The sequence below is a fragment of the Paenibacillus sp. BT-177 genome (genome assembly GCF_025846815.2).
Taxonomy (GTDB): Bacteria; Bacillota; Bacilli; order Paenibacillales; family Paenibacillaceae; genus Paenibacillus; species Paenibacillus polymyxa_C.
In genome coordinates this window covers 170,998-286,340 of sequence record NZ_JAOYTP010000001.1, presented here as the reverse complement: position 1 = coordinate 286,340, position 115,343 = coordinate 170,998, and the positions used below count along the sequence as shown (strand labels likewise).

Here is a 115,343-nt window from a genome sequence, read left to right as displayed (position 1 = left end):
AAATTTGCGGTATTGGATTTTGAAACGACAGGCACCCAGTCCGCGGATGACATCATTCAAGTCGGACTTGCAATTATAGATCATGATAACAGCATTTCCCGTGTTTACGGCTCTTATGTAAACCCTGGCAGATCTATTCCACCTTTTATCACCGGATTGACCGGAATTACAGATGATGACGTCAAGGATGCACCTGCACTCGAAGAAATGATGATGGAGCTCGTGCCTATGCTGGACGATGTCGTGCTGGTCGGTCATAACGTGGCGTTTGATTTCAATTTTTTGCAAAGCGCTTTGGACCGGTGTGGATATTTACCCTTTAGCGGTAGAATTTTGGATACGATGGATTTTCTGAAAATTATGTTTCCATCGTTATCTTCTTATCAGTTGGGTTTTGTTTCCTCAGAGTTTGGGCTGGCGCATGACCGCCCTCATCAAGCAGACAGCGACGCGTTGGCTACGGCTGAGGTGTTTTTAAAGTGTCTGGGTGAGCTCCAGGCATTACCTCTGATAACGATACAGCGGCTCAGCGATTTGTTCGCAGAGGAAGACAGTGACCTGGGTTGGTTTCTTGACGGCATACGAGAAGAGAAAGAGCTAGACCCTATTCAGGATTTGGAGAAACATCAGTTTTTTCGTCAGCTTGCGCTTAAAGTGGAAGATTGGACCGAACTGGCTACTCCACGAAGAGAAGATGATCCAAATCCACTCTCAGGCGTTGCCTTTGAGGAGTATATGGATGATGTGCGGGACAATTTGCGTTCATCCTTGAGCCAATATGAGGAGCGCGAGGCGCAAACACAAATGATTGAGGGTGTAAATCAAGCCCTGAGTCAAGATAAGCATTTGTTGATCGAGGCGGGTACAGGAACAGGGAAGTCCCTAGGCTATTTGCTTCCGTCACTGTATCACAGTGTAAAATATGGGCAGAGGGTCACAGTAAGCACACATACCATTAATCTGCAGGAGCAATTGCGAGAGCGTGATATTCCGATGCTGACAAAAGTGATTCCGTTCCCGTTCCGGGCTGCCATTTTTAAGGGTCGGGGGCATTATTTGTGTCTGCGTAAGTTTGAACATAAAATAAACAGAAGAGACTTCGCGACACCAAAGGAAGACTTGATTACAGCGGCTCAAATGATTGTCTGGCTGACTCTGACAGAAACCGGTGATGATGAGGAACTAAACCTGAGCAACCGTGGAGGGGATTTTTGGGAAACAGTAGCTAGTGATTCCGAGTCCTGTCTTGGCCGTTCTTGCCCATGGTTCCGCAAATGCTACTATCATCGTGCACGTCATGAAGCAGGAACAGCGGATGTGGTTATAACGAATCACTCCAAGCTGTTCACCGACGTCAAAGCAAGTCACCAGCTATTGCCCAGCTATGAACATCTGGTCATTGATGAAGCACATCATCTAGAGGAAGTAGCCGGTAAGCACCTGGGCATGCATATGAAATATTTCACACTCGTGCATACGCTGACTCGATTGTTCAAGGACAGTAAGAACGGACAATTGCCTTCGTTACGTCAGCAGTTGGCAAAGTCGGGGCATGAGAAGTCGACGGAATGGGCCTCGACCATTGATCAGCTGTACCCACTCGTGTTAGAGGTTAAGGAAACTTGGGACCTGCTAAGCGATAAGTTGTTTGGTATGTTGCCAGAGCGGTCTGATGCCACACCGGGTGAAACGGGGCAATTTTCTTCGCGTCTCAAACCGTCGGCCAAGCCTGCAAAGTGGGATCAAGCGGCGGCGTTGGAAAATCAGCTTTATGTAACGTTGAGTGAAATTTTGCGCAAGGGCGACAAGCTGATGCTGGATGTCAAGGAAGAACACGACGATTATGCGGCGGATAGTCTCATTACAGATATCACGGGTCTGCTTAAGGATTTGGCGGGGATTAGGGAAAATTTGCGCTTCTTTATACGACTCGATGATGAAACAACCGTATATTGGCTCGAAGCGAGTGGGCAATTCCGTAGTAAATCATTGCAATTTTATGCAGTGCCCGTCGATGTGAGCCGCCAGTTGAAAGAAATGTTTTTTGACAAAAAAAGAAGTATTATTCTGACATCTGCTACTTTATCGGTAGATAAGTCGTTTCAGTACATGACCGATCAACTCGGCTTGCAGGAGGCAGCGGATCAAGGACGATTAATGACGTCACAGCTCCCATCACCTTTTAATTACAGGGATCAGGTGTTGCTGGTCATTCCGCGAGACTTTCCGAGTGTGAAGGGCAGTGTAGGGGATGCACATTTTGTAGAGATGCTCGTTAGCTCTCTAGGAGCGACTGCCCAGGCGACGCGGGGGAGAATGCTTGTTCTGTTTACTTCCTATCGGATGCTCCGGCAAGTGTATGAGCCACTCAAAGAGGCGTTAGCATCCAGCGATATTACCGTGTTAGGACAAGGTGTAGACAGTGGGAGTCGGAGCAAGCTAACCCGTCGTTTTCAGGAAGCCAAGGCTTCTGTATTGCTGGGAACCAGCAGCTTCTGGGAAGGCGTCGATATTCCAGGGAAGGCTTTGACTTGTCTGGCCATCGTTCGCTTGCCGTTTCAACCGCCCAATCACCCGTTACTGGAGGCAAAAAGCGAGCTGCTCCAGCAGCAGAAGAAGAACCCATTTATGAAGCTGTCTGTACCACAAGCAGTTATTCGCTTCAAACAGGGATTTGGGCGATTGGTACGTACAGCGAGTGACCACGGAGTCGTTATCGTTTACGATACGCGTGTGATCGAATCCTATTACGGAAAGCACTTTTTGTACTCGTTACCGGGACCAAAAATGGAGCATATGCCATCGGAGCAAATGGTGCCCCGCATCGCCGAATGGCTCCAATCCGCCCCGGAGACAGAGGCACAACGGACGGACACCTAAAGTCCGTTACAATTAGGGGGAGCAAGTATGAAATCAGATAAAATTTCAGAGGCTGTCGTACGGAGATTACCCGTATATTTACGTTATCTGAATGCACTGCACAAACGGGAGGTGGCTACGGTCTCTTCTCAAGAGCTGGGACAGAGGTTAGATTTGAATCCGGCCCAAATTCGTAAAGATCTTGCCTATTTTGGCGATTTTGGTCGGAAGGGCATCGGTTACGATGTTTCTTATCTAATTGAGAAAATACGCCATATCCTGAAAATTGACCAGCAAATTAATGTAGTATTGGTCGGAGCGGGTAATCTGGGTCAAGCCCTATCAAACTATAACGCTTATTTAAAAGACAATATGAAGATTGTGGCGGTATTTGATGCGTTCCCGGATAAGGTTGGGACCAGAATCAATACCTTAGTCGTTCAACCGATGGATGAATTGGAAGCGACTGTAAAAGAGAAAAATATTCGAATCGGGATTATTACTGTACCTGATTTTGAGGCACAACACGTAGCTGATAGGCTCATTGAGAGTGGAATTGGAGCGATTTTAAACTTTGCACCTATCATTCTCAAGGCGCCGGCTAATATTCGGATACATGCCACAGACTTTACAACTGACTTGCTTAGCCTCGCTTATTATCTGGAGGACGGAAAGGAAGAAGCACAATATGACAGTGAATAAATGGATGATTAAAAACGGTTCTTTTGCCGTGAATGGACCTGAAGCAGGGGTAATCCATGGTTTTATGATTGTGGAGGATAGCCGTATTACTTACATTGGCGAGACTCTGCCTGCGGGTGAGGAAGAGACAGAAGCAATCGACGGTAACGGGTTATTGTTTTTGCCTGGTCTGATTAATACTCATGGTCATGCGGCGATGTCTCTGCTGCGAGGGTATGGAGATGACTTGGCACTTCAAGTGTGGCTTCAGGAAAAAATGTGGCCTATGGAAGCCAAGTTTACATCTACGGATGTGTATTGGGGAACATCCTTGTCAGTGCTGGAAATGCTGAAAGGTGGAACCACAACTTTCCTGGATATGTACGATCATATGGATGAGGTGGCACGTGTAGCTGAAGAGTCGGGCATCCGTGCAAGTTTGATGCGTGGAGCCATTGGACTCTGTTCAGAAGAAGAACAGCGGATCAAGCTGGCTGAGGCCGTGACTTTTGCCCGTAACTGGCATGGAAAAGCAGACGGACGTATCACAACGATGATGTCTCCGCATGCCCCATACACATGCCCGCCAGCGTTTATTGAGAAATTTGTTCAAGCAGCACATGATCTCGATTTACCATTGCATACGCACATGTCCGAGACGATCGCCGAAGTTGAGCAAAACGTACGCGACTACGGTTTGCGTCCAGTTGCACACTTAGATAAGCTTGGCTTTTTCTCCCGCCCTTCACTTGTTGCCCACGGCGTACACTTGAACGACGAAGAGATAGCTTTATTAGCGGAACGAGGTGTGGCGGTTTCACATAATCCAGGCAGTAACTTGAAGCTGGCAAGTGGTGTAGCTAGAGTGCCTGAATTGCTGCGTGCAGGAGTTACTGTTTCTCTTGGAACAGACGGTCCTGCCAGCAATAATAACCTGGATATGTTCGAGGAAATGCGTCTGGCGGCACTCATTCACAAGGGAGTATCTGGCGACCCAACAGCAGTTCCTGCAAATGAAGCACTGCGTCTGGCAACAGAGTATGGTGCAAAGTCGATTGGTTTAAAAGAAGTAGGAGCGCTGGCAGCAGGCAACAAGGCTGACTTTATCGCGCTAGATCTGAATCAGGCCCATTTCTTGCCGCGTACAGATCTTATTTCCCATGCCGTATACTCTGCAAGTGCCAAAGACGTGGCTCATGTGTGGGTAGACGGTCGTCAGGTTGTGAAAAACGGCGAATGCCTGACGATGGACGAGGAACGTATCAAACATGAGGCACAAGCCGCCTTTGAAGGGCTGCTGTCGCGCTAATTCAGGTGTCACATCCCCTTAGAGAGGAAGCACAGGTTTGAAAAATAAGAAGAAATGGATAGCGGTCGCCATTTTGGCCGTAATACTGATCCTGGTCAGCATTTTCTGGTATTATTCCTATGTTACTCAAGACCAGGTGGCTGAGAAAAATGCCGCTATCATGAAGGCCAAGCAATCAGGTGGTCTGGTTAGCACGACACAGACTTGGAAGTCTGTGTGGGATCAGATATATTGGGTGGTTCAAGGAAAAAACGCACAGAATGAAAATATAATGGTGTGGGTTCCTTTTCAAAAAATGGAAGGACAACCTAACGTACCTGTCGCAGATCCAAGCGGTGTTCATACCGAGCTGATGAAAAACGGAGTCGACGAGCAAAAAATGAAAGCGATAATTCAACAGCAACTTCCAAATGCAAAAATTGTAAGACTCCAACCGAGTGTGTTCAATGGCGAATATGTATGGCAACTGTTTTACGATGATGAAAGCCATCATAACTATACCTTTTACCGTTTCTCAGATGGAGCATCGACGGGGATAAAGTATACTTTACCTAATTACTAGCGTGTTATGGGAGTAGTGATGGTGAAAACAATGTATTGTTAAAAGAATGACTGATTGAAGTTGAAAAGACGTAAATGCGATTTAAATCGTATTTACGTCTTTTTTTGCTGCTACGAAAATCACAACTCCTCCACACATTGCCTTCGATATTAGATTCACGTTATGATATACTATATTTTATAAGTGATAGACAAAAATGATAGAAAAATGAGTTGCTGATCTCTATAAGATCATGCAATTTGGTTGTTTGTTGACATTCGTCCCGTTTCTTCTGGGTTTTACATTTTGAGAGGAGGATGTTGTTTGAAATTGCGTGCAGTTCCTATTGTTGTGGCGGCCGTTTTGGCAGCCTTGTTGATGTTTGGGGGATGGTTCATTTACCGTCAGGTTACAATGCAAAGTCCTCTGGAAAAACTGGTATCTCAATATCCAGGCGTGACAAGCGCTCAAATAGATATTAAACAGGATCAGGTCGTATTGAAACTAGACCTCAAACCGCAGGCGGATGTGGCCGGATTGGTCGATGTGGTTAAGCAAAAAGGGCAATCCATCATTGGCAGCCGTACCATTAAGCTGGATATCGCAGATCGTTCCAATTCAGCACTGAATCAATGGTGGTCTGAGGCTATGTTTCCTGTAGCCGAAGCGATGGAAAATAAAAAGTATACTCAAATTTCATCTACAGTTGAGCAGATGAAAAAGAAAAAGGCAGGTATCAAGGCTGATACCGATATGGATTCAAACAATGTCTATATCCGACTCAGCGAAGGCAATGCGACTAAGTTTATCGTTTTGCCACGTCAATCTCAGCAAATGGGGGTATGGCCTAATGCCTAGATGGATCAAGGAAATATTAATCGGTATTGTGCCGGTGACTATTATATTTCTCGTTTTTATTGGGGTGAATATTATCCCTCTTCTGGTTGCGGGCGTGATGCTCAGCGGCTTGTTAATGCTCATGCATGCTCGTGGCGGCTTGGCCGTAGGTGCCGGGCAAGAGCGCAAACGTAAAAAAAATGGTCCGGACAAGCTGACTTTTGAGGAAATTGGTGGACAAGAAAGCGCTAAACAGGAATTGCGTGAAGCCTTGGATTTTTTGAATCGGCATGATGAAATTTCCAAGTTTGGTATTCGTCCATTGAAAGGCGTTTTGCTTACAGGCCCTCCGGGAACAGGAAAAACGCTGATGGCGAAAGCAGCTGCACACTACACCAATTCTGTGTTTGTTGCAGCTTCAGGCAGTGAATTTGTTGAAATGTACGTGGGTGTCGGTGCAGGTCGTGTCCGTGAGTTGTTTCGGGAGGCTCGCACTCGTGCAGCCAAGGAAAAGAAAGAAAATGCAATTATTTTTATTGACGAGATTGATGTTATTGGTGGTAAGCGTGAGGGTGGACAGCAACGAGAATATGATCAGACTTTGAATCAGTTGCTGACGGAAATGGATGGCATTTATTCGGCAGATACACCGCGGATATTACTTATTGCGGCAACAAACCGTAAAGAAATGCTGGACAGCGCCTTAACGCGTCCAGGACGCTTTGACCGCCATATTCAAGTAGACTTGCCTGATAAGAAGGGCCGTCTTCATATCCTTAAAATTCATGCCAAAAACAAACCGATTCAGGAAGATGCTAATTTGGACAAAATCGCTGAGGAGTCTTACGGTTTTTCCGGTGCACAGTTGGAGAGCGTCATGAATGAAGCGGCCATCTATGCAATGAGACAGGATCGTCAAATGATTGCGCAGAGTCATCTATCCATGGCGATTGACAAGGTGATGATGGGTGAAAAAACAGACCGAGAATCAACATTGGAAGAGAAAAAACGTGTAGCGATTCACGAGCTGGGACATGCTATTATGGCTGAAATCGTCCGTCCCGGTAGCGTAAGTCAAGTAGCGCTCAGCCCGCGTGGGAAAGCGCTCGGTTACGTGCGTCACAATCCACAGCAAGAGCATTATTTATATACCAAGCAGTACCTGGAGGAGCAGATTATGATCTCGCTCGCAGGGGCTACTGCGGAAGAAATGTACTATGGCGGTCGAAGTACGGGCTCAAGTAATGATTTTGAGCAGGCGCTGAACATTGTTCATACGATGATGACTTCCGGTTTGACTTCTCTTGGGATTATTAACATGGAAATGGTTACAAAAGAGGAACTTATGCGGGAAAATGGCGAAATTATGAATGACCTGCATAATCGGACTTTGGAGTTGCTGGAAAAGCATCGTCCTGTGTTCGACAATTCTCTTGACATTCTGATGAAGGAAGAAACTCTGTCCGGGGATCAATTTAGATGTCAATTTAGTGAAAATGCTTTATTACCAGCATAATTTTTTATGCTGGTTATTTTTTTTTACTTTTAGTCCGTGCTAAGATATTATTATCTATTGGGACATAAACATGTATTTTTCGACAAAGAAGGATACAATATATGAGAGTGACCAGGAAAGGGTGGAGTTAAGAACCATGCAATTTAAAAAAATCGGCGTCATTGGCGGCGGCACCATGGGACAAGGTATTTCTGAAATGCTTGCGTCCAAAGGAATCGATGTGCTGCTAGTAGAGCAGACACCAGAGAAACTAGACTACGCTTATAATATGATTGAAACAAGTCTAGACAAGCAACTGGAAAAGTGGGCAATCACCCAAGCAGAGAAAAAACTGATTTTATCTCGCATTGAAAAAGTATCCCATCTGGCGGAGCTCGCTAGCTGTGATATGGTCATTGAAACCATTACAGAGAATCTGGACGAGAAAAAGGTTGTTTTCCAAGAGCTGGATCATGTGTGTCCAAGCAACATTATTCTTGCAAGTAATACATCCACGCTGAGCCTGACCGAGCTTGCCAGCTCGACCAAGTATCCAGAGCGTGTTATTGGTATGCACTTTATTTATCCAGTATCCCGTATTGATCTTGTAGAAATTATTCGTGGTTTGAAAACTTCAGACGATACCTTTGAAAACACGAAAATGTTCGTAGAAGAAATCGTGGAGAAAAAAGGAGTCATGATTTATGAATCTCCTGGCTTTGTAACTAGCCGGATTATCTGTCTGCTAATTAACGAAGCAGCTCATGTACTTCAAGAGGGCGTAGCTTCTGCGGAAGATATTGACGATGCTATGCGCATCGGCTACAACTTCCAAAACGGTCCTTTGGAAATGGCTGACCGCTTTGGTCTGGATTCCGTTTTGGCTGCTTTGGAGCGGATGTTCCGTGAATTTGGCGAACTGAAATACCGTCCGTCCATCGTCCTGAAGAAAATGGTACGTGCAGGTAATCTGGGCGTGAAATCGGGCGAAGGCTTCTTTAAGTATGACAAGGATGGTGACCGGATATGAAAATTCTCGTAATCAACGCAGGGAGTTCTTCCCTGAAATACCAATTGTATGATATGACGGACGAGTCCGTTTTGGCAAAAGGATTGGTAGAGCGTATCGGTATGGACTCTTCAATTCTGACGCATAAACCAACCAATAAGGAAGAATACACTGAAGTTAGCGAAATTTTGGAGCATACTACTGCCATCCGTAAAGTGCTGAATGCACTCACAGATGCAGAGCATGGTGTTATCTCCAGTATTAGCGAAATTCAGGCTGTGGGCCATCGTGTGGTTCATGGAGGTGAAATCTTCAAACAGTCAGCGCTCGTAACTCCTGAAGCGAAGAGTGAAATCCGTCGCTTGTTCGACCTGGCTCCACTGCATAATCCCGCATCGATGATGGGGATTAAAGCGGCTGAATTGAATATGCCAGAAGTACCACAAGTTGTGGTGTTTGATACTTCGTTCCATCAAACCATGCCAGAAAAAGCTTATATGTACGCCATACCGAGAGTGTTGTACAATAAGTACAAGGTACGTCGTTACGGTGCACACGGCACTTCCCATGACTTTGTAAGTAAGGAAGCTGCCAAATTTGTCGGCCGTCCTTTGGAAGACCTGAAGATTATCACTTGCCATATCGGTAATGGTGGTAGTGTAACAGCAGTTCAAGGCGGTTTGTCTGTAGATACTTCCATGGGTATGACTCCACTGGAAGGACTGATGATGGGTACTCGTAGTGGTGATTTGGATCCAGCAATCGTACCTTATGTCATGAACAAAGAAGAATTGACTGTCAATGAGGTCAATTCGATGCTGAACAAGCATAGTGGACTTCTAGCTATTTCTGGTATCAGCAGTGATATGCGTGAAATCACTGAAGGTATGGAAAAAGGCGAAGCTAATTCTACATTGGCATTTGAAATGTATGAATACCGTCTGCGCAAGTATATTGGTTCGTATGCTGCGGCAATGAACGGGGTAGACGTAATTGTATTTACGGCAGGCGTAGGCGAGAACTCCATCGTTCTGCGTAAGAGAGTGTTGGAACAACTGACATTCCTCGGTATCGAGCTGGATGAATCATTGAATGCTATTCGTTCTGGCGAGATTCGCCGGATTACAACTGCAAATTCAAAGGTAGAAGTACTGATCATTCCAACAAACGAAGAACTGGTAATTGCCCGTGACACGTTCCGTCTGGTTCAGTAGTTCGGTCCCTAAGTGTAAACTTTATACATGTGGAACTATGGTTTAAGTACCACATGCACCAAACAGCGAGAGCAAACAGCCTGACCCAAGGGGAAGGGCTGTTTGATTTTCGGTTCAAGGAGAGAGACGGTCATGACAAATAAAAGTACGATTGCCCAAGTGGGCCGCCATGTAGGGGAAACGGTTACAATCGGCGCTTGGGTAAACAATAAGCGATCTAGCGGTAAAATTCAGTTCCTGCAACTACGTGATGGTAGCGGGTATATTCAAGGGGTTATCGTAAAAAGCGAAGTGTCTGAGGATATTTGGAATGATGCCAAATCCTTGACTCAAGAAAGCTCCCTATATGTAACTGGAATCGTGCGTGAGGAGCCGCGCAGTCAATCGGGCTATGAATTAACGGTTACAGGTATAGAAATAATTCATTTGACCGAAAACTACCCGATTACCCCTAAAGAGCACGGTGTAGATTTCCTGATGGATCATCGCCATTTGTGGTTGCGTTCCGCCAAGCAACGTGCAGTTCTGATTATACGGGCGGAAATTATCCGTGCTGTACAGGAATTTTTCAACGGCAACGGTTTTACGAAGGTAGACCCGCCTATTTTGACTCCTTCTTCTGCTGAAGGCACAACAGAGTTGTTCCATATCAAATATTTTGACGAAGATGCCTATTTGACACAAAGCGGACAGTTGTACATGGAAGCTGCGGCAATGGCGCTGGGTAAAGTATATTCCTTTGGTCCAACCTTCCGTGCGGAAAAGTCCAAAACACGTCGTCACCTGATTGAGTTCTGGATGATCGAGCCTGAGATGGCTTTTGTGGATCATGAAGAATCCTTGCGCGTTCAGGAGCAGTTTGTAAGCCATATCGTGCAGTCTGTTCTGAAAAATTGTGCGAAGGAGCTTGAAGCCATCGGACGCGATGTTTCGAAGCTGGAGCAAATTCAAGGCGAGTTCCCACGGATTACGTACGATGAGGCGATTGCCTTCCTTCAAGGTGAAGGATTCGATATCCCGTGGGGGGAAGACTTTGGTGCTCCTCATGAAACAGCTATTGCCGAAAGATATAACAAGCCTGTGTTCATAACGCATTGGCCGACTCACATTAAAGCATTCTATATGAAACCTGACCCATCCCGCCCAGAGGTTGTTCTGTGTGCTGATATGATCGCTCCTGAAGGTTATGGCGAAATTATCGGGGGTTCCCAACGGATTGATGATCCAGCATTGATGGAAGAACGCTTTAACGAGCATAACCTGGCACGTGAAGCCTATCAATGGTATATGGATCTTCGCACATATGGTTCCGTTCCGCATTCTGGCTTTGGATTGGGACTGGAGCGTACAGTAGCATGGATTTGTGGACTCGATCATGTACGTGAAACGATTCCGTTCCCACGCATGCTGTATCGTTTGTATCCATAATCAATGACAGGATCATTTGATAAGACATCAGCGGCAGAATGGGCGGAGGGAGTAGCCTATGCTATGGAAACCGGAATGGTTCAAATTCCCTACGCTCTGCTCAAGCATTATCGGACGCTTCGGCTGACGGATGGTGAAATGCTGCTACTGATGCAGTTACTTGCATTTAAACAAGCGGAACGTAATGAATTTCCGACATGGGAGCAATTGCAGGCTCGTATCGGATGCACTGCAAACGAAATCGCGCTTTATTTCAGTAAGCTCATGAAAGAAGGGTTTTTGCGAATAGATTCCGTGGAAGACCGCAGCTCATCCGTCCAATTTGAACGTTATAACTTGGCGGGTCTGTATCGCAAGCTGGCTGAATGTATGATCGCCGAGCGTTCGGAGCAGCGCGATGAAGATGACATTTTGTTTGCCGGGAAGCCCGATTTACTGAATGGAATATCAGAATCCCCAATTACAGAAGAACGAAATTTATTCACGATTTTTGAGAAAGAATTCGGACGACCATTATCACCGATGGAATACGAGACGATCAGCAGTTGGGTGGATCAGGATCGGTATCCGGAGGAACTGATTTTACTGGCTTTGAAGGAAGCGGTGTTTGCTGGGAAGGTACATTTCCGGTATATAGATCGTATTTTGCTAGAATGGAGCCGAAACCGGGTCCGTAATGCACAGGATGCGAAAGAATACGCCCAGCGATTCCGTGGTGGCGGTCGCAATTAAAGTAGCAGACTGAGCCTTTTAGTTAGTAAATTGATGCACTATGGCTTTCACATTGAAAGGGCGATACATGGACAACCGGGGAGTTTCGCCTGTGCACATGAAGGGCAGAAAATTAAAGTGATTAAGTAGACTTTAATGATAGAGGACACACCTTTCCGATTTGGAGGGTGTGTCCTTTTTAAATTTTTTTTCGAAATATGCAGGGGGAGAAAAATTCCTGACGTCTATAGTATTGGGAAGGGGGAGAGCATCATTGATATAGAGAGAATCATTGAACGAATCCGGTCTGGTGATCGGCAGGCGTTTCGTGAGATCGTAGAGCTGTACAGCAAGCATGTATTTCATGTGGCCTATTCGGTACTGCATGACAGCAAGGAAGCGGAGGATGCCGCGCAGGAGGCGTTCGTTCAGGTGTACAAGTCTCTCCCCCAGTACCGGAACGAAGGGTTTAAAACGTGGCTGAGCCGAATTGCGCTTCATAAAGCGTTGGATATCAAACGTAAACAAGTCAGGCGGCCCGCAGAGCTTATAGACGTGGCGCAATCCCTTGTGCAGCTCCCTTCCCCGGATGAGGATGTACTGGCCCGTCTCATTCGCGAAGAGCAAACGGTAGAACTATCACAAAAAATCGCCCAGTTACCCCAGCAGCATCGGGATATTATTCAAGCTTACTATATGCAGGGCAAAACCTACGACCAAATTGCAGAAGAGACGCAGGTAGCTTTAAAAACGGTAGAGTCCAGACTCTATCGGGCACGACTATGGATTCGAAATCACTGGAAGGAGGAGGAATGGCAATGACTGACCAACAGGATAGACCGTGGATGGAAGGGCAAACGAATGACTGGCATGCATACATTACAGGTGCGTGTTCGATAGAGGAATCTATCCGACTGGAAAAGCTCTTATTGGAAGATGAACAGGCGCTTATGCTATATCTTGTCGCACTGGAGCAATTAGAGCCAACCTTGAAAGATTACTCTGCCTGGATGGACACGGAGTGCTTCACAGATCAGGTAATGGCTGTTCTTCCCGAGATAGAAATGGAACCAAATCAAGTTTTGTTCAAAAAACGCCGCTGGTTTGAAAAACCTGTGTTTCACTATGTTGTTGCCGCAAGTCTGACGTTGATCTTGCTATCCAGTGGAGCCTTTGACAAAATGATGCCGCAAACAGGCGATAAGCCGATTCCTCCAAAAGAACGTGTCTCTTACAGTGAAGAAGTCATGCAAGCTACGACAACCTGGCTCGATAAATTAAAGCCCTAAATTAAGTTAAGGGTAAGATGAACAAGTTTAAAGTCAACCATCTGTTGGGAATTTGTATCAAGATCCCGTAAATAGAAAGGAAGTGTAGCAATGCCTTATACGGAACGAAGCAAGCTCTTGGCATTTCTATTGAACATTATTCCGGGTGTAGGACACTATTACTGGACCAGAAAAGCCAATGCGTTTGTATATACCATTTTGTTTTTCGGATGTCTGGCAGGGGGAATATTTTTTTCAGTGGTAGCAAGTGACGGAACGCCTTTTTTGGTGAGTATTTTTATTGCTGCTCTTTTATGGGGACTCAGCATGCTGCATATCGTGATTAGCTTATTACGTTACGATCCTCGCGCAGTCGCTGCTCCTTATCCCCCTCATGCAGGACCCAATCCATATGGCTTTTACTCGCAAAGTGGACCTTATGGACAGGCTGATTTAACAGGAGAGGTACCAGAGGGGGCAACAGACACAGGCACGAATGCCCCGCGGGCAGGTATGGGATATGCGCCGGGGTATAACCATTATCAACAAGGACATTATGGTATGGCAGGATCACCTGCTTTTCAAAAAGGATCGGACAATGAACGATTTTTTACGATTTTGCTGTCATTTATTCCTGGATTGGGACACCTTCATTTGGGGCTAATGCAGCGTGGCTTGTCTTTTCTGCTATCCTTCTTTGGCTTTGGCGCGATCCTCGTCTTTATTACGAGCATAACGAACGAATCCGGATTTTTGGCGTTTGCGGGCGTGTTGCCGATTATTTGGTTGTATTGCATGTTTGATGCGGTGCAGCATGTACATCGTAAACAAGCTGGAGACATTCTTCAGGACCGAACTTTGTTTGAGGAACTGGAGTATGGAAGAGTTGAGGGACGTCGTAGTAAAATGTTGGCTACCATTTTATCGGTATTTCCCGGTGCCGGACATATGTATATTGGTTTGCAAAAACGTGGACTCCAGCTCATGCTACTGTTTTTAGGATTTATCTATATACTGGATGTGCTGCATCTTTCACTCTTTTTGTTCCTAATCCCGGTGGTGTGGTTTTACAGCTTTTTTGATGCATTGCAGCAGGTAAGCCGTTATGGACAGGAGCAGCTGATCGACAAGCCTGTGATCGGTATGTTTGCTCAATATCACCGTTGGGTAGGCTTGGGACTCCTTCTGCTAGGTGCATACTACATCCTGATTAACGTACTTGTTCCCACACTGGACCGTCTGTTCCCGGATGGACAAATTTACAATATAGTTGACATGTATTTACGAACCATTATTGTCTCCTTTCTATTAATTGGCGGCGGTGTTTGGATGATGATCGGTAATTCCAAATCTAAGCGAGCAAAGGAGAAACGATAAAATGGATACTGAATTTTCAAAGAGTGAGGCTTCCTTCAAGGGAGCCCATCACTCTCAGAACGATGTAAATGGGGCGATAGGCTTATTGGGCACTTCATCCCATAAGAATGGTCCCTCTAAGAACTCCAACGCGCCAACAGGGGTGTGGAAAGTCGGAAGGCTATCCATGGGGCTATTCTTGGTGCTGCTGGGCGGTGTAACGTTTGCTTCCAAGTTTTGGGGAGCAGGCATACTGGATCAGGCGCTAACCTGGTGGCCTGTTGTATTTGTTTTGCTGGGACTGGAAATTTTAATGTATACTGCTTGGAAAGGGACACGTGAGCTCATTCGCTATGATCTGTTCAGTATGTTTATTACGGCGGTATTGGTTTTTTGTTGTATCGGATTTGCATTGGTCAGTTCCCTGGGGATCACTCCGCAAGTTAGAGAAATAATGAGTTCGGTTCAGGAAACAAGGATTCTTCCAGACTGGCATGAAAAACTGCCTGCCGGAGTAACTAAGGTGATTGTGCAGGGTGAAGATCCTTATGCGGTCAAAATTGACGCAACCACCTCACCGGAGATGCATGTGTTCGGGAGTTATGTATATACAGGCAATGAGGATGATTTCAAAGGAACCGAGCTCTATCAGACCAAGCATATTGGAGATACACTATATGTACTTCTCAGCCAGGTTCCCACACGTTTTATGCAAACACATCATCAGCTGGACGTTACCATTGCGGTACCTGAGGGAATAGCGGTTACTGTGCGTGACAGTCAGGGAAATGTGATTGAAAAATAGAGAGTGTTTCCAGCTTCAGCTTTACATTTTATATTATACGCGCGATACTTGGTAGGGAGCGTAACTTGATGATATGCATTCGAAGAGCGAATGTAACCGGAAAAGAGGGAAAAAATGATTTCATTGAATCCTGACACACTTACAGAGCGTGAAAATTATAAGCTGTTGACCGGAAGTGTTATCCCAAGGCCGGTAGCGTTTGTAACGACTTTGAGCAGCGAAGGTGTGCTGAATGGTGCTCCGTTCAGTTATTTTTCCATCGTTGCCGCCGAGCCGCCGCTGCTGTCTGTATCCGTACAGCGTGTCGATGGAGTTTCCAAAGATACAGCACGTAATGCGATGGAGCATAATGCTTTTGTCGTACATATTACAGACGAAGACAATGTGGGGGCGGTGAATGTGACGGCTTCCCGTCTGGCGCCGGAGGAGAGTGAGGTTGCACTGGCAGGTCTTACCCCGATTAAGAGTACAAAAATCGCCGTTCCTGGTGTGACTGAAGCGAAAATACGGTTGGAATGTATTTTGGAGAAAGTGATACCGCTGGGAGGCAAGGAGGACACACCTGCCTGTGATCTATTAATTGGGCGTGTAGTGCAGTATCATTTGTCGGAGGAAGCGTACCAAAATACATATGTGATTGCCAAGGAGTTGCGTCCGGTGAGTCGGTTGGCTGGAAACAACTATGCGAAGCTAGGAGAGCAATTCACGCTGGAACGTCCCCAATAGGGGACGTTTTTTTACAACATCAAGTAAAAGGAATTTGCCAGGCAATGAAAATATTCAAAGATGTTTGTAGAGATTAGGAGATCGAGGGTTTAGAATGGGCTCCTACTGGGTTGGGGTTCCCTGATGAAAAATCATTTGCCATTGCCCTTCATTTAATTTCCAAATGGAACTTCTTAATGACTTATTTCCGGTATCAATCGACTCAGTACAGTATGTTGCATGTACAAAATCTGAAGATAACACCTTTATGTTAAAGTCAGTAATCACAAATGGTATCCTCTAATTCTTTACTCACCTTATCACCCCAGTTGCCTTTCAATTTTCAGTGATATCTTCATCGGATTTAAAAGCTCAATTTGAGAAAAAAAGATTAGATTTTATGTCGCCAGGAGGACAGGTTGCTTTTTTAATAAAAAAGAACGTTCCGTGCTTTCGCTAGGTTCCGTTCTCGATATTCACTGACCACGTTTACAATTCAATGATATGCATCTTTAATATTTATGATTTATTCATTTCGAAGTTTTTAGTAGTAGGGAGCGATAGGTCGTTTCAAACAGAAATTCAAACGCCTCTAGATGCTTTTTAGCTTCAAACACATCACGACCCCATGCATAAATGCCATGATTACGCAATAAAATTCCTGGAACCTGATCATTCAGCACGCCTGGTACCAGCTTGGCAATCGAGGCGATATCAGCATAATTTGGCAGCACGGGAATCTGGATGGCGGCATTTTCCTCCCAAATGTTAAAAGCCTTAATGAGCTCGATGCCTTGCACAGGTACAAAGCCCTGCTCGCCGTAATATTCGGAAATCAGGTTGTTAAACACGGTATGCACATGAAAAACTGCTCCACAGCCTGTCAGGCGGTAAATTTCGCAATGGATGAGCGTTTCAGCACTTGGCTTGAGGTTTGTGGCTTCTGCTGCTTTTCCGTATTGGTCTACGAACAGAAAATCCTCAGGAGTGCGTTTGGTCTTATCCTTGCCGCTAGCGGTGACTGCAAAATAAAATTGTTCAGGATGAAAATCACCGATTCGGATCGACAGATTGCCGCTTGTGCCTGGGAACCAGTTACGAGAGGCGAATAGCTCCTTGACATCAGCGAGTTCTTCCAACGAACGGCGTTTTTCCTCGAATGAAATGTCTGCCAAGTTAAAACTCATTACAGTACCCCCTGCTCCTGTTTTTGCTTTAAATCCTCGATAATATCATCAAATGTCTCAAAGGGTACATGCGGTACGCCAAGCTCTTGACACTTTAATGTCAGATGCGAGCGGGAGTACACAAGATCGGCAATTTTGGCACCTTCAAAATCGGTCAGACTGTCGCCAATCAAAATCCGTTCGTATTGCTCGGGAGGGTATTGACGAATGACGGTCGTTTTGCACATGCCGCAGTCATTCTTACACGGCTCATTACATGGATGCGGCCACGTGATCTGGATGTGAGCCCCGGAAAAGTCCGCTCCGTTGCAAAAGATGTGATCCTGCGGAATGTCGAACGGTTCTAGCAATGGATCAATAAAAAAATCAATGCCCCCGCTAGTAACAAAAAATTCAATCTGCTGCTCTCGTACAAAGTCCAAAAAGCGTGCAAAGCCCTCACGTATACCCGCTTGTCCAAGTACATATGAGATAATGTCCTCCTTAAGCTCTGAAGGCATCAAGGCGAACATCGCACCAACGCCTTCACGAATGGACATATGTCCGTTCATGATTTGATGTATGATGGGCTCATAGCCCACAGGCTGAAAATGCGTCATAATAGCGACAATATTATCACTGTTCGTAATGGTCCCGTCAAAATCACAAAAAATGACGGGCTTTTTGGCTGTGCTCATCGTTCGCCTCCCCACGTGTCGAGCGCAGATTGCAACTCAGGATGAGTGCGGGCGTATTGGGCCAGCGGGACATTCTGTTGCACCGCCTCAATCGCTTGCACAAAAGCGCGCCCACCAGCTTCCGTACCCAGTGGATGTCCGTGAATACCGCCTCCAGCGTTAACCACCACATCGGTACCAAAATCGCGGACAATGAGCGGCACTAGGCCGGGGTGTATCCCTGCGGAAGGGATAGGCATGCAGGCCTTCAGCGGTGAATCAGGGGTGATCAGCTCATCGCGGATCGCCATGTTTTCCTCACGCGGCATCGTCACTGAACCGTAAGGAGAAGGGAAGAGGACGAGATCAGCGCCAGCCAGCCGCATAAGCTGACCAAGCAGGACGGACGCCGAAATACCATAATGAGGCGAGGGGTAAGCAGCACCCGCTAATGAAGGATGGGCTGCAATCGGTACTGAAACGGCGGGATCGCTGCTAAGTTCATGCAGCACATCATAACCGTAGGCCAGTACGTTAAACAGTAACGCGTTCGCGCCTGCGTCGATAGCTTTGAGGGCTTGCGCCCTGAGCTGCGAGGTTGGACCGGTTAAATTAGCGGCATACAGCAGCTTTTTACCAGTTTCACGCACAGCCTCTTCGGCAGCTCGGATACAGGCTTCGACACGTTTTTCAATCGGCGTCAGCGCATTTTCAAATAAGATCTCGTCGTCCTTGATCAGATCGACGCCGCCGAGAGCCTGACGGGTAAACTGTTCACGCAGTTCGTCCAAATTGAGCCCGATCACGGATTTAAAAATGCTCATGAGCAGAGGCCGGTCATACACGCCAAGCTGCTCGCGCAAGCCGCTGATACCGAATTTCGGTCCTGAAAAAGCAGAGAGGAATGCTTCCGAGAACCCCAGCTTCGTCAGCTTAATTCGGCCGTCCATCGAAATTTTGCCGAAGACTGTAACTAGCAATGCGGGAATGTCTCGGCTGAAATTGACATCCGGGTAAGCAATCGTCAAGTCGGCGTATCGCTCACCGGGGCCTCCATCGTGAATATCTACAGATTGAACAGAGCCGAGATGTTTTTGCATCGCATCCCGCTTGGCCTGCGGGAGCTCAGTCCAGCTGCCCACCGTCATGCCGATGGCAATAGATTGGGCCTTTTGGTTAAAATCAGCTTTGTCATCGTATATTCGGTAGGTCGCCAGGCAATAGCTCACTCAATTCCCTCCTTAAGTACAGCTCCCATCTCGCGGGATCGTTCAGCGCAGCGCTGCACCGCCGCAATCACTGTTTCGTAGAAGTCACCTTTGTCCAGTGTCTCCAATGCAGCTACCGTGGAACCATTAGGAGACATGATTTTGTGACGAAGGGCAGAAGGCTCCTCTCCGGTCTGCTGCACCATGCGTGCTGCACCAAGCGCAGTTTGCACTGTTAGTTCGTGCGCTTGTTCAGGAGTCAAGCCACCGCGGATTCCCCCAGCAATCATGGCTTCCATTAAGTAGTAGACATAGGCAGGGCCGCTTCCAGAAATGCCGGTCAATACATCCATTTTCTCTTCTTCTATAACCGTGACTGTACCTACAGATTCGAACATTGTAAGCACGTTTTTACGTTGACTTTCGCTGATCTCCTTGGAAAAGCTGATGCCTGTGGCTCCCAGTCCAATCGAGCTGGATGTATTGGGCATCGTCCGCGCGATTGGCTGCTTACGACCAAGCAACGTTTGCATGGTACGAATAGACAATCCGGCGATGACTGAAATGATCAGCTGTTCATCTGACAGGAGGGGACCAAGCTGTTCAAGTGCTCCGGCAGCATCTTTAGGCTTCATGGCAAGCACGATCACTGGAGAATGACGCAGCAGTTCTGTTTTGGCGGCATCTTCAGTTTGGAACAATACTCCGTATTGCTGTTGAAGTTCTTCAAGACGAGCCTGATTACTGCGGTTGATGACGGTAATACCGCCACGTTTGACGACAGAACGATTCGTCATCCCACGAATAATAGCCTCAGCCATTGAACCTGCCCCGAAAAACGTAATTTGCTCGTTAATTAACACTTTTGTTTGTGATTCACACATGGATTCATACCTCCAAAGATACGGATTGATTTATGATATTATTCCCTGATTTGTCCAGTACCGTACACGCGGTATTTGGTTGAAGTCAAGGCAGGCAATCCCATAGGGCCGCGGGCATGTAATTTTTGTGTGCTGATTCCGATCTCCGCCCCAAATCCAAACTCGAAGCCATCCGTGAAGCGGGTGGATGCATTGTGGTACACGGCTGCCGCGTCCACTTCTTGCAGAAAACGATCGGCATGAGCTTTATTCTCAGTGACAATACACTCTGAATGCATCGTACCATAACGGGCAATATGCTCCAGTACTTCGTCCAAATTGTGTACGACTTTAACGTTTAAAATGTAATCATTGTACTCGGTGCCATAATCCTCTTCCGTGGCAGGAACAGCCCAAGGAGCCAGTTCTCGTGTCCGTGCACAGCCGCGCAGCTCAACCCCGGCATCACGAAAACGTTCAGCCAATCCTGTTAAATGTGCTTGTGCATAATCCGAGTGTACGAGCAGTGTTTCCATCGAGTTGCACACGGACGGTCTTTGTACCTTCGCATTGAGTGTAATCGCTTCGGCCATTTCTGTATTTGCTGTAGCGTCCAAGAATGTATGGCATACGCCAGCCCCGGTTTCGATGACAGGCACGGTAGCATTCTGAACAACATTTTGAATGAGTGAACGCCCGCCGCGTGGAATAATCACATCCAGCAAGCCGTTCAAGGTCAGCATTTCATTGACGGAGGCACGATCTGAATCTTCAATGAGTTGAAGCGCCTCGCGTGGCACGGCTGTTGCGTCTAGCGCCTGCTGAAGCACTTCAATGATTTTGCGGTTGGAGGAGAGAGCAGCCGAACCACCGCGCAGTACAACCGGATTGCCTGTTTTCAAGCACAGGCCCGCTGCATCCACGGTTACATTTGGACGCGCTTCATATATGATACCGATGACACCCAGCGGTACACGTATTTTTTCAATTCGTAGACCATTGGGACGTTCAATTTGCTCAAGCGTGTCGCCGACTGGATCAGGTAGCGCCGCAATCTGGCGTAATCCTTCGGCAATAGCCCCGATTCGCTCCTCGGTCAGCTCGAGGCGGTCGAGCAGTGATTCGGATGTTCCCAGTTCCCGTCCACGTTTCAGGTCATTATGGTTTGCTGCAATCAGCTCTTCTGCATGGTTCACTAGAGCTTCTGCCATAGCAAGCAAAGCCTCGTTTTTTTGTGCTGTAGTCAGTCGGTTCATAACCCCGGCACTTTTTTTCGCAAGACTTGCTTTGGTGCGTACTTCGCTGAATTGGTTATCCGTTGTTGTCACTGTGTTTGTTGTTAAATCACTCATATTATGGCCTCCCTACATACATAATGTAATCCATTCATCCCTGTGGATCACCTCAAGCCGATGGATGGGACCAATTTTGCCCACAACCTCGCCGCTAGGTAAACCTTGTACCATTCTAAGCTGTTCATCATCATAATTGACAATGCCTCGTCCTAACACCTTATTTTCCGGTCCCAGTACCTCAACGACATCTCCGGCATGAAAGCTGCCCTCGACACGCCGTACGCCAACCGGAAGCAGGCTATGTCCTCCGTGTACCAACGCTTCTTCGGCCCCTTGGTCTACATGCACCGAGCCCAGAGGGGTGGACATAAATCCAAGCCATTGTTTTTTCATCGGCAGTGAAGAGAGGTGAGTATCAAAATAAGTGCCCGGTCCGTGTCCTTCGACAGCTGCGTCCAGATCACCATTCGCGCTTACTCGGCCCACATATACAGGCACACCGCCGCGTGTAGCAACTTTGGCAGCCTCAATTTTGGAGCGCATGCCGCCAGTTCCAACTGCTGATCCAGAACCTCCGGCTAATGCATAAATCTCTTCAGTAATTTCCTCGATACGTTCAAAACGTACGGCGTTTGGATGCTTGCGCGGGTCAGCCGTATATACACCATCGGTATCCGTGATGATAATCAAATGCTGGGCTTTGACCAGATTGGCAACTAGCGCAGACAGCATATCGTTATCGCCGAATTTCAATTCGTCAATCGATACGGTGTCATTTTCGTTAAAAATCGGGATAACCTGCTGGCGCAGCAATTCTTCTACAGTCATTCCGGCGTTGTTCATCCGTTTGCGGCTCAAAAAGTCACTACGGGTGAGCAGAACCTGCGCGATCACGAGGTCAAAATTTTTAAAAGCCTGCTCATAGGCTTGCATGAGAAGAGCTTGGCCGACGGCAGCTGCCGCTTGCTTCTCATGCAGCAGTTTGGGCCGAAAGGGATACCCAATCTCTCGGAATCCGGCGGCTACAGCGCCTGATGTAACCAGCAGCACTTCATGGCCTTTTGCACGAAGCAAGCTGATTTCCCTAGCAAAATAAGCGATGGCTTCCCGATTCAGGCCACCTTCCACTCCAGTCAGTGAGCTGCTACCGATTTTAATGACGATACGTGTTGACAAGACGTCCACTTCCTTAATTTTACTCTTTTTAATGCAAAAAAACTTCCATCCTTTGTATGCAAAGGACGAAAGTTTGTGCTTCCGCGGTACCACCTTCATTGATGATTCATGATCATCCCACTTAAGACCTGTTAACGGCAGGGACCGCCTGATTGCGCAGGGCGCTCGGGGATAGGAGTTGGGAGAGAGTCCAGGTAAATTCTTGCAGCCTATCGGAATTTACTCTCTGAACAGGACCGGGTCTCTCTTAATAGTCCCTTCAACGCGCTAAATGATATTGGATACAGAATACCACGAAAAGACCAGGTTTGGCAAAGAAGTTGTAGCTGGAAAATACGGCTTAACCAAACAGGTTTAGCTTGCCAATTCGATCAGCTGCCTCGGTCAGTCGGGCTTCTGAGCTCAGAAGCCCTGCCCGCACATACCCTTCGCCGCCGCTACCAAAGCCGATCCCTGGAGCGACAGCCACCTTGGCTTCACGCAGTAGCAGATCGGCAAAAGAAGCCGAGCTATAGCCCTGCGGCACAGGTAACCAACTGAAGAAGGAGCCGCTTGGGCGTGGCGCCTTCCAACCTATATGCCCAAGTGCATCATAAAAAGCGTTACGGCGTGATTCATAGCGGGCCACCAGCTGGCCTACGCACTCCTGCGAAGACGTCAGAGCTGTCGCCGCTGCTGCCTGGATGCCGCCAAACAGGCTTACATAAATATGGTCCTGCAGCAGATTAATCAGTGAAATAATTTTGGCATTACCGAGCGCGAAACCAACACGCCAGCCGGCCATGTTGTATGTTTTGGACAAGGTATAGAACTCAATTCCCACGTCCTTAGCCCCCTCAGCCTGAAGGAAGCTCACTGGCCGTTCGCCATCGAATCCAATAGCGCCATAGGCAAAATCACTGGCAACCACAATATTGTTACGTAGCGCAAATTTAACCGTATCCTCGTAGAAGGAGAGTGGGGCAGTTGCCGCAGTGGGATTATTCGGATAATTAAGAAACATTAATTTGGCGCGGCGGCGATCTTCTTCGGCAATGGCTTCATAATCGGGCAGAAAACGGTTCCCTTCCTTTAAGGGGAGAAATGACATTTCCGCTTTAGCCAAGGCTACGCCAGACCAGTAATCCGGGTATCCGGGATCAGGGACGAGACACACATCGCCCGGATTGAGTAAAACTTGCGGTAGCTGAACCAAGCCTGTTTTCCCGCCAAACAGGATGGCGACCTCGCTTTCCGGGTCAAGCGTTACACCGTAATCCTCCTGATAGCGCTGGACAACGGCTTCTTTGAGAAAGCTGTAGCCGCGAAAAGGTGAATATTTATGGTACAGCGGGTTATCTGCTGATTCCTGTAAAGCTTTTACAACATGGGGTGGAGTAGGAGTGTCCGGGTTTCCCTGACCGAGATTAATGACATCATGCCCTGCTGCAATTTCACGATTTACATTTTGTACAAGTGTGGCAAAAAATTGAGTGGGTAACTGTTTCATGACGTCAGCCGAGGGAATAGAAAAATGAGTCATCAATGTACACGACCTTTTGGAATAGTTTAAGAAACAATCTATCACGATTTTACCGAGTTGTATAGGGGGAATTGAGCTTTCATGGTTGCGTAATCCAGATTAATCGGGCTATGATGGGAGAAAATACCGGACGACAGAACACGGGAAGTTCCGGCTCACAGAGAGGATGAAGGACTTTGACGTATCAGGAAGCTCAGCCATTCGGTGTGGCACTTATACAAGCTCATATAGAGATAGGAAATCCCCCCGAAAACCACAGTCATATCCGATCTTTAATGGAACAAGCAGTGAGGGCCGAACAAAAGCCAGATCTGATTGTTCTACCGGAAATGTGGAATACGGGTTATGCCTTGGATCGCATTCATGAGCTGGCGGACGAGGAAGGAACGGAGACTCGGGCATGGATAGCGGCATTTGCCGCCACTTATCAAGTGAATGTAGTAGCAGGGTCGATCGCAGAGAAAAAAAGCGACGGTCATGTATACAATACGATGCTCGTTTTTGACCGTACAGGCAAAGAGGTGGCTTCGTATTCTAAAATTCATCTGTTCCGACTTATGGATGAAGAGAAATATTTACAGCCTGGCGAGGAAAAGGTTGTATTCGCCCTGGATGGCGGAATACAGGCTGGGGCGTCAATTTGTTACGATATCCGTTTTCCTGAGCTGGCTCGCAGTCTGGCCCTGTCTGGCGCAAATTTGCTGATCGTACCTGCAGAATGGCCTCATCCCCGGCTTCACCACTGGCGTACCCTGCTGACCGCACGGGCTATTGAAAATCAGATGTATGTCATTGCTTGTAACCGGGTAGGTCGTAGCGGAGATACCGATTTCTTCGGGCATTCGCTCATCATTGATCCATGGGGAGAAATGATTGCCGAAGGCGGAGAGCAGGAGGAGATTCTCACAGGCTCAATTGAATCAGCCTTGGTTCAGGACGTGCGAGGGCGTATTCCGGTGTTTGAAGATCGGCGTCCCCTGCTGTATGACCGATAGTTAGTGTAGAAAGGATAATCCATGCTTAAGGAACGCATTGAATTTTTGTGTAAAAAGAAAAACCTATCCCGTAAAGAGTTAGTAGACGGATTAGTTACACCTGCACATTTTGCGAATATACTGGCTGACCGTTACCCGCTGGCTGAGGATTTAGCTGAGCAAATTGCTGAGCGCCTAGGTGTACAACCTTCTTACCTATTGCGCGCATCGGCAGAGGACGAGGAGACGCTGGCTACAGCGGATAAGATTTTCACAGAGCTGTCCAAGCTGGCTAATCCCGCTACGGAAAGCTATGTGGATCAGTTGGAGGATCGCAACGATTCGCTCGTGGTGGAAATGACGACTTATTTAATGAAGGCTGTTTATTTTCAACAGTTAAATGACCCAACGGCCTATGATTATTTGCATCAAACCTATTTGAATTTTTACTTGGAGAAGTTTGGTCGCTCGGATGAGGTGGAGCTGCCTGTACCGCTAAAAAAAGCAATTTTATTTTATAAAATTCAGTATTTCCGCTCTAAAAATCATTATTATGATGTACTAAATAATGTTACGCAGCTAATCCGCCTGGTGGAAGAAGGGACGGAAAACTGGCTCAATGCGCAAAACATTATGATGGAGGCCTGCATTCAGGTCAAGCAATTTGATCAGGCAAAGCAGGTATTTGAGCAGACGATGCGCAGAGTATATGATGATCGGCTTTTTCACCGTTTGACGGGTCTGTATGTGGCTTACAGCGGATATTGTTTTGCTATGGGTTCTGTACAGGAAGCACTGTTAACGTTGTCTATGGCGGAGGCCAATTTGGTCTATTTGGAAAATGCAGCAGATATGCTCACGACGATTCTGAACAATCGGATTATTATGCTGACGTCGATTGGCGAGCTGGATAAGGCCTTGGAGGAAGTGGTGCGTTTTGAAGCACTGGTGAGTCGGGAGCGAGAGGAAATGCAACAAATGATGCTGCCCGTTACGCTGATATATCGCTGCGAGATTGCGTTTGCCCGGAAAAACTGGGGGCTGCTCTCACAGCATCTGGATCAGCTGCGTAAAACTAATCTGACAACGGATCAGCAAATGGGGCTTGATTTTTATGAAAGCCAGCTTGCGCTTGCCCAGGGAAAACAGGATGCTTTTTGGACGCATGCTCTGCAATGTTTACCTTATTTTGAAGCCCTTCAGCATCCAGCGCGGCTTGAGCAGCTATATGAAACGCTGGCTGTAGTGTCCGAGGATAGTCGTCGCTATAAAGAATCATCAGTGTATTATCGTAAACTGGTCTATCTTTTGCGTAAAAAATAGGCTGAATGTACTCGTTTTTCGCAAAACGATCAGATGATCGTGTAAAAGAATGCTCTGAAGTGCGCAACATTTTGTGCAAACTGCCCCAAAGTTCAAAACTAAACCGACAAAATACAGTTTAAAGCTGCTGTTTTTTCGGTTTTTTTGTATGTGCCAAAACATATTGTGATGCCGGATACCGTCTTCTATACTGAATTCATAAGGCACAACAACAATACAAAATATGAGGTGCAACCACATGATGAACTTTTTCGGTAAGAAGAAAAAACAACAGGATGCGATAGAACATGCAGATCAACTGATGAATAAGGGCTTATCTGGATTACTTATGAAAGGTCTGGTCCCCAAAGAGCATCGGGAACAGATCAATCAGAGCTTAAACTCGGCAAGACAAGCCCAAACGGCGGCTAACTGCGGATTGTCGATGGCAGCGACTGCGGTTGTGATATCGGTAACAGATACCGGGAAGCTCGTGAATTTTGATCCGATTGTGGTGCTTGTACTAGATGTAACGGAAGTTAACGGCAATCGATACCAAAAAACACTGGAAACACTCGTTTCCAAGCTGCAAATTCCGCGGCCCGGAGATACAGTGGAGCTGGGTAGCAATCCGGTAAATCCATCAGAGCTGATTTATATGGGGCTGGTGACAGCATAAATGATTGGAGCGTTTCACCATTCTTGCGGGCATATTTTTAAAATAAATGATTGAAAAAGGGGTTTTGGAGGATGAAAGGATTTTTGAGTCTGATTGGGGTACTTCTGGTGTTTGGCGTAGGGTTTTCGCCTTTTCTGGCTGAATATTTATGGGATGATCCATTTTTGATTATGGATGCTCCGTGGTATCGGCCGTTAATTTATACAGGATTTGCGCTTATATTTCTACCGGGTATTTTAGGTCTATTTTTTGGAGGCGGTAAAGTCAAGAAGGGTGTTCCTGGAGTGGGAATCATTACAAGTGTTCAACAAACAGGGACTTATGTAAATAATCAACCGCAGGTAAAGCTCGGGTTGACCGTAACCAAACAGGGAGAAGACAAATATGATACTGCTTTGACGACAATTATTCCTTTGACCTCCATGGCTCAATTTCAGCCGGGCTCGATCGTTCCGTTGATCGTATCTGAGAAAAACAAAATGAAGGTAGGTCTTGACCTGAAAGGTCAGGTGTCGCAAATGGATTTGCAAGCGTTAATGAATGAGCAGATGGTCAAGCAGGGCGTATCGCCTGAGCTGATGGAAATTGCCAAAACTGGTGAGCAGGCCTATGCGAAGATACTGGATGTCACACCCATGGGGGAAGCGGGGCCCAATAAAATCAAGCTTCAATTTACGCTGACGGTGACGAAAAGCAGTGGCGAGACATTTGATGTAACCACGCAAAAGGATGTTTTCTCTTCCCAACTATCCAAACTGCAGCAGGGAAGTATTATAGAGGTTATATATTCGCCTCAAGATCCTTCGAAACTGGTTATTAAGACACAAGTAAGTGAAGCCGACGTGCAGCAAGCATTTGGTTCTTCCCGATAAAAAAATTGTCCCGCCTGTTTCAGATACAGTTTATAGGTGTATTATAATAGTATCCCGACACCAGGAGGTTGATAACGATGGATAACCAAAGTAGATCCGAACTGGCGAATAGGGATGGCCTGTCGCGGCCGAGAGGCTTAAATAGACAGGTTGTCGGAAACAACTATGAAATGGGCTATGATCAGGACAAAAGTCCACCACATCTAGGGAGACCCTGATCACAACAAGGCGAGGACAGACACTTTGGGATCACACAGCACATTGGAACTGAGGTAGGACATTCTTGGACACCAAGACTAGAGACCTTAAGGAAAGATGGATAAAGTGGAGTTTCCGAGCAAGCGTAGAGTAATCAGGCGAGGCTGACATGAATTTCAAATGAACATGAAATGTGGTTCGTTGAAGACAGATGGAAGCAACATCGCAACAGTGTAATCGAACCCGTGATCTAATTGCCGTATTGAAAGTATAGGGGCGAAGCCCCAGGGCCGTCTTCCTCTCTGGCTTGGGCTGGGGAGGAAGACGGTCCTTTTCACGTTCGAGGCTACTTTTGAGAAAGTTGCTTGACCGTTTCTCGGAAGGTATCAATAAAAGCTTCGGCAGCTTTAGACAAATAACGTCCGTTCCGGTAAGCAATCGCTAGGGTGCGGCTGGGGGTAGGTTCGGCTAGTGGCAGCAATGCTGGAACAAACTCGCTACTGGCGGCCCGTGCGATAAAACGGGGGACGAGTGTCACGCCCATACCTGTCGCGACGAGCGATTGGAGTGTCTCCATATTAGTGCTTTCAAACACCACATTGGGTTCAAAGCCTGCTTGATGACACAGATCCATCGTCAGCTTGCGAAAGCCCTGCCCTTTTTTCAGGACGACAAAAGGCTCGTCTTTAAGTTCTTCCATATGCACGGGCTGCGGCTGGTCACTGATTTTACGCACGGCTAGGGGATGACCCGGAGGAACAGCGAGATCAATCCATTCTTCACCGATGGGTACATAAGAAAGTGTAGGTTCTACTAAGGGAAGAGAGAGCAGGCTGAGATCTGTATCGCCACTTGCCGTTTTTTTCTCCAGATTCATGGAGGAATCTTCGACTAACACGATTTCAATGTCTGGATGAGCCCTCTTGAATACAGGCAGCACATGTGGCAGCAAATGAGAGCCCGTGATAGGCATGCTGCCAACGACGACCTTCCCTTTTCTCAGCTGAGAGATATCGTCCATTTCCTGTCGGAGTTGCTCCACCGCGTCGACAATTTTTTTTGCCTTTTCCACAAAGCTTGCTCCGGCATGTGTTAATTCCACCGTGCTGGTGTTGCGTTGAAATAACAGCACCCCAAGCTCTTTTTCCAGTTTGGACAATTGCTGGCTCAAAGAGGGCTGAGCAATATGCAGTTTTTCTGCGGCACGTGAGAAGTTTTTTTCCGCTGCAATTTGCAGGGTGTACTGAAGCTGTCTGAATTCCATCGAATTTCATGCTCCTTATCTTATAAGCTTTTCCTATTACATCATAGACTGATTATACAACAATAAAATTAAATGCCCAATTCTAACGAATCTCATGTGTCACAAGTTTTATATAGATGAAGTGTTTTTTCACAAATAGCGCCTTTTAATACAGATAATGAATTCCCTTAACATTCTCCTGATAAAACCTAATTAATCTTAGTTCTGGTTGTACAAAAAAGGTCTGGGAGGAAAATGAATGCTAAAATGTTGGGGGATACATACGAAAAAATCGGTGGCTGCACTCGTAGCGACAATGATGCTAACCGTAAGCGGCGGGACAGCGATGGCAGTCGAGAAGGATACATCAATTAAAAATGTAATTATTCTGATTCCAGACGGTATGGCTAATGACGCTACTGCACTGGCTAGATGGTACAAAGGATCATCTTTAACGTTAGACAGCATGGCAAGCGGCATGGTGCGCACGCATTCTGCGGATGCACCGATTGCCGATTCTGCTCCAGCGGGTACAGCTTTTGCCACAGGACATAAATCACATACTGGCTATGTAGGTGTTCTTCCGGATGAAGCGACGATGCCTGGACAACAACCGATCGCAGCAGGTGATGCCAAAAAACCTGTAGCTTCCATTCTGGAGGCTTCCAAGCTAGCAGGGAAATCGACCGGAATTATTGCTACTTCGGAGATTATGCATGCGACACCAGCTGATTTTACCGCACATTATCCTGACCGTAAAAATTATGATGCACTCAGCATGCAACAAGCCTACAACGGAGTTGACGTTGTGTTAGGTGGAGGCGGCAAGTTTTTGGAGCCAGCAGGGCGTAAGGACGGCCAAGATATAATTGCTCAAATTAAAGACCAGGGCTATGATTTTGTCACAACACCTGAGGGGCTGAAAAATTCGACCTCCAACAAGCTCTGGGGCAGCTTTTCTCCCGAAGCCCTCGCGTATAACTTGGATCGCGATGCATCCAAGGAACCTAGTTTGGCAGAAATGACAACGAAAGCCATTGATGTGTTATCCAAAAATGATAAAGGCTTTTTCTTAATGGTAGAAGGCAGTAAAGTGGATTGGGCTGCACATGCTAATGATCCAACGGGAATTATTAGTGACGTGCTTTCATTTGACGATGCAGTGAAAGTGGCTCTGGATTACGCCAAGCAAAATCAAAATACTGTCGTCGTAGCAGTGACAGACCACGGAAACGGTGGATTGACGATTGGTAGCAGTGATACAACTAGCAATTATGACAAAACGCCTTTGGCTTCTTTTATAGACCCGCTGAAAAAAGCGAAGCTAACGGGAGAAGGCTTGGAAGCCAAGCTGAATGCAGATCGCAGCAATATTAAAGAGGTGCTTTCCATGTATTTTGGCATCACCGATTTGACTGACGAAGAAGTAAAGACAATTAAAAATGCTAAAGAAGGTAGCATGAACTATGCCGTCGGTCCGATGATTAGCAAACGTGCCAATATTGGCTGGACTACGGGTGGGCACACAGGAGGCGATGTTGTGTTGTACACGTACGCGCCGAACGGAGACCGTCCATCCGGTGTAATCGACAATACGGATGTAAATAAGTATATGACACGTGTACTTGGACTGGATTTGGATACAGTCAGCAAGCAACTGTTTGTTCCTGCAAAAGCCGCTTTTGAAGCTAAAGGAGCCAAGTTTACTGCAGACACGAAAGTCATTACAGTGACCAAAGGCAGTAACAAGCTGGAGCTTCCAGTATACAAAAATATTGCTACACTCAATGGTAAAAATTCTACGCTCAACGGTGTAGTCGTATTTAACGGCGTTGATTATTTTGTACCCCAGCAAGCGATTGATTTGATTCAGTGATAAACAGAACCATCGACAGAAGCTGTTTCTTCTATAAGGGAGGAGGCAGCTTTTTTTTTGTGTAGAGATGAATATGTAGTTTTTAAGTTGAGAATGAAATTGGTTTTCAGAAAATGGGATTTTTTGTGAAACTAGTCACGTTATATTCTCTCTAATGTTGCTAGAATAATACATGTACGATAAAAGTCGCTGATGATGTAAAGTCCGGATGGACGAGGGAAGAAGGGATGAGTCACGGACGAATTATTACTGCGTCTGGCTGATGGCAAGGAATGGACGCATACAGAAATGACGGAACTGCTAACACGTCTGGATAGTGAGCCGGCGCTACGAGCTCAACTGCGTCAACTGGCAGCTCGCACCAAATTGGAGCGTTATGGCAAAGGTGTTTTTTTACGAGGATTAATTGAATTCTCAAGTATATGTCGTCAGGATTGCATGTACTGTGGGCTGCGTGCTTCGAATAAACAGGCAGACCGTTACCGTTTGCAGCCGGAAGAAATTCTGGCCTGCTGTGCGGAGGGGTATGAACTGGGTTATCGGACCTTTGTTTTGCAAAGTGGGGAAGATTACTGGTTTACGGCTGCCCGGCTGTCGAAACTAATTCGGGAAATTAAAAGCCGTTTTGCAGATGTGGCGGTTACATTGTCCATCGGTGAACGGGATGACGAAACTTATAAGCGACTATACGAGGCGGGCGCGGACCGTTTTTTGCTCCGGCATGAGACAGCTTCACCCAGTTTGTATGCCAAACTGCATCCTACGATGACGATCGAAAGCAGGCGTAGCCGTCTGCTGGCTTTGCAACGTATCGGCTTTCAGATCGGGGCTGGATGTATGGTGGGATTGCCAGGACAAACGAACAGTGAATTAGCAGACGATTTGATCTATTTGCATAGTCTGTCCCCAGATATGATCGGGATTGGCCCCTTTTTACCACATAGTAACACGCCGCTTCGTGAGGCCAGCCAGGGGAGCATGGAAAAGGCACTTGATATCATCTCATTATCCCGATTGGTCGTTCCAGATGCGCTTATTCCGGCATCCACGGCCATGGGGACGATTCATCCCCAAGGAAGGGAGAAGGCGCTTCAGGCGGGAGCGAATGTGGTGATGCCTAATTTGTCGCCACTGGCGGTGAGGCCTAAGTATGCGATTTATGAGAATAAAATATGTTTGGGTGATGAGTCTGCCCAATGTAGACATTGCTTGGAACTGCGGATCCGTGGAGCTGGATTTGAAGTTGATATGGGGCGCGGCGATAGTTTGAGAGTGCAACGACAGCTTATGAGACAGGGGACAGTGTGAGAACGTGACGGAAACATTGCAGTAACCATAAATAAGGAGATGGGTATACGTGAGTGGAGTACGGGAGAAAGTGTCGGCGGATTTTATTAATGAAGCAGAGATTATGGCTGCAGTGGAGCAGGGGAAACAAGAGGCAACCAATCGACAACGCATTTTGGAAATTTTAGAAAAGGGTAGAGCCTGCCGCGGACTGAATGCAAGTGAAGCGGCGGCTCTTTTGCATGTGGATGATCCTGAATTATTGGAAGAGATGTTCAAATCTTCGAGGGCAGTCAAAGAGCAGATTTATGGCAACCGGATTGTGTTGTTTGCTCCTTTATATGTAAGCAATCACTGCGTTAATAACTGCGAATATTGTGGTTATAAACATACCAATGATAGCTTTACGCGTAGCCGCTTGACCCCGGAGGAATTGGTGGAAGAGGTCAGAGTACTTCAAGAACTGGGACACAAGCGACTCGTACTGGAAGCGGGGGAAGACCCAGTCCATTGTCCCATTGACTATATCGTTGATTGTCTGCGCCAGATCTATGAGGTCAAAGTAGATAACGGCAGCATTCGGCGGATCAATGTGAATATTGCATCCACAACCGAAGAGGACTATCGCAAGCTGGCAGAGGTGGGCATTGGTACGTATATTTTATTTCAGGAAACGTATCATCGGGAGAGCTATCGCAAATTTCACTTACAAGGACCAAAACGGGACTTTGATTGGCACACCACCGCAATGGACCGGGCTATGCGTGCAGGTATAGATGATGTGGGGATCGGTGTGTTGTACGGTTTGTATGATTTCCGCTATGAAACTGTAGCCATGCTGAAACACGCCGAGCACTTGGAAGAAGTCTTTGGCTGTGGGCCTCACACGGTCTCGGTTCCACGCTTGCGTCCGGCTGAAAATGTAGACCTGGAGCGATATCCGTACCTGGTCAACGATGATGATTTTATGAAAATTGTATCCGTCCTTCGACTGGCTGTCCCTTATGCTGGTATGATTCTGTCTACACGCGAGGAGCCGGAATATAGAGACCGTGTCATTGGTTTAGGCGTGTCACAGATTAGTGCTGGATCAGCTACGGGCGTAGGTGCCTATGCCAAACAGGACACGGAAGATAAGCCTCAATTTGAGGTGGGAGACCATCGCTCACCATCGGAAATTATTAAAAGTCTGTGCCGCGGCGGATATATGCCAAGCTACTGTACAGCTTGCTACCGTGAGGGGCGAACCGGAGATCGCTTCATGGAGCTTGCCAAATCCGGACAAATTCACAATGTGTGCCAGCCGAATTCGCTGCTGACCTTCCAAGAATATCTACTGGATTATGGGGATGAGGAGGCACGTGAACTGGGAGCTGCCGCGTTGCGAGAGAATCTGGAGCGTATCCCACGTGAATCGACACGCCGTTTGACGCTTGACAGACTTGAACGATTAGAAGCAGGCGAGCGCGATTTGTATTTTTAGCATTATATAATATGGGTAGTATCATTTCACGCTATGAAAATTCTTATTATTTATAATAATAGCATTTGAACATAAAAAGCAGTCGCGTTGGAATCAGCGCGGCTGCTTTTGTATGTCTAGAGAAAAAAATATTAATGGCGAGTTATTTTAGGAATAACTTCCGGCTTCAGCCGCTTGCTCCCAGGCCAGCATAGCAGATGGAAAGCATTCAATAGCGCGGGGAAAGACCCCCTGTACATAAGCGATAAAAACACCATAGTTAACAATCGGCACGCCGGCCGCTTTCGTTTCAGACATTCGGTGAAGCATTGTACGCCGATTGAGCATACAGGCACCGCAATGAATAACCAACGCATATTCACTCAAATCGTCAGGGAAACTGGAGCCGGATGCATGCTCGATAATGAGACGTTTGCCTATCGTTTGGCTGAGCCAACGAGGGATCTTCACTCGACCAATATCGTCAGATTGGCATTGGTGAGTGCAGGCTTCGGCAATGAGTACACGGTCTCCATCCTTGAGGCGATCAATGGCTCTTGCTCCTCGCACCAGTTCGTCCAGATCGCCTTTATGACGGGCAAACAGAATAGAGAAAGAGGTAAGAGGTACATCCTTGGGTGTGTCGGCTGCGACTTTCATAAAGACCTGTGAATCGGTAATGACCAGGCGGGGCTTGCGCCCCAGTCGCTCCAGCGTCAAACGTAGTTCATGCTCTTTGGTCACTACAGCGATGGCATCGCTCTCTAGCGTATCACGGATCGTTTGCTGCTGCGGCAGAATCAATCGACCCTTTGGCGCAGCTTTATCGATAGGAACCACCAGCACGACCAGATCGCCAGGTGACAACAAGTCACCTACGATGCGGAAGCGATCTTCGTTTTGGGGGAGTGTATTCGTGATGGCCTTTTTCAGTTCAGTGTCCCCCCGAAGCATAGCGGCACTGAAAGGAATCAGTGTGAGATTCAATTCGTTCCCCAGCGTTGCAGCCATCGGATCTGATTCAGCAAGGGTATCTATTTTATTAAGTACCCCAATGACAGGAATCTTTTTAGTGCGTAGCTTTTCAAGCAGCTCATGCTCGAATGGTCCGACGCCAACAGTGGCGTCGATGACCAGCAGAGCCAAGTCTGTACTATTAAGAATTTCTAGCGTTTTGTTGCGGCGCAGCTCCCCGATCTCACCCTCATCGTCCAGTCCGGCGGTATCCACCAGAACAATGGGACCCGCAGGAAGTAGCTCCATCGGCTTGAAAACGGGGTCCGTAGTCGTTCCTCCTATAGGTGATACCACAGCGGCGGGCTGGCCGGTCAAGGTGTTCAGAATGCTGGATTTGCCTGCATTTCGGCGACCAAGCAGAACGATATGTGGTCGGTTGCTTCTCGGGGTATCATTCATTCCCATGGTGAGTTCCTTCTTCCTGCCCCGGAATTCCGGGCTTGGTAACGGTATAGGGATGGCACAATTGGTCAATCCGCGCACGGGTCAGTTGACCGCGATCCTCTGCAATATCCTCTGGTGAGCGCCCCTGTGCAATGGCTGCTGATGCAATGGAAGCAGCTTCATCATAGCCAAGTTCCGCGACTAGCGCAGAAGCCATCACAGCTGAGCTGTGCAGATTAGCAGAGCAGCGTTCCTCATGTACGATCAGACCGCGCACACACCGTTCCTCGAACAGTTGAACGGCATTGCTGAGAATGTGCAGAGATTCCAGCAGCGACTCGGCAATCAACGGTAGGAACGCGTTCAGCTCCAGCTGTCCAGAGGCAGCAGCCATCGTGATAGCCGCATCATTGGCCATCACGCGCATCGCTGTCAATCCGGCCATTTCTGCCATCACCGGATTGACCTTGCCTGGCATAATAGAGGAGCCAGCTTGGACCGGAGGCAGCATGTATTCACCGATACCACCGAAAGGACCAGAGGCCAGCAGACGAAAATCGCCAGATATTTTGAGCAGATTTACGGCAGCGGATTTAAGTAGACCCGATACCTCAACGAAGACATCCATATTTTGAATCGGGTCCATGGGGTGGTCGCTACGACATAGTCCTAATCCAGTCTCGTCCGCCAGCTTTTCGACCATCCGGTAGCTGTAAGCCCGAGGCGCATTCATACCTGTGCCAATCGCCGTGCCTCCAATTGGGATTTCTCGCAGCCGTTCTTCGGCTTTATAGAGGCGCCAACGGTCACGCGCTATAGCTTTTGCGTAGGCACCAAAGCCTTGCCCGGCCATCATAGGCAGGGCATCCATTAGCTGTGTGCGGCCTAGCTTGAGCAGGTCGGCATATTCTATTTCTTTTTGCTGTAAAGTATTTTGTAACGAAGACATCGTGTCACATAAAGGGCGCAGCAGGCGTATCGCAGCAATTCGTAGCGCCGTAGGATAGACATCATTCGTAGATTGGCAGCAGTTCACATCATCCAGCGGATGTACAAGCTCATATTGCCCTGGCTGCCCCCCTAGCTGTACGATGGCCAAATTAGCAATGACCTCATTTACATTCATATGGGTACTGGTGCCTGCGCCGCCTTGCATGGCATCTACGGTAAACATATCTTGATGCCGTCCAGCGAGTAATTCATCGCAGGCATTTACAATGGGAGACACCCGGTGAGTAGGTAGCCGTTTCTGCTCACCATTCACTTGAGCGGCCGTTTTTTTCACCAATACAAGAGCGTGAATCAGGTTTCTGTTCACGGGCCTGCCGCTGACTGCAAAATTGTTCATCGCACGTGCGGTGTGAATACCGTACAAGGCCTCCGCAGGAATTTCCATGTCTCCTAGTGCATCCCGTTCGGTCCGCATAACTTTGACCAGAGGAGAAGACGGAGTCATGTTATAGACCCGTCGCCGGAATACGTGTCATATGCAGCAGCTGACGTGCACTTGCAGCTCGTTTTTCCTCAACCCGTGCATGAACCAGATCTGGCTCGACCAGCTTGAGGGCTTGCGTTGGACATTTTCCAATACAGGCCGGTCCGCCATCCACACCTTCGCACAAATCACATTTGCTGGCAATCATGCGTTCTTTGGGTTGCAAACGACCCGACACATTAGTGTACAGTCCGTCTTGCACGACCGGCTGTCCGTCTCTGTATTGAGGCACCATGGTAATCGCGCCGTAAGGGCAGGCGATCATGCAGGTTTTACAGCCAATGCAACTTTCACTGTTAATAAGAATGCAGCCGTCTGCGTTCGTAATGGAGCCGTTCGGGCAAGCATTAGCACATGGAGCATCCTCACAGTGACGACACTGGACAGGTGCGGTGACTCCAAAGGATTTGATCACCTTTAAGCGAGGGTGAAAATGAAACTCGTCATCTGGCGAGATAAAAGGGTTCTCCGATGAATGTGCGATAACACATGCGATTTCACAGGTACGACAGCCGATACACTGATCGGGATCAGCTAAAACAAAGCGATTCATACTAACTCGACTCCTCTCTAACTAACGGCAAATTATAATTTCTAATGATTATATCTATGTGTTGAACGTACTAATGAATGGGATAATCGTTATGTCCTTTGACGGACATATCACTGCTGCTGCGGCTCTGCCTGCCGGGTCCACGCTTTTGAAAGGTCGTGTGCAGCAGATGGTGTGATACATGACCTAGCGGCTCACCTAGAAATTCATCGTACAGCTTGATGATAAAAGGATTCTCATGCGATTTGCGCACCTGAGATGCAGCATCATGTCCATAGATGGACGATTTACGCGCACGATAAGCCTCGATTTTTTGTTTTTCCAACATGAGCTTGGGTTGCCCTCCTCCGCTAATACATCCAGCTGGACAGCCCATCACCTCAATAAAATGATAATCACATTCGCCTGCCTGCACACGATCCAGGAGCTGATAGGCATGCTGGAGTCCAGCGACGACCGCTACCTTGAGCTGCAATTCGCCCACCTGTACCTCCGCTACTCGAATGCCTTCCTCGCCACGGACAAAATCCAGCTGGAGCTTTGGCAGCTTCTCATTCGTCAGCAGTTCATAGCCTGTGCGGATGGCAGCTTCCATAACTCCTCCAGTTACACCAAAAATAGTACCTGCGCCTGAATATTGCCCTAGCGGTGCATCAAATTCCTCATCAGGCAGGTTCATAAAATCAATGCCTTGTTGCTTGATCCAGTATGCAAGCTCACGCGTGGTCAATACCTCATCTACATCACGATAACCGTCGGATTCCATTTCGGGACGATCGCATTCAAATTGTTTACAGGTACATGGCATGATCGCGACGCTGTAAATATTCGCAGGTTCCACCTCATCCAGCTGTGCACCATAGGTCTTGACCAGCGCTCCCACCATTTGCATTGGCGATTTGCAACTGGATAGATGGTCTAGCAGATCGGGGTATTCAATCTCGGCAAAACGGACCCAAGCTGGACAGCAGGATGTGAACATCGGTAACGGTCCACCCTCGGTTACGCGGCGAATCAACTCAGTGCCTTCTTCCATGATGGTTACGTCAGCTCCGAAATTCGTATCATATACTCGATCAAAGCCGAGGCGACGAAGGGCAGCGGCCATTTTGCCGGGTGTTAGGGTACCAAACGGCATACCAAATTCCTCCGCGAGTGACACACGAATGGCTGGGGCGCACTGCACGATTCGAAGCTGTCCTGGCTTCTTCATCATGTCAGCTACCTTATTCAGGCTGTAGCTATAATAGGCAGCAAAGAGCGGTTCGCCGGTGTCGGCAGGCATATCGCGTTCACGTATACGTTCCTGACGTTTGATGGCGGATGCCTGCGGAGATGAATCTGCCCAATCTGTGGCGTATACGCTGCAGATTTGCACACATTGACCGCAAATAACACAGCGGTCTGCGTTCACGGTTTGAGGTTCTCCAGGCAGTCCCTCTATGGCATCTACCGGACAAACACCCGCACAGCGTCTGCATCCAGTACAGAGCGTTGGGTCAATATGAATGACGGGGTCTGTAGAATCAGACGTCCTCATACATGGAGGCGAAGAGATCTTGTCTGTTGTTGACATGTTTTTCTACCTTTCTGCGGCTGATTTTGACCTTACAGGCGTGGGAAAAAGACTTCCCGCCGAGGCTCTGGAGGCGAGTCGGATATACCATTGGCCAGCCGTAGCACATGATTTGGACAGGCCTCTACACAAGCAGGCTGTCCGTTCTCTGTTTCCGCGCACAGATCGCATTTGCTTGCCGCAGTGCGGGGAAGCGCGGTTCGATTTGCACGGTTAGTCAGACCGGACTGCGTGATAACGTGTCCGGCTCGATAGACTGGAGACACCTCGATTGCTCCGAAGGGGCAGGCCAAGACACAGGAGGTGCAGCCGATGCATCGGTCCTCATCAATCATGACTACGCCATCCTCCTGGCGAATGGCCTGCACCGGGCAGGCATGTGCACAGGGGGCATTTTCACAATGCCGGCATTGCACTGGCACGTACGTATCTCCGGCGCGCACTACATATACCTTGGGAACCACAGGCACACTGACGGTTCCGACCGAAGCGCCTATGCCGCCCGCCTGCCCATGAACGGCAAAACACGCCAGTTCACAGGCTTTGCAGCCAATACATTGCCCGCCGTCTGCAACGACGAATGAGGAAGCAATAGCACTTGTTCTATCGGCTGACCCCATTCTGTTTGTCGGACGGCTCAGCGTGTTGCGCGCGCCGCTCATCTCGTCACCTTGTCAGCTAAAACGGCTTCCTGAACGTTCATTTGTTTACGAATCTGTTGGTATGATTCATGTACATCACGTTCAGCCTGCGCTTGGTCGGCAATCCGCTCCAACCGGATGGCACAGTATTTTAATTCCGGGGTTTTGGATACCGGGTCGAGAAAATCGGCGGTCAACTCGTTACATGCTCCGACCCACCAGTGATAGGTCATGTAGGTCGCACCTTTCTGCACACGGTCACTGATTTGTGCCCGTGCCATAATGCGTCCCCGACGCGAGGAGATAGCCACAATTTCGCCATCTAGAATGTTTAGATCTGCTCCGTCTTCCGGACTAATCTGAATAAATCCAGGCTCATCAGACAACTGGCGCAATGCACGGCAGTTACCAGTCATAGTACGTACGGAGTAATGGCCTACCTCACGTACTGTAGATAAGACAAGCGGGAATTGTGCATCCGGCTGTTCTTGTGGTGGTCGCCATTCGCAGGCGAATAATCGGCCTTTACCACTAGGTGTGGAAAATTGGTTGCCTTTGTACAAATACGGTGTACCTGGATGATCCTCTGTAGGGCATGGCCATTGTACGCCGCCTTGTTCCTCCATTTTCTGATAGCTGGCACCAGCGAATAAGGGACTGAGGCTTCGCATTTCATCCCAAATTTCCTCTGTGTTTGCATAGGACATAGGGTAGCCCATAGCGGTAGCAACCTCGCTAATAATAGCCCAGTCTGGCTTTACATCACCCTGAGGCTCGACGGCCTTGCGGATGCGCTGAAAGCCACGGTCTGCCGAAGAATACACCCCGTCATGCTCGCCCCAAGCGGTAGAAGGGAGGATGACATCCGCATGCAGTGCCGTCTTGTTCATGAAAATATCCTGCACCACGACAAATTCCAATTTTTCCAGCGCTTCACGCAGCTCGGCAGCGTTCGGATCACTTTGTACAGGATCTTCGCCGAAGATATAATAAGCCTTCAGCTTGTTCTCTTTCAGAATGAGATGCGGTACTTCTGTAAGTGAATATCCTTTTTTACGCGGCAGTTCAACACCCCATGCTTTTTCAAACTTTTTGCGAACTGCAGTGTCGATGACATCCTGGTAACCAGGATACACATTGGGTAATGCACCCATGTCGCAGGAGCCCTGGACATTGTTTTGTCCACGTACAGGTCCAATACCTACATTTGGCTTGCCCAGATTACCAGTAAGCAGGGCAAGGGAAGCGAGACCTTTTACCACATCAACGGCCTGTGAAAATTGACATACGCCCATTCCGTATAGAATTGTAGCGGTAGGAGCCTTGGCATATTCCCTCATAGCCGCCCGAATGTCAGCAGCCTTGACACCCGTAATACCTTCCGCATATTCAGGTGTATATTTTTTAATGTTTTCTACATATTCGGCAAAGCCTTCTGTGTTTGCTTCGACATATCGTTTGTCGTACAGCCCTTCATGTACTAGCACATGACCAAAGGCGTTCACCAAAGCCATGTTCGAGCCGCCTTTTAGAGGTAGCCACATATCCGCGATGCGCCCTGTTTCAGTCATACGAGGATCACATACAATAATTTTGGCACCTCTTTGCTTGGCAGCTACAATACGTCTTGCGACGATTGGATGCGTTTCTGGCGCATTGTATCCAAATACGAAAAGGAGATCAGAATGTTCAATTTCAGGAATAGAGTTGGACATAGCCCCATCCCCAAGCGAGTAGGTTAAGCCTGCTACGGAAGGACCGTGGCAAACACGGGCACAGTGATCAATATTATTGGTGCCAATGACTGCCCGCATGAACTTTTGCATGACATAATTGGCTTCATTCCCCGGACCGCGTGCGGAACCCGTCCCCATGATAGAGTCAGGTCCATACTTTTCCTTAATTGCTGACAGCCGTTCGGCAGTATACTGAATGGCTTCATTCCATTCCACTTCCTCCATGACTCCATTTTTGCGAATCATGGGCTTGCGCAAGCGTGCAGTCAGAATCTGTGGATCATTCAGAAAATCCCACCCATAATGTCCCTTCAGACACAATGTTCCTTCATTTGTACGGCCATTAGCTGGCTCCGCGCCAATTACCTGTCCTTTGTCCACTAGCAAATGAAGCTGACAACCGCTTCCGCAGTAGGGACATACTGTTAATACCTTGTCTGCCATGTGTGCAGCACCTCTTTTTATATGAAATAGATGAAACTCGTAACATAAAAAAAGCCAATACAAAAATGCCGCTTTACGCTGCATCCTGTACTGGCTTATCCGCGAGCGAGGAGCTAATCTCCTTCCCGCTAATCCAACCGGGGTATGTGTTGTAATTCACAAGTAATGATAATATGTCCGTCTCCATGGACGGAGGGGCAGACCTCCCAAGTGTAAGTGAAGGGACTGCCAAGTGTTTTTTCGGCTTCCCTCATAAACTCCTTTTCCAGATAAGGACGAAGGACATTCCAGTAATCACTGACCTTTTCCACAGCGCCTTCATGAACGAGAATTTCGGACAGATTAGACAAAGTACCTTGGATCTCTACTGTAACTCGGAGTGGTGAGTTCAAAGAAACCTTAACGTTGTCCGGTCCTTTTCCTCGGTAATGCTTGACAATACATACGGCCAGCTTCCTGATGCGCTCACGGTATTCCAATTCGGTATTCAACATCTGGACACTCCGCTTCGAATCAAAATAAAGGCGTACTTGCCGCGCATGCTAGACAGCCTCTGTAGCTAATTTAGAACAGGAAGTAAACGTCCCGACCAAAATGGTCTGCCCAGCACGGCGTATCACTCTTCTATGGTAGAACAGGTTGACCCGGAAAGATGTGAAATTCATTACACCCAACCAAAATTTTACATAGTTTAGATTGGAGGTAGGTATACTGGGAATTTGCGAGCGAGAGAGTTCTGAAAAGTAGCCATTGGTTTTCATAAAGAGTGATTATGGTCGGAGGAAATCTACACACTAGCAAATACATTGACCGAGGAAAAGTATGGATGATATAATCAAAAAAGGAAAAATCATTGATTATTTTGGATCCGTATTTAAACGGGCTTTTTTAAGAGTTTATTTTGTAAGCGTGTACAATGATTTTCCTTACATAACACGGGGGAGGCGATCAATGGATTCATTTTATCCAAAATAAGTGTCTTTCTTTTTTTTTTATTTTTTTATGCAACCGGTTGCACGATCTAGCTACTAAATTTTATCAGGAGGGTGTTAACTTGCTAAGAAAAAAAACAGGGAGTTTTATTTCTTGGTTGATTATATTGTCGCTTTGTTTGAACTTTTTCGGTTTACCTGGTGGTGCTTCGGCCAGTAACACCGATTATACAGCCGCCTATACGCATTCCACAGTGAATGCTCTTCCATTGCCGACCGCAGCGGTCACGTCTACCGTTACTGCGACGTATGCACCTACAGCATCACCTACATCAACTCAAAACGGATTAACGGTTCACTTTAAAAAGCCTTCAAGCTGGAATTCAGCAATTCGAATCCATTACTGGAATTTGAATCCGGCAACCGTTCCGATTAGTGGGGCGTGGCCCGGAATTCTGATGAAGTCGGACGGAAACGACTGGTATAGCTATACGATTGCCGAGGCGACAGGCTCAAGTCTCATCTTTAATGATAGTAGTGGCAAACAGACGGCAGACTTGTCCCGCAGTGTGAAAGAGGGCTGGTATTACACGGATAACGTATGGTATGATGCCAACCCGGAAACTCCAAAAGTTCCGGTGGTTTCCATCTCTCCCGAGCCGAAAACATACGATTCGGCCCAAATGGTAACGCTGTCCAGCACCAACAGTGGCGATAAGATTTATTATACGATAGACGGTTCGACACCTACGACCTCCTCGACCTTGTATACCACTCCAATCAAGGTTGCTTCCTCTTTGACTATCAAAGCCATCGCTGTCAATTCAATCGGTCAAACTGGAAATGCATCCTCTTTCGATTATGTAATTGATCTAAATGCCGATCTGCAAGCTCCGACAATCACGGCGAATTTGCCTGCCGGGCATTCCGGTTCCTCTGTGACGGTATCCTTCAACCTGAAAGATAACAAGGCGGCAACGACCAAGGCATACTACACGGAGGATGGTACGGAACCGACCACAAGCTCAAAAGTCTACATCCACGGTAACGCACTGGCCGGATTGACCGGACCGTCCATCCTTATCTCCAAGACCACGACATTAAAATTTCTTGTTATAGACGGTGCTGGGAATCAAACCAAACAGAGCTTTGTTTATAATATTGGAGACAAGGGGGATTTTCGGGAAGACACTATTTACTTCGTGATTACTTCCCGGTTTTATGACGGTGATCCAAGCAACAATGTGCACGCATGGGATGATACCAAGGCGCGTAATCCGGATTCGGACCCTGCTTGGAGAGGAGATTTTAAGGGGCTGATTCAAAAGCTCGATTATATCAAAGCCCTTGGATTTAGTGCCATCTGGATTACACCTGTTGTGCAGAATGCCAGCGGTTATGATTATCATGGTTACCATGCTATAAATTTTGCCAAAGTAGATCCAAGGTATGAATCGGCGGGAGCTTCTTATCAGGATTTGATCAATGCGGCCCATGCCAAAGGGCTGAAGGTTATTCAGGACATCGTCGTCAATCATACCGGTAATTTTGGTGAAGAGAATCTGTACCCCATGTTTAAGAAAGATCCGGCTAAACCGGATACCGGTAACAACTTGGTGAAAACTACGGATAAGCTGCCGTCAAACTATGATTCCATGACACCCGATCAGCAGTATCAGGCAAGGCTCGCTTTAATGAAGACCGCCGAAATGAATAATAATATTTACCATACAGAGAAAAGTCTTTCCTGGGAGTCCTATACTGTTCAGACTGGTCAGATAGCGGGAGATTGCGTGGATTTGAACACGGAAAACCCTGCAGTTAACAAATATTTAATTGATACCTACAATCACTATATAGACATGGGCGTTGACGCTTTCCGTGTCGATACAGTGAAGCATGTGAGCCGATATATTTTCAACAAATACTATATTCCTGCCTGGAAGACAAGAGGCGGCTCGAATTTCTATGTTTTTGGAGAAGTAGCCACCCGGTACAGAGATGTTTGGAACAGCGGAATTCCAGCGATTTCAACGCCATTCTATACTTGGAAGGCTTCAAAATCATATCCGGGCGATGGGAAAAATGACTATGCCTCTAATAAAATGTCGGTTGAACAAGAGTGGACGGATAACTCTACTACAGCAGGACAGCCAACCTCGAACAATGCTTTCTTAATCGGCAATACCTATCATACGCCTGACTATTCGATGAAATCGGGTATGGATGTGATAGATTTTCCTATGCATTGGGCATTCAAGACCGCGCATGAAGCCTTCAATATGAGAAGTGGAGATCAATACTACAATGATGCCACCTGGAATGTAACCTATGTCGACTCCCATGACTATGCGCCCGACCAGGCTCCGGAAAATCAAAGATTTGCGGGCACACAAGATACTTGGGCCGAGAATCTCGATCTGATGTTCACCTTCCGCGGAATACCTGCCATCTTCTATGGCTCCGAAATCGAATTTCAAAAGGGGGCAGTCATTGATCCGGGTCCAAATGCACCGCTAAGCAAAACGGGACGGGCTTACTACGGCGATCACATAGAAGGCAGTGTTATGGTACAAGATTATGGCAAATACACAAATGCTACTGGCACGCTTGCGGAATCACTCAACCATCCTCTGGCGAAACATATCAGACAGCTAAATTTAATTAGAAGAGCTGTTCCTGCCTTGCAAAAAGGCCAGTATTCTACAGAAAATGTAACGGGTAATCTTGCGTTTAAGAGAAGATATACCGACAGCGCCAAAGGCATTGACAGCTTTGCGTTGGTCACGATTTCGGGAAACGCAACGTTTTCCGGAATTCCGAACGGAACCTATGTGGATGCAGTGACCGGTGATTCCAAAAAAGTTACGGATGGCAAAATTACCTTGACTTGCTCCGGTAAAGGAAATGCAAGGGTATATGTTTTGAATGGCAGTGGTGGAATTGGAGAAACGGGAACCTATTTGAAGTAAGCAGTCATCGGAGATTGACGGTGTACGGTATGGTGATGCACTCAATCTCAATGTTTTAGCGCAAAACGATAATGATATAAAAATAGAGTCATACCAAAGGTCAAAAGGAAAAATAACCTTCGGCCTTTGGTGTTTTAGTCTTGTCTCAATATTTTCTTAAGCGCGCTTATAGGTCAAGACTATCACTTCTATAGATATCATATCTTAGACCAATCAGACACGTCGTGGTATATTGTTGACATCCAAGAGAGAGCCGTACAGCTTCTCTCCACTAGGTTCGAAAAACACAGGGGTGAATATTGATGAGTAAAAAGACCATGTTCGAGAAAATTTGGGATAACCATGTCATCTATCAGGAAGCGGGCAAGCCGAGTATCTTGTACATTGATCTTCACCTCGTACATGAGGTAACTTCGCCGCAGGCGTTTGAGGGACTACGTCTTAGCGGTCGCAAGGTGCGTCGTCCAGAGCTGACGTTTGCCACAATGGATCATAACGTACCGACAAAAGATCGTTACAACATTACGGACCCGATTTCCAAGCAGCAGATTGATACATTAACTCAAAATTGCCGCGATTTCGGTGTCACACTATATGATCTGGATACGGTGGATCAGGGTGTCGTTCACGTTATGGGGCCTGAACTGGGGCTGACTCATCCGGGAAAAACGATTGTTTGTGGTGATAGCCATACCTCCACACACGGGGCGTTCGGAGCGCTCGCTTTTGGTATCGGAACCAGTGAGGTAGAGCACGTATTGGCAACGCAATGTCTCCAGCAAGCAAAAGCAAAAACGATGGAAGTTCGTTTTGTAGGGCGTCGCAAACCTGGTGTGACGGCAAAGGACATGATTTTGGGTGTCATCGCCAAATACGGTACAGATTTCGCTACAGGCTATGTTATTGAGTACACGGGTGAATCCATCCGCGAGTTGAGCATGGAAGAGCGCATGACAGTGTGTAACATGTCTATTGAAGGCGGAGCCAGAGCAGGTATGATTGCGCCGGACGAAACGACCTTCAACTACTTGCGTGGACGTCAACATGTAGCCCAAGGTGACGCATTTGAGCAGGCGGTTGCTGAGTGGAAAGAGCTTGTCACCGATGAAGGCGCCGAGTTTGATGTCGTGCTGGAGTTTGACGTGGATTCCTTAATTCCACAAGTAACGTGGGGCACCAGTCCCGGTATGGGCACAGATATTTCCTCAACCGTACCCATTCCGGCAGAATTGCCGACAGAAAACGAACGTAAAGCAGCTGAGAAAGCGCTTGAATATATGGATTTGAAGCCAGGCACACCGATCACGGATATTGCAATTGATTATGTGTTTATCGGCTCCTGCACCAACGGTCGGATTGAAGATTTGCGCGCTGCAGCCGAAGTAGCCAAAGGCTACAAGGTTTCTGACAAAGTCACGGCAATCGTGGTACCAGGTTCGGGTCGTGTGAAAATTCAGGCTGAAGAAGAAGGACTGGACGTCATTTTTCAAGAAGCAGGATTTGAGTGGCGCGAAGCGGGTTGCAGCATGTGTCTTGCGATGAATCCAGATGTACTTCAACCGGGGCAACGTTGTGCTTCAACTTCTAATCGCAACTTTGAAGGTCGTCAGGGACGCGGAGGACGTACTCACCTTGTATCTCCAGCAATGGCAGCCGCTGCGGCGATTCATGGACATTTTGTCGATGTACGAGATTGGAAATTCAAGCAAGAAGAAGTTGTCCGCTAGGATACGGAGGAGGAATTAACGATGGAAGCTTTCACAACTTTAAAAGGAATTGTAGCGCCTGTGGATCGGGTGAACGTGGATACGGATGCTATTATTCCTAAGCAATTTTTGAAACGCATCGAGCGCACAGGCTTTGGGCAGTTTTTGTTCTATGAGTGGCGGTTTGATGAGGCGGGCAATATTAATCCTGAATTTGAACCGAACAAGTCTCGTTATGCAGGGGCATCTGTACTGATTTCTCGCGCCAACTTTGGTTGCGGCTCCTCCCGTGAGCATGCACCGTGGGCAATCTTGGACTATGGGTTTCGTTGTGTAATCGCACCGTCTTTTGCGGATATCTTCTATAATAACTGTTTTAAAAACGGTATTTTGCCGATCAAACTGTCTGAAGAGCAAGTAGAGGAATTGTTCCAGCGCACGGCAAAGCATGATAATTACCAATTAAACGTAGACCTGAATGAAAAAACGGTCACTGACGATTACGGTCTGCGTATTGAATTCGATCTGGATGAACATCGCCGTCAGTTCCTGCTGCAAGGCTTGGATGATATTGGCTTGACCCTCCAGCATGAGTCTGAAATTCTGGCTTATGAGCAAAAGCGTACTGCGAAACAAGGCGCATAATGTTCATTTCCGGTCCAATTTCAATATGAAGAAATATAGTTAATTTATTTGATAGACAGACAGCCCGTACTGGCAACTCTTTTGCCTACGGGCTTTTATCATGTTTAGAAAATAAATTGGTAAATAAGGGGTTGACGGTTCGACTCATCATGGTATTGTAAATGTAAAATGGTTGAAGGATTATGTCTGTAAGTAGCACAAAAAATACATATATAAGTTAGGGGAATGAGGATGAAGAAATATGGTTGGGTGATACTAGCGGCTATCTTGATTTGGTTGTGGCCGTCCTCCCCTCATGTAAATGCGGCTGGAGCAGAATTGTTTTTGGATGGCAAAAGGGTGGAAGCGCCCGCGGGTGCCAAGCCTGAAATGGTCAATGGTAAAATCATGGTACCGCTCAGGGTGGTTGGGGAGCAGCTTGGATATCAGTTTAAGTGGGAGCCACAAGCCTATAAAATTTCAATACAAAAAAACAGTACCGATATGTCTATGTATGTAGGCCGTACATCGGCTGATGTGAATGGAAAAACAGTTAGTTTGGATGCACCACCTGTGCTGCGGGGTAGCTCGACCATGGTTCCATTGCGTTTTGTCGGGGAGCAAATGGGGTTAAAGGTGGATTGGAATAATCAAAATAAATCCGTAAATCTCAGTCAGAAGATTGCAACTCAACCAGCGGATAAACAGTCTCAATCCCAACAACCGTCGCAAACGTCAACACAGAGTACAAAAAGCACAAATAAAATGTCTACAGCAACAGCGACAACAATAACTCCGGATGAAGCAGACAAGCATACGGAAGCCGTACCTTCAACTTCCAAGGAGCAGAATGTAGAACAGACTACTACAAATGCGGTGCTTGTACAAAACATTTCTTTTGAGAATGAAACGTTAAAGATTTCTCTGAACAAAGACCTAACTCCTAAAGTATCCAAAATGACAGGACCTGACCGTATAGTTGTAGATTTACCGGAGACTTCACTGTCGACAGATCTTCTCCAGTCGTTCCCGGTTCGTAAGGATGGCACGCGGGCGTTGGTGAATAGTTACAGTGAGGATGTACAGGAAATCAGATTTGCTCCTGCGGATGGAACAAAAGGGGGCGCACGTATCGTCATTGCTTTGAATCAGGCACGTGATTACGATCTTTCAACAAATGGCATAGGTGATATCACCCTTCAGTTGCGTGAACGTAGTGTGAACCCGGAGATAATAGCTCCAACGAATGTCGAAGGACGGCGAATCGTCGTAATTGATCCAGGACATGGTGGTAAGGACCCTGGAGCAGGTAGTGTGACTGGACGACATGAGAAGGAATTTACGTTGGCGGTAGCGTTAAAAGTCCAGCAGCTTGCCCAAAATGATCCTGATATTCAAATTGTATTGACTCGCAATGGAGATACGTATCCCACACTGGATGAACGGCCACAGCTCGCTAATAATCAGCAGGCTAGCGTGTTTGTTTCCATTCATGGTAACAGTATGCCAACTTCTAATAACGGAAAAGCTAATGGGTCTGAAACCTATTATGCACGTCAGGAAAGTTTGAGCCTGGCCACGATCATGCACAAGCATCTTGTAGCAGCAACCGAGTTTAAGGATAACGGTATTAAGGTGGCAAACCATGTGGTGACGAGAAAATCACAAATGCCCGCTGTATTACTGGAATGTGGCTATCTTAGTAATCTGTCAAATGAAGCGGCCATGTTCACAGAAGAAACACAGCAGAAGATTGCCGAAGGTATTGTCGATGGCCTGAAAGAGTACCTTGGAACAGGCACAGGAGTAACTGAATCACTCAACTAAGAAAGTTTGCAATAAAAGCTGCTTTTTCACCTTTTAATGAAAATTCATGAGGGTGAAAAGTAGCTTTTTTTATTTTTTTGCTGTGACTTTTGACGGGAAGCAAATGGTCCATATTTTTAGTCAAAATTCGACAAAAATAGTTCTTTGGCACGTATATTTCTGTTATGATGGAATATATTCGCAACTTTTGGTGTGAGATAACGTCTATAAGGTTGTCTGATATTACATAAGCGCGTATATCAGGTCGCCGCACCGGAGCATGTGGCAAAAAAATTATGAATGGAAGGGTGACGAATGAAGAAATTTGGTTTTTTGTTGTTATTATTTGTCTTCATGTGGGCGGTTCCGGGTTATGGACATGCGGCTTCGAGTGGAACACAAATCTATCTCGACGATCAACAGTTAAGTGTCCCTAGTGGTGCTAAGGCACAAGTAATTGGCGGAAGTACGATGGTTCCGCTGCGCGTAATTTCTGAAAATTTGGGATATGACGTGACATGGAAGCAGCAGGCGCGAACCATAACGATTGAGAAGGACAGTACCTTGATCCGAATGATAATCGGAAGTAAGACGGCGACTGTCAATGGAAGCGACATTAGTCTGGATGCTTCGCCTCTGCTGCGTTCCAATTATGCCCTTGTACCGCTTCGTTTTATCGGCGAGCAAATGGGACTGGACGTAAAATGGGACAGCAGCACCAAGTCCGTAAAATTATATACCCGCAATAGTGGGTCTGGAAACGGGGAATTTACACCTCCTAAGTCCGGAAATAACAGTACAGGTACAGGAAGTGTAACTGCGCCAACCAATAATGCGAGTTCAGGTGTGACGCAGGTGCAGGGAGTCAGTTTCAGCCAAAACCGCTTAACCATCACAACAGCGGGTGCTGTCAAGCCGAAAGCGTTTACGATGACAGGCCCTGATCGGGTAGTGGTGGATTTGCCAGCGACTGCATTTGCGGACAATTTTGGAGACCAGCAGAAGCTGGATAGCAACTTAAATGGTTCGCTGGACATTGAGAATGAAGCGGATGTGTCCGGTATCCGATATGCTTTATTCCAAAAGGAACCATCAACGGTGCGAGTTGTTATTGATTTGAAACATGCCATGAATTATACCGCATATAATGATGGATCGAATCGTGTTATCGTCGATCTGGCTTCCAAGGATTCAGTGAATACAACGCCAGACGCAACGTTACCGGATGGGTCAGAGCCGGACGATACGCAGACATCTCCAGTTAATAGCAATGGTAAAAAGGTCGTTGTTATTGATGCTGGACATGGAGCAAAAGATTCTGGGGCAGTTGGTATTTCAAGAAAAAATTATGAAAAGACCTTCAACCTGGCGATGGCTCTGAAAGTAGAAAGCATATTAAAACAAAACCCCAAGCTTGAGGTTGTGTTAACACGTAGCGATGATACATTTTTGGAGCTTAAACAGCGCGTAAAAGTGGCTGAAAATCTTAAAGCCAACGTGTTTGTGTCCATTCATGCTAACAGCAGCGGTAGCTCAGCTTCCAACGGCACAGAGACGTATTACCAGCGTAGTGCAAGCAAAGCGTTCGCCAACGTTATGCATAAGTACTTTGCTCCTGCGACGGGTCTGACAGACCGCGGCATTCGTTATGGAAATTTCCATGTAATTCGGGAAACGACTATGCCAGCTGTTTTGCTTGAAGTAGGATATCTGAGTAATGCAAAAGAGGAAGCAACACTGTTTGATGAAGATTTTCAAAACCGGGTAGCTCAAGGGATTGCAGATGGAATCACAGAGTATCTCGACGTAAAATAAATCTTCAACAAATCGCTTGCCAACGTCAAGTAAGGAGGGGGACAGACATATGAACAAGAAAATCGTAATTGCAGGTCTGCTGGCACTGTTTGCCATTGCAGGTGCAGGGTGTGCCTCTAAGCAAACATCGGCTCCTGCGACTCCATCTCAGGAAACACAAACTTCAGCTGCACAAAATAGTACACCCGAACAGACGACCCCTGATCCATCAGCTCAGTCTGCTGAAAATAATGGAGCGAGTCAAACACCTGCAACTCCGTCGACGGAGCCTACAAAGACCAAGACGGACACGGAAAAGTCAGGAGATCGTCAAACACAGCAGATCACGGTGTATTATACGGATACACAAGAGAACGGTTTGAAAGAACAAAAAAAGGAAATTACCTATCCGAGCGAGCTGGAAAAATTCCAAAAAGCGTTTGAAGCTCTACAAAAGAGCGGTGATTCTGCTCTGATTCCGTTGTGGTCCGAGAAAATTACCGTGCATAAGATCAAATTGGATAACGGTGCATTGACCTTTGATATTTCCCTGCCGGATGAGGCTCGATTGGGAGCTGGCGGCGAGGAATTGGCTATCGATGCTTTGAAGCAAACGATGTTCCAATTCAAGGAAGTCAAAACGCTGGATTTGCTCGTAGATGGTCAATCTCTGGAGTCCTTAATGGGACATGTAGATTTGGAGCATCCAATGAGCCGTTAATCGATCAGACTGTATGAAAATTTCTTGAGAATTTACACACTTTTCACGTGCAATCTGTGACAGATAATGATAATATAGGAGTGTATTTCTCGCCTATGCAGGCAGTCATGCACAAATAGTATTCGTTTCTTTCCGGATGATTATTTAGAGTGACCGTCTTGATGCGGGCTATCCCGTATCAAGACGTTTTTTTTGCTAGGAGGTAGGATTTCCGTGAATGCAGCAACCGCACGTCATATATTGGACACCATCGGTACGATGTTTCCGGATGCCCATTGTGAGCTGAACCATGACAATGCTTTTGAATTAACGATTGCCGTGTTATTGTCTGCTCAATGCTCCGATCAGATGGTCAATAAAGTAACGGCAGACCTGTTTCAAAAATACAAGTCACCTGAGGATTATTTGGCTGTTCCTCTTGAGGAACTGGAGCAGGATATTCGTAGAATCGGCTTGTACCGAAACAAGGCCAAGCATATTCATAACCTCTGCCGGATTTTAATAGACCAGTACGGGGGAGAGATACCTTCGGAGCATGATCAACTGGTCAAGCTACCCGGTGTTGGCCGCAAGACGGCTAATGTCGTAGTATCTACTGCCTTTGATGTACCAGCTATTGCGGTAGATACGCATGTAGAGCGCGTTTCCAAACGGCTCGGCTTTGCAGGGTGGGATGATTCAGTGCTTGAGGTGGAAAAAAAGCTGATGAAAAGGGTACCTAGGGATGAATGGTCTGTGACCCATCACCGGCTCATTTTTTTCGGACGCTACCATTGCAAAGCTCAAAACCCTCAATGTCAGGTGTGTCCATTGCTGGATGTGTGCAGGGAAGGCAAGAAACGTATGAAAACGTCTCTTATCAGAAAAGATAAGAAACGTAGAGCTTAAAGACCCGAAAGACCTATAAAGGTAATAGAGGGTTTAACCATTTATGTGTAGAAAAGGATGAAGAGTAATGAAGTGCATTTCGGTATATACAGATAATTTTGAGGCGTTCTCCGATATTTTTGAGCAAATTGTAACAACAGAGTTTGCTGAAAACGAAGAGCGCGAGCTAGAGGGAATCACAGTTAGTCATTCTGGTGATGTACCTGAGCATTACCTGGAGCGTATGTCACAAAAACCAGAAGTGGTCGTAATGAAGGATAAATCCCGTGGAATTACGATCTTACAGCATGGTCAAGTATTTGAAATTTTGCTGCCAGTACTTGAGACTGCAGCTAATTAAGTGTAATTAGCGGACGACATGCGTTGCATGTTCCGGTATAGGCGGCTCGGCTGGTCTAACCAGCCCGCAGGCGCATATTTACACGAACCTTGAAGACTGTCATAAAACGCTGGATATGGATGATTTCACATATTTAAATATGAAATCTTCAATTACATTTTCAGAGGAGTTCTTAAATGAGCATTTATGATTATTCAGCGTTTTACATTTCAATATCAGGATTTGCAGCGTCTATATGATCAATATAAGGATAGAGGCTTGGTGATTCTCGGGTTCCCATGCAATCAATTTGCCGATCAAGAGCCGGATTCCAATGAAAGTGTGCAAACATTTTGTACTCTGAATTATGGTGTCGCATTCCCCATGTTCCAAAAGGTGAATGTACGTGATGAGCAGGCTCACCCGTTGTTTACATATCTTGCTTCGTCGTTGCCCTTTGAGGGCTTTGATGAAACACATTCGGTTGCCAAAATACTTATTCCTTTAATTCATGAGCGTCATCCTGAGTACTTACCAGGAGATTCGATCAAATGGAATTTCACGAAATTCCTGATTGATCGGAACGGGAAAGTGATCAAACGATTTGAAGCAACGACAGACCCTTTGGATATGGAAGAATATATTGAAGCATTACTGTGATGATCTGTTTTGGACATTATAAAATAAACTTATGGTTTGCCATTTACAAGAACGCGTTCCCGAAAGCCAGGTACAGGCAGGGAGCGCTTTTTTTAATTTTTTTAATGTGATGATTCTCACAGTGGCTTAGGAATGCTACAATATAGCTATTTGGTGCAGATAAGAAACAAGGAGTGAAACCGTAGCTTATGATGCAAACGATTACAGGAGATGCGGAAAAGTGGTTGAATACGATAGAACAGATACAGGATAACTTGCGTAAAACAGGGGATGAAGCGGGAGCGAGGGCGCTAGGGGATTTACTGGAAAAAGCGCATGCGCAAGAGCTGACCATTGCCTTTTGTGGACATTTTTCAGCAGGTAAATCGAGCTTGATTAACAGCCTGTGCGGTAAAACCGTGCTCCCATCTGGACCGGTGCCTACAAGCGCTAATGTAGTGTCCATCCGTCATGGACGTTCGAGAGTGCTTATTCATCCAGCCCGATCGGTAGAAAACACGGAGCCGGAAATCGTGGAAGCTTCCCTGTCCGAGCTTGCTGAGTATTGTAAAAATGGTGGAGCCTATGAATCCGTTGAAGTATGGGAGGATGTTCCGATATTATCTGGCGGAGGAGTGCTGCTGGATACACCCGGCGTAGATTCCACAGACCAGGGACACGCGATGGCGACACATTCAGCTTTACATTGGGCTGATATTGTTTTTTATGTGATGGACTACAATCATGTCCAATCTGAAAATAATTTGTCTTTTGCCAAAAGTTTGTCGGATTGGGGCAAGCCACTATATTTGATCATCAATCAAATCGATAAGCACCGAGAGCGGGAGCTATCCTTTACACGTTATCGTAATGAGGTGGAAAGCAGCTTTCATGCCTGGCAGGTACATTACACGGACATCCTGTTTACTTCCTTGAAGGAGCAAAATCACCCCTGGAATCAGTGGGAGCAGTTGACGTGCTTGATTCCGAATTTGCTGGAGCGCAAAGCAGAGCTTTTGGCTTATAGTTTAGTGTCTTCTATGCACCATTTGGTAGAGCAGCATGTGGAGACGGTGCAGGCCGCTGAAGAAGAGGAACTGAACGTACTGCTCAAAGAAGCAGGTGGAGAAGAGGCCATTTTGCGCCTGGACATAGAGCAGAAGGCCTTACAGCAAGAGGATGAACACTGGAGGATGCTTCCAGAGCAGGAGCATAAACGGCTGCGTCAAGAGCTGGATCATCTACTGGAACATGCTCATCTCACGCCTGCGGAGCTACGTGAAGCGGCTGGCGAATATTTAGAAAGCCGCAAGCCGGGCTTTAAAACAGGGTTATGGTTTGCCGGAGGAAAGACGGAGCGAGAAAAGGAGCGCCGTTTGGACCGGCTGGCAGGGATGCTGGCTGATCAGGTGGAGGGACAGCTGTTGCCTCATGTACGTGAGTTACTGAGGTCATGGGGAGAAGGTCAAGGTTTGTGGACCGCTGCGATGGAACAGGAGCTGGATGACATCCGCCCTGCAATGGATCGGCAACTGGTAGAGCAGACAGTAAAGGAAAATGCTTTGTCTCCGGAGTATACGTTGAACTATTGCAAGGACTTACGCGCTGCTGTGACCGCTGAGTGCCGCCGCAAGGCGTTGGCGCTGGTAGACCGCCTGCTGGCCCAGCTTGCGGTACGGGCCGAAGCCAACCGCGAGGCTCTCGCGGATGCGCGCACTGCGTTGCTGGCGCAGGCGGACGCGGCGAGCCGTTACAGCACTCGCTTGCAAGCCTTGGCTTCGCACGCCGACCTGCTGCGTAGCATGCTGCCGCAGGCTTCCGCGCCTGGCGGGTTGCCCCGTGTGGGCACGCCTGCTCCTGTGGCCGATACCGCCGCTGCTGCCCCGACAGATACGGCTTCAACAGGTGCCGTGCGTCCAGACATTGCTGGCTCGCACAACGCATCGGTGCAGCCACAAGCAGGCATGACGACAGCGCAGTCTGCCGCCGGGGGCCGCCGTACGCGGCTGGATGCAGCAGCGACACGATTGAAGGCCGCCGCTGCATTAATAAGCCCGTACCCTGCCATGCAAGCGGCTGTTCGGGATTTGCATGCGCGTGCCGCCGCACTGGAGGACGGGCGCTTTACATTGGCGCTATTCGGAGCGTTCAGCGCCGGGAAGTCCAGCTTTGCCAACGCTTTGTTGGGCGAAGCGGTGTTGCCCGTATCGCCGCATCCGACTACAGCAGCGATTAACCGCATTATGGCGCCTACAAGTCATGAGCGCCATGCCACGGCTGACGTCCACATGAAATCAGTGGACGCATTGCGGGAAGATCTTAAATACTCATTTCGGTTATTAGGATTGGGAGAGCCAGCATCCGTGGGCTGGCAAGAAGCCGTAAATTCGTTATCACCAGAAGGCATTCATCCTGCGGGAAGGCCTCATTACAGCTTTTTGAAGGCTGCTGCAGCTGGATGGGAAGAAGCTGAAAGCTTGCTAGGACAACAGCTTCAGGTGAATCTAGAGCAATATCGAGATTTTGTCGCATCCGAGCGCAAATCATGCTTTGTGGAGCATATCGACCTTTATTATGATTGCACTTTGACTCGTCAGGGCATCGTGCTGGTGGATACGCCAGGTGCCGATTCTGTGAATGCACGGCACACAGGTGTGACCTTCAATTATATGAAGCATGCAGACGCTCTTGTATTTGTGACATATTATAACCATGCGTTTACGCAAGGAGACCGGCAGTTCTTGAATCAATTGGGCCGAGTCAAAGAGACATTGGCGTTGAATCAGACGTTTTTTATTGTCAACGCATCCGATTTGGCGTCTTCTGAAGATGAACTATATTCTGTGACTCAGCATGTACAGGAACAACTTCAGGCGAACGGAATCCGCAAGCCGCGTATTTATCCGCTTTCCAGCATGCTGGCGTTGGAAGCAGCCGAGCAGGGAGAGGCTTCGCTACGTGCAGCTTCACGGTTTGATGTGTTTGAAAATGATTTTTCGGCATTTGCAGCCGAAGAGCTGGCAGGTTTGTCTATTGCATCTGCTATGCAGGAGCTGGGACGTCTGCGGAGCCGAATAGAACAACATGCTGCTGATGCCCGGTATAGCGCTGAAGAGCGTGAGCTCCGATTAGAGCAATTAACTCGAATTCGTGGGGAACTGGAGAATGTGCTCCTTGGTTCGACTGACAACAATGGTGGATCTGTGCTGTCGGACGAAACCGATGAACTGTTGTATCATGTTCGCCAAAGGCTAGCCTACCGGACGGGTGAATTTATGGCAGAAGCGTTCCATCCATCTGTTTTGCGTGAAGGAGTAGGTGATCTTCGTTTGGCCTTTGCATCTTGTGGTCGTGAGCTGTTGCGATTGATCGAACTGGAGTTGTCTCAGGAATTGCTGGCAACCACCCTCAGACTAGAAAAAATAGGGCAAGCCTTGGTGCGTAAAGCTATCCAACAGTGCGTAGATCACATGAACCTTCAGTTGAATGGGCTAGATTGCACAGTTCCTGGATTTAGAGAATGGGCTGTCCCCGAACTGAGCGATATTTCCTTACAGGAGTCCATTCAGTGGAAGGATTATTGGAATAGCTTTAAAAATCCAAAGCTATTTTTTGAAGGGATGGGTCGGGCGAATTTACAAACTAGACTGGAGCCCATATTACGCCAGTTAATCGGAGAAGCTGTGGATCAGCAGCGAGAACGAATGTCTTCTTTTTACGTTGCTATGATGCAAGAGGAACAAACATGGCAGAAAGCACAGCTACGAGAGCAAATGCTGGAGACGATTCGTGGTATGGAACATGCACTTAAGGGCGGTGAGGAGCCACAAGTTTGGGAAGAGCTTGCTGATGAGCTCGCGAATTTAGAGTCAATATAAATATGTTCATGATTGTATTAAGTTCAGGACACCGGGTTGTGGGACAATCCGGTGTTTTAAGCATACTTCAAAAAGAAAGGAAAACTGAGGAAATAGCCATATTCAATGATAAGAAAGCGATTTAATTTGTCTAATCACCTACCAATTGCGAACCTGCCTGAAAACGGCCCGTTATCCTCTTTGCCGCCTTGGAACACGGATGGTAAACTTCACTAAGCCATATAACAACGTCGTGCAACTAATGGAGGGACTTGACATGGAAGTGCTCAGGCAACTGCAAGTTTTTTTTCGTGAGAGGAGACATTATCTATTTCTTTCCATTCTATGCCTTGCGATAGCGACGGCCTTGGGACTGGTGTATCCGAACCTGCTCCAACGGCTCATTGATAACGCTATCATTCCCGGTGACTTCGAGAAAGTTCCGGTTCTGGCTCTGACTGTACTGGGAGTCGTGATCATCAAAGGGTTTATGCAATTTTTACATGGTTTTTTTGGCGGACGGCTAGGTAACTATCTGGCGTATCGACTTCGCAATGCCTGTTACGAAAAGCTGCAATTTCTGTCCTTCAGATATTATGACACCGCCAAAACGGGGGATCTTATGTCCCGTCTGACTGGTGATTTGGAGGCGATTCGCAACTTTATCGGGTTTGGTTTTGCGCAACTCCTCAATGTGCTACTGATGGTCGTATTCGGCTCTATCATGATGCTGTATATTAATTGGCAGCTCACACTCTTTACGATGATCAGCATGCCATTGCTACTCTTCGTCACATTCAAATTTGAATCTCGGATTCATCCCACCTTTCAGGAAATGCGAATTGCTCTCAGCGCCCTGACGACAGCGGTACAAGAAAATATTACAGGTGTGCGAACCGTTAAATCTTTTGCTCGCGAATCCTATGAAGTGGAAAAATTCTCCGTACGTAATGAGCAGTACAAAAGTAACCAAATTCAGGCTGCTTCCTTATGGAGTCGATTTTTTCCTGCGATGGAACTGATTGCCTCGGTCAGTGTGGTTCTTCTCTTGGGCATGGGTGGATATCTAGTTATCCAGAAGTCAATGACCTTGGGGGAACTCGTCGCTTTCTTTAGCTTAATTTGGTATATTATCGGTCCCATCTGGAGCATTGGCTTTCATATCAATAACTATACGCAGTCCAAAGCTTCCGGTGAAAGGGTTTTGGAGTTGCTGAATCAGTCTGTAGATGTAACCGATGAAGCTGATGCACTTACACTCAACGCCGATCAGGTGAAGGGACATGTGACGTTTGATCATGTTACCTTTGCTTACGGAAATAAGCTACCTGCTGTTGTTGACATCAATCTGGATGCGCCACCGGGATCGGTCATTGGGATTTTAGGAGGAACAGGTTCCGGGAAGTCGACCATTATTCAACTACTCATGCGAGCCTACAATGTGAATGCAGGAAGCATCAAGCTGGATGGGACGGATATACGTCATTTGAAAATTCGCGATTTACGTGCTCAAATTTCTTCTGTGTTTCAGGAGACGTTTCTGTTCTCGTCCTCTATACGCAACAATATTGCATATGGGTTAAGTCATGTCAGTATGGATGACATCATACGCGTTTCCAAGCTGGCTCAGGCGCATGAATTCATAACTGAATTACCGCTGGGCTACGACACTGTTGTTGGTGAACGTGGATTGGGACTGTCTGGAGGGCAGAAACAACGGATCGCCATCGCGCGCGCACTACTCAAAAATCCGAAAATTCTCGTGCTGGATGATGCTACCAGTGCGGTCGACATGGAGACGGAGCATGAAATTCAGTCCGGTTTTCAAGAGGTTATGCGTGGACGCACAACGTTTATTATAGCTCATCGAATCTCTTCGCTTCGTCATGCCAATGAAATTGTAGTGCTTGAGGAAGGACGAATCGTCCAACGTGGAACACATGAACAGCTCATTGCTACTCCAGGTCCATATCAAGATGTGTATCATATTCAATACGCCGATTACATAGCGGAGGCTCCAGACGGTGTATCCGAAGGGCAGGTGAGACCATGAATATTCCAGTAGAAAAAGCCAAACCGTTAAAGAAGCCGACCAATGAGCGCTTTGTATATCAAGATGATGAGGTCATTGATAAACCGTTTAACTGGGCGGAATTCAAACGTTTGTTAGCATACATGAAACCTTATGCCCGTCAGATTCTGCCGATTCTTCTGGTCATGATGATTCTCGGCACGATTACTAAGCTGACGGTTCCATATTTGATCAGTCTGGCCATTGACAAGGCCATTGCTCCCGCATGGCCTGCACTGCCGAGCGTAAAGTTATTGTTGCTCATTACGGGTGCCGTGCTCTTGTTATATTTAATTCAATGGGCAGCCAGTACGTACCGCATTAAATTCACCAATATTATTGGTCAGCGGGTTATTTACGATTTGCGTGAAGATTTGTTCAAGCATATTCAGAAGCTTTCCTTTAACTTTTTTGATAAAAGACCGGCGGGTTCTGTATTAGTACGTGTGACGAATGACATTAACTCGCTACAGGATTTATTTACGAATGGTGCAGTGAATGTCCTGATTGACTGCGTACAGCTTTTCGGAATTATTGTTATTTTGCTGCTTATTAACTGGAAGCTCGGTTTGGCAGTGATTGTGACCGTTCCGATCATGTTTTTGATCTCGACCAAGCTGCGAGTACGCATCCGTCGCGCCTGGCAAGAAGTACGCATGAAGAACTCGCGTATCAATTCTCATTTGAATGAATCTATTCAGGGAATTCGTGTGACACAAGCATATACGCAGGAGCAGGAAAACATGGCTTATTTCGACGATATGAACAGCTCCAGTAAAAAATCGTGGGATAAGGCTTCTGCTATGAATCAGGTCTTTGGCCCACTTATTGATATTACCGGAGGATTAGGTACGCTTGTGCTGTTCTGGTTTGGAGCGCATTTAATTCAGACAGATCAGCTTACGGTGGGGCTGCTGGTTGCATTCGCCAACTATGTAGGGAACTTTTGGGAGCCAATCAATCGGCTGGGTCAAATGTACAATCAGCTACTGGTTGCGATGGCTTCTTCAGAAAGAATTTTTGAATTCATGGATGAACAGCCGAATATTGCAAACAAACCGGGAGCAAAAGCCTTACCGCCTATCCGGGGTGATATTCAATTTGAAAAAGTCATTTTTGAATATGAAAAGGGACGTCAGGCGCTTAAAGGTATTAATCTTTCTGTCGAGGCGGGTCAATCTATAGCGCTTGTAGGTCATACCGGATCAGGTAAAAGTACAATTATTAATTTGCTCAGTCGTTTTTATGACATTACGTCAGGGCGACTTACCATTGATGGTTATGATGTGCGAGATGTCACGGTGGAGAGCTTGCGCAGCCAGATTAGCATCGTGCTTCAGGATACATTTATTTTTTCGGGGACGATACGCGATAATATCCGATTTGGCCGTTTGGATGCAACGGATGAGGAAATTGAAGCGGCCGCGAAGGCGGTCAATGCTCATGAATTCATTGTTCACTTACCAGATGGCTATGAAACAGAGGTAGAGGAGCGTGGAGGGATGCTGTCCATGGGCCAGCGCCAGCTCTTATCCTTTGCTCGTGCCTTACTGGCTAATCCGCGAATTCTTATTCTGGATGAGGCCACAGCTAGCATTGATACGGAAACGGAGCTGAAAATTCAGGAGGCTCTTCAGGTTCTATTGGAAGGCAGAACTTCTTTTATGGTTGCTCACCGTTTGTCCACTATTCGGAATGCTGATCATATCGTTGTACTGGACCATGGGGAAATCCAGGAAAGTGGTAATCATGAACAATTGATGAAAAAACATGGAATATATCGGGGGCTGGTGGAAGCACAGTTCAGATTTTTGTAAAAAAAAGATCAAAAAATCGCGTTTTTTGTAAATTAAAATGCCGAGCACTATTGCATTCTTGGAGCTAAACCCTGAAAATAAAGATGAAAAGAGATCAGAGCAATATCGTCAGAGGGGGAAGAGTTCAAGATGTGGGGTGCTCCTTTTTCTGCCAAGGCTAAGAAGATGCTACTGCTGGGTAGCGGCGAATTGGGAAAAGAAGTCATTATTGAAGCTCAGCGGCTTGGCGTGGAATGTATTGCTGTAGATCGCTATGAGCTGGCTCCAGCAATGCAGGTGGCTCATCGCTCTCACTGTCTGGATATGCAGGATGCTGAGGCGTTGAAGGCATTAATTCGCAAGGAACAGCCCGACATAATTGTACCTGAAATCGAAGCTATTGCTACGGGTGCTTTGGAAGAATTAGAGCAAGAGGGATTTCACGTAGTACCAACGGCCCGGGCCGCCCGTCTTACGATGGACCGGGAGGGTATCCGCAGGTTGGCTGCCGAGAAATTACAGCTTCCGACTGCCGCCTACCGTTTTGCAGATCATTTTGAGCAGTTACGGTCGGCGGTTCAAGAGCTGGGCACGCCATGTGTGGTCAAACCCTTAATGAGTTCGTCGGGTAAAGGACAGTCTGTATGCCGGACACTCGAAGACGCAGAATCCTGCTGGAATACGGCGCTGGAAGGCGCGCGTGCCAAAACGACACGTGTCATTGTTGAAGCTTTTGTCCCGTTTGAGAGCGAAATTACCTTATTGACCGTCAGATCGGAATCAGGCACGACTTTTTGCCCACCGATTGGCCACATTCAAAAAGATGGGGATTATGTCGAATCTTGGCAGCCTCATGGCATGACGGACAAGCAGCTTTCGGAGGCGCAAGACATTGCCCGTACGATTACGGATGAACTGGGTGGTTACGGATTGTTTGGCGTAGAGCTGTTTTTAACGGCTGATAGCGTCATATTCAGTGAAGTATCCCCGCGTCCGCATGATACAGGTATGGTAACCATGATCACGCAGGATTTGTCTGAATTTGCGCTTCATGTACGGGCGATTCTCGGATTCCCGGTGCCTTCGGTCACGCTGCTTACACCAGGAGCTTCAGCTACCTTGAAGGCAGAAGTGGCTACGCACGATTTCGCAATAAGCGGTCTGCATGATGCACTATTGCTACCCCGGACACAGGTGCGAGTGTTCGGGAAGCCTGAAACCAAGCCGGGACGCCGGATGGCTGTAGCGCTTAGCGCTGCAGAAGATGTGGAGACAGCACGGAAGACAGCCAAAGAAGCTGCCAATATGCTGAAAGTGGAGGTAAATCATGTCTAACAGTGTGATGATTCCAGTACTGACAATTCGTTCCGTAGAGCTTGGCGATTGTGAAGCCGTAACTGGACTACTTAGAGAAGTCGGATACCCGATGACTTGTGGCGTTATGAAAGAAGTTATGGGAACAGCGCAGGAGGACAGTCAAGCGAATATGATGGTTGCAGAAATGGATGGTTGTGTTGTCGGAGTAATCGGCATGCATACGGCTCAAAGCCTGGCCTATCCTGATCCTGCTGTACAAATCACCATGCTGGTCGTGAGCGGGGAGTATCGCGGCGAAGGCATTGGCAAACGATTGGTTGCTTGTGGTGAGGAGTGGGGGCGTGCGCAAGGCTGCTATCATTTATTCATTACTGGAGCGAATAACCGCATCAAACAAGTAGAGGCCCGTGCTTTCTACAACCGAATCGGCTTTGAGAAGCAAGGCTACCGTTTCAGCAAAAAGCTTAGATAATCAGCTTGCAACAAACAATCTAATACTTAAAGCCTCAATATTTTTAACTTAGTCCTGTTCGCCATTGCCGAGCAGGCTATTTTTTTTCCAACTTTTATACCATTGATGATGCTATAAAACATGATATACTGCTAGAGTAAAGATTACAAAGTTGTAACCTGAGACGTTCACACCAAGGCACTTATACAACAAGGAGATGACGAAATGAAGAATATGTTGAAAAAAACACTGGTGATGGGAAGCTTAAGCGCCGTTTTATCCGCAGGATTCATCGTTCCGGCATCAGCTTCACCAGCTGACGATTTGTCTGCCCAATTACAACAATGGTTTCAAAATAACGGATATACAGTCAATATGTCCAACGGGACGACAACAATAACGAAGACTGTCATTAAGGATTATTCTGAAAAGGACAAGGCTAAAACAAAAACAGCAAATCCTTCTTCTGGCAAGCAAACGACGAATCAGGCTAGCCAAAAGGCTTCAAAGACTGTTACCAAGCAACAGACCCAAACACAAAACGCCAACTCAGGTGCAGGTCAGTCTACAGATTCTAATGCACAACTGAGCAAGTCTCAATTTGCAGCCGAGGTGGTAAAGCTTGTAAACAACGAGCGCAGCCAAAAAGGTCTGAAGCCCCTCACCTCTAATGCGAAGCTTACAGAAGTAGCCTTAGCGAAGGCGAAGGACATGAGCACGAACAATTACTTTTCCCATACATCTCCGACTTACGGTTCACCATTTGATATGATGAAAAAATTCGGTGTAACTTATACGTATGCGGGTGAGAATATTGCAATGGGACAAAAAACACCACAAGAAGTAATGAAGGCCTGGATGAATAGTCAGGGACATCGTGAAAATATTTTGAAGGCAGAATATACACAAATCGGTGTGGCTTACTACAATGGATATTGGGTACAAGAGTTCACACGTAACTAAGTTGATAGAAAAAAACGTTTCAAACGTTATTTCTGTTTATAAAAAGATAGTGACGAAACGTAATTTAGAGACCCGCTGACAACGTTCAGCGGGTCTTTTTATGTCGCTTATGACTCTTCAAGCATAAACCATTGCTCTATCCCAGAAAAGACATATGGGACGCGCTTATAGTATGATGACAGTAAGCTGAATGGATAACAGACTACTATTGGAAAGCTAGGTGAACAAATGAGCTACGAAATCGTGCATGAAGGTGCCTTTGCTATGCTCAAGGTACAGTTGAGCCCCGGAGAAACCATTAAAGCGGAAATGGGAGCGATGGTTTCCATGTCTTCCAGTGTAGATATAAAGGGAACGGTAGACGGTGGACTGTTACGTGGTTTAGGCAGAATGCTGAGCGGAGAAAAATTCTTTTTTCAAGAGCTGAGGGCAGCCCGGGGACCCGCTGAAGTACTGCTAGCCCCCGCAAGCATAGGTGATGTACAAGCAGTGGAACTAGATGGCACGTATAGGCTGTTGGTCCAAAAGGACGGTTTTTTGGCCTGTACAGAAGGTATTGAGGTTAGTACCAAAATGCAAAACCTGATGAAAGGTTTATTCTCCGGTGAAGGTTTTTTTATTGTAGAAATCAGTGGCCGAGGCACAGTATTCCTATCCTCTTATGGAGCCATTCACCCTATTTATATTGCGCCAGGAGAGGAGCGTATTATTGATAATGCTCATCTAGTGGCGTGGCCGGATTATATGGATTATAGAATTGAAAAAGCATCTAAAGGCTGGTTGTCCAGCGTAACGAGTGGGGAAGCCCTTGTATGTCGTTTTCGCGGTGAAGGCACAGTACTGATTCAAAGCCGAAATCCGGGTAGTTTTGGACAATGGATTAGAAGTTTCATCCCTGATAGCAAATAGTTTCTTTCCGTCTGATTGCTGATGAGAGGAAGAGCTATTCGCACAAAAAGTATGATAAAAGGATGGGAGTTTTCCATCCTTTTTTAGTATGTTCATGGAAAATTATGTGGGATTGTAATCATTGATTTTCGCTTGAACCAGAACGGTTTATTTGCAAAATGATAGGAGAAGCTTTATGTTTATTTCACCAAGCTATCAGGAGGGAACACGAGTGAATTCATCAAAATGGATTTGGCGGTCTGTCGGTTCCGTTTCCATTGCCGCCACACTGCTATTATTGTACGGATTTATTGCAGCAGTACGAAGTATCACGGCTCCAGAGCCATTGGTAAGTACTCAACCTGTACAATCCGGTTCATCGCAGACACAAACTGCACCATCGGCTACTGCTCAGACGGGAGAATTGCGTGTAGCTGCCATTGGCGATTCGCTAGCCAAAGGAACGGGGGATGACTCTGGAAGTGGTTTTGTGCGTCGGTCGGTGACTTTGTTAAATGATCAGGAAGGACATAAAGCTCAGCTCATAAATAATCTAGGGATTAATGGACTGACGACTCAAGGACTCTTAACCAAGCTGGATGAGCCTGGTGTGTCTTATGTATTGAAGAAGGCTAATGTGATTATAGTTTCGATTGGCGGAAATGATTTATTTCAGGGCGCACAGGCGGCCCAAACCGGCAAAGAGCCACCTACACTCAGCGGTTTGCGCAAAGCTCTGCCTGATGCAGCCAAACGTCTGCAAAAGGTACTGACAAAGGTAGGGAAAATCAATCCGAATGCTAAAATTGTCTATGTAGGATTGTATAATCCATTCAGTGATCTGCGGGAAATGAAAATTCCCGGTAATCTTGTGGTAACTGAATGGAATATGGCTGCCATGGCAATTACCAATCAAAACAGTAATATGACGCTGGTTCCAACTTTCGATTTATTCGAGCAAAATTTGCCCGTCTATTTATCATCCGATCATTTTCATCCCAACGGACAGGGTTATCAGGCAATTGCTGAGCGTATCGCACAAGGATTTGCTGTTACCACGACGAAGGATACCGATCATGTAAATCCTAAACAGCAGTCTACAAGTAGCCAACCTGCAGAAGCGAAAAAGGGAGGGAACAAGTAATGAGCATCCAATCTGCTGACAAGACCGAGGCTGGCGTGACCCAAGATTCGACATCCACGAATGCAGTGTCCAGTCTTCATTCCTCCAATCAGGTTGGTAGCGCAGACAGAGACAGCAGCAATAATGAAATCGTGCTCTCTGTTCAGCATGTTAAGAAACGCATTAAACGCAAAATGATCATTCATGATGTAACGTTCGACGTTCGCGCAGGTGAAATTTTCGGATTTCTCGGCCCCAATGGAGCTGGAAAAACGACGACTATTCGTATGCTGGTCGATTTAATTAAGCCTACGGAAGGGACAATAACTGTATGCGGTCATAATGTAAATCGTGACCCTGAGCAGGCTTTACGGCATATTGGTTCTATTGTGGAAAATCCAGAGGTGTACAGCTACCTGACAGGATGGGAGAATTTAGAACATTTTGCCCGCATGCAGCCTGGTGTAGATGAACAGCGCATCCGCGAGGTGGTTGAGTTGGTTCGGCTCGATCGTCGCATCCATGATAAGGTAAGTACATATTCACTGGGGATGCGCCAACGTCTTGGTATAGCTCAAGCCTTGCTTGGCAGACCTAAGCTACTCATTTTGGATGAGCCGACGAACGGGCTAGATCCCAAGGGAATCAAAGAGATGAGAGCTTTTATCCGTTTGTTAGCGGCAGAAGGCATGGCTGTATTTGTTTCCAGTCATTTGCTCAGCGAGATCCAGTTGCTATGTGATCGTGTGGCAATTATTAGTCGGGGAAAGGTGCTGGCTGTTGGTGGGGTACAGGAACTGGTTGAGACACACTCACATATGGCTGTATGGCAGCTGGAGCCTCGCGATCAGGGCCTTGCCCTATTGCAAAATTCTCCGTATGTGCACATAATTACGAACACCGATGAATTAATTGATGACAGCATTGTTGCAGACAGCGGAGTCGATGCTATTTTTACAGAAATGGATGAAGAGCATATTGCGAAGCTGGTCGCACACATGACAGCTTCCGGTATTTCCGTTAAAGGTGTAACCAAAATTAATCCTACACTGGAGCAACTATTCCTGAAAATGACGGAAGGTGAGATACTTGAATAATATTTTACCGCTCGTACAAAATGAAACCCTTAAAATTATCAAGAAGAAACGATTTTATGTCATTTTACTTGTTTTGCTTGTGCTTGTGCCGATTTTTACGTACGCTCAGATGAAAGTGGCAGAAAACAATCGCGAGAAATTCGGCAATGATTGGCGGCTGGAACTGCGTCAGGCCATTACCGATAACCAAAACTCGCTGGGCAGCGATAGGGTTCCTGAGGAATGGAAGACCTATCGTCGGGTCTTTGTGCAGCAGATGCAATATTATCTGGAGAATGATGTGAATCCTAATGAGCCGAGTGGCGTCACTTTTACCAGAGAGTTTATGGATAACTCCATAAATCTGTTCGTTCCGTTGTTGATCATGGCCATTGCTTCGGACTTGGTTTCAGGAGAACGGACGACAGGCACGATAAAAATGTTGCTGACTCGGCCGGTCAGGCGGTGGAAAATACTGCTGAGCAAGCTGCTGACACTGTATATGTTCGTTTCGCTCATCATTTTGGCCGTATTTGTCATTAGTTATCTCATATCAGGCTTGTTTTTTGGTTTTCGTGGTTTTAATGTTCCGGTATTTACCGGCTTTCAAATTGTTGGATCGACGGTGGATTTGTCTGCTGTACATGCAATTCCACAATGGCATTACCTGATGCTGCAAGCCGGATTGATCTGGTTTGTCAGTCTGGTGGTTGCTTCGTTAGCCTTTATGGTATCTGTTCTGGTACGTAGTACAGCTGCAAGTATCGTGGTCATGATGGCCGCGCTCATTTCGGGCACTATACTGACCAACATGGCTTCATCTTGGCAGAGCGCCAAATATTTATTTATGGTTAACCTCGGATTAACCGATTATTTATCTGGAAGCCCTGCCCCGATTGAGGGAATGACCCTGCCGTTTTCTTTAGCTGTACTGGGCATTTGGGGGGCTGCGGCGTTGATTGTTTCATTCGCCGTCTTTACGAAACGGGATATATTGAATTAAAATGGACAAGGTAAAAGAAAACATCTGTTTGCATTTTTGGTGAAAACCATCAAGAATAAGGCAAAACACGGTTACGATTAGACAAAGGGGGAGCATGAATGGTCGACAAAATCGACTTGTCTGCGGGAGCTTCCGGTACACAGAACGGAGCTTCAGAATATGGCGCGGACGACATTCAAGTGCTCGAAGGGCTTGTGGCAGTTCGCAAACGGCCGGGCATGTACATCGGGAGCACCAGTTCTTCGGGACTGCATCATTTGGTATGGGAAATTGTAGACAACGCGGTGGATGAACATCTCGCCAAGTTTTGCTCTCGCATTGATATCACAATGCATAAGGACGGTTCTGTTACAGTATCAGACAACGGGCGCGGTATTCCTACGGGAATGCACAAAATGGGAATTCCTACGCCTCAAGTTGTATTCACCATTTTGCACGCCGGAGGTAAGTTTGGCGGTTCGGGATATAAAAAGTCCGGGGGTCTGCATGGGGTAGGTGCGTCTGTAACGAACGCTCTTTCGGAATGGCTTGAAGTGGAAATCTACCGGGACGGCAAGATTCATCGTCAGCGGTTTGAATATTGGCAGGACAAGAAGGGCGTGGAGCATGTCGGTGAACCGACCACAGGCCTTGAAGTGCTGGGCAATACTAACAAGACGGGCTCGAAAATTACATTTAAACCGGATATTCGCGTTTTTCAGTCAGGAATTCATTTTAACTACGATACGCTGGCTGAACGCCTTCAGGAGATTGCTTTTCTGAATTCCGGCCTTCGTATTCAGCTTAAAGACGAACGCAGCGGAAAGTCAGATGAATATTTTTATGAGGGTGGAGCAAGTCAGTTTGTTTCTTTTTTGAATGAGGGTAAGGATGTATTGCATGATGTTATTCACTTTAATGCCGAGAAAGAAGACATTGAAGTGGAGATTGCCATCCAATACAATGCCGGCTACACAGAGACGATTGCTTCGTTCGTTAACTCCATTCCGACACGTGGCGGGGGTACGCATGAAACAGGCTTCAAAACCGCTTACACTCGTATCATGAACGACTATGCACGCAAAACAGCGATGTTGAAGGAAAAGGATAAAAACCTGGAAGGTAACGATCTGCGTGAGGGTATGATGGCTGTAATCAGTGTCAAGATGGCCGAGGTTGAATTTGTCGGTCAGACAAAAGATCAGCTGGGTAGTGCTTCGGCGCGGAGTACAGTGGATGCCATCGTATCTGAACAAATGCAGCGCTTTTTGGAGGAAAATCCACAGATAGCGCAAACCTTGATCAGAAAGGCAGTTCAAGCATCCAAAGCGCGTGAAGCTGCACGTAAGGCTCGGGACGAAATGCGTTCTGGCAAGAAACGCAGTGAAAGTTCTAATTTGAATGGCAAACTGTCGCCTGCGCAGTCTAAGGATTTTACACGTAATGAGTTATTTATCGTGGAAGGCGATTCGGCTGGAGGATCGGCCAAGCAGGGACGGGATTCCAAAATCCAGGCAATTTTGCCGTTAAAGGGCAAGCCGATGAATCCGGAAAAATCAAAATTGGCGGATATTATGAAAAATGATGAGTACCGTGCGATTACGGCAGCGATTGGCGCGGGGGTAGGAACAGAGTTCACGCTGGAAGACAGCAATTATTCCAAAATCATCATTATGACTGATGCAGATACGGATGGCGCGCACATTCAAGTACTGTTGTTGACGTTCTTTTATCGGTACATGAAAGAACTCATTGATGCAGGACGCATATTTATTGCTCAGCCGCCATTGTATAAAATAACCCGCAAGTCGGGTAAGCTCGAAACGGTTCGTTATGCCTGGACTGACGAGCAGCTTGATAATTACTTAAAAGAATTTGGACGGAATTTTGAGCTTCAACGTTATAAAGGACTCGGGGAGATGAACCCTGATCAGTTATGGGAAACGACAATGAATCCCGAGTCACGCACCCTGTTGCGCGTTCAGATTGAGGATGCTGCCAAAGCTGAACGCCGTGTGTCCACATTGATGGGTGATAAGGTGGATCCACGTAAGCGCTGGATCGTGGAAAACGTGGATTTCACGGAATACGTAGAGTAGTGCTATTAAATGAGGTGTAGACATGAGCTTATCGGAGCAATTTTTGCCAGCTTATCTGGAGGAAATGGTCGGTGACCGCTTTGGCCGATATTCCAAATATATAATTCAGGATCGGGCGATACCTGATGTACGGGATGGATTAAAGCCTGTGCAACGCCGAATACTGTACGCGATGTACGATTCGGGTAATACCCCGGAAAAAGCGTATCGCAAATCCGCCAAAACCGTTGGGGACGTTATGGGTAATTACCATCCTCATGGTGATTCATCTATTTACGATGGGATGGTACGGATGGCGCAGCCTTGGAAAATGAGCCACGTACTGGTGGATGGTCACGGCAACTGGGGTTCTCAGGACGACGATCCTGCGGCAGCTATGCGTTACACGGAGGCACGCTTGTCTCCGATCGCAATGGAAATGCTGCGTGATATCGAAAAACGTACGGTTTTGTTCAAGGATAACTTTGATAACTCGGCAAAGGAACCTGTTGTGCTGCCATCCCGTTATCCTAATCTGTTGGTAAACGGATCCAGCGGGATTTCAGCGGGATTTGCAACGGAAATTCCAACTCATAGTTTGCGTGAGGTGATTGACGCCACCATCGCAGTGATGGAAAAGCCGCAGATCGAGCTAGAAGAGATTATGACCTTTATTAAAGGTCCGGATTTCCCGACTGGCGGACTCATTATGGGTGGCGAAGGCATCAAGGATGCTTACAGAACAGGCAAAGGACGTATTTATATCCGTTCCAAAACGGAAATTCAGTCTTTGCGTGGAGGCAAGCAGCAACTGGTTATTACAGAGATTCCATACCAGGTTGTTAAATCCAGGCTTGTAACCGCTATGGAAAACATCCGTTTGGAGAAAAAGGTAGAAGGGATTGCCGAGGTTCGTGACGAGAGCGGGCGAAATGGCCTGCGTATTGTTGTCGAGCTGAAGAAGGAAGCGGATGCGGAAGGTATTTTGGCATATCTGCTGAAAAAAACTGATCTCCAGGTGGCTTATAACTTCAATATGGTAGCCATCGTAAACAAAGCACCACACCAGCTTGGATTAAAGTCCATTTTGGAAGCGTATATAGCTCACCAGCGCGAGGTTGTCACAAACCGTATCAAGTTTGAACTGGAAAAGGCGGAGGATCGCGCACATGTACTGGAAGGTTTAGTCAAGGCGCTGAACATTCTGGATGAGGTCATCGCGGCTATTAAAGCTTCTAAAAATCGTCAGGATGCACAAAATAATTTGCAATGGATGTTTGGCTTTAGTGAACGACAAGCGGATTCCATTTTGACTCTGCAATTGTACCGTCTTACGAATCTTGAAATTACAACTCTCGAAAAAGAACTTGCTGACATTCAAAAGAAAATTACTCAATATCGTTCTATTCTGGATAGCGACCGCAAGCTGATCAGTCTGATCCGCAAGGAACTGCTGGAAATTCGTGAAAAGTACGGTATTGACCGTCGCTCGGAGATACAGGGTGAGGTAGAAGAAATTAAGGTAAACCTGGAAGTCATGGTTGCGGCAGAGGATGTGTTGCTGACCCTCTCGAAAGATGGCTATGTGAAACGTACGAGTATGCTGTCGTTCACTCGCTCTGGCGGGGAACGTTCAAACTCAGGTGTTAAAGAAGGGGACTACATTACCCAGTTCCTTGACGTGAATACACTCGATGTGCTGCTCGTCTTCACCCAGCGTGGACAATACTTTTTGCTGCCTGTGCACCAGGTACCAGAGTATAAGTGGAAAGAGCCGGGCACTCCAATTGTCAATGTCATTTCGCTAGCGAAGGAAGATCGGATCGTTAGCGTTATTCCGATCAAAAACATGGAGGAAATCGGCAAAAGCCTGGTGTTTGTAACGAAGAAAGGGCAAGTCAAACGAACTGAACTTACAGAATATGCCACAAAGCGTTCCAGTGCTGTAGCAGCCTGTAAGGTGGCTGGCGACGATGAGATACTATCAGTAACGTTAAGCGATAATAGCAAGGATATAATGTTGATTACCCGTGCGGGGATGAGCATACGCTTCAAGGAGCAAGAGGTTAATGCCATGGGCCGCGTTTCAGCGGGAGTCAAAGGTATACAACTGGCGGAAGGCGATGAAATTGTCGCAGCACTATGGGTAGAAGAGGATGAAGGAGAGGTGCTGGTACTGACCGAATCCGGTTACGGTAAGCGTACGCTACTGCTGGATTATCCTTCTCAGGGAAGAGGCGGTAAAGGAATCAGCACCTTCGAATTCAAGGAAGGCAAGCGGGTGCGTTCGAACGGAACTCGAATTGTGGCTGCCTTCTATTGTCGTGAAGCTGTTCAATTATTTGTCATCACATCAGAAGGGCAGACGATGTCCTTCCTTTCGGAAAAAGCTCCTTTAACCGACCGCAAGGATACAGGCAAGCTGCTGGCTCCTGTGGAGAAGAAGGACGAAATTGTAAATGTGCTGCCGCGTAGTGAACCTCAGAGTTCGCAGACAGTAGAATAATTGTAAAGTCAAGCGTTTTTTAGCTCGAAAAAGAGAGGTCCTCACGTGCCATTCCGGCACGAATGAGGACCTTTTTGCCGTCATGCTGTCGAACCTTGACCTGCCTCCAAATCCGAAGTGAGACTTCCTTCCCCTTTTCATTTGATGCTCCAAAAACGGCAGGAAACTGAGGGGAAATGGCGAAAATTTAATGTGATGAAATACAATCCGGACGGTGGCCCATACGGTAACTTTGATGCTTTTACTGACCCTGTTATTCAAAGGAGTGAGGCAAAATGCAAACGACCGAATTTGCAAAAATCTGGTCCAGAATGGCTAAGGACTACAAGGTTCATATGGAGCAGCAACTAGCTCCATCACTAACTGAGGCTCAACTCACGGTGCTGGAGGTTCTGAACGAATACGGCCGCATGAAGCCGTCTCAACTTATCCCATATCTCGCCACCACACCTGCGGCAGTTACGATGCTATTGGATCGGATGGAGCGGAATCGACTGGTCACCCGGTTCAGAGACGTAAAGGACCGTAGAATTGTATGGATTGTTATTTCAGATCAAGGTAGAGAAGAAGTGGAGCGTGGATTGCAAATCAGGGACGATTTTCTGGGTTCTGCACTAAACCGAATATCTCAGCACAATCAGAATTTGCTGGTTTATTTGTTGGGGAAAATTACAACGAAGTCGAAAACTGCTGTATCAGCCAGTGAAAACGAGGGAATAAAGGAACAAATAGAGCGAGCAGAATAGCTTTCTAAGGCGAATAGAAATGCGCGGATAGATGCCGATCATGGTATCATTTCCGCGCTTTTTTGTGTCCCAAGTATAGGTAGTGTTTGGGGGAATGTTGACATTTACATAAGAGATGATAAAATAATAGTTATAAATCAATAACAATTCGTATACGAATAGTTGCTTGTTTGTGTATATGGGTAAAGAATATGTATTGGGAAGAAGGATGGTTCTAGTGTGTAACAGAGAGGAAGACAGACTTGAGGTGTACCGGATTATTCAATCGGTAAGGGAGGTTAACAAGACAATATTTTATGCTTTCTGGAATGAGGAGCAGCATTTGGATCTGACGGCGATTCAGCACATGGCTTTGGCCATTCTAAATAAACGTCCCAATATTGGGTTATCTGAGCTGGCAGAGATAGCTCATGTGGGAAGCAGCTCTATGAGCGGGGTGGTTGACCGCTTGACCAAGGCGGGATATATCGCTCGTGGACGGCATGAGCATGATCGCAGATCTTTAGTACTGACGCTTACGCCAGAAGGAAAAGATATCATACAAAAGGTAGATGCCATGTGGATGGAACGCGTCTTGCCAATTCTGGACATCCCGAAGGAGCAGCTAGAGTTGCTCTTGGATGTTCATAAACAAATGATCATGAAATTAACACCGAAGGGAATGAATCAACTTGAGCAGTCCTCAAATGACACTACCAGGTAATGTCCGCAGAGCACCCATTGTGGCCGCTCTGTTGATTGGCGCAATTGTTGCGATTTTAAACCAGACGTTGATAAGTGTGGCTTTACCGAAAATGATGAGTGATCTGAATGTAGATGCCAATATAGCTCAGTGGCTTAGCACAGGCTTTATGCTCGTAAACGGGGTATTAATCCCGGTGACCGCATTCCTGATTGCCCGTTTCTCTACTCGTAAATTGTTTATTAGTGCGATGACTATTTTTTCAATCGGCACGCTGTTATGTGCAATAGCGCCGAGTTTTAGTATCTTGCTAATCGGTCGGCTTATTCAGGCTGCGGGTGCAGGGATAATGATGCCATTAATGATGGTCGTTATCTTGAACATTTACCCAATAGAGCGTCGTGGCCGTGCAATGGGAACGCTGGGGCTTGCGATGGGGTTTGCTCCAGCCATTGGACCAACCTTATCTGGTTATATAGTGCAGCATTATGACTGGCGAGTATTGTTCTGGATTATCCTGCCGATTTCCGTGATTTCGATTGTGATCGGATTTATTTTTCTGAAAAATGTAACCGAGCAATCCAAGCCTAAGCTGGACATTCTCAGTGTTATTTTGTCTACACTCGGTTTCGGCGGGCTGTTATACGGCTTTAGTGATGCTGGAACATCAGGTTGGGGAAGTATTCCAGTCCTGTCTACACTCATCGTCGGGACGATTGCGCTTATTTTATTTATTGTCCGACAACTGAAGGTAGATGAGCCTATGCTGGAGTTCCGTATCTTTAAATACGATGTGTACAGCTTGACGACAATCATTAATGTTATTGTGACGATGGCTCTGTACGCTGGTATGATATTACTTCCGATTTATTTGCAAAATATTCGCGGATTTACACCACTCCAGTCTGGTATGCTAATGCTACCAGGAGCGATTCTGATGGGGATCATGTCTCCTGTGACGGGGGCTATTTTTGACCGAATTGGAGCGCGCTGGCTGTCTGTAATTGGGTTGTTGATCATGACTGTAACGACATGGGAATTCACACGTTTAACCGTATCAACCACCTATTTGACACTCTTAATCAACTATACGGTACGGATGTTCGGGATGTCGTTGCTGATGATGCCGATCCAAACGGCCGGACTGAATCAGCTTCCACAACGATTGAATGCCCATGGTACAGCGATGGGCAATACGCTGCGTATGATTTCGGGCTCGATTGGGACAGCAATTCTAGTGACGGTAATGTCTACTCAAACCAGCAATCGTTTAACCACGATGGTTGCATCTGAAGGACTGAACGTTACGGACAAAGCAGGAATGCTGGCTGCTGGCAATCAAGCTACAATTTACGGTATTAACTCGGCTTTTATCATTGCTACACTATTGAGCGTGACGGCTTTGGTTTTAGCGTTTTTCATCAAAAATACGAATGCACAAAACGCTCGTTCCCGTCAACAGCTGGTCAACAGCGAGAAGGGGAAGACCGTGGCTTCCTCATCATAAGCATGGATACATTTTAATTTGCTTTTGTGCAAAAAGAGAACCCACATTGCATGTTTGTTTACATGCAGTGCGGGTTCTTTGTAGTAGGTCTGCTCAATTTTCCGACGTAATCATCTTCTCATAAAGCGACAAGGGCCACTCACTCCAAGGAAATTGGACAGGAGGCAGTGAGTGGAAGCTCATCGCTTCTTTGCTGACCGGATGCGGTGCTCCAGCGAGCAAGGACCAGAGGGCCAGCTGTTGACCAGGACGGCTCAGATTACCGCCATATTTTTGGTCCCCATAGAGGGGACAGCCGATTGCCTGCATCTGTACGCGAATTTGGTGCGAGCGTCCGGTGTGCAGCTTAATTTCCACAAGACTGAGTCCAGCAGCCTGTCCGATAACGCGGTATTCCAAAATGGCTTCCTTGGCACCGGCCGTGCCGGGTCGAACCGTTTTGACCGTGTTGGTACGGCTGTCCTTTAGCAGGTAATGGGTTAGACGGCCTTGGAGAGCCGCAGGAACGCCATTCAGAACAGCTGTATACAGCTTGTGAAAATGACGAGTTCGAACCGACTCTGACAGGCGAGAAGCAGCTTTGGACGTCTTAGCAAAAATCATGGCTCCGCCTACAGGCCGATCCAGCCTGTGAACTAAACCTAAAAAGACGTTACCAGGCTTATTGTGTCTGATTTTCAAATCTTCCTTGAGTAAAGACAGCAGATCGGGATCACCGCTGGCATCCTCCTGTGTCGGAACATTGACAGGCTTTACAACCGCCAGGACATGGTTGTCCTCATATAGTACGGGAATATTCGGCTGTGCATGCTCTTGCCGAGTAAGTTCATCTTGATTCATAAGAGGAATTAAGCCTCCCAGCGTCCGAGAATACCACAAGGCAAATTCAATCCTGAGCGTGTGATCGGCAATCCGATTTCACCAGCGCTAATTTGGCCCCCATACTTTTGTTGCATCGTCATGCTCAGCATGTTACGCAATACAGTAGGTGAAATACCCGTCGTGTAGGAGTTGATCAGCATAAACAAGGGTTGATCTGAAATGATGCTCATGCAGGATTCAAGGAACGGATATAAGCTTTCTTCAAGCTTCCAGGTTTCTCCATTAGGTCCACGTCCGTAAGAAGGAGGGTCCATAATAATGGCATCATAACGGTGGCCTCGACGTTGTTCCCGTTGCACGAACTTGAACACGTCGTCCGTAATGAAGCGTACCGGACGGTCAGCCAGGCCGGACAATTGAACGTTTTCCTTTGCCCACTGCACCATACCTTTGGCGGCATCCACGTGAACTACACTGGCTCCGGCATACGCTGCGGCAGTCGTGGCTCCTCCTGTGTATGCAAACAGGTTCAGTACGGAAATGGGTCTGCCCGCGCCTTTAATTTTATCCATCATCCAGCTCCAGTTGGCTGCTTGCTCTGGGAAAAGGCCAGTATGCTTGAAGCTGGTCGGTTTAATGTGGAATTTAAGCGGTCCATAGCTAATCGTCCAGCGCTCGGGGATAGGTTTTTTCATATCCCATTGGCCTCCCCCGGAAGAGCTGCGGTGATAATGCCCATGAACATTGCGCCATTCCGCTGTTTCCTGGGTCAAAGGCCATATGATTTGCGGATCGGGACGACGCAGGACAATATTGCCCCAACGTTCCAGCTTTTCACCACCGCCTGTATCCATTACTTCATAGTCTTTCCACTCTTGTGCTACATACATGTACAATCCATCCTTCAGCAGTCAATTCAGGATTTAGGCAGTAAGCTGCGTAAAATCCCCATATGGAGTCTATTGTACAACAAACCTTAGCAACAATCGAATGATTCCACGAATAAGTAAGTAGTTAGACAGAGCAAAAATATTTTTTTCGGATGTACTTGTAATTAGAGCGCTTCCATATTAAAATGAAATCAATCCCACTTGTACGTACAACTATCCGATTTTCATTCTAATTATGAAAGATGGATTATGTTGTACGTACATAATGTTTTCGCATCTATCCATAGATTTTAATTGTGAACAGTCGCATATAATGCGACTTTTTTGCGTATATGTTTACCAAAATACAGTTGATGATTGAAATTAGTATTTGACAATGAGAATCATTATCAAATATTATTTGAGTAATAGGGAATGAAAGCATCCCATATTTCAAATAAAGGTGAGGGATGAACTTGGGTAAAATCATGATTGCTTATGCTAGCATGACCGGTAATACAGAAGAAATCGCGGAATTGATTGCCGAGGGTGTTCGTCAGGCAGGGCATGAGGCGGAGTTGAAGGCTTCGTATGATTGCAGCGCGCAAGAATTGCTTGCATATGATGGATTCCTGTTGGGTGTATATACATGGGGAGATGGTGAGCTTCCTGATGAATTTTTAGATTTTTATGAGGAACTAGACGAGCTTGATCTGTCTGGTAAAAAGACTGCTGTATTTGGCAGTGGAGATACATCTTATACACAATTCTGTGGCGCAGTGGACTTGGTAGAGGAAAAAGTCAAAGAACGCGGCGCATCGGTCATTCAGGAGAGTCTGAAGATTGAATTCAATCCACTCGATGATGAGAAGGAGAATTGCCGGGCTTACGGAAGACAATTTGCGCAGGCTGGTATTGGAGTGTCCTGAGAAGAGAGTGAGGGATAGGTATGCGCAATAGCGATAGCTTAAGCGGCTTTCCTCTTCTGCACGACTATCAGCTTGAGGAGATGTGGAGAACTCCGCAGCCAATCCGTCAATCACAGAGAAAACGAGGGCGTGAGGGTTGGAATTGGCGGCAACGGGTTCAATATGCGATAGGGCATGCGCTGAACGAATACTTTGGAATGGAAGTAGAGGTACGGCGAGAAGTCCCTGTCCAGTATGTGCTGGAGAAGTGGTGGCCTAAGGAGTCGAACAGTTTTGAATCCTTGTTCCATTACTGGGATGTCAAAAATAAAGTGTCAGGCGAGTTGTCAAAAATATGTGCCTTAAATAATGACTTATTGGTGCCTGTGATGTTGTATGAACAATTTTGTACAGCGGTGCCTGAGTTGGAGGTTGATATTTCGCTGATTATTCAGGCAGCCTGGCAACAATCAGAACAAGCAGATTCATTACTGATTCAAAAGTATATGGTGGACTACAACCCTAACGTTATTAGTACTTTTCAACATTTAACAAATGTATTTTGTTACTATGCATTTGGAGCTCTTCCTCAGCTTATCGAAGTATACTGTCTGCTAGAAGGCAAGAAGGTTCGTTTTCTTCCTGGCTCGGCTTCTTTACAGCAATCTTTGGATTACGTACGACTATTAAAAGACTCCAGAGAGGATATGCATGGGATGGCAGAACGCTGTCGTTGTAGGGGATGTATGGGGCAGCAAGGTTCTCAGCAGAACAGAGCGAATAAGGACAAAAAGGAAGAGCGGGAGGCGAAAAACTGTAGGGATCGGTCATTTGGACCTACGCTTTTCTCTTAGGTTTATTGTGTGAACCTTTAAATGTAAACTATCCCTTTTCATGAAAGAGCCTTGGAAACAAGGTTCTTTTTTGTGAAAAAAAATTCTGAAAAAACTGAAAATTTATATTGCCTGAATAGATAAATATATCTATAATATTTCAATGTACAATAGTTATATGAAAATATTTAAATATAATAAAGACGGTTTGTGGAATATGGATCAGCTTGTCCTACGTACATAAATAAGTCCTGTCTTGTGCATGGCTTGCTGCCATGTGTTTATTTATGCTCTAGATTTGGTTTAATGCCCTAATATTTCAATTTTAAAATATTAGCGTTGAATAATAAAAATTTTTTGGACAACAGGGGTGGAACAAGTGAGTAAGAAAACTGTATTGCCGATTCTCATCGTGCTGCTCATTCTGAGTGGTGGAGCTATTGGCTACTATTATTGGTATCAGGCAACACACTTTGTTAAAAGTGACGATGCGCGCATTCAAGCCGATCAGTATAAGGTGATGCCGCAAATTTCCGGTGAGATTAGCCACATTGATGTTGAAGAAGGCGATGTGCTGCAACGCAATGAACCGATTGCCGAACAGGATGTATCAGGACTGGATGCAAGCATGATTAGCAAGTCTGTGCTGCGTGCGCCGATTAACGGAACTGTTATTAAGATTTATTCGAAAGAACATGAAATTGGAACACCGGGTAGTGCTGTAGCGACTATGGTTAATATGAACAACCTGTATGTATCCACGAATATTGAAGAAACCGATATTAACCGTATTAAACCAGGACAGCTTGTTGACATTACGCTTGATGCTGCAGGCGATCAGGTCATTCAGGGTAAGGTTCGTAAAGTGGGCGAAGCTTCCAATGCAGTGTTTTCGCTCGTTCCTGCTGTGAACACAAGTGGTAACTTTAATAAGGTGACTCAACGTGTACCTGTAGAAATTGCTGTGAACAAGCCGAAGGACATGAAGCTTATCCCTGGAACGAACGTGGAAGTAAAAATTCATACATCTTAAAAAGGAGGGGTCCATGTGGCTGCCAATGAAACTGCTGCTGCTCCTTCGACAGATTCTTCCAAAGAACGCTGGCTTGCCTTTTTTGCTATCGTTTTAGGCGCCTTTGTCGCCATTCTGAACAACAGTCTGATCAATGTCGCCATTCCACGATTGACGACGGATTTAGGGTCAACGACGACACGTATTCAGTGGGTTATTACAGGTTACACGCTTGCATCCGGCGTAATCGTCCCGATTACCGGATATATGGAGCAGCGTATCGGATACAAAAAGTTTTTGATTCTTGCGCTCAGCGTGTTCTCGCTGGGGACAGGAATATGTATTTTTGCATGGAGTGATTCTTCCCTGATTGCAGCGCGTGTATTGGCTGGTCTGGGCGGCGGTGTCATTATGCCGCTGAGTATGACGATTATTTACAAAATTATGCCGCGTGAACAAATCGGGATGTCCCTTGGTATATGGGGTATCGCTGCAATGGCCGCACCAGCTGTAGGGCCTACGCTGAGTGGCTACTTAATTGAATGGTTTAACTGGCGTTTCTTGTTTATTGTCAGTCTGCCGGTTGCTTTATTTGGCATTTTAATGGTCATCCTTCTCATCAAGGAGCCGCCTAAGGTTACGCCGAAACCGTTTGATCTGCCAGGATTTTTACTGGCGGCAACCTGTGCAGGGACACTCTTGTACGCACTGACAAACGGCCAGCGTGATGGCTGGACTTCTTTTGGGATTGTATCTCTGCTGTTTATTTCTTTCTGGGCACTTGTCTTTCTCATCTATGTAGAAAGCGGCAAGGATAATGCTGTAATTGAAATTTCATTATTCAAGAATTCAAAGTATACGATTAGTGTTATCGCCTCCAGCCTGGTCATGATGGGGATGTACGGGGGAACGTTCCTAACACCGTTGTTTTTGCAAAATATTCAGCGCGTGTCACCGATTGATACTGGTATTATCCTCATTCCACAGGCCATTGCCATGGCGGCGATGATGCCTATTGCCGGGAAGCTGTTCGATAAGTTCGGCATTGTGCCTTTGGGACTTGTGGGCCTGACGTTAACCAGCTTTATGACCTATCATCTTCATCAGCTTACGCCAGATACTTCGCATGCCTGGTTGGAAACCGTAATGGCATTACGGGGTCTGGGAATTGGTATTTGCATGATGCCATTGTCCACGGTCGGCATGAATGCTGTTCATCCGAGCAAGGTAGCCAATGCGTCTACAGCGTCCAATCTGGTACGTACCGTGGCTGCATCTATGGCGATTGCGGTACTGACCGCCATTATGCAAAGCCGTTCAGCTGCCCATGCCCAGCAAATTTCGGAGTCCATTACACAAGACTCGGCTCATACGCTACAAGCGACATTGGGTAGCTCATGGATGTCATCCATAAGTAGTTTAATCACACTGGATGCTACATCGAGAGGAATTGGGGATACGTTCCTCATTTCATCTATACCGCTGTTTTGCACGATTCCACTCATCTTTTTGTTTATTCAGAGGAAGAAAGCAAAGACACAGCCGGAAGCTTAATAAAGAGAAATACAAAATATCGACTGGATGGCTTACATTATTTCCACGGACAGAAAGAAAGGGAATTATCATGAAAATATTGAGAGTAGAAAGTACATTAGCGGCTTTAGTCCTCGGCGGCGCAGTGCTGGCAGGCTGCTCCAGTAATAGCGGAGCGGCTCAGGACATGGTCGTACCGGTTAAAATTAGTCAAGCACAGCAGGGGATTATCGGACAGGGCAATATTTATACAGGTACGGTAACTCCTTCGGAAACAGTCAATATTGTGCCTAAAGTAGGCGGTAAAGTGGTTGAGCTGCCTGTGGATATTGGTTCTGAGGTTAAAAAGGGTCAAGTACTATTCAAGCTTGACGATAAGGATATGCGTAACAATGTTGCAAAAGCCCGTGCCGCCGCCGCCGCAGCAGCAGCAGGCGTAAGCACCGCTCAAGCATCCCATGAATCAACGATGGTTCAAGCAACTTCGGGCTTAGTGCAGTCCAAAAGCGGTGTGATTCAATCCCAAAGCGCAATCAATCAGGCTCAGGGAGCTATTAATCAAGCAACTACAGCCGTAGAACAAGCGACACATAGTGTCTCCTCGGCAGCCAATACGGTGAAACAAACACAGCAAGCATTGGCAGATGCACAAAAGAATGTAACCCGTACACAAAGTCTGTTTGATGCTGGTGCGAGCACCCAAGCACAATTAGAACAAGCAAAAACCGCAGTTGTGAATGCGGAAGCGGCTTATAATAATGCACAAAATGCGCAGGCTAATGCAAAAGATCAATTGATAGCAGCTCAAAAGGCTCTAACTACAGCCCGCAACAGCTATGAGTCAGCAAAAAATAGCTACAGTAATGCCAACAGCGGCTACAGCAATGCGCAAAATCAACTTAAAGTATCTCAAAATACGGCTGGCATTGAGTCTAGCCAACAATCTCTTAAGCAGGCACAACTGAATGTAAACATTGCTCAGGATGCATTGGATGACACTGTTGTTACATCACCGATCAACGGTATTGTGGGTACGAAAAATGCAGAAGTGGGCGAAATGGTATCCGCTCAGTCTCCTGCGCTAGTCATTGCTAACCTGAGTACGGTCAATACATTGATCTATGTCCCTGCGGAACAGATCAACAATGTAAAAGCAGGTGACAAGGTACAGGTTCGTGTTGCAGCTTCCAACATTGTAACAACAGGTACAGTCAAAAATGTAAGCCCGTTGGATGCAAGCGGAAAAGGTTATCCTGTAAAAATCTCAGTAGCCAATCCAGACATGAAACTGAAATCCGGCATGTTGGCTGATATCAGCTTTGTCGCTGCCAATGCGCAAGAAGGCATTGTTGTTCCTACTGCGGCAGTTCAAAAGGATCAAGGTAAAGAATATGTATATGTAGTAAACGGCGACCATGCGAAACGCAAGGAAGTGAAGACTGTTCAAACGACAGGTTCACAAACACTCATTACCAGTGGCTTGAGCAAGGAAGAGAATGTGATCGTGAATAATCTGGCATTGCTGACCGATAACTCACCGATTACAATTACCCAATAACTTGGTTCTAAACTTGCGTTCTTTATAATAGTAGAAATTTATTATGGATACATTCCAAGGCAGCCCGCAAGTGGGCTGTCTTGTTTTTATTTCATTTGCACATTTTACATAGAATTAATGTCGATTTGGGACTTTTTTTGACGAACATTGGTAGAATAGGATAGACTAAATTGGAAATAGATAGTTTACGAGATCTCAGACAAGCGATCGGAGGAATTGTGAGATGGAAGTGAAATTGGTTGTAGATTATGAAGCTTATGAGAATGGCCAAACGATGGCTAAATCTATTGAAGAACTGGCAGCCAAGCCGGAGAGTGCCCAAGTTACGGATCTGATCATTGGAGATTGGGGCGGCGCCTATGAAAATTCACCAGATGATTTTATACCAGTGTTAGTGAAGCTAAAAGATCAATTTCCTAAGGTACGCAAGCTGTTTATTGGTGATATGGAATATGATGAGTGTGAGGTATCATGGATTAACCAAACGAATCTGTCGCCGCTGTTAGAAGCGTTTCCAAAGCTTGAATCCTTACATATTAAAGGAAGCCAGGACCTGAGCTTGGAACCACTTCGCCATAATCATCTTCAAGAATTAGTTATTATTTGTGGCGGTCTGCCTGTGAGCGTCCTTCAGCAAATCCGTAATGCCGAATTGCCTGAACTGCGCAAGCTGGAGCTGTATTTGGGTGTCGAGGATTATGGTTTTGACGGTAAACTGGAAGATATTTTACCGTTTTTAGACAGCAATCCTTTTCCCAAACTTACATACTTGGGACTCAAAGACAGTGAGATACAGGATGAAATTGCCATTGCTGCTGCTAATGCCCCTGTGATTGGACAACTGGAAGTGCTAGATCTCTCACAAGGTACATTGTCTGATCAAGGTGCAGAAGCGCTGCTGGCTAGTGAAAGTATAAAAGGGCTAAAACATCTGGATTTGAGCTATCATTATATGTCTAGTGAAATGATGGAACGCTGGAAAAGCTCAGGTTTATCTGTGAACGTAGAAGATCAACAAGAAGCAGATGAAGAAGATGATTGGCGCTATCCATCACTGACAGAGTAATTTGCTCCAATGGATTTCTAAAACGGATTGACTTTAAAATTAAAAAGAATAAAAGTGAGGCGGCTCTATGATGAAGATGTGGGATAGTAATGTCAACGAGCCGTTTATCTTGTTCGGTAATTCGGGGAATCGTCGAACTACGGGGCTGCAGGAAGCACGAAGCAGATTAATGCTTCCGCCAGCTCTGGAGGTTTCCTATACAGATGTGTTGGGGGCCATTCGAGAGAAGCGCAGTCTGCGCGAACTGATGGTCAGGATAGCTGCACAAGCTGCGCAAGATAGCGTGAATGGCAGTGTCCATGTGCAAGAGAGCATTGATCAATTACTGGCAGGGCGGGTGGACAGAGGTCCATTGCTACGTCTGGATGCACCGGGCGAAAACTTTGAGGTAGAGCGGGAATTGATTGCTCTGGGCGCCCCGGATGCCGAGGGAGACGAATCTTTGTTGCCATGGCCGGAATGGGCACATGGCACAGGTATACTGGCGGCAGAAGCGCGCCGTTTGCAGGAGCAGCATGGTCGCATTTGGCACCCGGCACAATGGTTCCGGGGCTATTGCCGTCTGCTGGCTTGGCTGCGGCATGAAGTAGATCGGCTCTGGCCTTCGTCGCGCTGGATGAACGATCCTGCGGAAGTAGCCGTCATGTTTGACAAACGGCGTTGTAGCGCCGTATTAGACCAGGCAGACATCAGGGTCCCGCCTGTGCTTACAGCTTCAGGCGGTGTATTTCGTGATGCTGTCGATCTGCATACAGCTATGAAAGAGAGTGGGTTTCACCGCGTATTTGTGAAAATATTTTGCGGGTCAGGTGCTTCTGGTGTTATGGCATATCAGGTACATCCCAAGACATATGCAGAGCTGGCGGTAACTACGATTGGAACAGAGATCATACACGGACAGCGTGTGTATTACAATGCCGGACGATTGCGTCGTTATACAGACAAGCAGGATATTCATGCCATCCTTAACTGGCTATGTTTGGAAGGGGTACATGTGGAACGCTGGATTCCCAAAGCGACCCTGAACGGACGTGTTTATGATGTGCGTCAACTCGTGTGTGAATCAGAAGCTTGTCATGCGGTTTTACGTTTGAGTCATAGCCCCATTACAAATCTACATTTGCGTAATGAGCGAATCTTGCTGGAGGAAGCCGGACTACCACAGAATACGGTAGAATCGGTCCAGCATACTGCAAAAGCCGCCATGAGGGTTTTTCCGGCGTCTATGGTTGCTGGACTGGATGTGCTCGTTCCGGCTCACGGTGGTCGTCCCTATGTATTGGATGTTAATCCGTTCGGTGATTTACTGTATCGGGTTGAGTATCAGGGTTGGAATCCATATGAATGGGAAATGCTGCACCTTGCTAATAGGAGCGTAGTTTTGGAAAGGAAAGACAGATAATGATTGATATGAATCAAATTGTCGGCTCTCATGATATTGTCATGATTACACTGGATACCCTGCGTTATGATGTAGCCAAGCTGGAGGAAGAAAACTGCCCGAATTTATGCGGCTCCGGGTCGTGGGAAAAGCGCCATACACCAGGGAACTTTACATATGCTGCACACCATGCTTTTTTTGGCGGATTTTTACCGACTCCGGCCAATACAGATAAGGCTTCACATATCAGGCTGTTTCACACAAAGGATACGGGATTGCGAACGCATCCACATACCTGGCTGTTCGATGCTCCGGACATTGTGTCCGGGCTGGAGAACGAGGGCTATCGGACGATCTGTATCGGTGGCGTTATTTTTTTCACGAAGAAGAACAAGCTGGCCAAGGTGCTGCCCGGATATTTTCAAGAGAGCTACTGGCGCATGAACTTTGGCGTTACCAACCCTCGTTCAACAGAGCATCAGGTGAATCATGCCTTGAAGCTGTTGGAAAAGGCAGACCCTGCACAGCGCTTGTTTTTGTTTCTGAATGTATCAGCAATCCATGGGCCTAATCATTATTTTGTAAAGGGCTCTTCAAAAGATTCAGTAGAGTCTCAACGAGCAGCTTTGCGGTATGTGGATGGTGAACTTGGACGCTTGTTTGATGCTTTGCGTAAGCGTGGCAAGACGTTTTGCATGGCTTTTTCCGATCATGGTACAGCTTATGGCGAAGACGGCTACGAAGGGCATCGTCTGGCGCATGAGGTAGTGTGGAATGTGCCTTACCGCGAATTTATACTGTAGGACAAAAAGAAACGTAGTTTGCACTGGTAAATGATCAAGAATCCAATCCAGCGCGAGGAAGGAGCAGAAATGAAAGCCATGAATCTGAATCACCTACATCCGATGGGCGCAGCAACCCAAACTTCTCCGGGAATGGACACAAAATTAGTAACGACTAGATTTCAGTGGCCGGATACTCCTGTAGAATGGGCACGTACGATCCGAGAAGCTCCCTATCGCTCCTATCTGTACTCTTACCCGCATAAAACGGCCTATCGTTCGTTCGATACACCGCTTTCATTGCAGGAATTGTGGGAGAAAGAAGAGTTGGAAAGCTATTTTTTGTATATGCATATACCGTTTTGCGCAGCTCGCTGTGGATTTTGTAACCTGTTCACTTTACCGGATAAGCGCCAGGATGTGCACAAGGAGTATGTGGATGCGCTAGAAAGACAAGCTCGGCAATGGGCCCCAATTATGGGCGGTCGGCCTTTTTCGCGTTTTGCGATTGGCGGTGGTACGCCGACCTTATTGGAGGCTCCTTTGGTGGAGCGTTTATTTGACATTGCGGAAAATATTATGGGATTGGACCCCAAGCGAGCTTCTATTTCAGTCGAAACCTCTCCCGATACTGTAACTGAGGATAGGCTGGAGGTGCTTAAGCGCCGCGGTACAGATCGTGTCAGCATGGGAATCCAGAGCTTTGTGGAATCAGAAAGTGCCGCCATATACCGACCTCAGAAGCCCAAGCTTGTTAGAGAAGCACTTGAGCGGCTGGTAGAATACAATTTTCCTTTGCTCAACGTGGATCTGATCTATGGTCTGCCTGGTCAAACGGTGGAAACCTGGCTGTATTCTCTCGAGGAAGCCCTGTCCTATTCGCCAGGAGAGATTTTTCTTTACCCGTTATACATTCGTGAAAATACGATTTTAAAGCCTGGCTATACCGGGCTGGATCATGATATTCGCCTTAGCTTGTATGAAGTAGCACGCGAACGACTCAAACAGGCAGGATATGTACAATATTCCATGCGCCGTTTTGCTAAAAATGAGGGTACATCTAGCAAAGAGCTTTTACCCTACAGTTGTCAGGAGGAGGGCATGGCTGGATTGGGGTGTGGTGCACGCTCTTATACACGCGATGTACACTATGCCAGCCGGTATGGTGTCAGTACAGCAGCTACACGTAGTATTATCGCGGATTATGTGGCGGCGGAGCGTTATGATCTGGCTGACTACGGCTTTATTTTAAATGCGGATGAGCGTAAGCGGCGCTTTATCCTGAAGGCGCTTCTTCATCGGGAAGGTTTGGAGCTATGTGCCTATGCAGAGCGCTTTGGTGTATCCCTGGAAGACGATTTTACAGGAATGTCGCTGCTACTGGAATCGGGTATGGCTGTGGTCGAGGAGGGCACGCTTCGACTTACGGAGGAAGGAATGGCTTATTCCGATGCGATTGGAGACTGGATGATCTCCACATCAGTACGCGAGCTTATGGAAGGATATGTAGGCGCATGAGATCGACCTTATATTATCGTGGTTCGTTGACCTCGTGCAACTATGCTTGCCCTTACTGCCCATTCAGTAAAAACGTCGATAGTCGGGAAACGTTGAACAAGGATCGGGCGCAGTTGGAGCGTTTTGCTGATTGGGTACGGGAGCAGGGTGCTTTGGGGCACCAGCTCTCCATTTTTTTTAATCCGTACGGAGAAGCCTTGATTCATTCCTGGTATCGTAAGGCTATGATTGAGTTTTCTCACATGGCGCATGTGGAAAAAGTGGCGGTACAGACGAATCTATCGGCTAAGCTGGATTGGACAAACGAACTGAATCCAGATACGGCTGCACTGTGGGCTACTTATCATCCTGGAGAAACCAAAGAGCAAGCTTTTATATCGCAGGCTATGAAGCTATATGAACTTGGCATTTCCTATAGTGTCGGTACAGTTGGATTGAGACAGGCGTTCCCGGCTATTCGTTCCTTGCGGGCGCAACTTCCAAAAGAAGTTTATATGTGGATCAACGCCTACAAGGACCGACCACATTATTATACGGATGCCGAGGTTGCCGAATTAACTGAGATAGATCCCTATTTTCAATGGAATTTAAAGGATTATAGCAGCCAGGGGAGAGCATGTCGTGCGGGAGCAGATGTATTCTACGTCCAAGGTGACGGGCGAGTAAAACACTGCTATCAGGATCGACGTGTGATTGGGCACCTGTACAGAGACGGTCTGGAGGAGCTGAGCGCCCAGCGTCCGTGCCGGATGAAAGAATGTGGCTGTTATATCGGTTATATCCATATGGAAGAGCAGCCATTTCGGGAAATGTATGGTAGTGGTTTGCTTGAAAGGGTGCCGCGTACAACCATGACGATCTATTAGAGAGAAAAGAGCAGAAAAAGAACCGCCCTTGCCACCAGGCAAAGAGCGGTTCTTTTGTTTTGAAACAAGTTTGTACGACGGTCCTATGCAATTTAATTAAGTTTGGACAATAGCGGTAATTTCTTCATCCAGATCCAATCTGACCTGCTCGCGATAGGCACGAATATTGTATTCGGAATGAAGGTATCTCAGAATGGCTTCAATCATATTGGCTTCCACCAGATATTGACTGCGTCCCTGGACATGAACTTCGGCTGTATAGCCTGTATCCTCATCCCAGCTTAGCTCCACAACCACATCGGTCGGTTGTACGCCCTTGCGTTCAGCCATATGCAGACAAATGGCATTGACAATCTCATCCATGCTTAAAATCATAACTTAGTAACGTCCTCCACGCGAATCATCGGGTCTACGGCGATTTTTGATAGCTCGGTAGATCCCTACACCAACCATAATCAGGACATAAATAGCTAGAACGTTAACGGCCAGGCCAAGCAAGCTACCCAATGCACCCATGTTGCCGAACAATCCGCCGAAGAGCATACCTGCCAAGCCGCCCAGCATCATCCCTTTGAGGAATCCACCGCCACCGCCGAGGAATCCACCAGTTCTGCTTGTGTTGCCCGTAGCCGCACTAGATTTAGTTCCACTATCAGACTTATTGATGCCGCTGCTGTCATTCGCCTTGCTTGGTGTAGATTGGTATGATTTTGGTCCGGATTTAAATCCGCCACCACGCCTTGCATCAGCTGTAGATGGTGCGATCATAGCAATGAGTAGGGTGAAAGCCATCATCATCATCATCATATTTTTCAAAGTGAATGTCTTTTTCATGTAAATATAATCCCCCTTAGTAATTTGTGTTATAGGTCAAACAACAGCTTACCCGTAATACGATATAGTATGGAAAAGGGTTTCAAAGAATTTTAAATTTTAAAAAATTAAACGATAACGTACATAAATCCCATGCATGGATTGATAAAAGCATTTTGCTTTAGGGTTTAAGTAAAAACGGATTAGTGTCCGCTCTGACATCACCGGCAAGCAGCATGCGCAGCACCATTTGGCACCATTCCAGGCCTGCTTTGGCATTCATAAGCCCTTTTTGTACTAGAATATAGTCACCGAAATTCTTACTGCCAAAGTGTAAATTTTCTGCGGGAATGTCGTTCAGTATATCCTCTAGATGACGGATTTTCTGAATAAAATAACGTTTGCGTTCCTCTAGCATACGATTGGCGCTAGTTTTGTCCGTCAACCAGAGACAGAATAGTCGAAGGCTTAATTCATCCCGTGTAACCGGAGCAGCTAACGTTTCCTGAGACCATTGCTGAAGCATATGGATTCCCTTGTCCGTAATGGTATACATCTTTTTATCAGGCTTGTCGGACTGCTGAATCCATCGGGAGGCTAGCAGTTCCTTGCTCTCCATACGGGCCAGTAGCGGATAGATCTGGCTGTGCTTGGCCTGCCAAAAAGGCTGAATACGCAGCATCAGATCATAGCCGGAGGATTCCTCTCTGGCGAGAAGTCCCAACAGACCATACGATAGTAAATTCATATATCTTATCTCCTTCATCCATCAAAGTAACGGTTGTAACAGCTCTGCGGCAGGTAATCTGCGGCTCCATAAAAAGTGTACACTGAAACTGTATGGTTTGACAACTTTCACACCAGTCGTTCACAGGTTAGCCAAAATTGGCTGGGGTCATTCGGTATGTATATGTGCTTTTTTTCATAGAAACAGGGTAGTTTAAGCACGTATATACGCGCCTGAACTACCCTGATAACTTTTGAGGATAAGGATTCTGTTTACTGGTTATTCCCGTCAACAACAAGGGTTAACGCGCCTGTATCCGGATGTATTACCATACCATGAACGGGCGTATTGGGAGGGAGAAGGGGGTGGTTTTTAATAAGCTTCACTGTAGTCTGTACCCCTTCTTCAATGTTGTCAAAACCCTTCAACCATTTATTTAACTTAATACCTGAATTTTCTAATGTACTTAGCACTTCCTGCGAAATTCCACGTTCCAGCATCTCATTAACCATATGATCAGCATTCAATGCAGCCATACCGCATTCATAATGACCTACAACGAGTACTTCGTCTGCTCCCAGCTCATATAGAGCGACTAGCACACTGCGCATTACACTTCCAAAAGGCTGTGAAATAATGGCACCCGCATTTTTAATAATTTTGACATCCCCGTTACGCAGGTTCATGGCTTTGGGGAGCAATTCCGTTAGCCGCGTATCCATACAGGTTATGATGACCATTTTTTTGTTAGGGAACTTGCCCGTTCTATAGGCCTCGTATTCTTTGTTTTCTACGAAAACACGATTGTACTCTAAAATTTCTTGGATGTGATCCACGATAGTTCCCTCCAGATTCTAATAAAGTGCAATATGTACTGCCCAACGTTGATCCAGGTATTAGGAGTTGGTCGTACATGTTGTGTGTTGATTATACTTTTTAATATAAGTATCATCAAGTATAGGTAGTTGTAAAGTTTTAACCATTTTAAGTTAAAGAGGTGACCCTAATTATGGAGCAACAGACGTTGGATCAATGGACGGCTTTAAAGGAAATCTCTCACAAAATCAGCGGTTATGGCGAAGCAGTCGGCTTGCTGCACTGGGATTTACGGACAGGAGCTCCACGCAAGGGCGTTGACATTCGGTCCGAGACGTTGGGGATGCTGTCCACGGAAATGTTCAAGCTGATGATCTCAGATGAAATGGGGCAGTTGCTGCAATTTTTTGCCGCAGAAGACAAGCTGGAGCAACTGGAGGACAATGATCGCAGATTGGTAGAGGAATGTCGCAAAAACTATGAGCTGAATCGTTCGGTTCCGGCAGACCGCTACCGGGAGTATAGCATTTTAGCGGCTCAGGCGGAAAGCAAGTGGGAGGAAGCAAAGGAACATAGCGACTTTGCCGGATTCGAACCGTACTTGTCTAAAATCGTAGACATGAAGCGTGAGTTTATCGGCTACTGGGGTGTTAAGGATACAGAATACGACACACTTTTAGATCAATATGAGCCAGGGATGACGGTTGAAAAGCTGGATGCTGTCTTTGATCGACTCAAAAAGCGCCTTGTGCCCCTTTTGTCTAAAATTCAGGCTTCACCCAACCAGCCGGATAAGAGCTTTTTAGACGGTGTATTTGATGTGAAGCAGCAGGAAAAGTTCAGTCTATTCATTTTAGGGCAGATGGGTTATGACTTTGATGCAGGTCGTTTGGATGAGAGTGTGCATCCTTTTGCGACAGGATTAAATCCAGGTGATGTGCGTATAACAACACACTATTTGCAAGATGATGTAACCAGTGCTATTTTCAGCTCGCTGCATGAAGGAGGCCATGCACTGTACGAACAAAACATTGCTCCTGAGCTGGCAGGATCACTACTGTCCGGAGGAACCTCTATGGGGATTCATGAATCCCAGTCCCGCTTGTGGGAAAATAAAATCGGACGCAGTCGTGCTTTCTGGGATCGGTATTACGATGATCTGCAAAAGCATTTTCCTGATCGTTTGGCGAAGGTCACGGCAGAGCAATTTTACCGGGCAGTCAACCGCGTGGAAAATTCATTGATTCGTATTGAAGCGGATGAGCTGACATATAATTTACATATCATTGTCCGCTATGAAATTGAGAAAATGCTGTTTAATGAAAAGCTGGATGTAAAGCGTCTCCCCGAAGTGTGGAATGCAAAATATAAAGAATACCTGGGGCTTCTACCCCCGAACGACGGGCTGGGCGTACTTCAAGACGTTCACTGGTCCGGTGGTGATTTTGGCTATTTTGCTTCTTACTCACTTGGCAATATGTATGCAGCTCAAATTTTGGCGACTCTGCGCAAGGAGCTGCCGAACCTGGATGAGCTGATTGCTGTTGGTGAGCTGGAGCCGATCAAGCAATGGCTGACTGAACGGATTTACCGTTACGGCAAGAGCCGGACGCCGTCTGAGTTGATTGTAGCCATTACGGGTGAGGATCTGAATCCTGATTATCTCGCCGACTATCTGGAAGATAAATATACATCCATATACAAGCTCTGATTTAGAGTTCTTATACAATCGCACACAAAAACCTCGCATTCATAGGCAAATGCGGGGTTTTTGTATGTAGTTAACCATTATAACGTCAGCCGCATAACAATATATGAAGTCAACGATGTAAAGGTGGGGAGGGAACAAGGATGAAATACGGCGCTCATTGCAAAGCAGTGGTGGCTGCGGCACTACTCGGATTACTGTTGCTCAGTGGGTGTGCCCCCAAGGGGGGGCAGACGATTGGGATCAGACTTGGCGAGGTAGCCCGTACGGTCTTTTATGCGCCGCAGTATGTAGCCTTGAGCCAGGGGATGTTTGCTCAGGAGGGACTGGATGTCCAACTGGCTACGATCCCTGGCGGAGACAAGGCGATGACGGCGTTGTTGTCCAATCAGGCGGATATCGCGCTGATCGGTGCGGAAACATCTATTTATGTGTATCAGCAAGGAGCAGAGGACCCTATCATTAATTTCGCTCAGCTGACACAGAAGGACGGAACCTTTTTGTTTGCTCGGCAAACGCAGGATAGCTTTGACTGGGAAAAGCTGAAACAACAAAATTTTTTGGGACAACGCAAGGGCGGAATGCCACAAATGTCACTTGAATTTACGCTTCGCAAACACGGCATTGATCCTCATAAGGATCTGAAGCTGATTCAAAATATTGATTTTGCCAATGTCGCCTCTGCTTTTGGTTCGGGTACAGGGGATTATGTGCAGCTGTTTGAGCCACAGGCATCTATTTTTGAAAAGGAAGGTCGGGGTCGGGTAGTTGCCTCCATCGGCGTAGAGAGTGGCGAGTTGCCATACACGGTATATATGGCGAAGCAAAGCTATCTAAACACCAATAGCGAAGCCGCTCAGAAATTTACAAATGGCATATATCGGGCACAGCAGTGGATTGCTGCGCATTCACCTGAACAGATCGCCGAAGCCATTACACCTTATTTTAAGGATACAGAATTAGCTGTTTTGACGAGTAGTATCAAGCGCTATAAGGAACAGGGTACCTATGCAATGAACCCGATGATTGAGGAAATGGAATGGAAGAATTTACAGGATGTCATGGCTTCGGCAGGTGAGCTGAAAAGCCCGGTTGCACTAGATAAGCTGGTAAACCCAAGCTTTGCAAAACAGGCGATCTCCTCCAACTCTATCGGGAATACTGAGACAGATGTGAAAAAGAGCACAACTGAAGCTACGGATACAGCTGTCGATGCTGGAGGTTCACCATGATGGAGGAACAGAGTGGTCTCACTGCGGATGTGACGATCCCGATGGTGAGAATGGAGCAAGTGACCCATGTGTACGTGACGGATCGGGAAGCTTCACTGGCGGTTGAGAATATCGATTTTTCCGTAAATACAGGGGAATTTGTCAGTTTAGTCGGTCCAAGCGGCTGCGGCAAAACGACGATCCTGTCCATGATCGCCGGGCTACTGCGTCCAGCGGCAGGTCAAGTTATGTTGCAAGGTCAGCCGGTAAGTGGCCCGAGCACTGAGGTCGGTTACATGTTGCAGCAGGATTATCTTTTCCCGTGGCGGACGATCATGGATAACGCATTGTTAGGTCTGGAACTAAGCAACAGAGTAGATGAAGCTGCGCGTGAGCGGACGCGATTATTGCTGGAAGGTATGGGTTTGGGAGGAAAGGAGCATTTGCATCCATCCCAGTTGTCTGGAGGAATGCGCCAGCGTGTGGCGCTGGTACGGACGCTGGCGACGAATCCGGGATTGCTGCTGCTGGATGAGCCGTTCTCCGCGCTGGATTATCAAACTAAGCTGCAGCTGGAGGACCTCGTTGTGCAAACCTTGCGCGAGCGAGAGAAAACGGCGATTTTAGTCACGCACGATTTGGCCGAGGCGATTGCAGTCAGTGACCGGGTTATAGTGATGGGGCGAAATCCTGGTCATATCCGGCGTACTTTCGAGATTCCGGTTTCCATCCGGGAAGCTCAGCCTTTTTATGCACGCGAGCAGCCGGGCTTTAATGAGCTTTTTCATGAGATATGGGGGGAACTGGAGGCTTCGGGAGCAAAGGAGTGAGTTAATGTATGAAGAACGAAGCTGATCAGCTTGAGCAACGTTGGATTCAAGGACTGCATCAGACGTATTTGCGTAACAGGCGTTTGCAAAAGTGGTTAGTAACAGGTGTGCAGACAGCTATTTTGCTGCTTTTATTTGTATTGTGGGAAATTGCAGGTCGTTTGAAGTGGATTGATGTACTGTTGTTTAGCTACCCTAGCAAAATTTTCACTCAGATTGGCAAGGATGCGGTCAACGGTGAATTATGGGGGCATGTAGGTGTCACTGTTGGAGAAACGATGGCAGGTTTTTTGCTCGGCACACTGCTCGGTACACTGCTGGCGGTACTTATTTGGTGGTCGCCGTTCTTGTCGAGGGTGCTTGACCCGTATATGGTTGTGTTTAACAGTATGCCGAAGGTAGCGCTGGGTCCGATTTTTATCGTCATGTTTGGGGCGGGTTTTACCGCGATTCTGATGACGACCCTCTCCATTACGGTTATCATTACGACCCTTGTGGTGTACAACAGCTTTCAGGAAGTTGATTCGAATTTGATCAAAGTGGTTCGCACGTTTGGAGGTTCACGCCGTGATACATTTCAAAAGGTAATTTTGCCTGCATCCTTTCCCGCAATTGTCTCTACGCTGAAAGTGAATGTCGGCATGGCGTGGGTTGGCGTGATTGTTGGTGAATTTTTGGTGGCTAAAAACGGCTTGGGTTATTTGATTATTTATGGTTTTCAGGTATTCAATTTCACGCTGGTCATGTCCAGTTTGTTGATCATTGCTGTCGTAGCTACATTGATGTATCAGGCAGTCGTGTATGTGGAGCACCGCTTGCTTTCAGGTCGCCCTCATCGGTAATTATTAAATTTCTGAATATTTGTGTAAAACGTGAAAATAAAGTACCATGAAAATGAAATACTTAATATTTATGAAAATGAGAAAACAGATTTCATCTAGAGGGGACAGAATTTTTTCATGGGCTTTCGTACGATTAAAACGGCTATTGCCGCATTAATGGCCGTACTTATTGCGGAGGGAGTAGGCATTCACGGAGCCACCTCGGCAGGGCTTTTAGCAATTTTGGGGGTGGATGTCACACGCAAGAGAAGTCTCCGCACCATTTCGGCGAGATTTTTTGCATCCGTCGTGGGACTTCTTTTTGCTTGTGTTTTGTTTGTGGTATTCGGATTCCATGATTGGGTACTTGCATTATATATTTTAACGGCGTTTCCGGTCATTGTACGGGTGGGCTTTAAGGAAGGCATTGTCACGGGTTCGGTCGTGGTTTTCCGAGTATTCAGCGGCGGTGTGATTGATATGGAGGTACTGCTGACCCAGCTGGCTCTGCTGGTGATTGGGCTGGGTTCTGCGATGGTTGTAAATCTAGCTTATATGCCGCGTTCTGATAATACAATGCAACAAATCCGGCAGGAGGTGGATCGGACATTTTCTGTTATATTCAGAAATATGGCCAACACGCTGCGTAGTCCGGCATACATATGGGATGGCAAGGAAGTTATTGAAGCGGACAGCGTGATCACCAAAGGGGTCACTGAGGCGGGTCGTTCATTGGAAAATCAAATGCTTCGTCCCCAAGAAGGCTGGAATGTGTATTTTTATATGCGCAAAGAACAGCTGGATTCGATTCAAAACATGATGCAGTTGATCGCACAAATGTATCAGCACATGCCGCAGGCCAAGCTTCTTGCCGAGCTGTTCGACCAGCTTAGCAACGACGTTTTGGCTGGACATTATACAGGACAGACCGAGAAGCTGTTGGAGCAGGTTCGTGAAGAATTTAAAGCCATGGAGCTTCCCGCAACTCGGGAGGAATTTGAGATTCGTTCGGCATTATTGCAGCTTACACATGAGCTTCACCAGTATTTGAAAATCGCTAAAAAGGACAAGGCCCCTACTCCGGTGAAAAATTAGAGTAAGGACCTTGAGCGGCTACTATCCATGACGGACAGTAGCCTTTTCTTGTTCAGTAACGGCAGAATTCGGATGAGTGAAAGTCCGTTTATGCCGAATTCGATCTGTGATCCATAAGACAACGGTGATCAGGCAAGGGTAAAGCATGGCCCACCCGACAAAGGGGAAAACAACTGCCGTGGAGATGAAGGAAATCCAACTAATGGAAACTCCCCAACGACTCCCGCGTAGGAGCTTGATTCCTGCTGCACAACCCCCTAGATAGGTCAGAATGAAGGTAGCGTTCGGGAATTGGATCAGGTTGGTGAGTGAAACAGCACCGCTACCGTACAACACCATAATGATCACGAAGCAGACGCTAAGAAAAGCAATGCCCCCGAAAGGGGTATGGAAGCGTTGGGATAACACGCCCATCCAGCGAAAGGCCTGTCCTTGTCGAGATAAAGCATAAGCGACTCGTGAAGCGGCACCCACGTAAGCAATAATAGTAGCGGTGCAAATAAAGATCCCCGTCAAGCCCGCAATGATCGCACCCCATGGCCCAATAGCCCGACTAATAACCCATATGAGCGAAGCATCCGAACCCCCTGCAAGGTAACTTTGTGTGCCTACCGTAGCAAGCGCAGTAAGGAAATAAAGCAAACCTACAATGACGGCTGCAATGGTCACACCTTTAACGGCAGATCGCTCGGGATTGGTAAATTCCTCTGACATATGGGACACAGCCTCCCAGCCGATAAAGCACCAGAACAGAATCGCAGCTGCTTGGCCGACAGAAAGCCAGCCATGTGGAACAAACGGCGTGAAGTGAACAGTTTTCATCTGAGGGAGTGCTGCGGCAATAGCGAATATCAGGACGGCAACGATGGCTATAACGACGGCAATCTGAATACGTCCGGCAACCTTCATACCAATCCAGTTGATGACCAGGCCCACCGCCAGCATAGCAGCGGCCAACATTATGCGGCTTTCCTCTCCCCAGCCCATAGCTGCGGTCATATAGCCGGCTCCGGTAAGTGCGGCAACAGGGGCCCCAATTGGAACCGACATGAGAAAAAACCACCCGATATAAGCACCAGCACGTGGGGAAAAGGCCAACGTCACAAAATGCGATACTCCTCCCGCATTTGGGAATTTCGCGGATAGAAGTCCCATGGAAAGCGCCATTGGCAGAATGAGCAGGGTCATGAATCCCCATGCCAGCAACGATGCTGGACCCGCCATTTGGGCGGCAAGACCAGGCACAATCAATACCCCCGAACCCAATACAGCTCCGATATAGAGCGCAATGGCCTGTGGAAGACCAATAGTGGATTGAAGTTTATTTTCATTCGTCATGCAGAAAAGCCTTCTTTCTCTTGTTATTTTCTCCAGCTTATCAGATAATCAATCTATCGGAAAAACGGAATATTACGATTGCTTGCATCGGAAAAATCGATTGAAGGAGCGGATTATGGAATCGCGGCATTTGTTTACCTTTATAAATGTGGTGGAGGCAGGCAGTTTTACGCGAGCAGCGCGTATACTGGATTATGCACAGTCAAGTATTACTGCTCAAATTCAAACACTGGAGACGGAATTGGGTACGCCGCTGTTTGATCGCATTGGCAAGAAAATTATGCTGACCGATGCCGGACGACGTCTGCTGCCCTATGCGCAGGAAATTTCCAAGATGCATGCTATGGCCAAGGATGCGCTTCGTTCAGAAACAGAATTAGCAGGAACGCTAAAAATAGGAGCACCAGAGTCTCTGGCTGCTTTTCGTTTGCCGAGTCTGATCCGTGAGTACAGGGAGCGGTACCCAAAGGTTAAAATTGTACTTAAACCCGGCGAATGCTGGGAATTACGTGATTTGATCCGTTCCGGTGAATTGGATTTGGCTTTTTTGCTTCAACCTGAGACGGAGGATAGGGAACTGAATATCACCACGCTTATACATGAGCCGATGGCGCTGGTTGCGCCACTGAAGCATTCACTGGTTGCCTATACACAGGTAGAGCCTGCCGACTTGAAGGACGAAACCATTTTGCATACGGAGGCTGGATGTACGTACCGAATCCTTTTTGAGCAGTATTTGAACAAACACGGTATTTTTGCAGACCCTAGTCTGGAATTTTGGAGCATAGAAGCCATCAAGCAATGCGTCATGGCTGGACTGGGTATTGCGCTGCTTCCGCTGGTTACGGTACAAAATGAGCTGCGAGAAGGGAAAATGGCACGTCTAGCCTGGGATGACAGTGAACAGCAGGTGGCTACTCAGGTCGCTTATCACACGAAAAAGTGGAAATCGCCAGCTCTGAGCGAATTTTTACAGATCGTTGAGCAGCATGTAACACATTGGCGTGCATGAGTTCAAGCCATGGCGGCATATGCTTATACAAATAATATTTTTTCCTTTTCGCCTATTCACTCAACATTCGCCCACAACCTGCATACATATGTATGGAATGATTGATTGTATGGAGGAGGTTCAAGAATGGCATTAAGTCATAAAAATCGTAGAGAGATTATTACCAAAGCGATCTGTGGTAAAGGTCGCAGATTCTCTACCGTAACCCATACCGTAACTCCGCCGAATAATCCGACCAGTATTTTGGGGGCATGGATTATTAACCACCAGTATGAAGCTGTGGCGGCTGGAGACGGCATTGAGGTCATTGGGACGTATGATATCAATATTTGGTACTCATACGATAAAAACTCGCAGACCGATGTGGCTAAGGAAACGGTGTCGTACGTAGAAAATGTGCCGCTCTCGTATCTTGATCCGAAGCACCGGGCGTCTACAGTGGAAGTATCCGCCGAAGCTACACAGGAGCCAAGTTGCGTCGAGGCCAGTGTGTCTTCTGGAGGTGGCAGCGTAATGATCCGGGTCGAGCGGGAATTTGCGGTGGAGCTGGTGGCGGAAACGAAGATTATTGTAGAAGTATTCCCGTATGGCAGCAGTGATGATTTTGAAAAAGACTTTGATTTTGGAGCGGAAGAGGGGGACTATGAGGAGCTCGACCCCGACCTCATTGACGACGAGCTCTGACAGGAGTGACCAAAAAGAGGGCCACTTTACTCTTTGCGCCGGCTGATATTGCGCAGGGGGCAAAGGCCCTCCTTTTTTGTCGTTTGGATTGTTTAAGTCCGTACGTAGATCGGTAAGGGGGAGTTATGATGCAGCAACCGGGACAGGCGCTCAGACGTTTCAGACAGATGACGGACGATGAAAAAATGCGCAGATTAGAGCGCTCAGGTATTTCGGTTCGTTGGCTGGATGAGAGTACAGCAGATTTTGCGATCGGCTACGCGGTGCAAATCCATCAACTACGGGTGCTGGAAATCCGTAAACGTGCCCTAGAAGGTTCTACTAAGGTTAGTGCATATGATCGGTCTGAACTAGAACGTCAATCACCGCTCTATGTCCGGATGGAGCGGCTGGCTGTACGTGCGTTGTATACTCTTGGTTTGGACAGTGGCGAGGTAGTGCTGACCCCGCTGGGAGAACGTAATTGTCAGGTTCGCCATGTCTTGGCACAGCCATGGCTGAACAATAGACGTTTGGCCACGCTATATGAAGCTGCTGCTCGTGAAAAGGATGCTCCGGGAGAGGAACTTTCAGCGGAACGGGGCAGAGCGCGACTATTAATCGGAATGGATCCCGAATTTGTGCTGGTTCGTATGCCAGAGGGGAGGGTTGTTCCAGCCTCTCGATATTTGGGCCGATTAGGCGTAGCCGGCTGCGATGCCGTTACCCGCCGAGGACGAACGCTATACCCAGTCGCTGAGCTTCGTCCTGCACCAAGTGAAGATCCGGCCCGTCTGCTGAGGCACCTGCGCCAAGCTTTTGCGATAGCAGCTCGGCAGATAGATGACCATACGCTCATCTGGCAGGCGGGCGGAATGCCGCAACCGGGTTTTCCCTTGGGCGGACATCTGCATTTCAGCGGGGTTCCGCTAAATGGTGCCCTGCTCAGGGCACTAGATAACTATTTGGCGTTGCCTCTGGCGCTGCTGGAAGACAAGCGCTCGGCTCGGCGCAGACCGCATTATGGCAATTTGGGCGATTTTCGCCGTCAGTCTTATGGAGGCTTTGAATATCGAACACTGCCCAGTTTTCTAATCTCGCCACAGCTGGCGAAAGGTGTGATTGGGATGGCGTTTCTGATCGCTTCCCAATATTCACGTTTGCAGCGTAGGCCGCTGGGAGAAGAAGAGGCTCACAGAGCTTTTTATGAAGGGAATCAGGTTGTACTTAGAGAGTATATGGAGCCACTTATTTTAGATATGATTTCACTAGAGATCTTTTCTCAATATGAAGCTTATATAGCGCCACTGCTGGATAGTCTTCGCAAGGGAAAACAATGGGATGAAACACGGGATTTGCGCCCGTACTGGAAGCTTTCGTAAAATCAAGTGTCAACACCCGAGAGGGTTTCATGTTATCGACTGTCATTTTTGATATAATGAAAGGTAATTGTAAGTTTAAACGGAACAAAGTGTGGGGGTTAGGTAACGGTATGTCTAAATATACACCGATGATCGAGCAATATTTATCTATAAAAGAGCAGGCTAAAGATGCGTTTTTGTTTTTCCGCCTAGGGGATTTTTACGAGATGTTTTTTGATGATGCGATTCTTGCATCCAAGGAGCTGGAAATTACACTGACTGGTCGTGAGGGTGGCGTTGCGGAGAAAATTCCGATGTGCGGCGTGCCTTATCATTCAGCAGAAAATTACATACAACGCCTTATTGAGAAGGGTTATAAGGTGGCCATCTGTGAACAAATGGAGGAAGCCTCAGCTACCAAGGGAATGGTGCGACGGGATATTGTCCGTGTTGTGACCCCGGGTACAGTTATGGAGGGCAAGGTGTTGGGTGATAAATCCAACAACTACATGGTATGTGTCACAGAGACGGACGGGATGTTGGCGCTGGCGGCATGCGACTTGTCGACAGGTGAACTCTATGTGACTTCCGTACCTGATTCGAAAGAATGGCTATTAGATGAAATTAACATTTATGAGCCGTCCGAAATGTTGGGAGATGGTCATTTGCTTGATTTTGTGACCACCCGTATGTCCCCTGTTGGAAGGCGGGTTGTGTATACGGCTTGGGACAAATCCAAGGATGATCTGGTACGGGATCAATTTGGTGAAGCCACGTGGGCAAGGCTTACGGAGGAACGCAGACGGTGCGTATCGCGCCTGATTTCCTATTTAAATGAAACGCAAAAAAGATCGTTAGGTCAACTGACCCAAATCTCGGTCTATGAGCCTAATCATTTTATGATTCTGGATCCATTTACCCGCCGGAATCTGGAACTGGTGGAGACGGTGCGTGAACGCTCCAAGAAAGGCTCGTTGCTGTGGTTGCTGGATCGGACAGAGACATCCATGGGCGCACGTTTGTTGCGTCGTTGGATCGACAAGCCGCTGTTGAGTAGCAATTTAATTGAGGAACGGTTAGAAGCGGTAGACAAGCTATACCACCAGTTTATTTTCCGCGAGGATGTACGTGCTCAGCTTAAAGAGATTTACGACCTAGAGCGTTTGGTAGGACGGATCGCTTTTGGTAGTGCTAATGCACGAGATTTGATCGCCCTCAAGCTGTCTCTGGCCCAAATTCCGTCTTTACGCGAGCTGTGCGCTGAATCTCCGTCGAATACGCTGAGACGAATTGCACAAACATTGGACAGCTGTGCAGACCTGTGTACGCTGATTGAGGAAGCAGTGGCTGATGACCCCCCGATTTCCGTAAGAGATGGAGGGCTTATAAAGGAAGGCTACCATCAGCGTCTAGACGAACTGCGTGAGGCGAGTGTGAACGGTAAGCGTTGGATTGCTGAGCTGGAGGCCAAAGAACGAGTAGCAACCGGCATTCGGTCACTCAAAATCGGATACAACAAAGTGTTTGGTTATTACATCGAGGTGACCAAATCCAATTTGGCATCATTACCAGAAGGTCGATATGAACGCAAACAGACATTGGCGAATGCAGAACGGTATATCACACCGGAATTGAAGGAAAAGGAATCGCTGATTCTGGAAGCTGAGGATAAAATGGTGGATCTGGAGTACACTCTTTTCTCCGAGCTTCGCAGTAAACTGAACGCTGAAATTCCCCGTCTGCAAAAGCTGGCAGAGCAAGTTGCTGAAATTGACGTGTATCAGTCGCTGGCAACGGTTAGCGCGGAACGTGGATTCGTGAAGCCTGAGCTGACAACAGGATATGATTTTGTAGTGGAACAGGGACGCCACCCCGTTGTGGAGGCCGTCATGAAAGATGGCGGCTTTATCGCCAACAACACAGTGTTGGAAGAAGCCGATGCGCATATTCTACTCATCACCGGTCCGAATATGGCTGGGAAAAGTACGTATATGCGTCAGGTTGCACTTATTGCGATTATGGCTCAAATTGGCTGCTTTGTCCCGGCTGCACGTGCTAAAGTGCCGATGCTGGATCGCATTTTCACACGGATCGGCGCAGCGGATGATCTCATTGGCGGACAGAGTACGTTTATGGTCGAAATGGCAGATATTCAAGTCATGACGGACAAGGCAACTCCACGAAGTCTGATTATAATTGATGAACTGGGACGAGGAACATCCACCAGCGAAGGGATGGCAATTGCACAAGCGGTCATCGAATTTGTGCATGATACGATTGGCTGTAAGGCGCTGGTATCTACGCACTTCCATGAGCTGGCCCATTTGGAGCAAGGTCTGTCTTCGCTGCGAAATTACTCCATGGCCGTGCAGGAAAGCGGCGATAAGGTGAATTTCCTACGCAAGCTCATACCGGGAGCGGCTAGTAGTAGCTATGGTATTTATTGTGCCCGGCTTGCAGGTTTGCCTAATAACATTATTGAGCGAGCAAATGGTCTGCTGTATGGTTTTGAACAGGCGGCAGCTCAAGTAACGGCAGGCACCGAGACAGCAAGAGGAGCGAAGGAAGGGACTGATCTTCGTACAGTGCCAGGGACAGAAGAGATTTCTCCAATGTCTGCAAAATATGCAGACCAGACATTGCGAGCAAACGGAGAAACTGCACCACTAGTCCAGTCTGGATCACAGCAAGCTACCCTGGTAAAAGAAGATACTCTACAGATTGTGGAAGATTCAGGTGAGTTGGAGCATGCAGCTTCTGACGTGGTACAGCTGTCCATTTTCGGAGAACAGGAACTTGCTCCCTCCAAGCCACAACCAGAGACGGTAGAAGCTAATCCGATCGTGCGCCAAATTTTGCGGAAGGTGAAAAATGCTGATGTGATGAATATGACACCCTTACAGGCGATGCAACTGTTAAATGAATTAAAGAACAAGGCCAATGGTCTGTAATTAAGAATATTAGACATTATTATTTTGCTTATTTTTCATCACACTTTGAAGTCAGGAGGAGGTTAAAAGGATGTCTAAAATTCGAGTGCTAGATGAGCATATTGCGAATCAGATTGCTGCCGGTGAGGTGGTGGAACGTCCAGCCTCCGTCGTGAAGGAGCTGGTGGAAAATGCGATTGATGCGGGCGGTACACGAGTGGACGTATGGGTAGAAGAGGGCGGCCTGCAAAGTATTCGGGTGACGGATAATGGCAGTGGGATAGAGCCTGAGGACGTGGAAACGGCATTTTATCGACATGCGACAAGCAAAATCGGACATGGCCGAGACTTGTTCCAGATCACAAGTCTCGGCTTCCGGGGAGAGGCATTGCCAAGTATAGCGGCTGTCTCAAAAGTAGAGCTACTCACAGCAGCAGGAGATGACGGCCGTGCCCGTAAATTGGTGATTGAGGGCGGTAAACTGATGCTTCACGAGGATGCTGCTGGAAGGCAGGGGACGGATTTTACCGTACGCGATCTGTTTTATAATACACCTGCACGGCTAAAATATATGAAAACGATCCAGACGGAATTAGGACACATTTCGGATGTATTGTACCGAATGGCGCTTTCGCACCCAGAAGTGGCCTTTACATTGCGGCATAATGGTAATACATTGTTGCAAACGCTGGGCAATGGTGATTTGCTCCAAGTGATTGCTGCTATTTACGGAACTTCTGCGGCGAAATCAATGTTGATGGTGGAAGGAGAGAGCCTTGATTACCGAATTAGCGGCTATATCAGTCGCCCAGAGTGGACCAGATCGAATCGAAATGCAATCTCGACAGTAGTGAATGGACGATTTGTGCGGAGCTATGGGCTCAATCAGGCACTGCTCAAGGCGTATCATACTTTGTTGCCGATTAATCGTTATCCGCTAGCTGTGATCCAACTGGACATGCATCCTTCTTTGGTGGATGTTAATGTCCATCCAGCCAAGCTGGAGGTGAGGTTCAGTAAAGAAGCTGAACTGTTTCAGCTGGTTGAAGATTTGGTAAAAGCTGTTTTAGGGCAGCAAGTGCTGATTCCAAAGGCAGTCAAACGCGAAATTGGCGGCAAGGATAGCGGCTCATTTGTGCAGGAGCAGTTTCATTTCTCGAAAGGAAATAGTGCAAAAGTAGATACTTCTGCAGATAATATAAGTAGTAATGAAAGTAATGAAGAGAGTAAGAAGTTTAGCCATGAACATGAGCAACTTCCGAATAGGGGGAGCCATTCCGTCATTGGACAGGCCAACAATCTCGCTCGTCAAAGTATCAGTGATGATGAGCTGGATGCAGATTTTGTGGAAGAAAACAACGAGGGTGATGTTAGAGGAGGCGTGTCGCTTCCTGATGGGACGACTACAGGGATATCCACAGGAGATCATGCCGAAACAGATGTCTCTTCCTCGTACAGCGAAGGGATACAGGAAACGGCTGCTTCTGCTGCTTACCGTTCTGCTGTTTCACCAATTGCAGACAACACTACTAAATTCACGGATCAGAAGCCGCGCCAGGAGCATCTAAATACAGAGCAATTGGCAGCGTTGTCGGGGACAGCCCCTGAGGTGCCTACTTTTCCTGAGCTGAATTTAATCGGTCAGCACCATGGGACCTATCTGGTTGCGCAGAATGACCAGGGCTTGTATTTAATTGATCAGCATGCCGCCCATGAGCGGGTCAATTACGAATTTTATTACGAAAAATTTGGCAATCCTGAATCAGTATCACAGGAGTTGTTACTGCCAATTACATTGGAATTTACGCCTTCCGAGACGGAAAAATTGAAAACGAGGTTGCACTGGTTTGAACAGGCGGGGGTGTATTTGGAGCATTTTGGCGGGCAAACCTTCCGTGTCAGCTCATATCCGTACTGGCTCCCCAAAGGAGAAGAAGCGGATGTCATTGAGGAAATGGCCGGATGGGTACTGGAGGAAAAAGCCATTGATCTTGCTAAACTGCGGGAAGCTGCCTCAATCATGTGCTCCTGCCGGGCTTCGATTAAAGCAAATCAGAAGCTGACTGACCGACAGGCTTCCGTGCTGCTAGAGCGTTTGGCAGCCTGCAAACAACCCTATACCTGCCCCCATGGGCGCCCCATCGTTGTTTCCTTTTCCACATATGATCTGGAGAAGCTGTTTAAAAGAGTAATGTAAGGGAGTATAAATATGTTGCAGGATTGGGAAAACCGTGAAGAAGAAAAGCAGATGATGCTTCGTGAGAAGCAAGCTGAATTACTGGTCACGACAGGAGATTCTCCCTCGGACGAGGTTGTGGAGCGCGCAAAGTTGCTTGCAGCCGAGCTTGGGGTGCTGTACGCTCCACGTCGCGGCATATCAGTAGCTAAGCTAATCGCTGCTCACAGAGTCCGTCAGGCTCTGGTGCTGGTGCAGGGCGGGGTGAGGCTGATTGGCCCGGAACAATCACCGATGATTTTTCATCCAAGCATGGGATTCATTCGAGCTAAAAGGGTATTAAAGGGCGAGGCTGATCCGATGTTGACGGCTGCCCGACTTGCCCCGGGTGATACCGTGCTCGATTGCACGGCAGGGCTCGGTACGGATTCTCTTCTATTCTCGATTGGAACGGGAAGCTCTGGACAAGTTACAGCTGTGGAGAGTTCTTTCCCTGTCTATGCATTAATCAAGGATGGGATGAGGCATTACCGTTCCGGTAACGCTGCAGTGGATAGAGCCTTTTCAGACATTGACGTTCGTTATGGTCATCATCTGGACTATTTGCGTAGCTTGCCGAATCGAAGTGTAGATATTATTTATTTTGACCCGATGTTCCGTGATCCGTTGCTTGATTCCAGTGCAATCGGTCCATTGAGAGGATTGGCTAATCCAGATGCGTTGAATGAAGAAAGTATTGCTCATGCGAAAAGGGTTGCACGAAAAACAATTGTATTGAAAGAAAAAAGGGGTAGCGGAGAGTTTGCCCGCCTCGGCTTCCGTGTGGAGCAACGGGGCACAACGAAAACAGTGTACGGAGTGATTGATATTGACAGTGGCATCTAAGCCTAAACTACTTGTTCTTGTTGGCCCGACTGCGGTTGGCAAGACGAAACTAAGCATCGAAATGGCTCGACAATTTGACGCGGAAATTATTTCCGGGGATTCCATGCAGGTATACCGTCATATGGACATTGGAACTGCCAAAATTTCCGAACAGGAAATGAAAGGAATCAAGCACCATTTAATCGATATTCATGAGCCTGAATACCCATATTCAGTAGCCCAATTTCAGGAAGACTGTCGTCGTCTCATACCTGATATTCAATCTAGGGGAAAGCTACCTTTCATCGTAGGCGGAACGGGTTTGTATGTAGAATCGGTTTGCTATGAATACCAGTTTTCTGAGGTAGGGGCTGATGAAGCTTTTCGCCAGGAACAGCTTGACTATGCCGATCAGTTTGGGGCCGAAGCGCTTCATGCGCGACTAAAGGCAGTTGATCCCGAAAGTGCACTTCGTCTGCATCCTAATGATCGTCGTCGAGTCGTGAGAGCGCTGGAAATTTACCATGTTAGCGGAACAACACTTAGCTCTCAACTTGCCAGTCAAAAAAAGGAATCTCCCTACCAACTCTGCATCGTAGGTTTGACAATGGATAGGCAAATGCTATATAAACGTATTGAAGACCGAATTGACGGGATGCTCGATCAAGGGCTTGTTGCTGAGGTAACCTCCTTAATGGAACGGGGAGTGCGAAGCGATGCCATCTCCATGCAAGGTCTAGGCTATAAAGAGATATCCTCCTACCTGCGGGGAGAGGTGTCTTTGGAGGAGGCGGTGACTTGGCTAAAACGGGATACGCGTCATTTTGCGAAGCGACAGCTCTCGTGGTTTCGCCATATGAAGGATATCCAGTGGGTAGATGTCACTGATTTCGAAAATTTTTCTGCTCATGTAGCCCGAATACACGAAATTATAGCAGGAAAGTTCCGGACAGACCTTGAATATACTTCAAAACAATCCAAATGATTATTGGGGGTACGGCTAAAATGAACAAGTCTATTAATATCCAAGATACGTTTCTGAACCAATTGCGCAAGGATTCTATACCTGTAACGGTATACCTCATCAATGGATTCCAGGTGCGAGGAACGATTAAAGCATTTGACAATTTTACAATTGTTATCGATTCGGATGGAAAGCAACAGCTGATCTACAAGCATGCCATCTCCACCTTTACACCGCAACGCAACGTATCGCTTGTACAACAAGATAACGCTAGCGATAACTGATTACGGCTGGGCGGACGCCCGGGTAATGAAACTTTTCAGGCGTCCGTCTCGTCTAACTGTATAGGAATGTGACCGGGAGCAACCTGATCAGGGTTGTTCTTTTCATTCCGTTTACTTTCATGCTGCCGACAGCTAGCTCTAAGCTTAGGCTCGGTGACATAATGATTATTCGCGAAAGGGAGTCAGGGGAATGCCAAACGATTCATTGTCCAGATCCGGCAATCGCAATAGAAACACATCTAAAGAGAAGCCGAAGGGCAAGAAAAAGAAAATAACAGGTAAGCGAGTTGGGTGGACGCTGTTTATTACAGCAGCATTAGCCATATTTTGCGCACTTGGTGGTTATTTATTTGTCATGGTTAATGGCGAAAAAATCTACAAAGCCAACAAGGACAAAATTACAGTGAACGAGACATCAAAGGTTTATGACCGCAACGGTGTGCTCATGGGTGAGCTGTCTGTGCAAAAAAGTGACCCAGTGAAGAGTGAAGAAATTCCACCGTTGCTCAAAAAAGCTTTTATCGCAACTGAGGATAAGCGTTTTATGGAGCATCAAGGAGTTGATATTTGGTCTATCGGTCGGGCGGCAGTGAAGGATATCGTTGCTCGTTCTGCGGTGGAGGGCGGCAGTACGCTGACTCAGCAGTTGGCCAAAAACTTGTTTTTGACACGTGACAAAACCTTTTTCCGTAAAGCGACAGAGGTATCCATCGCAATGGCACTGGAGCGGAATTTGACTAAAGATGAAATTATTACGCTATATCTGAATCGGATTTGGTTTGGACGCTCATATTCTGGAATTAAGGCAGCGTCGGAAGGCTATTTTGGAGAGTCAGACTTAAATAAATTAAAGTTGTGGCAAGTCGCTACACTGGCAGCAATTCCGAAAGGGCCATCCAAGTATAACCCGATCAGTAACCCGGAAAACTCAAAGGCCCGGCGTGCTGTGGTTCTCCAGCTGATGTTTGAGCAGGGAATGATTGGCAAGCAGGAAATGGAAGAAGCCAAGGCTATAAATTACGATTACAAACAACCGGAAAAAGTGCAAAAGTATCAAAATTTTATGGAATATGTCATGGATGAGGCAGAGGATGCCTTGCCAGGAGTCAGCGGCAATGATCTGATTATTGGTGGTTATAAAATTCATACGACAATGGATGCTCAGGCGCAAAATGCGCTGGACCAAGCGATGGCAGATGATGATATGTTCGAAAAGAGTCCAGACGATCAGCCTGTTCAAGCCTCTATGGTTATTATTAACAACCAAACAGGTGGTATTGCCGCGATGGCACCCGGACGGGATTACAAAAAGGGAACCTTCAATCGTGCGACACAGAGCCGCAGACAGCCAGGATCGGCCTTTAAGCCGATTGTAGCCTATGCGCCAGCTCTTGAATCCGGTAAATTTACGATAGATACTCCTTTGAGTAACGAACGGCAGAGCTTTAACGGATACAGTCCGAAAAACTTGCATGGTTACTCTTCGACCATCAGCATGATCGATGCCATTACGAAGTCTGAAAATATACCACCTGTATGGTTGTTGAACCAAATCGGTGTGGAAAAAGGGGTTCAATTCGCCGAGAGCGTAGGCATACCGATGGACAAAAATGATCACTCGCTTGCTATCGCATTGGGGGGATTAAGCAAAGGAACAAATACCCTCGAAATGGCGCAGGCCTATAGCGCTTTTGCCAATAAGGGACAATTCCAAAAAGCTTACTCCATTAAGCAAATTAATAATAGTGATGATCAAGTGGTTTATACTCATAATGAGGAATCCAAATCTGTTATGAGTGAGAAAACGGCTTATGAAATGACAAAAATGATGCAAAATGTGGTCAATAGCGGTACAGGTCGCAAAGCACGTATTGACTGGCCTGTAGCTGGTAAAACGGGTACGACCCAAAGTGGAATCAGCGGCAACAGTGGTAACCGGGACATTTGGTTTGTCGGTTATACGCCGGAATATACCGGAGCGGTATGGATGGGTTATGACAAGCCGGACAGTAAGCATATGTTGAGAAACTACAGTGGACAGTCGGCTGCCTTTTTCGGTAGGGTCATGGGTGAAGCTCTCAAGGGGCATCCGGTTACGCAATTTAGCGAGCCGAAGGGATATGAACCACCGGTTGAGGAGAAGCCAGAAGAGCCGGTTCAGGCCACTGCTCCAAGCGGACTGAGCGGGTCTTATAGTCAGGATACCCAAATTGTATCGTTGTCTTGGAATGCGGCAGAGGGAGACAATGTACAATACCGTGTTTATCGTAAAGAGTCTTCCGAAGGAAGCTTCCGGACGATTATGGAGGCGATGAGAGGCACGAGTGGTGAAGATACGTCTCCTGTAGCTGGAAAAACGTATCAATACTATGTCGTAGCTTATGGAGCGGATGGTAAAGAATCCGCAGCTTCCAATACGATTAGTGTAGAAATTCCGGCAGAGACTACTCCGATAGATCCGCAGCCAGGAAACGATCCTAATCAGGATGGAACCGTACCGGATAATGGCGAGAATATAGACGGTCAGAATGGTACGGACCAGGGGAATACGATTCCTGGAGGTACTGATAACGGTACTGGTTCTGAGCAAGTTCCAACGTCTCCTGGAGGTAACAATGGAAATGGTACTGGAGGCACAGGCAACAGTAACGACAATTTTGGGAACGGAAACGATACAAATACGGGGAATGGTCAGACGACTACACCGGATTCAGGTATAACTGATGAAAATACTATGACCAATCCAGAAAATACAGATGCATCTACCACAGGTGCTATTATGGATGGAAGTCAGGAAGGCACATCCAACGGTCATTCAAACTCCAATCGTGGACGTCACAACCGGGATTAGCAAATATGTTTTATGTAAGATGATAGTGGCTTCAAATCAAAGGTATTTTCGGACTGTTTTGACAGTCTGAAAATACCTTTTTTGCTGTAATACAGGGGTTATTTTTGAGTGTACAGTTTAAATATGGTAAGCTGGTTTTACCAATGTTGGAGAGGAACATCATTTATGAAGCGCAAATTCGGAGACCGGGCCAACTGGCGCAGAATCACCAATCGCAAGTTTGCTTGCCGGTATGTAGAAAGTGATGCGTTTACAGGATATGTGACCCTGTATACTATTTTAAGTCTCAAGGAGCCATTATGGAAAAGTTATGGTGGTCATACGTTTTGCATAGCCGATAAAGGTTATTCCTGGTTACAATATTATCCCAAAGGTAAGCATTATGTGGTGACTGCTATGTTTGACAATCGAGAGCAAATCGTTGAATGGTACATTGACACCTGCCGAAATCAAGGAGTAACCGATCAAGGAGTTCCTTGGTTTGATGATTTGTATTTGGATGTGGTCGTGCTTAAAAACGGTGAAATCTTCCTGGTGGATGAGGATGAATTGGAGGAGGCGCTACAACGGGGACATATTTCTACGCAAGAAGCAGAATTGGCTAACCGAACGGCGGCTGACTTGTTACATCAGATCGATGCTCATATGTTCCCCTATTTTAAAATGTCGCTGAAACACCGGGCTGAATGGTTTCACAACGGTGATTTCAAGAGAGAACGGTGAAATTTTTGCAGTGGATTAAAAGTACTGGGCCCCAACTTCATGAGCCAAAAAGCAGGCAAAGTCGCAATGGGAAAATATTTATGGTATCGAAGCGTTTCATACTTGGTTTGATGATTTTTATTTTGGTCGGATTCGTATGGGCAGGTATCCGAGTATGGAATATGAATACAGCTGCCTCTACCAATCCACTCCAACATGCACAAATTGGTATCGTACTAGGTGCCTCTATGTGGGGAGCTGAACCCAGTCCTGGTTTAAAAGAAAGGTTAGAAGAAGCCTTGCGGTTATATCGAAACGGGACGGTGCAGCGGCTAATTGTAAGTGGAGGACTGGATCAACCTGATTTTCCGTACACGGAGGCCGAGGGGATGCAACACTACTTGGTAGATAGAGGAGTCCCTGTACAGCATATTGTGTTAGAAAACCAGGCGACCAGTACTTACGAAAATCTGCTCTACAGCCAGCGTATCATGAAGGAATATGACTGGAACTCCACCGTAATCATCACACATAGCTATCATGGACCTCGGGCGATGGAGATTGCTCAATTTTTGAATTTTGATCATCCTCAGATGGCTCTGACCGAATCCAAAGTGCTGAATATGCCAATCCATCAATCAAGAGAAGTGTTGGCTTACGCTAAATGGACGCTGCAACGGTGGTGGATCAGTGCTCAAACTTGGATTGCCTGAATTGAGGGAAGGATTAGTGCACGTTCTCGTTGCTTTTATGCTAATAAGGACATGCTGGACCGAATACATTAATAGGGTAAGCTGTGCCTGAAGAAATGTTGAGGTGATGGATGCATGAACGGACGGGGAATCGCCGCGGGCAAGCGGTCGGAGGAGAGACCTTCCAGACAAATCAATGTCGTGCTGCGTAGCCCGGAGCCGATCGCTTCGGTGACTGTGGACGAGACGGAAGCAGTGGCTTCGACCAAGTCGCAGGCGCTACCGCAGTATCTCAGTCTTTATCAGGAAATTCAGAAAGAACTCGATCATCTCGTCGGCTTGGATAACATCAAAGAGCTGGTATTTGAGGTATATGCCTTTTTACAAATCGCCCACATGCGTACTGATGCAGGTCTGTTGAGTAACGCACACGTATATCACATGATTTTCAAAGGAAATCCAGGTACGGGGAAAACGACAGTAGCCCGCATTATCGCTAAAATGCTGCAAAAAATGGGGGTGCTGAGTAAGGGCCATCTGATTGAGGTGGAGAGGGCTGATTTGGTAGGTGAGTATATCGGCCACACCGCACAAAAAACGCGGGACCTGGTAAAGAAATCTCTTGGCGGCGTGCTGTTCATTGATGAGGCTTACAGTTTAGCACGCGGAGGGGAAAAAGATTTTGGAAAAGAAGCGATTGATACCCTGGTGAAGGCCATGGAAGACCAAAAAAATCAATTTATTTTGATCCTCGCAGGGTATTCGGGAGAAATGGACTTTTTTTTACGGACAAATCCCGGTCTTCCTTCCCGTTTTCCAATCCAGTTGGATTTTCCTGACTACACTGTGGATCAGCTCATTCAAATTTCGGAATTGATGGCTAAGGAAAGGGATTATATTCTCATGCCTCAGTCTATACTCAAAATGAAGGAGCATTTGCTAAATGAGCGAAATGACAGTCTCCATGCATTTAGTAATGCACGTTATGTTCGTAATGTGATTGAAAAAGCGATTCGACACCAAGCTGTCAGGCTGCTTAATCAGTACAGGAGCGGGCAACCCGGTAAGCAGGAGTTGATGACGTTGCGACCAGAGGATTTGAAAATGGACAAAAGATAGGCGATAATAGGAATCTGAATCATATCGAATTGTATGACATCGAACGAGGGCCGGCCTGACATCAGGTCGGTTTCTGTTCGAGAGTTGACATGAAAATAAAGGAGCAAACAATATGGCGAACTCCACTCATGATACACAAACCGAAATGCAGGATAAGGCGGTACTGGTCAGTCTAATTACGGATGAAGTCAAACGATCTGGCATCAATACGGAATATTCGCTGGAAGAACTGGTGAAGCTGGCTGAAACAGCGGGAGTTGAAGTCCTGAGCGTCCTCACACAAAATAGGGAATCCAAAGACTCAAAATGGTTTATTGGCAAAGGAAAAGTAGATGAATTGCGTGCAGTTGCTGAAGAATTGGGAGCGAATACAGCTATTTTTGATCAGGAGCTCTCGGGAGCTCAAGTACGAAATCTGGAAGAGAGCCTGGATCTCAAAATAATTGACCGAACACAGTTAATTCTGGACATATTTGCTCAGCGTGCAAAAACACGGGAAGGTATTATCCAGGTTGAACTGGCGCAGTTGTCATACTTACTCCCTCGACTGTCTGGACACGGTAAAAACCTTTCACGGCTCGGTGGCGGAATCGGAACACGTGGTCCTGGTGAAAGCAAGCTCGAGACGGACCGTCGTCACATTCGTGACCGAATCAGTGATCTGAAACGCCAACTTGAGGAAGTGACGCGTCATCGGTATTTACACAGGGAGCGCAGACAAAAGGCTGGCATCGTTCAGGTGGCACTTGTTGGCTATACGAATGCCGGGAAATCAACACTGTTGAAGCAACTGACAGCTGCCGATGTATATATTGAGAACCAACTGTTTGCAACGCTCGATCCTACCTCCAGAACAATGGAATTGCCGAGTGGCAAAGAAGTTATTCTCACAGATACAGTAGGATTTATT

97 protein-coding genes (2 of these 97 only partly in view) are annotated in these 115,343 nt (G+C 46.9%); 75 read left to right on the top strand and 22 right to left on the bottom strand.

The features are described 5' to 3' along the window. The 15 genes from dinG to OIU26_RS01325 form a co-directional block, all read left to right on the top strand. Positions 1-2,880: the 3' portion of an ATP-dependent DNA helicase DinG gene (dinG, locus tag OIU26_RS01395; protein ID WP_264215758.1), read on the top strand. Its footprint begins 3 nt before the window's first position; 2,880 of the gene's 2,883 nt are visible here — the last part of the coding sequence; the start codon falls outside the window, past its left edge; the stop codon is at positions 2,878-2,880. Positions 2,881-2,907: 27 nt separating this feature from the next. Then, entirely contained in the window at positions 2,908-3,561 is a 654-nt protein-coding gene (locus OIU26_RS01390) for a redox-sensing transcriptional repressor Rex (protein WP_016822178.1), read from the top strand. Further along, positions 3,548-4,849 carry an amidohydrolase gene (locus OIU26_RS01385; RefSeq protein WP_013371637.1) on the top strand — a complete coding sequence of 434 codons (1,302 nt, stop codon included), beginning with the start codon at positions 3,548-3,550 and terminating at the stop codon, positions 4,847-4,849. Before OIU26_RS01390 ends, OIU26_RS01385 begins: the two co-directional genes overlap by 14 nt. Positions 4,850-4,886: 37 nt before the next feature. Further along, positions 4,887-5,411: a cell wall elongation regulator TseB-like domain-containing protein gene (locus OIU26_RS01380; RefSeq protein ID WP_264215757.1), complete on the top strand. Its 525-nt coding sequence runs from the start codon at positions 4,887-4,889 to the stop codon at positions 5,409-5,411. A gap of 303 nt (positions 5,412-5,714) precedes the next feature. Further along, positions 5,715-6,248 (top strand): hypothetical protein, encoded by a 534-nt coding sequence (locus OIU26_RS01375; protein ID WP_013371633.1) that lies wholly within the window; start codon positions 5,715-5,717, stop codon positions 6,246-6,248. Continuing rightward, positions 6,241-7,743 carry an AAA family ATPase gene (locus tag OIU26_RS01370; RefSeq protein WP_013371632.1) on the top strand — a complete coding sequence of 501 codons (1,503 nt, stop codon included), beginning with the start codon at positions 6,241-6,243 and terminating at the stop codon, positions 7,741-7,743. Before OIU26_RS01375 ends, OIU26_RS01370 begins: the two co-directional genes overlap by 8 nt. 136 nt (positions 7,744-7,879) lie before the next feature. After that, positions 7,880-8,752, top strand: coding sequence for a 3-hydroxyacyl-CoA dehydrogenase family protein (locus OIU26_RS01365; protein ID WP_013371631.1), 873 nt, complete (start codon positions 7,880-7,882; stop codon positions 8,750-8,752). Continuing rightward, on the top strand, positions 8,749-9,945 hold the full coding sequence (locus tag OIU26_RS01360; protein WP_013371630.1) for an acetate/propionate family kinase: 1,197 nt from the start codon (positions 8,749-8,751) through the stop codon (positions 9,943-9,945). The genes OIU26_RS01365 and OIU26_RS01360 overlap by 4 nt, the downstream gene beginning before the upstream one ends. A gap of 132 nt (positions 9,946-10,077) precedes the next feature. Further along, positions 10,078-11,373, top strand: coding sequence for an asparagine--tRNA ligase (gene asnS, locus OIU26_RS01355; RefSeq protein ID WP_025678555.1), 1,296 nt, complete (start codon positions 10,078-10,080; stop codon positions 11,371-11,373). Between the two features lie 3 nt (positions 11,374-11,376). Then, positions 11,377-12,105: a DnaD domain-containing protein gene (locus OIU26_RS01350; RefSeq protein ID WP_216974795.1), complete on the top strand. Its 729-nt coding sequence runs from the start codon at positions 11,377-11,379 to the stop codon at positions 12,103-12,105. Positions 12,106-12,240: 135 nt separating this feature from the next. Continuing rightward, the gene (locus OIU26_RS01345) at positions 12,241-12,906 is read left to right on the top strand and encodes an RNA polymerase sigma factor (RefSeq protein WP_264215756.1); all 666 of its coding nucleotides are present in this window, start codon (positions 12,241-12,243) and stop codon (positions 12,904-12,906) included. Further along, complete coding sequence (locus tag OIU26_RS01340) at positions 12,903-13,373, top strand: hypothetical protein (RefSeq protein ID WP_264215755.1); 471 nt, start codon at positions 12,903-12,905, stop codon at positions 13,371-13,373. Before OIU26_RS01345 ends, OIU26_RS01340 begins: the two co-directional genes overlap by 4 nt. Positions 13,374-13,463: 90 nt before the next feature. Further along, entirely contained in the window at positions 13,464-14,729 is a 1,266-nt protein-coding gene (locus OIU26_RS01335; RefSeq protein ID WP_264215754.1) for a multi-tm2 domain protein, read from the top strand. Between the two features lies 1 nt (position 14,730). Further along, entirely contained in the window at positions 14,731-15,513 is a 783-nt protein-coding gene (locus OIU26_RS01330; RefSeq protein WP_264215753.1) for a hypothetical protein, read from the top strand. Positions 15,514-15,627: 114 nt separating this feature from the next. After that, entirely contained in the window at positions 15,628-16,239 is a 612-nt protein-coding gene (locus OIU26_RS01325; protein WP_264215752.1) for a flavin reductase family protein, read from the top strand. 509 nt (positions 16,240-16,748) lie between these two features. Here the strand turns inward: OIU26_RS01325 and OIU26_RS01320 are convergent. The 7 genes from OIU26_RS01320 to OIU26_RS01290 form a co-directional block, all read right to left on the bottom strand. Then, on the bottom strand, positions 16,749-17,405 hold the full coding sequence (locus tag OIU26_RS01320; protein WP_040103511.1) for a methylthioribulose 1-phosphate dehydratase: 657 nt from the start codon (positions 17,403-17,405) through the stop codon (positions 16,749-16,751). Then, positions 17,405-18,082 carry a 2-hydroxy-3-keto-5-methylthiopentenyl-1-phosphate phosphatase gene (locus OIU26_RS01315; RefSeq protein ID WP_264215751.1) on the bottom strand — a complete coding sequence of 226 codons (678 nt, stop codon included), beginning with the start codon at positions 18,080-18,082 and terminating at the stop codon, positions 17,405-17,407. Before OIU26_RS01315 ends, OIU26_RS01320 begins: the two co-directional genes overlap by 1 nt. Next, entirely contained in the window at positions 18,079-19,290 is a 1,212-nt protein-coding gene (locus OIU26_RS01310; protein ID WP_264215750.1) for a 2,3-diketo-5-methylthiopentyl-1-phosphate enolase, read from the bottom strand. The genes OIU26_RS01315 and OIU26_RS01310 overlap by 4 nt, the downstream gene beginning before the upstream one ends. Next, positions 19,287-20,153, bottom strand: coding sequence for a pyrroline-5-carboxylate reductase (proC, locus tag OIU26_RS01305; protein WP_013371619.1), 867 nt, complete (start codon positions 20,151-20,153; stop codon positions 19,287-19,289). Before proC ends, OIU26_RS01310 begins: the two co-directional genes overlap by 4 nt. A 38-nt stretch (positions 20,154-20,191) precedes the next feature. Then, positions 20,192-21,484 carry a glutamate-5-semialdehyde dehydrogenase gene (locus OIU26_RS01300; RefSeq protein ID WP_264215749.1) on the bottom strand — a complete coding sequence of 431 codons (1,293 nt, stop codon included), beginning with the start codon at positions 21,482-21,484 and terminating at the stop codon, positions 20,192-20,194. Positions 21,485-21,496: 12 nt separating this feature from the next. Next, a complete protein-coding gene (gene proB / locus OIU26_RS01295; protein ID WP_058829709.1) occupies positions 21,497-22,702 on the bottom strand; it encodes a glutamate 5-kinase in 1,206 nt (401 codons plus the stop codon). Positions 22,703-22,943: 241 nt separating this feature from the next. Next, positions 22,944-24,125 carry a pyridoxal phosphate-dependent aminotransferase gene (locus OIU26_RS01290; RefSeq protein WP_264215748.1) on the bottom strand — a complete coding sequence of 394 codons (1,182 nt, stop codon included), beginning with the start codon at positions 24,123-24,125 and terminating at the stop codon, positions 22,944-22,946. Positions 24,126-24,301: 176 nt separating this feature from the next. On the opposite strand from OIU26_RS01290, the gene OIU26_RS01285 reads away from it, so the two are divergent. From OIU26_RS01285 to OIU26_RS01265, 5 genes are all read left to right on the top strand, one after another. Beyond that, on the top strand, positions 24,302-25,120 hold the full coding sequence (locus tag OIU26_RS01285) for a carbon-nitrogen family hydrolase (protein ID WP_264215747.1): 819 nt from the start codon (positions 24,302-24,304) through the stop codon (positions 25,118-25,120). A 21-nt stretch (positions 25,121-25,141) separates the two neighbouring features. Then, positions 25,142-26,422 (top strand): helix-turn-helix domain-containing protein, encoded by a 1,281-nt coding sequence (locus OIU26_RS01280; RefSeq protein ID WP_264215746.1) that lies wholly within the window; start codon positions 25,142-25,144, stop codon positions 26,420-26,422. A gap of 238 nt (positions 26,423-26,660) precedes the next feature. Beyond that, positions 26,661-27,080 (top strand): hypothetical protein, encoded by a 420-nt coding sequence (locus OIU26_RS01275; RefSeq protein WP_264215745.1) that lies wholly within the window; start codon positions 26,661-26,663, stop codon positions 27,078-27,080. Positions 27,081-27,151: 71 nt separating this feature from the next. Further along, entirely contained in the window at positions 27,152-27,952 is an 801-nt protein-coding gene (locus OIU26_RS01270) for a hypothetical protein (protein WP_264215744.1), read from the top strand. A gap of 77 nt (positions 27,953-28,029) precedes the next feature. Next, the gene (locus tag OIU26_RS01265; protein WP_165082404.1) at positions 28,030-28,170 is read left to right on the top strand and encodes a hypothetical protein; all 141 of its coding nucleotides are present in this window, start codon (positions 28,030-28,032) and stop codon (positions 28,168-28,170) included. 326 nt (positions 28,171-28,496) lie between these two features. Here the strand turns inward: OIU26_RS01265 and OIU26_RS01260 are convergent, their stop codons facing one another. Continuing rightward, positions 28,497-29,414 (bottom strand): LysR family transcriptional regulator, encoded by a 918-nt coding sequence (locus OIU26_RS01260; protein ID WP_264215743.1) that lies wholly within the window; start codon positions 29,412-29,414, stop codon positions 28,497-28,499. A gap of 238 nt (positions 29,415-29,652) precedes the next feature. Between OIU26_RS01260 and OIU26_RS01255 the strand changes: the two genes are divergently transcribed. The 3 genes from OIU26_RS01255 (at position 29,653) to hydG (ending at position 34,039) form a co-directional block, all read left to right on the top strand. Next, complete coding sequence (locus OIU26_RS01255; RefSeq protein ID WP_264215742.1) at positions 29,653-31,269, top strand: alkaline phosphatase; 1,617 nt, start codon at positions 29,653-29,655, stop codon at positions 31,267-31,269. Between the two features lie 255 nt (positions 31,270-31,524). Further along, positions 31,525-32,577: a [FeFe] hydrogenase H-cluster radical SAM maturase HydE gene (gene hydE / locus OIU26_RS01250; protein WP_264216248.1), complete on the top strand. Its 1,053-nt coding sequence runs from the start codon at positions 31,525-31,527 to the stop codon at positions 32,575-32,577. A gap of 49 nt (positions 32,578-32,626) precedes the next feature. Continuing rightward, positions 32,627-34,039, top strand: a complete 1,413-nt coding sequence (hydG, locus tag OIU26_RS01245) for a [FeFe] hydrogenase H-cluster radical SAM maturase HydG (protein ID WP_013371608.1) — start codon at positions 32,627-32,629, stop codon at positions 34,037-34,039. 147 nt (positions 34,040-34,186) lie between these two features. Here hydG and hydF read toward each other — a convergent pair whose 3' ends face one another. From hydF to OIU26_RS01210, 7 genes are all read right to left on the bottom strand, one after another. Beyond that, a complete protein-coding gene (gene hydF / locus OIU26_RS01240) occupies positions 34,187-35,440 on the bottom strand; it encodes a [FeFe] hydrogenase H-cluster maturation GTPase HydF (protein WP_264215741.1) in 1,254 nt (417 codons plus the stop codon). Continuing rightward, on the bottom strand, positions 35,427-36,875 hold the full coding sequence (locus tag OIU26_RS01235; RefSeq protein WP_080771909.1) for an aspartate ammonia-lyase: 1,449 nt from the start codon (positions 36,873-36,875) through the stop codon (positions 35,427-35,429). The genes hydF and OIU26_RS01235 overlap by 14 nt, the downstream gene beginning before the upstream one ends. A gap of 1 nt (position 36,876) precedes the next feature. Then, positions 36,877-37,467: a 4Fe-4S dicluster domain-containing protein gene (locus OIU26_RS01230; protein ID WP_013371605.1), complete on the bottom strand. Its 591-nt coding sequence runs from the start codon at positions 37,465-37,467 to the stop codon at positions 36,877-36,879. A 70-nt stretch (positions 37,468-37,537) separates the two neighbouring features. Beyond that, positions 37,538-39,007, bottom strand: coding sequence for a [FeFe] hydrogenase, group A (locus OIU26_RS01225; protein WP_082689685.1), 1,470 nt, complete (start codon positions 39,005-39,007; stop codon positions 37,538-37,540). Between the two features lie 68 nt (positions 39,008-39,075). Next, a complete protein-coding gene (locus OIU26_RS01220) occupies positions 39,076-39,705 on the bottom strand; it encodes a 4Fe-4S dicluster domain-containing protein (protein WP_025678581.1) in 630 nt (209 codons plus the stop codon). Beyond that, entirely contained in the window at positions 39,702-41,864 is a 2,163-nt protein-coding gene (gene fdhF, locus OIU26_RS01215) for a formate dehydrogenase subunit alpha (protein ID WP_025678582.1), read from the bottom strand. Before fdhF ends, OIU26_RS01220 begins: the two co-directional genes overlap by 4 nt. 128 nt (positions 41,865-41,992) lie before the next feature. Then, positions 41,993-42,358 (bottom strand): DUF2294 domain-containing protein, encoded by a 366-nt coding sequence (locus OIU26_RS01210; protein WP_090738893.1) that lies wholly within the window; start codon positions 42,356-42,358, stop codon positions 41,993-41,995. A 560-nt stretch (positions 42,359-42,918) separates the two neighbouring features. On the opposite strand from OIU26_RS01210, the gene OIU26_RS01205 reads away from it, so the two are divergent. The 24 genes from OIU26_RS01205 to OIU26_RS01090 all read left to right on the top strand — a co-directional run bounded on the left by OIU26_RS01205 (position 42,919) and on the right by OIU26_RS01090 (position 76,308). Then, positions 42,919-45,768: an alpha-amylase family glycosyl hydrolase gene (locus OIU26_RS01205; RefSeq protein WP_264215740.1), complete on the top strand. Its 2,850-nt coding sequence runs from the start codon at positions 42,919-42,921 to the stop codon at positions 45,766-45,768. A gap of 302 nt (positions 45,769-46,070) precedes the next feature. Then, on the top strand, positions 46,071-47,495 hold the full coding sequence (gene leuC, locus OIU26_RS01200) for a 3-isopropylmalate dehydratase large subunit (protein WP_013371599.1): 1,425 nt from the start codon (positions 46,071-46,073) through the stop codon (positions 47,493-47,495). Positions 47,496-47,516: 21 nt separating this feature from the next. Then, a complete protein-coding gene (leuD, locus tag OIU26_RS01195; RefSeq protein WP_264215739.1) occupies positions 47,517-48,119 on the top strand; it encodes a 3-isopropylmalate dehydratase small subunit in 603 nt (200 codons plus the stop codon). A 231-nt stretch (positions 48,120-48,350) separates the two neighbouring features. Beyond that, complete coding sequence (locus tag OIU26_RS01190; RefSeq protein ID WP_264215738.1) at positions 48,351-49,925, top strand: N-acetylmuramoyl-L-alanine amidase family protein; 1,575 nt, start codon at positions 48,351-48,353, stop codon at positions 49,923-49,925. Positions 49,926-50,219: 294 nt separating this feature from the next. Next, positions 50,220-51,719 (top strand): N-acetylmuramoyl-L-alanine amidase family protein, encoded by a 1,500-nt coding sequence (locus OIU26_RS01185; protein WP_025678589.1) that lies wholly within the window; start codon positions 50,220-50,222, stop codon positions 51,717-51,719. 49 nt (positions 51,720-51,768) lie between these two features. Continuing rightward, positions 51,769-52,419: a GerMN domain-containing protein gene (locus tag OIU26_RS01180; RefSeq protein WP_013371594.1), complete on the top strand. Its 651-nt coding sequence runs from the start codon at positions 51,769-51,771 to the stop codon at positions 52,417-52,419. Between the two features lie 213 nt (positions 52,420-52,632). Then, positions 52,633-53,307 carry an endonuclease III gene (gene nth / locus OIU26_RS01175; RefSeq protein ID WP_025365090.1) on the top strand — a complete coding sequence of 225 codons (675 nt, stop codon included), beginning with the start codon at positions 52,633-52,635 and terminating at the stop codon, positions 53,305-53,307. A 67-nt stretch (positions 53,308-53,374) separates the two neighbouring features. Further along, positions 53,375-53,647 carry a hypothetical protein gene (locus tag OIU26_RS01170; RefSeq protein WP_013310628.1) on the top strand — a complete coding sequence of 91 codons (273 nt, stop codon included), beginning with the start codon at positions 53,375-53,377 and terminating at the stop codon, positions 53,645-53,647. Between the two features lie 186 nt (positions 53,648-53,833). Then, positions 53,834-54,286, top strand: a complete 453-nt coding sequence (locus tag OIU26_RS01165) for a glutathione peroxidase (RefSeq protein ID WP_264215737.1) — start codon at positions 53,834-53,836, stop codon at positions 54,284-54,286. A 188-nt stretch (positions 54,287-54,474) separates the two neighbouring features. Beyond that, complete coding sequence (locus tag OIU26_RS01160; protein ID WP_264215736.1) at positions 54,475-58,143, top strand: dynamin family protein; 3,669 nt, start codon at positions 54,475-54,477, stop codon at positions 58,141-58,143. 256 nt (positions 58,144-58,399) lie between these two features. Beyond that, positions 58,400-60,175 (top strand): ABC transporter ATP-binding protein, encoded by a 1,776-nt coding sequence (locus tag OIU26_RS01155; RefSeq protein ID WP_013371589.1) that lies wholly within the window; start codon positions 58,400-58,402, stop codon positions 60,173-60,175. Further along, complete coding sequence (locus OIU26_RS01150; RefSeq protein WP_058712283.1) at positions 60,172-62,010, top strand: ABC transporter ATP-binding protein; 1,839 nt, start codon at positions 60,172-60,174, stop codon at positions 62,008-62,010. Before OIU26_RS01155 ends, OIU26_RS01150 begins: the two co-directional genes overlap by 4 nt. A gap of 129 nt (positions 62,011-62,139) precedes the next feature. Beyond that, a complete protein-coding gene (purT, locus tag OIU26_RS01145) occupies positions 62,140-63,324 on the top strand; it encodes a formate-dependent phosphoribosylglycinamide formyltransferase (protein WP_165082418.1) in 1,185 nt (394 codons plus the stop codon). Beyond that, a complete protein-coding gene (locus tag OIU26_RS01140) occupies positions 63,317-63,778 on the top strand; it encodes a GNAT family N-acetyltransferase (protein ID WP_013371586.1) in 462 nt (153 codons plus the stop codon). Before purT ends, OIU26_RS01140 begins: the two co-directional genes overlap by 8 nt. A 204-nt stretch (positions 63,779-63,982) precedes the next feature. Continuing rightward, a complete protein-coding gene (locus OIU26_RS01135) occupies positions 63,983-64,720 on the top strand; it encodes a CAP domain-containing protein (protein WP_058829692.1) in 738 nt (245 codons plus the stop codon). Between the two features lie 228 nt (positions 64,721-64,948). Continuing rightward, positions 64,949-65,629 carry a TIGR00266 family protein gene (locus OIU26_RS01130; protein ID WP_013371584.1) on the top strand — a complete coding sequence of 227 codons (681 nt, stop codon included), beginning with the start codon at positions 64,949-64,951 and terminating at the stop codon, positions 65,627-65,629. Positions 65,630-65,804: 175 nt separating this feature from the next. Next, positions 65,805-66,752, top strand: coding sequence for a GDSL-type esterase/lipase family protein (locus OIU26_RS01125; protein ID WP_019687812.1), 948 nt, complete (start codon positions 65,805-65,807; stop codon positions 66,750-66,752). Further along, complete coding sequence (locus OIU26_RS01120) at positions 66,752-67,828, top strand: ABC transporter ATP-binding protein (protein WP_264215735.1); 1,077 nt, start codon at positions 66,752-66,754, stop codon at positions 67,826-67,828. Before OIU26_RS01125 ends, OIU26_RS01120 begins: the two co-directional genes overlap by 1 nt. After that, positions 67,821-68,810 carry an ABC transporter permease gene (locus OIU26_RS01115; RefSeq protein WP_040103529.1) on the top strand — a complete coding sequence of 330 codons (990 nt, stop codon included), beginning with the start codon at positions 67,821-67,823 and terminating at the stop codon, positions 68,808-68,810. The genes OIU26_RS01120 and OIU26_RS01115 overlap by 8 nt, the downstream gene beginning before the upstream one ends. A 98-nt stretch (positions 68,811-68,908) precedes the next feature. Further along, positions 68,909-70,888 (top strand): DNA topoisomerase IV subunit B, encoded by a 1,980-nt coding sequence (parE, locus tag OIU26_RS01110; protein ID WP_013371580.1) that lies wholly within the window; start codon positions 68,909-68,911, stop codon positions 70,886-70,888. Positions 70,889-70,910: 22 nt separating this feature from the next. Then, positions 70,911-73,373: a DNA gyrase subunit A gene (gyrA, locus tag OIU26_RS01105; protein ID WP_013371579.1), complete on the top strand. Its 2,463-nt coding sequence runs from the start codon at positions 70,911-70,913 to the stop codon at positions 73,371-73,373. A gap of 275 nt (positions 73,374-73,648) precedes the next feature. Then, a complete protein-coding gene (locus tag OIU26_RS01100; RefSeq protein ID WP_013371578.1) occupies positions 73,649-74,119 on the top strand; it encodes a MarR family winged helix-turn-helix transcriptional regulator in 471 nt (156 codons plus the stop codon). Between the two features lie 217 nt (positions 74,120-74,336). Then, on the top strand, positions 74,337-74,822 hold the full coding sequence (locus OIU26_RS01095) for a MarR family transcriptional regulator (protein ID WP_264215734.1): 486 nt from the start codon (positions 74,337-74,339) through the stop codon (positions 74,820-74,822). Next, the gene (locus tag OIU26_RS01090) at positions 74,806-76,308 is read left to right on the top strand and encodes a DHA2 family efflux MFS transporter permease subunit (RefSeq protein WP_264216247.1); all 1,503 of its coding nucleotides are present in this window, start codon (positions 74,806-74,808) and stop codon (positions 76,306-76,308) included. The genes OIU26_RS01095 and OIU26_RS01090 overlap by 17 nt, the downstream gene beginning before the upstream one ends. 93 nt (positions 76,309-76,401) lie before the next feature. On the opposite strand, the gene OIU26_RS01085 is transcribed toward OIU26_RS01090, so the two are convergent. Together OIU26_RS01085 and OIU26_RS01080 are read right to left on the bottom strand one after the other, a co-directional pair. Beyond that, positions 76,402-77,148 carry an RluA family pseudouridine synthase gene (locus OIU26_RS01085; RefSeq protein WP_264215733.1) on the bottom strand — a complete coding sequence of 249 codons (747 nt, stop codon included), beginning with the start codon at positions 77,146-77,148 and terminating at the stop codon, positions 76,402-76,404. Positions 77,149-77,156: 8 nt separating this feature from the next. Next, positions 77,157-78,020, bottom strand: coding sequence for a class I SAM-dependent methyltransferase (locus OIU26_RS01080; protein WP_264215732.1), 864 nt, complete (start codon positions 78,018-78,020; stop codon positions 77,157-77,159). Between the two features lie 449 nt (positions 78,021-78,469). On the opposite strand from OIU26_RS01080, the gene OIU26_RS01075 reads away from it, so the two are divergent. The 10 genes from OIU26_RS01075 to OIU26_RS01030 all read left to right on the top strand — a co-directional run bounded on the left by OIU26_RS01075 (position 78,470) and on the right by OIU26_RS01030 (position 89,456). Continuing rightward, entirely contained in the window at positions 78,470-78,928 is a 459-nt protein-coding gene (locus tag OIU26_RS01075; protein ID WP_016822119.1) for a flavodoxin, read from the top strand. Positions 78,929-78,948: 20 nt separating this feature from the next. Further along, positions 78,949-79,761 (top strand): hypothetical protein, encoded by an 813-nt coding sequence (locus OIU26_RS01070; RefSeq protein ID WP_264215731.1) that lies wholly within the window; start codon positions 78,949-78,951, stop codon positions 79,759-79,761. A gap of 358 nt (positions 79,762-80,119) precedes the next feature. Next, positions 80,120-80,773: an HlyD family efflux transporter periplasmic adaptor subunit gene (locus OIU26_RS01065; protein WP_264215730.1), complete on the top strand. Its 654-nt coding sequence runs from the start codon at positions 80,120-80,122 to the stop codon at positions 80,771-80,773. Between the two features lie 15 nt (positions 80,774-80,788). Further along, positions 80,789-82,306: a DHA2 family efflux MFS transporter permease subunit gene (locus OIU26_RS01060; protein ID WP_264215729.1), complete on the top strand. Its 1,518-nt coding sequence runs from the start codon at positions 80,789-80,791 to the stop codon at positions 82,304-82,306. A 70-nt stretch (positions 82,307-82,376) separates the two neighbouring features. Continuing rightward, entirely contained in the window at positions 82,377-83,843 is a 1,467-nt protein-coding gene (locus OIU26_RS01055; protein WP_264215728.1) for an efflux RND transporter periplasmic adaptor subunit, read from the top strand. Between the two features lie 223 nt (positions 83,844-84,066). Beyond that, on the top strand, positions 84,067-84,909 hold the full coding sequence (locus OIU26_RS01050) for an STM4015 family protein (protein ID WP_264215727.1): 843 nt from the start codon (positions 84,067-84,069) through the stop codon (positions 84,907-84,909). 67 nt (positions 84,910-84,976) lie between these two features. Further along, the gene (locus OIU26_RS01045; protein WP_264215726.1) at positions 84,977-86,311 is read left to right on the top strand and encodes an STM4014 family protein; all 1,335 of its coding nucleotides are present in this window, start codon (positions 84,977-84,979) and stop codon (positions 86,309-86,311) included. Beyond that, on the top strand, positions 86,311-87,093 hold the full coding sequence (locus OIU26_RS01040; RefSeq protein WP_264215725.1) for an STM4013/SEN3800 family hydrolase: 783 nt from the start codon (positions 86,311-86,313) through the stop codon (positions 87,091-87,093). Before OIU26_RS01045 ends, OIU26_RS01040 begins: the two co-directional genes overlap by 1 nt. A gap of 69 nt (positions 87,094-87,162) precedes the next feature. Continuing rightward, positions 87,163-88,590 carry an STM4012 family radical SAM protein gene (locus OIU26_RS01035; protein ID WP_264216246.1) on the top strand — a complete coding sequence of 476 codons (1,428 nt, stop codon included), beginning with the start codon at positions 87,163-87,165 and terminating at the stop codon, positions 88,588-88,590. Further along, on the top strand, positions 88,587-89,456 hold the full coding sequence (locus OIU26_RS01030; protein ID WP_264215724.1) for an STM4011 family radical SAM protein: 870 nt from the start codon (positions 88,587-88,589) through the stop codon (positions 89,454-89,456). Before OIU26_RS01035 ends, OIU26_RS01030 begins: the two co-directional genes overlap by 4 nt. A 96-nt stretch (positions 89,457-89,552) precedes the next feature. Here OIU26_RS01030 and OIU26_RS01025 read toward each other — a convergent pair whose 3' ends face one another. From OIU26_RS01025 to OIU26_RS01010, 4 genes are all read right to left on the bottom strand, one after another. After that, positions 89,553-89,831, bottom strand: coding sequence for a YxcD family protein (locus tag OIU26_RS01025; protein WP_017427605.1), 279 nt, complete (start codon positions 89,829-89,831; stop codon positions 89,553-89,555). Positions 89,832-89,834: 3 nt separating this feature from the next. Beyond that, on the bottom strand, positions 89,835-90,290 hold the full coding sequence (locus OIU26_RS01020) for a hypothetical protein (RefSeq protein ID WP_264215723.1): 456 nt from the start codon (positions 90,288-90,290) through the stop codon (positions 89,835-89,837). Between the two features lie 160 nt (positions 90,291-90,450). Then, on the bottom strand, positions 90,451-91,017 hold the full coding sequence (locus tag OIU26_RS01015) for a PadR family transcriptional regulator (RefSeq protein WP_013371561.1): 567 nt from the start codon (positions 91,015-91,017) through the stop codon (positions 90,451-90,453). A gap of 251 nt (positions 91,018-91,268) precedes the next feature. Further along, a complete protein-coding gene (locus OIU26_RS01010) occupies positions 91,269-91,832 on the bottom strand; it encodes a beta-class carbonic anhydrase (RefSeq protein ID WP_013371560.1) in 564 nt (187 codons plus the stop codon). A gap of 173 nt (positions 91,833-92,005) precedes the next feature. On the opposite strand from OIU26_RS01010, the gene OIU26_RS01005 reads away from it, so the two are divergent. The 5 genes from OIU26_RS01005 to OIU26_RS00985 all read left to right on the top strand — a co-directional run bounded on the left by OIU26_RS01005 (position 92,006) and on the right by OIU26_RS00985 (position 97,477). Further along, the gene (locus OIU26_RS01005; protein WP_264215722.1) at positions 92,006-93,523 is read left to right on the top strand and encodes a carboxypeptidase M32; all 1,518 of its coding nucleotides are present in this window, start codon (positions 92,006-92,008) and stop codon (positions 93,521-93,523) included. 140 nt (positions 93,524-93,663) lie between these two features. Then, the gene (locus OIU26_RS01000) at positions 93,664-94,752 is read left to right on the top strand and encodes an ABC transporter substrate-binding protein (RefSeq protein ID WP_264215721.1); all 1,089 of its coding nucleotides are present in this window, start codon (positions 93,664-93,666) and stop codon (positions 94,750-94,752) included. Then, positions 94,749-95,561 carry an ABC transporter ATP-binding protein gene (locus OIU26_RS00995; protein WP_264215720.1) on the top strand — a complete coding sequence of 271 codons (813 nt, stop codon included), beginning with the start codon at positions 94,749-94,751 and terminating at the stop codon, positions 95,559-95,561. Before OIU26_RS01000 ends, OIU26_RS00995 begins: the two co-directional genes overlap by 4 nt. Before the next feature lie 8 nt (positions 95,562-95,569). Then, entirely contained in the window at positions 95,570-96,403 is an 834-nt protein-coding gene (locus tag OIU26_RS00990) for an ABC transporter permease (protein ID WP_137078719.1), read from the top strand. Positions 96,404-96,520: 117 nt separating this feature from the next. Beyond that, complete coding sequence (locus OIU26_RS00985) at positions 96,521-97,477, top strand: aromatic acid exporter family protein (protein ID WP_013371555.1); 957 nt, start codon at positions 96,521-96,523, stop codon at positions 97,475-97,477. A gap of 21 nt (positions 97,478-97,498) precedes the next feature. On the opposite strand, the gene OIU26_RS00980 is transcribed toward OIU26_RS00985, so the two are convergent. After that, the gene (locus OIU26_RS00980; RefSeq protein ID WP_264215719.1) at positions 97,499-98,815 is read right to left on the bottom strand and encodes an amino acid permease; all 1,317 of its coding nucleotides are present in this window, start codon (positions 98,813-98,815) and stop codon (positions 97,499-97,501) included. A 115-nt stretch (positions 98,816-98,930) separates the two neighbouring features. On the opposite strand from OIU26_RS00980, the gene OIU26_RS00975 reads away from it, so the two are divergent. From OIU26_RS00975 to hflX, 13 genes are all read left to right on the top strand, one after another. Further along, on the top strand, positions 98,931-99,827 hold the full coding sequence (locus tag OIU26_RS00975; RefSeq protein ID WP_025675099.1) for a LysR family transcriptional regulator: 897 nt from the start codon (positions 98,931-98,933) through the stop codon (positions 99,825-99,827). A gap of 126 nt (positions 99,828-99,953) precedes the next feature. Next, on the top strand, positions 99,954-100,511 hold the full coding sequence (locus OIU26_RS00970; protein WP_264215718.1) for an outer spore coat protein CotE: 558 nt from the start codon (positions 99,954-99,956) through the stop codon (positions 100,509-100,511). Positions 100,512-100,636: 125 nt separating this feature from the next. After that, positions 100,637-101,872, top strand: coding sequence for a putative amidoligase domain-containing protein (locus tag OIU26_RS00965; RefSeq protein WP_264215717.1), 1,236 nt, complete (start codon positions 100,637-100,639; stop codon positions 101,870-101,872). A gap of 110 nt (positions 101,873-101,982) precedes the next feature. Continuing rightward, complete coding sequence (mutS, locus tag OIU26_RS00960; RefSeq protein WP_264215716.1) at positions 101,983-104,802, top strand: DNA mismatch repair protein MutS; 2,820 nt, start codon at positions 101,983-101,985, stop codon at positions 104,800-104,802. A 70-nt stretch (positions 104,803-104,872) separates the two neighbouring features. Then, the gene (gene mutL / locus OIU26_RS00955; protein ID WP_264215715.1) at positions 104,873-106,978 is read left to right on the top strand and encodes a DNA mismatch repair endonuclease MutL; all 2,106 of its coding nucleotides are present in this window, start codon (positions 104,873-104,875) and stop codon (positions 106,976-106,978) included. Positions 106,979-106,990: 12 nt separating this feature from the next. Further along, positions 106,991-107,842, top strand: a complete 852-nt coding sequence (locus OIU26_RS00950) for a class I SAM-dependent methyltransferase (protein WP_040103540.1) — start codon at positions 106,991-106,993, stop codon at positions 107,840-107,842. Beyond that, the gene (gene miaA / locus OIU26_RS00945; RefSeq protein WP_013371547.1) at positions 107,826-108,806 is read left to right on the top strand and encodes a tRNA (adenosine(37)-N6)-dimethylallyltransferase MiaA; all 981 of its coding nucleotides are present in this window, start codon (positions 107,826-107,828) and stop codon (positions 108,804-108,806) included. The genes OIU26_RS00950 and miaA overlap by 17 nt, the downstream gene beginning before the upstream one ends. A 20-nt stretch (positions 108,807-108,826) precedes the next feature. Beyond that, positions 108,827-109,069: an RNA chaperone Hfq gene (gene hfq, locus OIU26_RS00940; RefSeq protein ID WP_013371546.1), complete on the top strand. Its 243-nt coding sequence runs from the start codon at positions 108,827-108,829 to the stop codon at positions 109,067-109,069. A 190-nt stretch (positions 109,070-109,259) separates the two neighbouring features. After that, a complete protein-coding gene (locus OIU26_RS00935; protein WP_264215714.1) occupies positions 109,260-111,920 on the top strand; it encodes a PBP1A family penicillin-binding protein in 2,661 nt (886 codons plus the stop codon). Positions 111,921-112,085: 165 nt separating this feature from the next. Beyond that, a complete protein-coding gene (locus OIU26_RS00930; RefSeq protein ID WP_013371544.1) occupies positions 112,086-112,643 on the top strand; it encodes a DUF402 domain-containing protein in 558 nt (185 codons plus the stop codon). Next, complete coding sequence (locus tag OIU26_RS00925; protein ID WP_264215713.1) at positions 112,640-113,335, top strand: YdcF family protein; 696 nt, start codon at positions 112,640-112,642, stop codon at positions 113,333-113,335. Before OIU26_RS00930 ends, OIU26_RS00925 begins: the two co-directional genes overlap by 4 nt. Positions 113,336-113,449: 114 nt before the next feature. After that, complete coding sequence (locus tag OIU26_RS00920; RefSeq protein ID WP_013371542.1) at positions 113,450-114,433, top strand: AAA family ATPase; 984 nt, start codon at positions 113,450-113,452, stop codon at positions 114,431-114,433. 112 nt (positions 114,434-114,545) lie between these two features. Continuing rightward, positions 114,546-115,343 carry the 5' portion of a GTPase HflX gene (gene hflX, locus OIU26_RS00915; protein ID WP_013371541.1) on the top strand. It continues 489 nt past the right edge of the window, so only the first 798 of its 1,287 coding nucleotides appear in the window; the start codon lies at positions 114,546-114,548; its stop codon lies off the right edge, out of view.

Excerpts from the sequence above, each read along its gene's own strand:
- OIU26_RS01040 (WP_264215725.1), top strand. The coding sequence starts at position 86,311 with ATGATTGATATGAATCAAATTGTCGGCTCTCATGATATTGTCATGATT.
- OIU26_RS01170 (WP_013310628.1), top strand. The coding sequence starts at position 53,375 with ATGAAGTGCATTTCGGTATATACAGATAATTTTGAGGCGTTCTCCGAT.
- OIU26_RS00930 (WP_013371544.1), top strand. The coding sequence starts at position 112,086 with ATGAAGCGCAAATTCGGAGACCGGGCCAACTGGCGCAGAATCACCAAT.
- OIU26_RS01260 (WP_264215743.1), bottom strand. The coding sequence starts at position 29,414 with ATGGAATTCAGACAGCTTCAGTACACCCTGCAAATTGCAGCGGAAAAA.
- OIU26_RS01320 (WP_040103511.1), bottom strand. The coding sequence starts at position 17,405 with ATGAGTTTTAACTTGGCAGACATTTCATTCGAGGAAAAACGCCGTTCG.
- OIU26_RS00980 (WP_264215719.1), bottom strand. The coding sequence starts at position 98,815 with ATGACGAATGAAAATAAACTTCAATCCACTATTGGTCTTCCACAGGCC.
- OIU26_RS01235 (WP_080771909.1), bottom strand. The coding sequence starts at position 36,875 with ATGACTCCGTCTTCTCCTCTGGTCAAAGTTATGCGGACCGAACGGGAT.
- OIU26_RS01125 (WP_019687812.1), top strand. The coding sequence starts at position 65,805 with ATGTTTATTTCACCAAGCTATCAGGAGGGAACACGAGTGAATTCATCA.
- OIU26_RS01035 (WP_264216246.1), top strand. The coding sequence starts at position 87,163 with ATGAAAGCCATGAATCTGAATCACCTACATCCGATGGGCGCAGCAACC.
- OIU26_RS01225 (WP_082689685.1), bottom strand. The coding sequence starts at position 39,007 with ATGAGGACGTCTGATTCTACAGACCCCGTCATTCATATTGACCCAACG.
- OIU26_RS01070 (WP_264215731.1), top strand. The coding sequence starts at position 78,949 with ATGCGCAATAGCGATAGCTTAAGCGGCTTTCCTCTTCTGCACGACTAT.
- OIU26_RS01385 (WP_013371637.1), top strand. The coding sequence starts at position 3,548 with ATGACAGTGAATAAATGGATGATTAAAAACGGTTCTTTTGCCGTGAAT.
- OIU26_RS01000 (WP_264215721.1), top strand. The coding sequence starts at position 93,664 with ATGAAATACGGCGCTCATTGCAAAGCAGTGGTGGCTGCGGCACTACTC.
- OIU26_RS01055 (WP_264215728.1), top strand. The coding sequence starts at position 82,377 with ATGAAAATATTGAGAGTAGAAAGTACATTAGCGGCTTTAGTCCTCGGC.
- OIU26_RS01180 (WP_013371594.1), top strand. The coding sequence starts at position 51,769 with ATGAACAAGAAAATCGTAATTGCAGGTCTGCTGGCACTGTTTGCCATT.
- purT (WP_165082418.1), top strand. The coding sequence starts at position 62,140 with ATGTGGGGTGCTCCTTTTTCTGCCAAGGCTAAGAAGATGCTACTGCTG.
- proC (WP_013371619.1), bottom strand. The coding sequence starts at position 20,153 with ATGTGTGAATCACAAACAAAAGTGTTAATTAACGAGCAAATTACGTTT.
- OIU26_RS01190 (WP_264215738.1), top strand. The coding sequence starts at position 48,351 with ATGAAGAAATATGGTTGGGTGATACTAGCGGCTATCTTGATTTGGTTG.
- OIU26_RS01220 (WP_025678581.1), bottom strand. The coding sequence starts at position 39,705 with ATGAGCGGCGCGCGCAACACGCTGAGCCGTCCGACAAACAGAATGGGG.
- OIU26_RS00935 (WP_264215714.1), top strand. The coding sequence starts at position 109,260 with ATGCCAAACGATTCATTGTCCAGATCCGGCAATCGCAATAGAAACACA.
- OIU26_RS01030 (WP_264215724.1), top strand. The coding sequence starts at position 88,587 with ATGAGATCGACCTTATATTATCGTGGTTCGTTGACCTCGTGCAACTAT.
- OIU26_RS01275 (WP_264215745.1), top strand. The coding sequence starts at position 26,661 with ATGATGAACTTTTTCGGTAAGAAGAAAAAACAACAGGATGCGATAGAA.
- OIU26_RS01185 (WP_025678589.1), top strand. The coding sequence starts at position 50,220 with ATGAAGAAATTTGGTTTTTTGTTGTTATTATTTGTCTTCATGTGGGCG.
- OIU26_RS01050 (WP_264215727.1), top strand. The coding sequence starts at position 84,067 with ATGGAAGTGAAATTGGTTGTAGATTATGAAGCTTATGAGAATGGCCAA.
- OIU26_RS01085 (WP_264215733.1), bottom strand. The coding sequence starts at position 77,148 with ATGAATCAAGATGAACTTACTCGGCAAGAGCATGCACAGCCGAATATT.
- mutS (WP_264215716.1), top strand. The coding sequence starts at position 101,983 with ATGTCTAAATATACACCGATGATCGAGCAATATTTATCTATAAAAGAG.
- OIU26_RS01160 (WP_264215736.1), top strand. The coding sequence starts at position 54,475 with ATGATGCAAACGATTACAGGAGATGCGGAAAAGTGGTTGAATACGATA.
- OIU26_RS00990 (WP_137078719.1), top strand. The coding sequence starts at position 95,570 with ATGAAGAACGAAGCTGATCAGCTTGAGCAACGTTGGATTCAAGGACTG.
- OIU26_RS01090 (WP_264216247.1), top strand. The coding sequence starts at position 74,806 with ATGACACTACCAGGTAATGTCCGCAGAGCACCCATTGTGGCCGCTCTG.
- OIU26_RS01015 (WP_013371561.1), bottom strand. The coding sequence starts at position 91,017 with ATGAATTTACTATCGTATGGTCTGTTGGGACTTCTCGCCAGAGAGGAA.
- OIU26_RS01150 (WP_058712283.1), top strand. The coding sequence starts at position 60,172 with ATGAATATTCCAGTAGAAAAAGCCAAACCGTTAAAGAAGCCGACCAAT.
- OIU26_RS01325 (WP_264215752.1), top strand. The coding sequence starts at position 15,628 with ATGATTTCATTGAATCCTGACACACTTACAGAGCGTGAAAATTATAAG.
- OIU26_RS01315 (WP_264215751.1), bottom strand. The coding sequence starts at position 18,082 with ATGAGCACAGCCAAAAAGCCCGTCATTTTTTGTGATTTTGACGGGACC.
- parE (WP_013371580.1), top strand. The coding sequence starts at position 68,909 with ATGGTCGACAAAATCGACTTGTCTGCGGGAGCTTCCGGTACACAGAAC.
- OIU26_RS01300 (WP_264215749.1), bottom strand. The coding sequence starts at position 21,484 with ATGAGTGATTTAACAACAAACACAGTGACAACAACGGATAACCAATTC.
- mutL (WP_264215715.1), top strand. The coding sequence starts at position 104,873 with ATGTCTAAAATTCGAGTGCTAGATGAGCATATTGCGAATCAGATTGCT.
- fdhF (WP_025678582.1), bottom strand. The coding sequence starts at position 41,864 with ATGGCAGACAAGGTATTAACAGTATGTCCCTACTGCGGAAGCGGTTGT.
- OIU26_RS01330 (WP_264215753.1), top strand. The coding sequence starts at position 14,731 with ATGGATACTGAATTTTCAAAGAGTGAGGCTTCCTTCAAGGGAGCCCAT.
- OIU26_RS01360 (WP_013371630.1), top strand. The coding sequence starts at position 8,749 with ATGAAAATTCTCGTAATCAACGCAGGGAGTTCTTCCCTGAAATACCAA.
- OIU26_RS01100 (WP_013371578.1), top strand. The coding sequence starts at position 73,649 with ATGCAAACGACCGAATTTGCAAAAATCTGGTCCAGAATGGCTAAGGAC.
- OIU26_RS00965 (WP_264215717.1), top strand. The coding sequence starts at position 100,637 with ATGATGCAGCAACCGGGACAGGCGCTCAGACGTTTCAGACAGATGACG.
- OIU26_RS00975 (WP_025675099.1), top strand. The coding sequence starts at position 98,931 with ATGGAATCGCGGCATTTGTTTACCTTTATAAATGTGGTGGAGGCAGGC.
- OIU26_RS01340 (WP_264215755.1), top strand. The coding sequence starts at position 12,903 with ATGACTGACCAACAGGATAGACCGTGGATGGAAGGGCAAACGAATGAC.
- OIU26_RS01290 (WP_264215748.1), bottom strand. The coding sequence starts at position 24,125 with ATGACTCATTTTTCTATTCCCTCGGCTGACGTCATGAAACAGTTACCC.
- OIU26_RS00950 (WP_040103540.1), top strand. The coding sequence starts at position 106,991 with ATGTTGCAGGATTGGGAAAACCGTGAAGAAGAAAAGCAGATGATGCTT.
- OIU26_RS01025 (WP_017427605.1), bottom strand. The coding sequence starts at position 89,831 with ATGATTTTAAGCATGGATGAGATTGTCAATGCCATTTGTCTGCATATG.
- hydF (WP_264215741.1), bottom strand. The coding sequence starts at position 35,440 with ATGGGAATGAATGATACCCCGAGAAGCAACCGACCACATATCGTTCTG.
- OIU26_RS01120 (WP_264215735.1), top strand. The coding sequence starts at position 66,752 with ATGAGCATCCAATCTGCTGACAAGACCGAGGCTGGCGTGACCCAAGAT.
- leuC (WP_013371599.1), top strand. The coding sequence starts at position 46,071 with ATGAGTAAAAAGACCATGTTCGAGAAAATTTGGGATAACCATGTCATC.
- OIU26_RS01080 (WP_264215732.1), bottom strand. The coding sequence starts at position 78,020 with ATGTATGTAGCACAAGAGTGGAAAGACTATGAAGTAATGGATACAGGC.
- OIU26_RS01370 (WP_013371632.1), top strand. The coding sequence starts at position 6,241 with ATGCCTAGATGGATCAAGGAAATATTAATCGGTATTGTGCCGGTGACT.
- OIU26_RS00920 (WP_013371542.1), top strand. The coding sequence starts at position 113,450 with ATGAACGGACGGGGAATCGCCGCGGGCAAGCGGTCGGAGGAGAGACCT.
- OIU26_RS00970 (WP_264215718.1), top strand. The coding sequence starts at position 99,954 with ATGGCATTAAGTCATAAAAATCGTAGAGAGATTATTACCAAAGCGATC.
- OIU26_RS01045 (WP_264215726.1), top strand. The coding sequence starts at position 84,977 with ATGATGAAGATGTGGGATAGTAATGTCAACGAGCCGTTTATCTTGTTC.
- OIU26_RS01265 (WP_165082404.1), top strand. The coding sequence starts at position 28,030 with ATGGATAACCAAAGTAGATCCGAACTGGCGAATAGGGATGGCCTGTCG.
- OIU26_RS01210 (WP_090738893.1), bottom strand. The coding sequence starts at position 42,358 with ATGTTGAATACCGAATTGGAATACCGTGAGCGCATCAGGAAGCTGGCC.
- OIU26_RS01280 (WP_264215746.1), top strand. The coding sequence starts at position 25,142 with ATGCTTAAGGAACGCATTGAATTTTTGTGTAAAAAGAAAAACCTATCC.
- OIU26_RS01130 (WP_013371584.1), top strand. The coding sequence starts at position 64,949 with ATGAGCTACGAAATCGTGCATGAAGGTGCCTTTGCTATGCTCAAGGTA.
- OIU26_RS00985 (WP_013371555.1), top strand. The coding sequence starts at position 96,521 with ATGGGCTTTCGTACGATTAAAACGGCTATTGCCGCATTAATGGCCGTA.
- hfq (WP_013371546.1), top strand. The coding sequence starts at position 108,827 with ATGAACAAGTCTATTAATATCCAAGATACGTTTCTGAACCAATTGCGC.
- proB (WP_058829709.1), bottom strand. The coding sequence starts at position 22,702 with ATGAAGGTGGTACCGCGGAAGCACAAACTTTCGTCCTTTGCATACAAA.
- gyrA (WP_013371579.1), top strand. The coding sequence starts at position 70,911 with ATGAGCTTATCGGAGCAATTTTTGCCAGCTTATCTGGAGGAAATGGTC.
- leuD (WP_264215739.1), top strand. The coding sequence starts at position 47,517 with ATGGAAGCTTTCACAACTTTAAAAGGAATTGTAGCGCCTGTGGATCGG.
- OIU26_RS01255 (WP_264215742.1), top strand. The coding sequence starts at position 29,653 with ATGCTAAAATGTTGGGGGATACATACGAAAAAATCGGTGGCTGCACTC.
- OIU26_RS00995 (WP_264215720.1), top strand. The coding sequence starts at position 94,749 with ATGATGGAGGAACAGAGTGGTCTCACTGCGGATGTGACGATCCCGATG.
- OIU26_RS01140 (WP_013371586.1), top strand. The coding sequence starts at position 63,317 with ATGTCTAACAGTGTGATGATTCCAGTACTGACAATTCGTTCCGTAGAG.
- OIU26_RS01135 (WP_058829692.1), top strand. The coding sequence starts at position 63,983 with ATGAAGAATATGTTGAAAAAAACACTGGTGATGGGAAGCTTAAGCGCC.
- OIU26_RS01005 (WP_264215722.1), top strand. The coding sequence starts at position 92,006 with ATGGAGCAACAGACGTTGGATCAATGGACGGCTTTAAAGGAAATCTCT.
- OIU26_RS01155 (WP_013371589.1), top strand. The coding sequence starts at position 58,400 with ATGGAAGTGCTCAGGCAACTGCAAGTTTTTTTTCGTGAGAGGAGACAT.
- OIU26_RS01390 (WP_016822178.1), top strand. The coding sequence starts at position 2,908 with ATGAAATCAGATAAAATTTCAGAGGCTGTCGTACGGAGATTACCCGTA.
- OIU26_RS01165 (WP_264215737.1), top strand. The coding sequence starts at position 53,834 with ATGATTATTCAGCGTTTTACATTTCAATATCAGGATTTGCAGCGTCTA.
- OIU26_RS01020 (WP_264215723.1), bottom strand. The coding sequence starts at position 90,290 with ATGAAAAAGACATTCACTTTGAAAAATATGATGATGATGATGATGGCT.
- OIU26_RS01350 (WP_216974795.1), top strand. The coding sequence starts at position 11,377 with ATGACAGGATCATTTGATAAGACATCAGCGGCAGAATGGGCGGAGGGA.
- OIU26_RS01270 (WP_264215744.1), top strand. The coding sequence starts at position 27,152 with ATGAAAGGATTTTTGAGTCTGATTGGGGTACTTCTGGTGTTTGGCGTA.
- asnS (WP_025678555.1), top strand. The coding sequence starts at position 10,078 with ATGACAAATAAAAGTACGATTGCCCAAGTGGGCCGCCATGTAGGGGAA.
- OIU26_RS01365 (WP_013371631.1), top strand. The coding sequence starts at position 7,880 with ATGCAATTTAAAAAAATCGGCGTCATTGGCGGCGGCACCATGGGACAA.
- OIU26_RS01230 (WP_013371605.1), bottom strand. The coding sequence starts at position 37,467 with ATGAATCGCTTTGTTTTAGCTGATCCCGATCAGTGTATCGGCTGTCGT.
- OIU26_RS01075 (WP_016822119.1), top strand. The coding sequence starts at position 78,470 with ATGAACTTGGGTAAAATCATGATTGCTTATGCTAGCATGACCGGTAAT.
- OIU26_RS01345 (WP_264215756.1), top strand. The coding sequence starts at position 12,241 with ATGATAGAGGACACACCTTTCCGATTTGGAGGGTGTGTCCTTTTTAAA.
- OIU26_RS01335 (WP_264215754.1), top strand. The coding sequence starts at position 13,464 with ATGCCTTATACGGAACGAAGCAAGCTCTTGGCATTTCTATTGAACATT.